Origin of the sequence: Bacillus coreaensis (assembly GCF_050586445.1) — a bacterium.
GTDB classification, from domain to species: domain Bacteria; phylum Bacillota; class Bacilli; order Bacillales; family Cytobacillaceae; genus Robertmurraya_A; species Robertmurraya_A coreaensis.
The window spans coordinates 1-115,343 of sequence record NZ_JBOCCY010000014.1 but is presented as its reverse complement, the minus strand read 5'-3'; the positions used below and the strand labels follow the sequence as shown (position 1 = coordinate 115,343).

Below are 115,343 nucleotides of genomic sequence, written 5' to 3'. Positions count from 1 at the left end.
TTCATATGTAAAAGAAAAAATTAAGATGATTCAAGCGGTAGGACCAAAGGGGACGTTAATACTAAACCATGATAATCCGTACTGTAGAAGGCTCAATTTGGAATCTTTTAAAGGAAAAGTCCTTTATTACGGAATGGAGAAAACAGCTGATTATTATGCCCATTCCGTGACGTATAATCTGAAAAAAAATGGAATGGATTTTGTACTAGTTTGTAAGGAAGGGGAGTATTCTGCCTTTGTCCCGGGGTTCGGGAAGCATAATGTGTACAATGCGTTGGCCGCAATTATCGCATGTTCATTAGTCGGTAAGAGCATTCCTGAGACCCTTACTAGATTACAAACCTTTTCACATGTAAAAAGTCATCTTCAGTTCCACAAAGGAATAAAGGGGAGCTTAATCATAGATGATACATGGAACACCAATCTTACATCGATCGAGGCAGCTCTAGAAGTGCTTAAGGAAACAGCCGAAGGAAGGAAAACCATTGCAATCATCGGAGAAATAGAAGAACTAGGGGAATATTCGGTACCCGAGCATCAAAAGGTGGGAGAACTGGTTGTAAAGAACAAGGTTGATATCTTAATAGCAATTGGAAAGGAAGCTATTCCAACCTGTCAAAAAGCAGCTGAATTAGGGATGAACAGAACGAATATTCACCATTTAACTAGTCATACAACTTTGATGGAGCTGCTGAATCGTATAGTCGACAAAAACACATCTATCTTGTTGAAAACCTCGATGCGAAGATCCTTCAAAAACACACTAAGTCAGTTAATTATAAATGGAAAAGAGTCTGATTAGAGAGTTCACTCTATCAGACTCTTTTTTTGGGTAATTAAAAACTTTGCATAATCTATAGGCGTGCTAAAAACAGATTCCCATTCTGGGTTAATTAACTTCCCCTCCTTGAACAAGCCACTAACATAGTCGGAAATAAAATTACACTCGATAAAATAAGGGGTACCATCTTTCGTAATACCTAGATCGAATCCGAGATCAGCTAAATGTGGGAAGTGCTGTGCAAGATAATTAGCTACATAAAGGGAAAAATCAGTGATTGTTTTAACAAGCGTTTGATAAGGAATGTTTGGATGTGTGACGTGGGCAATACTTTGTAAAGGATAAGTCGTTCCACCTTGAGCACCATTCGTCAGAAAATCGTTGTCTTGAGCTACCTTACACATAATTCCAGATACTTGAAAATTCCCTTTTAAATTTCGTTGGACCGCTACCCTCATATCAAATGGTCTACCGTGAAAGGTAGCGAGAGGAATCAGCTTCTGAATCAAATACGTATGCTCGTGGATACGTTTCTGTAAAATGGCAGGCAATGTTTTCTGAAACTCTATTTTTTTAAGGTCTTTTTCTCCCTTTGTTTTATAGGAAAGTACCCATCCGTCAGGTAGTCTTTCAAGCTTCATGGTGCCTTCACCAAATTCTCCATAACTCTTTTTTAAAATAAGACGGTCATATCTAGCCGCAAGCTTATTTAAGTTGTTAATTGTAAATAACTCTGTATCTGGCAAATGCTTTCGAATATACGAATCTTTGTTAAGAATCTTGTGAACAGTGTATTTTTCCACATCGTAATTAGGAATATTGAATACAGACATCCCGCTTTGGGTAAGAGATTGTATATGCGCTCGGTAAGCAGGAAGATGATCTAGAACTCTTGAGTAAATCACACTGGGGGAAGGAATTTCTTTTAGGCGATAGTTCGTGTCTTCTTTTACAAAAGCCATCACCGTCTTTTTATTTGGCTGAATGTCAAAAAAACGAATATAACAGAGAGTCAAACCATGCTTTCGGGCAGTCTTCTCCCAAATGGAAAACATACTTAAAACATTCCCCCTTAAATCAGGCATACTGTCATAGGTTGATTTGGGGATAATAATGCCAATATAGTTGTTCACATCGATCGTCCTCCTTTCATAATAAGGTATTCATGGGAGGGGGTGGAGTGACTAAGACAAGAGTGGTTTTATTTGGACAAGAGGAGTGAATCCAAGCGAAGGAGAGTCCGAATGGGGTGAGCATGCGGACAGGAGCAGTCGATAAGAGCGAAGGAGAGTCTGAATGGGATGTTCATTCGGACAGGTGACAGTCAATACGAGCGAAGGAGAGTCCGAATGGGGTAAGCATTCGGACAGGGGCAGTCAATACGAGCGAAGGAGAGTCCGAATGGGGTGAGCATTCGGACAGGGGCAGTCAATACGAGCGAAGGAGAGTCCGAATGGGGTGAGCATTCGGACAGGAACGGTGAAACTAGGCGAAGGAGAGTCCGAATGGGGTGCTCATTCGGACAGGAGCGGTGAAACTAGGTGAAGGAGAGTCCGAATGGGGTGAGCATTCGGACAGGAACGGTGAAACTAGGCGAAGGAGAGTCCGAATGGAGTGAGCATTCGGACAGGAGAAAGTCAATACGAGTGAAGGAGAGTCTGAATGGGGTGTTCATTCGGACAGGAGCGGTGAAACTAGGCGAAGGAGAGTCTGAATGGAGTGTTCATTCGGACAGGAGCGGTGAAACTAGGTGAAGGAGAGTCCGAATGGGGTGAGCATTCGGACAGGGGCAGTCAATACGAGCGAAGGAGAGTCCGAATGGGGTGAGCATTGGGACAGGAGCGGTGAAACTAGGCGAAGAGGAGTCCGAATAGGGAGGTCATTCGGACAGGAGCAGGAAAACTAAGCAGAGCTGAGTCCGAATGAGTCCAGAATTAGGAATCAATATTGTTTTTTATATATAGTAAGTATCTTTAGTATTTCCACAAGAGCTATAATTCTTTTTTAATATCCTGGAAATGGTTTTTTTACATAAATCAACTTTGCACCAATCATAAATGGCTTGGGTGGTTATTTTTTGATCTGGGAATAGAAGTGAATATTGTTGCACATTCCGTAAAATACCTAGGTTAATTTTCTCTAGCTCTCCACACTTCCTACATTCAAAATATTGGTTTTTGATGGATATGAAAAAAGAAAAACAAGTTTTACAATATACTCCCTTTTGTAATTGGGCATAGTCATATTTTGGTAAAGTGGTGAAAGGGTTTTTCGGTTGGTGAAGTGAGAGTAATTCTTGAGCTAGATCCTTGTGCCCTTCTTTTAGTTTTGACGGGGTTTGATTTAAATTTTTTAAAAAGCGATCTACTTGAGTGGGTAAAATAAGTGGCTGATCCATTGGAGCATGATATAAGGTGAACTCAGGGTTAATAAAGATCACAGAGGATTCAACAAGATAGTTTAGTTTGTGGATTTGAAGCAATTGGCGGAAGAGAGTAGAACTCCTTTTTAACTGATCTACAGGATTTTTATATTCTCGTTTAGTAGTTACTGAATAAAGCTTGTCCGACTCTAGGTAACAATCTCCTTGGAAATTTTTTATGTCCAAAAGGTAAATAACTGCCTGGGTAATAATAACTGAATCAATTTGAAAATAGGAGTTATTCACTTCAAGCAATAAGTCATTTAAAATATACCTTTCTTCTTGGAGATTTTCTATCAGTTGATCAAACTTCACCTCGCCCGCAAATCCCTTTTCAAGATTTAAATAATGAAACTTTTCCTTCTCTGTTAACTCCATACGTGTGTTTAATGATCGTAAAGTTAGCAATTCATCCGATTCGGTACGACATTTCAGAAACATAATCCACATCCTTTCTTTATTTCTAATCCCATTTTATAAAAAATTTCAAATTCTACAATTAATAGATTTGAACATTTACAGAACATTAACCAAACATTTACCTCCCCGCTGTTATTGTCGGTTCCCCTATTTGCGACAATAATGAGTGGAATTGTCCTACATAAGTGATTCAACCGAAACAAATCCTATATTTGGGAGGTAAGAATATGTTAAAGTCAAAAGCAATTCTTGGAATGGCAATGGCAGGTGGGGTATTAGCAGGAACGCTACAGTTAAGTGGTACACCTGTGCTGGCAAAAAACGAGGCACAAATTTTTCAAGCAGAAAGTGTCAACGGTAAATTAAGCTATATCGGAAACTACCAGACCGGAATGAGCAACAAAGATGGTGGAATTGCCGAAATTGTAAAATACAATAAAGACAACCAAAAAATGTATCTCGTAAACGGTGCTGCACAATCAGTAGACATCGTTAGCATGGCTAATGTCAAATCGAACAAAACAACAGAGTTCAAGATCGATACTCGCCTTGATATTTCTGCTATGGGACAGGCACATGGATTTGCGAGCGGTGATATTACAAGTATTGATATCAATACCAACGAAAAAATCATTGCCATTGCTGTCCAGGGCGCAACTTATAAGGATCATGGAAGTATTGTGATATTGAATTATAAAGGAAAGTACATAAAACATTTCGAAGCGGGCGTACAGCCAGATATGGTTACTTTTTCTCATGACTATAAATACTTACTGTCTGCCAATGAAGGCGAGCCTCGGGAAGGATATGCTGCAGCAGAGGCAACTGACCCAAAAGGATCCATTACTATTATTGATATAAAAAAGGGTGTAAACAAAGCTACGGCTCAAACGATTGGTTTTGACAAGTTCGACTCCAAAGAGGCAAGAGCAGCACTTGTGGAAAATGGGGTGTTATTAAAGCCGAATACCGCACCATCCATTGACTTAGAGCCTGAGTACATTTCTGTTTCTGACAACAGTCACTACGCGTATGTATCTTTACAGGAGGCCAATTCGGTAGCGACGATTGACTTAAAAACTCAAGAGATTGTAAGTGTCAAAGGGCTTGGATTTAAGGATCATAAAATAGAAGAAAACGCACTTGATGTATTAAAGGATGGTCAAGTAAATCTCACCACTCAAAACCTTTATGGTACCTACATGCCCGATGGAATAGCCTCGCAAAAAATAGGTGGAAAACAGTATATTTTTACTGCTAACGAAGGTGATGGCAGAGAATGGGGTGAGTATGAGGATACAGGGTCTTATACATTCCCAGGCACCTCTTATAAAATTGATACCCTATTGAATACCGAAAGAGACGGACTTGAGGCTGATAAAACGTACATTTATGGTAGCCGTTCCTTCTCAATTTGGGATGCAGGCACGATGGAGCAAGTCTATGATAGTGGAAGTGACTTTGAAAAAATAACAGGGGAGCTTTATCCTGAAGCCTTTAATTCGTCCAATAATAAAAATGAACTAGATTCTCGCAGCGGGAAAAAAGGGCCGGAGCCAGAAGATATAAAAGTGATGAAAGTAAATGGCAAGACGTTCGCTTTTATTGGGTTAGAAAGAACGGGCGGCATCATGATGTATGACGTCACAAATGTGGAAAATGTAAAGTTTCATGACTATGTGAACTTAAGAAATTTCTCAGGTACAGACGTATCTTCAAGTGGTGATCTTGCACCAGAAGGACTGTGTTTGGTAGAAGCAAAGGATAGCCCAACTGGGAAGCCATTAATGCTTGTGGCGAACGAAGTATCTGGTAATGTAAGGGTTTTTGAAATCAATGGAAGATAAGTTTACTAAAAACAGAGACCTTCTTGTAAGGTTTCTGTTTTATTTTGTAAGAAAAATGAAATTTATCAGAATAATCTCTGTTAGATTTCCTTACAGAATTGTTGGTCGTGTGAGGAAAGGGTGGTATTGTTGTTTTTATAGAAAACGATCATATAAAGAGAGGGTTACAACTGACATGGTAATGAGTCTCAACTTAGATCAGGTAACAAATCTAACGTATGAACATCATGAGATAATTAAAAACATGTCTACTAATCTTCAATTAATAGCTGATATTTCTCAAGCCGATGTATTCATCGACTGTTTATTACCTGGGAGGAACGAAGCCATTGTGGTGGCTGAAGCCAATCCGAACACCGCTTCTTCATTGTATAAGGAAAGCGTGCTAGGTCAGGTGGCAATAGAGGAAGCTGAACCTGGAGTCTTGTTTAGTTTGAGAAATGGGAAACCGGTGATTGGTTCAAGGGGGATATCTCAGGAAAACATCGTCATGCAGCAGGATATTGTCCCAATTACTGATAGTGATGGAATGACAATAGCTGTTTTAATAAAAGAGCGGGACATCTCAGAAATCATTCGAAATGAACAAAAAGTAAAGTCTTTAATGGAAACAACAAATAGTCAAGAAAAAGAAAGGTTGGTGCAATCTCTTGTCGTGCAAGAAATTCACCATCGTGTAAAAAATAACTTACAGGTTATCTCGAGTTTACTACGACTACAAATGAGAAGATCCTCCTCACAAGAGGTTAGGGAAGTTTTTGAAGATAGTCTTTCAAGAATTGCAAGCATGGCACTTGTTCACAATTATTTAGCAAAGGATGGATTAGAAGAAGTAGATGTCAAATTTGTAATGGGGCAAATTGCGACACTATTAGTCTCTTCATCATCTATTCCAGGACAGGATATACAAGTTTCTGTTCAGGGAGAATCATTATTTTTACCATCAGATAAAGCTACCTCCCTTGCACTTGTTGTAAATGAATTGATCCAGAATGGGTTAAAACATGCTTTTCATTCTCGAGTAAATGGGAGAATAGAGATTACCATTAATAGTAGAAAGCAGATGGTCTATCTCATTGTATCTGATGATGGATCGGGGATGCCAGATCAATCCAGTGATCAACCTTCATCCTCCTTGGGATTACAGTTGGTAAGAATGCTAGTTGAAGAGGAGTTAGAGGGAGTGGTATCTTTCTTTCCTTCAGCTCGTGGGACAAAGGTATCGATTATGTTTCCGATCATAGATAGGGTGATAGAATGATTCAATCAAAAATACTTGTAGTTGATGATGAGCCCATCACAAGAATTGATATTAAAGAGATTCTCCAAGGCAAAGGGTACATGGTGGTTGGAGAAGCGAAAAATGGGGAAGAGGCGGTAGAGAAAGCATATGCTTTGGAACCAGACCTCATAATCATGGATGTGAAAATGCCGAAGATGGATGGAATCAAGGCCTCGTCTATTATAAAGGGATTTTCAAGTTCCTCCATTCTTTTTCTCACCGCCTTTAGTCATGATGAGCTAATTGAACAGGCGAAAGAGGTTGGCATCAATGCCTATATCGTCAAACCAATCACAGAAAAAGACCTTATCCCAGCTGTTGAAATCGCTCTGTATCAGCGAGAACAAAGTCTTCGCTTACATACCAAGATTGGGGAATTAGAGCAACAAATGAAGGATCGAAAACTGGTTGAAAAAGCAAAAGGTATTTTAATGACACAACTGGAATGTACCGAGGAGCAGGCCTATCGCCATATGCAAAAAGAGAGCATGGAAAAACATATTCCATTAGCTAAATTAGCTGAGAGCATGCTAGAGAAAAGTAAATAAACATCCAAAGCAACGGCGCTTTGAATTAATTCAACTATCTTTTAAGAGGTGGGGAATTGATTTAAGGCGCTTTTTATTTTTAGGGAGGTGGAGAAGTTGGGAAATTGGATCACAAGTATCGGACTAGATATTGGAACCAGCACCACAAAATTTATTGTAAGTCATCTATCAATTGCGGAACACGGTAGTCCTTTTCATTTGCCAACCTCTCAAATTATTGACCGTACCGTTGTGTATGAAAGTTCCATCTACACAACACCCTTAACATCCAATCAAGATATTGATATGCCCAGCTTGGCGGCCATTCTTTCAAAGGAATATGAGCAATCTGGTATTCATTTTAAGGATGTTAAAGCGGGGGCCGTCATTATTACAGGTGAAACTGCAAGAAAAGAAAATGCGGAAAAAATTATAAATTATTTAGCTGACCGAGCGGGGGATTTTGTCGTTGCCACAGCAGGAGCAGACCTTGAAGGCATTTTAGCTGGAAAGGGTTCTGGTGCAAAGGATCGTTCAGAAGAAATCGAAGGAATTGTTGCCAATGTCGATATTGGGGGAGGAACGGCCAATGTTGTTCTGTTTGAAGCGGGTCGAACACTTCAAACCTTCACCTTTCATCTAGGCGGAAGACTAATCCGAGTCAATGACCAAGAGGAAGTCGAGTACATTTCAGAATACTTAAGGCCGTGGCTTGAAGCGAACCTCTTTTCCACTCAAACAGATAGAGGCATTACATTTAAAGAGCTGAAAGAAATCTGTACACGTATGAATCAAAGCATGATTTCTTTTCTATCTGGTGAGCCAAAATATCATGCAGATTTATTGCTGCTTGAACCAATGGATCAACCGCTTCCGTCAATAAATGAGGTGATTTTTTCCGGTGGGGTTGGACATATGATGGCTGAGAAAGAGCCCGTTCAGATGAGTGAGGTGACAACGTTTGGTGATATCGGTCCGTTACTTGCTTCCACACTATGTAAGGAGAGTAAGGTGTCGAGATTAAAGATAACTGAGGCGAAGGAAACGACAAGAGCAACCGTCATTGGAGCAGGCATGCAAAATACGGAATTAAGTGGAGCGACGATCTTTGTTCATGAGAATCTGTTACCGATAAAAAATCTTCCGATCGTACGGATTATGGTCGATACGGTGCACTTCGAAACGATCGTTTTTGCTAATCAGCTAGAGGAAGTCATGACACAAGCGAAAAAGCTATACGAAGTGCAGGATCCCCCATTTGCTCTAGGTTTGTTAGGAAGGGAGTATTGCTCTTACCAAACGATGAAATCTATGACAAATACAATCTATCAACTCTTCAAACGCCATTTTCCCAATGCTACTTGTCTTGTTGTCATTTGTGAAAGGGATATAGGAAAGGCACTCGGTCAAGCTTTAAAGAAGATGAGTCATGAGGGGATACAAATTATTTGTATTGATCAGGTAGATTTTCTATACGGAGATTATATTGACTTAGGCTTACGCACAGCGGGGGAAGCGATCTCTCTATCAGTGAAAACTCTAGCTTTTGGATAACGAGGAGGAATCTAGCATGTATAGAAAAACAACCTTATATGGGCTTACCTATGAGTTTCATAGCTTAAAAGAAATCATGGCAAAAGCTAATGAGAGTCGGTCAGGGGATGATCTAGCCGCGATTAGTGCTGAAAATATGAAGGAAAGAATGGCTGCCAAGCTCGTACTAGCTGATATTCTCCTTTCAGATATTCGGAATACCCCTTTATTAGATCCTGACATAGATGATGTCTCACAGCTCATTGAAAACAATGTGAATGAAGAGGTTTATCAGCTGGTTAAGAATTGGACCGTAGCTGATTTACGAGAATATATCTTGAGTGACGAGCAGACGGGCAAGGATTTGCTCACATTGGGCAGCGGGTTAACTAGTGAAATGATTGCTGCAGTAGCCAAAATCATGTCTAATCTTGATTTGATCCAAGCCGCATCAAAAATAAAGATTATTACACATTGTCAAACAAAAATTGGCCAACCAGGGGTTCTTGCTTCAAGAGCACAGCCGAATCATCCATCCGATCACTTAAAGGGGATGACAGCATCCTTATATGAGGCTTTAAGCTTTGGGATTGGTGATGCGGTGATTGGAATTAATCCGGTTATTGATACAACGGAAAATATCTCTGCATTATTACATGAAACGAAGAAAGTGATTGATCAATTTCAGATTCCGACTCAAAACTGTGTTCTATCCCATGTTACAAGTCAAATGCGTGCGATTGAAAAAGGTGCTCCGGCAGATTTAATTTTTCAAAGTCTGGCAGGTACTCAAGCAGGAAATGAGTCCTTTGGAATATCGCTCTCCATGCTAGAAGAGGCAACAGCCATGATTCATGAAAAAGGAACAGCAACGGGTCCAAACCGCTGGTATTTTGAAACTGGCCAAGGCTCGGAACTTTCGTCTGATGCTCACTTTGATATAGACCAGGTGACATTAGAAGCAAGGTGCTATGGTCTAGCAAGAAAGTTCAGACCTTTTATTGTGAATACAGTCGTTGGTTTCATTGGTCCCGAGTATTTATATGACAGCAAACAGGTGATACGGGCAGGATTAGAGGATCATTTTATGGGGAAAATGCACGGTCTTCCAATGGGGGTAGACGTTTGCTATACGAACCATATGAACGCAGACCAAAATGATATGGATACATTAAGCACCTTATTAGGAACGGCCGGTGTGAACTTTGTCATTGGTGTTCCGATGGCTGATGATTGCATGCTCAATTACCAGTCCCTAAGCTATCACGATATCGCGACATTGCGAAGCATTTTACGCTTAGAACCAGCTCCAGCATTTAAAGGATGGCTAGAGAGGCTTGGATTAATGGAAAATGGAAAGCTAACCAAGCTAGCAGGTGACCCGACCTTCTTCTTACAAAACGTTTAAAAAAGAGGTGAACAGAAATGGAAAAACATCAGCTGGAAGCTTTAAAGAAATTTACCCCTGCTCGTATCGGAGTAGGCCGGACCGGAACAAGAGCGTTAACCAAGGACTACTTATCGTTTCGGATTGATCATGCGGCTGCTGTTGATGCTGTGTATGGGGAGGCTTCCTCCCAGTTATTACAAGAATTTAATCTCTTTACAGTAGAAACACGCTATGAAACAAAGGAACAGTATTTAAAAAGGCCTGATAAAGGCAGAGTTTTATCAGTAGAAGGAGAACAGCTTATTCGCGAAAGATGTATTCAACATCCTCAAGTGCAGATCGTGATCTCTGATGGTTTGAGTGCTAGTGCGATCAATGAGAATGTACTTGATGTGTATCCAGCGTTATTGGATTCTCTTTCTTTCTATCAAATCGACGTGGGAACACCGTTTTTTGTAAAAGGGGGGAGGGTTGCTTGTATGGACGCCATAGGAGAAATTCTAAAACCGGAAGCTTTTATTTTATTAATAGGAGAAAGACCAGGCCTTGTATGCGCCCACTCACTTAGCGCGTATATGTGCTATCGCCCAAGAAAAGGAATGAAGGAGTCGGAGAGAATGGTAATATCCAATATCCATCGAAATGGAACCCCACCAATTGAAGCGGCCGCTCATATCGGAACCTTGGTCAATAAAATGCTCGAGCAAAAAGCGAGTGGAGTCAGTCTTGTTGTGTAACTAAAAACATCGATAAAGGGGGAAAAAAGAATGGTCATGGTTGGTGAAATTGTTATTTATATTATTATGGCATGTGCAGTATTAGGAGCTTTTGCCGCGATTAAAAATAGTGAGCAAGGATTAGGGCAACAATTTATGGAAGGCTTACATGCAGTTGGGCATATTTTTGTCCCAGCAGCTGGTATTATGGCTTCTATACCATACCTTTCTTGGTTTATTAACAAGGTATGTGGTCCATTCTTTGCAACAATAGGAGCAGACCCAGCGATAGCCGCCACGGCGATTCTTGCTACTGACATGGGAGGATATCAATTAGCACAAGAGTTGGCCACTTCTTACGAAGGTTGGATTATGGCCATGATCGTTGGTTTTATGGCAGGCGCCACAATCGTATTTTCGATTCCAATGGGCTTAGCAATGCTAGATAAACGTGATCATAAATATATGGCGTTAGGCGTGATGTCTGGGATATTAACCATTCCGATTGGTGCCTTTATATCAAGTGTGTTGGTCGTTGTAACCAATTCTAAAATTAGAGATGCGATATCAACAACCACCGATTCAACCTATGAATTTACGATCAGCTATTTAAAAATATTTGCCAATCTATCTCCTTTAATTATATTTGTCGTTGTTTTAGCAGCTGGATTATACTTTTTACCAGATGTAATGATTAAAGGATTTATGTGGTTTGGAAGAATCATGGATGCAGGAATTAAACTGGTGTTAGTGTTCTCGATTGTAGAAATCTTCACCGGTCTTTTCTCAAAGTTGTTTGGTTCATGGGGCTTCCATCCCATTATGGCTGATGCGGATGACCAGTTTCGTGCACTTGAGACGGCAGGATATATTGGTATTATGTTAGCTGGGGCATTCCCGATGGTCTATTTATTACAAAAATACGCAGGGAAGCAATTGGAAGCAATGGGAAGAAAGATTGGGCTAAGTAAAGAAGGAAGTGCAGGACTAGTGGCAACTATTGCAAATATCTTAGCGATGTTCAAGCTAGTTCGTACGATGTCACCAAAGGACAAAGTCATCAATATTTCGTTTGCGGTATGTGCAGCGTTTTTACTAGGAGATCATCTTTCATTCACTGCCAATTTCCAACCAACATTAATTCTTCCCATTATTATAGGGAAGCTAAGTGCCGGTGCAATCAGCATTGGATTAGCGTACTGGTTATCGGTACCGAAAGCTTTGGAATTAGAAAAGAAGGATCGGGAAGCAGGAATTATCGGAAAGCATGAGTATAGAGAACATGAAGTTGAAATAGAGAAACAAGCTGTTTCCTAAGATAGAGAGAAGGTTGGTGAGATTTTCACCAACCTTTTTATTGTAACTCCTTCATTTTTCGTGACACTAGGGGATAGAAGTGTGTTTTAGCAGCAGTGGTCGTATTTCCCCCAAAAAAATTCGTTCCTGGACAAGGTTTCACTTCATAGCTCTTGGCATTATCTAGCACCCTTTGTTTGGTTTTGTAATTCCACCAATGATGGTATGTGATGGTATCCACTGAAGGGGTGAGGTTAAATTTTAGGCATAGCAAGGCAGTAATGTACACAATCGTTTCCTTTTGTTCAGCAGTCATCACATCTTGCCCTTTATCAAAATTCCCTACATTTTCAATGGCGATGCCTACAGAATTGGCTTTTGCTCCAATCGACCCTTCTGGAGCCATATCGAATGGGCGGGATACAGCTATTTTTCCATCGGGGAACGTTGTGATATTTTGTGCGATGGTCTTCCAGTGCATTTGATTTTTATGATAATTCTCCATGCCTTGGAGCAAACGGAAATGATTAGAGCCATTGAATCGTTTATAAGATGGAGCCCATGTATGATGCTGCTGAATAAGACTAATTTTCCGGTGAACTTGATTATTTAATAACCAATCCTTGAATTGTTCCCTCGTCATCAAAATATGTTGCCCCTGCTTTTGCAGGGAAGTGCTCACTTCCTGGACACTATCCGTTGCTAGAGCGGTGTGAGTGGTGAAAAGCAAACAAATAAAAAAACCAAATAGAACTTTTCTCATCTGTTATTCCTTTCTTTTTTACGGTTGTCTTTTCGTTAATAGTTTGTTGAGGGTTCAGTTGAAATATTCTTATTGCTTTTCCCAAAAACAAGGTGAAAGGTATAATAAAAGGGAGATGTTGAACATTAAAAAAGTACATTCATGCTTTGGAATCGAATAAATAATATATAAAAGCTGAAAGAAGTGAAATATAAGATGACTAAATCAAATGAATCAGGTTGGAACTTCGACAACAGCTATACCAGACTGCCAGAGTTCTTTTATTCAAATACAAATCCAACACCTGTAAGGTCACCTAAAATGGCTACATTTAATGAATCATTGGCAAAGTCGTTAGGATTACCTGCAGAGGCTCTGCAATCGGAAAATGCAACCGCAATTTTTGCAGGAAATGACATTCCCGCAGGTGCCTCACCGATAGCTCAAGCATATGCGGGCCATCAATTTGGACATTTTACGATGCTAGGAGATGGAAGGGCTATTTTGCTCGGTGAACATATCACCCCAACTGGAGAGCGAGTTGATATTCAGCTAAAGGGTCCAGGTAGGACGCCTTATTCGCGCGGGGGAGATGGTCGTGCTGCACTGGGTCCAATGCTCAGGGAGTATATAATAAGTGAGGCGATGTATGCCCTTGGGATACCTACAACCCGTAGCCTAGCAGTGGTATCTACAGGACAACCGGTCATTCGGGAAACAAACTTACCTGGTGCCATTTTGACCCGTGTGGCTTCCAGTCATATCCGTGTCGGTACATTCCAATATGCCGCGAAATGGGGATCGATTGAAGATACTCGAGCGCTAGCTGATTACACAATTACCCGACATTATCCTGAAATTGCTGATCATCAGGATAAATATCTTTCCTTTTTAAAAGCGGTCATTAATCGGCAAGCAAAATTGATTTCTCAGTGGCAGCTTGTCGGATTTATTCATGGTGTGATGAATACTGACAACATGACAATTAGTGGGGAAACGATCGACTATGGTCCTTGTGCATTTATGGACACCTATGACCCGGAAACTGTTTTCAGCTCCATTGATGCGCAGGGGCGGTACGCTTATGGAAATCAACCAGGAATTGGAGGTTGGAACTTAGCTAGGTTTGCTGAAACATTATTGGATTTGCTTCATGACAACGATGAAGAAGCTGTAAAAATAGCTCAAGAGGCCATATCCGAATATCCGGAGTTGTCTCGTGGGTATTGGCTCGAAGGAATGAGAGCAAAACTAGGGATATTTAATGCAGAAGAGCAGGATGATACTTTGATAAATGATCTTCTAGACGTGATGAAGCAATATAAAGCGGATTTTACAAACACCTTTAGAGCGTTAACTCGTGAAGCACATGAGGAATCAGTCCTTCAAGGAACATCAGAATTCAACGACTGGTATAAGCGATGGCAGGAGAGACTCACTAGGCAGGAACAATCAAAAGAAGATGCCCTAGAATTAATGAGAAAAAGTAATCCTTCCATTATCCCGAGAAATCATCGGGTAGAAGAAGCTTTAGCGGCTGCCCAGCAAGAAGACTATAGTGTCATGGATAAGTTACTAGAAGCTCTAGCTAATCCTTACGATTATAAAAATGTGGAGGAAGAGTACTGTAAATTGCCTGACTCAACTGGACTTCCTTATCGAACGTACTGTGGAACATAACGGAGCAATGCTACCTCTATTGGTAGCATTGTTTTATTTTTGAGAAAATTATAAATACACGCTTTACACTAGAAAAGCAAAACTTAATTAGATAAAATGGAAAAGTTATTGTTTAAAAGTAGGCATAATAGTAGAAAGTAACTTTGTACATGCATCTAAGGAGAGAACAGTATGAGTATCATTATTGGCATTTTAGGCATTATCCTTACCCTCGGATTGGCCTACCTTTTATCAAATGATAAGAAGGGGGTTAACTTTAGAGCGATTGTAATTATGTTTGCTCTTCAACTTACCATCACTATTGTCATGTTTAAGACGGTTGTCGGCTTGAAAATCGTGGAAGTGGTATCCAACTTCGTCACACAAGTATTAACTTATGGATATGAAGGCATTAACTTTGTCACAGGCGGATTAGTTCCTAAAGATACATCTGTTTTTTTTATTAATGTTTTGATGTTGATTATCTTTACATCGACCCTATTATCGATTCTGACGCATATTAAGATTTTGCCTTTAGCGATCAAATACATAGGTGGGGCTATTTCAAAAATTACCGGCCTATCAAAGGTAGTGACGTTTAATTCAGTAAACTCGATTTTCTTTGGTCAAAGTGAATCATTATTGGCAATTAAAGCACATTTAGATAAAATGAACGATAATAAATTGTTCATCGTATCTACCAGTGCAATGGCAAGCGTAAGTGCGAGTATTATGGGTGCTTATATGAGCATGATACCAGCACAATATGTCTTAGTGGCGATGATTTTAAATGCTTTTTCGGCTCTAATTATTGCGACCATTGTAGCACCTATTCGCTCAGGAGAAGATGAAGAGATTAACTTAAAGGAAGTTTCTCAATCAAAATCCATATTTGAAGCAATCAGTGTGGGTGCGATCGATGGGGGAAGAGTAGCGTTAATTGTTGCTGCGATGTTAGTAGCTTATGTTGGTTTAATGGCTTTAATAAATGCAGCTTTCGCAGGATTAATTGGCATTTCTTTAACTGAAATCTTAGGTTATGTGTTTGCACCGGTTGCCTTTATGATGGGAATACCAGCAAGTGAAATCTTGACTTCAGGATCGATTATGGGAATAAAACTTGCCACAAATGAGTTCGTTGCCATGCTTGAATTCCAACCATTGATTCCGGACTTGGGTGACCGTACGGTGGGGATTGTTTCAACCTTCCTAGTCTCGTTTGCTAACTTTAGTTCGATTGGAATTATATCTGGTTCCATTCAAGCGATTAACGGTGAAAAAGCGGGGGTTGTAGCAAAGTTTGGACTAAAAATGTTACTCGCGGCTACATTAGCATCGATTTTAACAGCAACCACGGTTGGATTGTTTCTATAATTAGATTTGTGAGACCATTGTCTGTTTTTAGACAATGGTCTTTTATTAATTTATTGGAACAACCTTCTCATTATAAGTTGGATAGATGTCTGGATGAAGAAGGAAAGCGATCTTCGCCAATCCTAGTAGTAACCTCGGGGAAGGTCTGCAAAACAATGGCTCATCTAGTATGTATAGTTGCTGATTTTGGATGGCATTCATCTGATCCCATTCAGGTCGTTTAAGGATTACCTTAGGGTTCACTTTCTCTTTTTGTACTCCGACCCAAACTACTGAAATCACATCAGGATTTCTTCTACGAACTTCGTCCCAATCGGTTTGAACACTCGCTTCCTCACGATCCGAAAAAATATTGTGTCCACCAGCTAGCTGACTGATTTCGGTTAACCAATTGTTTGCCCCTGGAGTGAATACGGGTTTTGCCCACCACTCCCAGTAGATCGATTTAGGAATTTCAACCTTCTCGCTTAGAGCCTTGTAGTCTCTAATTTGAGAAGTGAACTTTTCATAGGCTATGGTTGCCTTTTCTATGGAGTTTGTTGCTTTTCCAACAAATAATAAGGAATCAGCTACCGCTTGTAGGGATGTTGGATTAGGAACAATTACATAAGGGATGTTGCGTTTCTCTAACTCTTCAATATTACGTTCCATTCCTGGAACAGTGAGGGATGCTAACACTAAATCTGGCTGTAATTCTTCGACCTTATCCATATTTATGTTAAGATCCGGCCCTAATCTCGGTAACTCTTTAATCTCCTCGGGCCAGTCAGAATAATCATCCACTCCAATTAATGAAGAAGTTAATCCTAAATAAGCCATAATTTCGGTGTTACTTGGACAAATAGAAATGAGTTTCAACGGATCACGCTCCTTATTCTAGGAATTTACTTTCATTACTCTTATTATTATAATAAAAGATTCCTATTATAGGGGGAGAAACATGTGAAGAATTTCCATTGCTGTGCCTCATGTGTGAATTATGAAGTGAAAAAAGAAAATGGGAAGATGATTTACCGATGCTCCCGACTAGGATTTGATACACAACCAACCTATCAATTTAACTGCTGGGATCCGAAAGAGGCAGTGAAAAAGTTGATGGGGAAGGATGATTAAAGAGAATTTGATTTTGTAGTAGGACAGCTTATGGGGGCGATTCAGAGTTCGGAATACGCATGTAATTTGAACAGGATCGTTATTGGGAGTCGCTTTAGAGTCCGAATGAGCTGATGATTCAGACAGGAATGGCTTTGGCAGAGGTAACAGAGTCTGAATGAGGTCATGATTCGGACAGGCTCAGCTTCGGAAGTTGCAACAAAGTCCGAATGGTCCAGTGATTCAGACAGGAATGACTTTGGCAGAGGAAAAAGAGTTCGAATGAGCCCATGATTCGGACAGGCTCAGCTTCGGAAGTTGCAACAAAGTCCGAATGGGCCAGTGATTCAGACAGGAATGGCTTTGGCAGAGGAAAAAGAGTTCGAATGAGGTCATGATTCGGACAGGCTCAGCTTCGGAAGTTGCAACAAAGTCCGAATGGGCCAGTGATTCAGACAGGAATGGCTTTGGCAGAGGAAAAAGAGTTCGAATGAGGTCATGATTCGGACAGGCTCAGCTTCGACAGTTGCAACAGAGTCTGAATGGGCCCATGATTCAGACAGGAATGGCTTTGGCAGAGGAAAAAGAGTTCGAATGAGCCCTTGATTCGGACAGTCCCAGCTTCGGCAGTTGTAACAGAGTCCGAATGAGCCCGTGATTCGAACAGTCCCAGCTGCAACCAAGTCCGAGTGCCCCCTACGATTCAGACAGCCCCGTCTCCGGAAGCCGCTTCAATGCGAAAATACGAATTAAAAATAGAAAGTATTTTATTATTGGTAACAAATGGATAAACTTCTATCTAGAAAATAAAATTGAGGTGGTACCATTGAAAAAGTTCCTGATCACATTAACGACAATCCTCTTTGTTTCAGGTTGTACAGGAGATAATGAATTATCGAGTGAGAATGAAGCAAGTGAAGCTGTTGCAAGGCAGGCTGAGGTGATGGCGACAGATTTAAATATACCTTGGAATATTACCAAACACAATCAAACCTTTTATTTAAGTCAACGGGCGGGAAGTATTATTAAAGTGGATGGAGAAAATGGGTCAAAAACGATGCAACAGGTGGATGTGACAAAAGATGTTCTTCATATCGGAGAAGGAGGGCTTTTAGGTTTCATACTATCTCCAGATTTTGAAAGCAATCAGGAAGCATATGCGTACCATACATATGAAGAAAATGGAGAAGTACTGAACCGTATAGTCGTTCTCCAGCTTAGTGAAAATACATGGCGGGAAACTTCCGTGATCCTTGAAGGAATTCCTGGTGGGAGAATTCATAATGGTGGAAGAATCAAAATCGGGCCTGACGGCAAATTGTATGCAACTGCTGGAGATGCAGGGAATCCCAATAACGCTCAAAACGTTAATAGCTTAGCGGGTAAAATTTTGCGTTTGGAATTAGATGGTTCCATACCAAATGATAATCCAATCAAAAATTCATACGTGTATTCTTATGGACATAGAAACCCTCAAGGACTAGCTTGGGATAATAATGGAAAGCTTTATAGCTCTGAGCATGGACAGTCGGCGCATGATGAGATTAATCAAATTGAAGCCGGGAAGAATTATGGCTGGCCGGTGATTGAGGGTGACGAAAAAGCTTCAAATATGGTTTCTCCATTATTCCATACCGGAGAGGAAACATGGGCTCCATCTGGAATTGAAATAAAAAACGGGAATATCTATGTAGCGACCTTACGTGGCGAAAGTATTCGAGTAGTCGACCTCACTGGTATGAAAATGGAAACCGCTTTTGAAGGTGCGGGAAGAATGCGGGATATTCTTATAGAAGGGAATGCACTATATTCAATAACCAATAATCGCGATGGAAGAGGGAATCCTCGTGAAGGTGACGATCGGTTATTTAAGCTAACTATACAATAGAGGGAAAAATGCCCAACCAGTTAATTTGGGCATTTTTTGGTGCCTGCTACTCGTTTGATGGTAAAATAGTTGAGACAAATGATCCTCTAGAAAGGAGAGACATACGTGAATATACGATTAAATCACAAAATCATAAAAGACATGTGTGGAACAGTCTCCTTTAAACGAGGAGATTCTTTTTATCGTGCGGATCGAGTGACATTCCAGAGTTATCATCATCAAGGTTGTGAAGCAACGGTTACGGGTGCGGAGGACTTTAACGTTAGAGTAGAAGTGGACTCTCATGGTGATTTTCAAACACTCTGTAGTTGCCCTTCGCTCCCTTCTTTTAAAAATGATTGTCAGCATATTGCAGCTGTGTTATTAGCCATATATGATTATCAGAAAAAAGGGACGGTCCCTTTTATACCAAGTGAACATCGTAACGCTAATCAGGAATTAACAGAGGGCTTATTAACCCTGTTTGCGCATCAGTCAAAGCGCTCGAGTGGACATCAGCTCCATTTTGAAAACCGGCAAGTCGTAGAGGCTGCGTTTACATGCAAAATCATTTCAATTATGGATAAAGAGATGCTTGGGGTAGAGCTCACCATCCAATCCATTCTTGTTCAAAATATAAGAGATTTTCTAGAACAAATGAAAAACGGGGTACCCATTGCCCTTTCAGATACTTTTACTTATGATCCGAGTGTTCATTGTTTCCAAAGGGAAACGGATGCAGTGATCCACCAACTTGTTCAAGTGACTCATGATGAAAAGGTGCATGGTGCTGTACCAAGCAGCCAAATGCTATTGATCACACCGACTTCTTGGGAAAGATTACTGCCTTTCCTTGTAAAGGCGCCAAACGTGAGCTTACAGATTGATGAATCCATGTATAGCGGAATCCGGCTTTCTAAAAGAACACTTCCTTTACAATTTGACATATCAGACATAAAGGGTGGCTATCAACTGAAAGTTCAAGGCTTGGATCAAATCATCGTGATGACTTCCTATGGACTGGTATTAGCTAAAGGCGAGATGTATCAAATCCCTTATGAAGATATGGACCGACTGGTTGAAATGAAGCAGATGTTAGCGAATACGAAGGCAGGGAGTATTCCTATTCCAAAAGAACAATTTGACTTTTTCTTGGAAAAAGTGGTTCCTGGTTTAAAAAAGTTAGGAAACGTGCAAATATCATCTACCGTTTCCAATCAGCTCTTCCACACGCCGCTCGTAGCAAAGTTATACCTTGATCGAGTAAGCAATCGACTTCTTGCTGGGTTAGAATTTCACTATGAAAATATAGTAATAAACCCACTAGAAAGTCATCAACAACAAACAAGATTTATTGCAGCAAGGGATGTAGGGAAAGAACAGGAGATCCTGAAGCTGATGGAGGAAAGTTCATTTGCAACGACGGACAGTGGATATGTTCTGCATAATGAGGAATTGGAGTATGAATTTTTATATCATATCGTTCCGAAGCTAGAGAAGCTCGTGCAAATATATGCAACGACAGCTGTCAGAAACCGGTTGTTCAAGGAAAGTGCCCACCCTAAAATCCGCATTAAAATGAAAAAAGAACGAACCAATTGGCTTGAATTCAAGTTTGAAATGGAGGGCATGGCAGAGAAAGAAATTCGTGCCGTGCTAGCAGCGTTAGAGGAAAAGCGAAAATATTATCGTTTGAAAAATGGATCGCTGCTCTCGTTGGAAACAAGAGAATTTGAAGAAATTGATCGTTTCCTAAATACACTTCCCATCCAACCAGAAGATTGGGAAAGTGAATTAAACATCCCTGTCGTTCGAGGGCTACAGCTCTTAGATGGTGATAGTAACGTATTTATGTTCGAGGATTCCTTTCGTCAATTTTTATATACCATTCAAAATCCAGGTGAAATGAAGTTTGAAGTACCAAAACCGGTAGAGCCGATTCTCCATGAGTATCAGAAGCAAGGTTACCAATGGATGAAAGCTCTCGCACATTTTGGATTTGGAGGAATTTTAGCAGATGATATGGGACTTGGGAAAACCTTGCAGAGCATTTCCTTCATATTGTCTGAGCTTTCTACGATACGTGAAAAAAAGCTACCTGTTCTTGTTGTCTGTCCATCATCTCTAACGTATAACTGGTTAAGTGAAATGATGAAGTTTGCTCCAGAGCTACAAGCCGTTGTGATGGATGGAACGAAAACGGAACGCGTGAAACTTCAGAATAACCTGGATGGCTTAGACGTTGTGATCACCTCGTATCCCTTGTTATTAAAAGATTTGACTTGGTACCAAAAACAGTCGTTTCGTGTGGTTTTCTTTGATGAAGCACAAGCCTTTAAAAATCCAATTTCACAAACAGCGAAGGCCGTGCGAAGGATACAAGCTAATTATCGCTTTGCCCTTACAGGGACTCCGGTGGAAAATTCCTTAGAAGAACTATGGTCCATTTTCCATGTTGTGTTTCCTGAACTTTTTCTCGGATTCAAGGAATACAGCAATTTAACAAGAAAACAAATTGCCCGCAGAATTCGACCGTTTTTACTTCGAAGAATGAAAGAAGAGGTGCTTTCTGACATTCCTGAAAAAATGGAGTGGATGGAGACCGTGGAGCTTCTCCCAGATCAGAAGAATTTGTATGCTGCTTATCTTGCCAAGCTGAAAGAAGATACGTTAAAGCATTTGGACAAGGATACGATAAGGAAAAATCGGATTAAAATCTTGGCTGGATTAACTCGATTAAGACAGATTTGTTGTCATCCTGCTTTATTTGTCGATGGATATAAAGGGAGTTCGTCAAAATTTGAACAGCTCATGAAGATTGTGGACGAAGCAAAGTTTTCTGGAAGACGGGTGCTGATTTTTTCTCAGTTTACGAAGATGCTCACTCTGATTGGGAGGGAACTAGCAAATCAAGGAATCCCTTTTTTCTACTTGGATGGTCAGACTCCTTCGGAAGAACGTCTAGAAAGATGCAATCGATTTAACGATGGCGAACGAGATATTTTTCTTATATCGTTAAAAGCAGGTGGAACGGGACTAAATTTAACAGGGGCGGACACAGTTATTTTATATGACCTTTGGTGGAATCCGGCAGTGGAGGAGCAAGCGGCAGACCGTGCACACCGCATTGGCCAGAAGAATGAGGTACAAGTGATCAAGCTGATTGCACGCGGGACCATCGAGGAGAAGATCAATGAACTGCAGGAGAAAAAAAGAGACCTTGTATCAGAGATTATTGATTCCAAGCAGGATTCTGCCCCTTCTCTTACAGAAGATGATATTCGTGAGATATTGATGACTTAGTCATGGTGAAATCTACATCTCAAGTCTTAGAGTAAGTTACTCCCTTGGTTTCTATTTAGATAAGAAAAGTCACTCTATACTTATAGTATCTTAAATAAGTTGGAGTGGTTATATGACGGACTTGCTACTAACGCTAATAGATAAATGGGGCATAGGCGGAATTTTGTTTTCGTTATTCATTGAGGGAAGTGCCTTTCCCTTTGTTGGGACATTTTTTATTGTCACTGTAGGGTTCATTTTAAATTTATCCTGGTTTGAAATAGTATGGATTTCACTAGTGGGAAGCTTTTTGTATGCTCTCGGTAGCTATATTCCTTATATAATTGGATATAAGTTAGGAAATTCTGTTGAAAATAGATTAAGTCTGGCTCAAAGAGAAAAGTTAGAAAAGGTCAAAAACAGTTTGAACAGGTATGGAGAGTGGAGTATTGCGGTGTTAACTCCCCTTCATATAGGTAACGTTATTCCTTTTTTAGCAGGAATGTCTAATATGAAAGTTCTTCCGTATACCGCACTTACCATGTTAGGCATAGGACCTTCTACTTTTCTTTTGTTAAGTATTGGACGTTTTTACGACGGCGATGCGAAAACAATGATAAATAGGATCGCTGAATATCAAACCATGTGCCTTGTTGGACTTGGAGTAATGACAATTGGTTATATGAGTTGGAAAGTACTAAATCAGCGTAACCAAAAGCGAAAGATTGAAGTACTTGATAGATAAAGGGAGAGCCTCCATTACTGGAATGCTCTCCCCTTTTTGTATTACTCGTCCGATTCTTCGCCTTGTCTGTTTTTCTGTTCCGGAAGAGTTTCCCAGAAGCTCGTATCGGCAGTTTCAATGGACCCATCTGCAATGGCTCGTACTGTAGCATCTAGGGTAGTAATCGTCTGCTTAATTAAATAGCCATTGCTCTTTTGTCCAAGAGCATAAGATTCAATGTAGTGATCGGACATGCCACGCATTTCAAAAAGGAGAGTAGAAATGCCATAACGAACAGCAGCGCCGTTACGTCCGATATTTTCTCCGCTTCCACCTACGTATTTACCGATATGGCCCCAACCAGTATCCTCAAGTGCTCCATAAACAACCGATCCTAATTTTTTAGAGCGTTCAACCACATCAGGCTTCACATTTGGATTTGTTGGATAAAGAATCGATCCAGATACGAGTTCCCCTTCTGTTTCACTAAGTGTGCCCTGGTGATGAAGGTCAATCATATAATCAATGTTATATTTTGCAAATACATTTTCATGCAAGACTCTAGCCTCTGGTTGCATTGCCGTTGTTGCCTTATCGTGTTCACGGTTAAGATCCACTTTGTTCGCATTATAACGTGTAAGATGACGGTCGCCATCGGCGTGATAGTCCTCAAGTGAGAAATCCACATCTCCCATGGCTCCATCAGCATTGAGCATAGGAATGATGAGTACATTAACGTTATCTAATACTCCCTTTGATTTAGCTGTACCTAAATGCTTAATAAAGCTAAGGGCACCCTCTGTTGTAAGCTGCTCGTTTCCGTGCTGCTGTGTTAAAAATAAAATCGTTGGATTATCAGGATTAGAGATATATTTTGCCATATAAATATCCCGGCCTTTGACTGTTTGTCCAATCACCTCTAATTCCATCGCTTCTTGCTTCGCATCTTGAGTATTTAAATAATCTACTAAACTCTCATATGTATGCAGAATCGACGTTTGGACGGCCCCATTACCAGCACCTGGCCCGTTTCCAACAGCGAAAACTGGTGTTGAGACGGCAGTAATTGCACCAAATGCCATTAAGCTTGATAAGGATACGGATAAAACTTTTTTCTTTAAGTTCATATCTTACCTCCAAATAAAATTTTATTAACAATTCAAATTTTATCCAAATATGGTTCAGATGTTAATAAAGAAAATTGCCTATTATTTAGACAAATTTCGATTAACGAAATACATACGAATGAAGGATTTAAAAACTATGAAAAGTAGGCTTAGGGAGTTGAGATAGGAAGAAAGATGTAGAATATAATTGGTTTTCAATTATAGGTCGGGAAGAAATATGGGATCTATTAAAAACTCAATTAAGTAAAATATTTTACTAAATGTTAGTGAAATAACTAAAATTTATTGTATTCAAATAGGTAGAATCAGTTTATTATGTAAAGAAGTTGGGGTGCTTCAACTTCAGAAATAAGATGATGACAATACAGTTAAATGTATGTTAATCACTAGTAAAATATTTTTCTTAAATTTTTTTACTAGTTTTAGTAAAAATATATTTACATGTTTTACTTTTGGTGATATATTTTAATTACTGAAGCGCTTTCAATGAAAAATGTAAACCAATGTGAGAGGATGTAAGCTATGAAGAAGTTTAAAAAGTATTTTAGCCTTATGAGCGGTATTGCTTTAAGTCTATCTTTGGTAGCATGTGGACCTCAAGAAAGTAGTACTGAGAGTACCGGCTCGAACGATTCTTCCAAGAACAAAGAGTATGATTTACTAGTTTGGGAGGATATTGAAAAAGGAGCAGGTATTAAAGATGCGGTTGCGAAGTTTGAAGAAGAAAATGGAGTAAAGGTGAAAGTAGTTGAAAAAGCCTATGCTCAACAAATAGAAGATTTACGTATGGATGGTCCGGGTGGTACAGGTCCAGATGTACTTACCATGCCGGGAGACCAAATTGGAACGGCGGTAACTGAAGGATTAATCAAAGAGTTAAATGTAGGTGAAGATGTTCAATCTATTTATACAGAAGTAGCTATGAAGTCGCAAATGGTAGAAAACAAGGTGTATGGTTTACCTAAAGCTGTAGAAACTACCATGCTTTATTACAACAAAGATTTAGTTTCTGAAGCTGAGCTTCCTACCACTCTTGATGGATGGTATGACTACTCAAAGAAGGTAACAGATGGGGAGAATTTTGGATTCCTAGCTTTGTTTGATCAAATCTACTATGCACAAAGCATTATGAGCGGGTATGGTGGATATATTTTCGGTGCGGATGACAAAGGGAATTATGATCCTACAGATATCGGATTAAACAACAAAGGTGCTCTTGAAGGGGCAGGGTATATTCAAAAGTTCTATAAAGAAGGTCTATTTCCAGCTGGAATCATCGGTGAACAAGGAATTAATGTGCTTGAGTCGTTATTTACAGAAGGAAAAGCAGCTGCTGTTATTTCAGGTCCTTGGAATATTGAGCCGTTTACAAAAGCAGGAATCAATTTTGGTGTAACCAAATTACCTGAGCTTTCAAATGGTGAAAATATGAGTTCATTCGTTGGAGTGAAGAGCTATAACGTAAGCGCTTATAGTAAAAATGCTGAACTTGCTGAGAAGTTAGTTGTATTTTTAGCCAATGAAGAGAATTCAAAAGCTAGATATGAAGTTACTAAGGAAGTGCCAGCCGTACAAGCACTTGCTAATGACCCTGTTGTTGCAGAAAGTGAAGCAGCCCAAGCGGTAGCAGAACAATCACAATTTGCTGAATTAACTCCAAACATTCCAGAAATGAACGAAGTTTGGACACCGACAGACTCTGCCCTACAAACCATCGCAACTGGCAAGGCTCAACCTAAAGAAGCACTGGAGCAAGCAGTTGAAACGATTAAAGGACAGATCGAAGCGAAGCATGGTGGAAAATAATTTGTAAATTAACAATGGTGTCAAACGTTACTTATGTTTGACACCATTTATTATAAGGGCGGAAAGTGTAACATTAACGTCTAATAAGAGGTGAAAAAAGTGCAACATCGCAAAACGGCTTTGCTTTTATCAATCATTCCAGGGCTTGGTCAATTTTATAATAAGCAGTGGGTAAAAGGAATTTTATTTCTACTTTTAGCTGTTTCGTTTTTTGCTGTATTTGGTGATTTGTTGAATATGGGCTTTTGGGGGCTTTTCACACTTGGAACGGAAGTACCCCGAGATAACTCGATCTTTCTACTAGCTGAAGGGATTATTGCTGTCATTGTAACGATCTTTGGGCTTGCCTTTTACTATATCAATCTACGAGATGCTTATAAGAACGGGGCTTTGAGAGATAAAAATCAGCGTCTGCATTCTCTTAAGGAAGATTATCGCAATTTAATCGAGCAAGGATATCCGTATGTGATCAGTGGACCATCACTATTTATTTTAATATTTGCGGTGATCTTCCCTATTTTATTTAGCTTTGCATTAGCGTTTACGAATTATGATTTATACCATTCTCCACCAGCTAATTTAGCTGATTGGGTGGGGTTAGAAACATTTTTTGAAATCTTCACCGTTGATATTTGGCGTTCTACCTTCTTTGATGTATTAGCTTGGACGGTCATTTGGACGCTTGTGGCCTCTACCTTGCAGGTAAGCCTTGGGGTGTTTCTAGCGGTGTTAGTGAACCAGAAAGATGTGAAATTTACCAAGTTCTACAGAACGGTTCTTGTCCTACCGTGGGCTGTACCAGGGTTTGTAACGATATTAATATTTGCGGGACTATTTAATGATAGCTTTGGGGCAATCAATAACGATATATTGGCTGCTTTTGGAATTGGATCCATCCCGTGGCTGACAGATGAAAACTGGACACGAGTGGCTTTAATTCTTATGCAGGGATGGTTAGGTTTCCCTTATATTTTCTTAGTGACAACAGGTGTCCTTCAGTCTATTCCAGATGATCTTTATGAAGCAGCAACCATTGATGGAGCATCTGTTTTTGCAAAGTTTCGCCATATTACAATGCCAATGATCTTGATTGCAATGGCTCCGATCATTATTACTCAGTACACGTTTAACTTTAATAACTTTAATATCATTTATCTATTTAATGGTGGTGGACCTGCTGTTCCGGGGTCGACGGCTGGCGGAACGGATATACTCGTTTCATGGATATACAAATTAACGATGCAATCGAGTCAGTATTCACTAGCGGCTGCATTAACCATCTTGCTCTCCGTGTTTGTTATCGCGATTGCACTATGGCAATTTAGACGTACGAATTCCTTTAAAGAGGGGGCTTAAAAGATGCTGAAAGATATGAAAAAACAAAAATTCTTTCGTCTCCTAATTACACATTCGATTTTACTTTTTATGACAGTAATCATTATTTATCCGTTAATTTGGACCATAGGAGCAAGCTTTAATCCTGGAAACAGTTTGATAAGTACGTCTATCATTCCTAAAAACCCTACATTGGATCACTATCGTGAGTTGTTTGCAGGGAAAGAAAGTTTGCAATATGGAAAATGGTACTTAAACTCCTTGAAAATTAGCGTTTTCACCATGATAGGAACGGTCATAAGTGTTTCTTTTACCGCCTACGCGTTTTCTCGCTTTCGCTTTAAGGGTAGACAAAATGCGTTAACCTTATTTCTGTTACTACAAATGATTCCGCAATTTTCTGCTCTCATTGCTCTATTTGTATTAGCGCAAATACTAGGCATGATGAATAGTCATTGGTTATTAATCCTTTTATATATTGGTGGTCAAATTCCTATGAACACTTATTTGATGAAAGGGTATATGGACTCCATTCCGATGGACTTGGATGAAAGTGCGAAAATCGATGGAGCTAGTAACACAAGAATCTTTTTACAAATTCTTATGCCTTTATCACGACCAATGATTGCGGTCGTAGCAATGAATGGTTTTACCGGACCGCTGGGAGATTTCGTTTTATCATCAACCATTTTACGAACACCTGAGGCGTACACGTTACCGATCGGATTGTATAACCTCGTTAATGATGTAATGGGGGCAAGCTACACGACCTTCGCGGCTGGAGCCATCCTAATCAGTATTCCGATTGCGATTATATTCATTTTGCTTCAGAAGAACTTTGTATCAGGACTAACAGCTGGTGGAACGAAGGGTTGATTTCAGTAAAAAAATGAATTGTAGAAGGAGAAGACAATGAAAAATCATCATAAAACCTATACAACAAATGCGAAATTCATGCTTCATGGAGGAGACTATAATCCTGATCAATGGCTGGATCATCCTGAAATTCTAGCGGATGATATCAAGTTAATGAAGCTTTCCCATACCAATACCTTCTCAGTTGGAATTTTTGCTTGGAGTGCATTGGAGCCAGAGGAAGGCAAATACCACTTTGAATGGTTAGATGATATTTTTGACAATATTGACAGGATTGGTGGAAGAGTCATTTTAGCCACGCCAAGCGGAGCACGCCCTGCTTGGATGTCGGAAAAGTATCCGGAGGTTCTTCGTGTAAATTCTTCTAGAGTGAAACAATTACATGGAGGAAGGCATAATCATTGTTTTACCTCTCCAGTTTATCGTGAAAAAACACAGGAAATGAACCGAATGTTAGCGGAAAGATACGGTAGTCATCCGGCTTTATTGATGTGGCATATCTCAAATGAGTACGGTGGAGAGTGTCACTGTGATCATTGTCAAACGGCTTTTAGGCATTGGATTAAAAACAAATATAATCATGACCTAAAATTATTAAACGATGCGTGGTGGGGACCGTTTTGGAGTCACACCTATAGTGATTGGTCTCAGGTTGAATCACCCTCTCCAATTGGGGAAAGCATGGTTCATGGCTTAAACCTAGATTGGCGACGTTTTGTTACAGATCAAACGATTTCTTTCTATGAAAATGAGATTGCTCCATTAAGAGAGCTGACGCCAGAGGTACCGATCACAACGAATTTTATGGCGGATACATTCGATTTAATTCCGTTTCAAGCACTTGATTATAGTAAGTTTGCGAAGCATGTGGATGTGGTTAGCTGGGATGCCTATCCAGCATGGCACAATGACTGGGAAAGTACGGCGAATTTGGCCATGAAGGTTGGTTTCATTAATGATCTTTATCGTAGTTTAAAACAACAACCTTTCTTGTTAATGGAATCCACTCCAAGCTTGGTAAATTGGCATAGTGTGAACAAAGCAAAGAGACCAGGTATGCATCTTCTTTCTTCTATGCAGATGGTTGCTCATGGATCTGATAGTGTAATGTACTTCCAGTGGAGAAAATCACGTGGGTCGTCAGAAAAATTCCATGGTGCTGTGGTGGATCACGATAACAGTACGAACAACCGTGTTTTTCAAGAGGTAGCTCAAGTTGGGGAAACATTGGAAAATCTATCTGAAATAGTAGGAACGAATCGTCCAGCAGATGTTGCTATTCTTTACGATTGGGAAAGCAACTGGGCTCTAAATGACGCACAAGGATTTGGATTGGACACCAAACGCTATCCTCAAACCTTGCAACAGCATTACAAGGCTTTCTGGGAAAAAGATATTCCAGTAGATGTGATAACAAAGGAGCAAGACTTTTCATCTTATAAACTATTGATTGTTCCTATGCTGTATTTAATGAGTGAAGAAACGATTTCGCGGTTAAAATCTTTTGTCGCAGCTGGCGGAACACTAGTCATGACCTATATTAGTGGCCTTGTAAATGAATATGACCTAACGTACTTAGGTGGATGGCAGAAAGACCTCCAGGAAGTATTTGGCCTAAAACCAGTTGAAACAGATACGTATTATCCAAAAGATCGAAATCATGTAGAGTATAACAATCGTACGTATGAACTAAAGGATTATGCTACAATCCTCGAACTAAATACTGCAACGGTAAAGGGTGTATACACAGATGATTTCTATGCAAATACTCCAGCAGTAACTAGCCACAAATATGAAAAAGGAAATGCTTACTATATTGGTGGTCGATTAGAAGATCAGTTCCAAAGGGACTTTTATGATGAAATAATGAAAGATTTGGCTTTAGAATCTGTGTCTTCAGTAAAACATGGCAAGGGGGTCTCAGTACAAGTAAGAAATGCTCCGGAAAGTGACTACATTTTTGTTATGAATTTCACCGAGGAAAATCAAATGGTTACCTTTGAGTTACCGGTAAAGGATAAGATCACCGGTGAAGAATTGCTTGGAGAAGTAACGTTAGAGAAGTATGAAGTAAGAGTTGTTGAGAAAAAAAGAACGACAAATTAACGTGAATGCATACATGGGTGGGACCGGGAACCCACCCATGTATTTATGATTTGAATGGAAACGTTTACTACTCGAATACACATCTTAGCATGATTTCCATTAATATAAGAAATTTTTGATAAAGGTGAGGAGAGTATGAGAGAGATGAATAGAGTGTTCGCTAGATTGCTAGCATTTACATTAATCATAAGTTCTTTTTTTTTGCATCCTAGCGAAGGGGATGCACAGGTAAATCCAGTGGAAAGTGATATTTTCGTAAAAAGAGTAACGGGAATCGATGAGGATTTTATTAAAGGGGTGGATGTGTCTAGTATCATCGCTTTAGAAGACAGTGGAGTCAAATTTTATAATGAAGCAGGGAAAAAACAGGACATCTTTAAAACGTTACATGATGCAGGAGTGAATTATGTTCGTGTGCGAGTATGGAATGACCCTTACGATTCAAAAGGCCGTGGGTATGGCGGCGGGAATAATGATATAGAAAAGGCAATAGAAATTGGAAAAAGAGCAACCGCCAATAACATGAAACTGTTAGTAGACTTCCATTACTCAGACTTCTGGGCTGATCCAGCGAAACAGCAGGCACCAAAGGCTTGGAAGAACCTGAACTTAGAGGAAAAGAAAGTAGCACTCTATGAATATACAAAAGAGAGCTTACAAGCCTTGATGGATGAAGGAATCGATATTGGCATGGTGCAAATCGGAAACGAAACAAATGGTGGTCTTGCGGGAGAGAAAACTTGGGAAGCAATGAGCCAATTATTTAATGCAGGAAGCAAAGCCGTTAGAGAACTTGATTCTAACATGTTAGTGGCCTTACACTTTACCAACCCAGAGTCTTCAGGTAGATACGCTTCTATCGCCAAAACACTTCAAGAAAATGAAGTGGACTATGATGTATTTGCAAGCTCCTATTACCCATTCTGGCACGGAACTTTATCGAATTTGACCTCCGTTCTAAAGAATGTGGCAAATACGTACGAAAAGAAAGTAATGGTTGCAGAAACCTCCTATACATATACAAAAGAGGATGGAGACGGCCATGGAAATACAGCACCAAAGGATTCAGGGCAAACATTAAATTATCCAATCACGGTACAAGGACAAGCGACAGCCGTTCGTGATGTCATCGAGGCGGTGGCTAATGTAGGGGAAGCAGGAATAGGCGTTTTCTATTGGGAGCCGGCTTGGATACCTGCAGCTCCAGACAAAAAGCTAAAGAAAAACCAACAGTTATGGGAGAAATATGGATCAGGCTGGGCAACTAGTTATGCGGCAGAATATGACCCAGAAGATGCGGGCCACTGGTATGGTGGAAGCGCGGTTGACAATCAAGCGCTGTTTGACTTTTACGGTCGTCCGTTATCCTCTCTAAATGTATTTAAATATGTTGATACAGGGTCGGTGGCACCTATTAAAATTGACGAAATAAAGGATGTTTCACTAAGTGTCATTGCAGGTGAAGAGATTACATTGCCAACAACTGTACAGGTTACCTACAATAATGGAAGCTCAGGGTCTGTTCGTGTCACTTGGGACGAAGAAGCAGTGCAACAAGCGATTAAGACTGGCGTTGGTAGCTATGAGTTGAACGGTGAAGTAGAAGGTGGAGGAACAGTCAAACTTCAACTTACAATTAATCCTGAAAATTTTGTGATGAATTCAAGCTTTGAAGAAAATGATAGAACTATGTGGAACATCCAATATAAGAATGGAACCGTACCTCATACTGATTTTCAATATAAGTCTACTGATGCAAAGTCTGGGAATTACTCCCTTCATTTTTATTCTGGAGAAGAAGTGAATTTTACAGTAGAACAGAAAATTACTGGATTAGAGCCGGGTTACTATAATCTTTCAATGTTTTTACAGGGTGGAGATGCCAATAACTCGGATATGTATTTGTACGCATTCGCAGGTGGTCAAGAATACAAAACGCAAACCTTTGTTAACGGTTGGGTGAACTGGAGTCATCCGTTAGTGTCTGATATTCTAGTGCTAGATGGGACGATTACGATCGGAGCTAGCATAAAAGCAGATGGAGGGGCATGGGGAAGCGTAGATGATTTTTATTTATACAAGGTAAAAGATATCAACTAAACATGATGCCAAACGAGGTCTGACCTCCTTGACAGGGGGCAGACTTTGTTTCATTTTCTAATTTAATCCTTTCTTTTTATATAGGGATATGGAATGATAAATATATGAGATTAGCGAGATAGAGGTGATGATATGGCCACGATCAAAGATATTGCAGAAAAGGCCGGTGTATCTATTGCTACTGTTTCCCGAGTATTGAACTATGATTCTTCGCTTTCGGTTACGGATGAGACAAGAAAAAAGATATTTGAAGTTGCAGAAAAACTCGAATATAAACGTCGAGTTGTACGAAAATCAAGCCCTTCAAAGTTTGCGATTGTTCATTGGTATACAGAGAAAGAGGAACTCGAAGATTTATATTATATGTCAATACGGTTTGGAATAGAAACAAGATGTCAGCAGCTGGATGCACAAATCGTAAAGTATTTTTACAATGATATCGAGGAGTTAAAGCAGGAAAATATTCAAGGAATTATCGCAATAGGAAAGTTCAGTGAAAACCAAGTAAGGGCTCTTGCGGAGATTAGTGAACACATCGTTTTAGTAGATCATAGTTTGATGGATGACTCGTATGACTCAGTTATTACTGACTTTGATAAGGCCACTAAAAAGATCGTTGATTATCTATTGGATAAAGGACACACTTCCATCGGGTATATTGGTGGTCAAGAATACTACCGAGATCAATCAGGTGAAATCACAGACCTTCGTGAGAAGACATTTTATAGCTATATGAATGAGAAGGAATTATGGAACGACCGCTTTATTTACACAGGATCCTTTTCAGTTGAAGACGGATATCGATTAATGAAAGAAGCGATCCTTGAGCACCAAGAAACGTTACCAACGGCTTTCTTTGCCGGAAATGACCTTCTTGCCATTGGAGCCCTCCGAGCATTACATGAAGAAAATATTGTGGTTCCAGACAGAGTGAATATCATTGGTTTGAATGATATTAGTGTTTCAAAATATATTTATCCATCACTATCAACATTAAAAGTCCATACTGAAATGATGGGAGAAGTTGCGGTTGATTTAGTTATGGAACGAGTGATGGGACGTAAAGTGTCCAAAAAGGTGCAACTGGGAACAGAGCTGATTATTCGTGACAGTAGCTTTTAGTAAAATCCATAACAGATAGAAACAAAGAAATGGCATACGAATGGAGTATGCCATTTTTTCTTTGATAAAATTTTAGTATAGAAGGTATTGACCCAACTAGCATCAATACCTTTTAACTAAGTAACCAACTCAAACTAGTGAAATCTGCTCAATTCAAGGGTCTTTCCGTTTGGCTTCCTGCAATGAAACTTACAGAGAAAGTTATTCTTAGACGCTGACCTATGAATTTGACCTTGACCTAAGAATAGGCAGCGTACAGCAGCGGAAAGAGCCTCCTGACTTAATAATTTCAGTGATATCAACTTCTATTACTTCAAAGCCACGGTCACGAAGCTGCTTATTTACATTTTTATTTACGGGCAAGCTCAAGATTCGCTTATTTCCTATTCCAAGCACATTAGTCCCAAGAGTGAACTGTTCTTCATCAGATACTTCTATCAGTTCGTATCTTGATCCAAAAATGTCGAAGTCTTCTTTTGTCAAAGCTTCGGGGAAGATAAGGGCTAGCTCTGGTGATACAACATTAAAAACACAGTCTAAATGTAAATATTCTGCCTTGAACTGGATGGCTTTAACATCAAACTGGGGCAGAAGATGTTTTAAGTGATCAACTGCCTGCTGGCTGGTCCGATCACTTAACCCAATGTACACGGTGTCTCTATCAATAATTACATCTCCGCCTTCAATCTGATCTCCTACAATATTATAGTAGGAGAATCCTTCATCCTCCAGCCACTGCTTTAATACATTATCTTCTCCCTGCCTCACATCACTTGCCATATCGGCTACAAATACAGTATGTCCGAGTGTAAACCCTATGTCCCTTGTAAAAACCTGTTCCGGGTATTTCTTATGGTAAGGAAGCAAAATAACTTCAATGCCGTGATTCCGCATCGTCTGTACCATTTGATTATGCTGTTCTAATGCAGTTTCAATATGTATTCCTTCATTTTGAAAGTGCTTTTGGGTCTCATTAATCACATCCCTGATCGTCATGTACTGCGGCTGACAGCAGATCACTCGTTTTAATGCATCGTATTCACTGAAACAGATCGTTTTATGTTCCATATTGGATTCTAATGTCATATTTAGGTCCTCCTATAAATTGTGACAGTATCAATAATATTCCCTTAATAGGAGGTAAAAATGATGAAGTATTGGTTATTTATCTTGTGCTAGTTCTTTTCTATTGAAGAATCCATCTGCAAAATCTTTAGCAGAAACAAATTTAGGGCTCTCGTTAGGATAGAAAAACGGATCTCTTTGGAATTTTCCTTTTTTAAGCAATAGCTCAATGGTTAAATCACAAAAAAGTGTATGTGAAAGAGGTCTTTTGTTCGCTAATAAAATTTTTACTAAAACATTGACTAAAATTTACTTAAAGAATAAAATAAACAGTGTAGACGTTTTCATTTATCTGATATTTAAAACCATTGTTAAAGATATTCATTAGATTTTTACTAGAAGAAGTGGAAGGATGATAACCATGGAGAAACAGGAATTATTTAAAAAGTTTGTAGAGATATTTAAAGTAGAAGATCATGTGCGACTCTTTTTTTCACCAGGGAGAATTAACCTTATCGGAGAACACACAGATTACAATGGAGGGAATGTGTTTCCGGCTGCCATTACTTTCGGAACGTACGGATTAGTAAAGGAAAGGGAAGACCGTTTGGTTCGTATGTATTCAGAGAACTTTCCAGAAAAGGGGATCATTGAATTTTCATTAGATTCCTTGGAATATGATGCCGCTCACAATTGGGCAAACTATCCAAAAGGTATGATTCGCTACGTTCAGGAAAGTTTCGGAATTCTGCCAAACGGATTTGACTTTTTAATCAATGGGAACATTCCAAATGGTGCGGGTCTATCATCTTCTGCCTCACTAGAAATGTTGATGGGTGTCATCCTTGACGAGGTATACGATCTGAAAATTGACAGAGTCGAGCTTGTAAAGCTAGGACAGAAGGTAGAAAACAAATTTATTGGTGTAAACAGTGGTATCATGGATCAGTTTGCGATTGGCATGGGGAAGGAAAACTGTGGCATTTTATTAGATTGTCAGACTCTTACTTACGAATATGCACCTCTTAATCTAGAAAACCACAAGATTATTATTATGAATACAAATAAGCGTCGAGAGTTAGCTGACTCGAAGTACAATGAGCGCCGAGCACAATGTGAAGAAGCCCTTGACTGTTTGCAAGCGAAATTGGATATCGAGGCATTAGGTAGTTTAACGGAAGAACAATTTGAAGCGAATCGTGAGTTGATTGGAGATGAACTTTTAGAAAAACGAGCAAAGCATGCCGTGTATGAAAATGGTCGTACGATTAAGGCTTTGAAAGCTCTAAAGGAAGGAAACCTTGCTTTCTTTGGAGAACTGATGAATGCTTCTCATACTTCTCTTAAAGATGATTACGAAGTAACAGGTATTGAACTGGATACACTTGTAAGTACTGCTTGGAGCCAAAAAGGGACAGTTGGTGCACGAATGACTGGGGCAGGGTTTGGAGGCTGTGCCATTGCTCTAGTAGAAAAGAATTGCGTTGATTTATTTATTAAAGAAGTCAGTGAAAGTTATTTAGAAAAAATTGGATATGAAGCAACCTTCTATGTAGCAAGTATTGGGGACGGAACGAAAGAGCTTAAGGGAGAGTTGATAGGATGAGCGTATTAGTGTTAGGTGGGGCAGGATATATTGGTTCGCACGCAGTACATCAGCTAATCGATCAAGGATACAAGGTGGTTGTTATTGATAATCTCCAAACAGGACATGAACAGGCCATCCATCCTCAAGCCACTTTTTATAAAGGGGATATAAGAGAAAAAGAGTTTTTAACCTCTGTTTTTCAAAAGGAAAAAATTGAAGGGGTTCTCCATTTTGCAGCCAATTCCCTTGTTGGTGAATCCATGGAAAAGCCACTACTGTATTTTGATAATAATGTATATGGGACGCAAGTGTTACTAGAAGTCATGAATGAGTTTGATGTGAAGAATATTGTCTTTTCATCAACTGCAGCCACATATGGTGATCAAAAAATCATGCCGATTACAGAGGATACACCAACACTTCCGACCAATGCATATGGAGAGACGAAATTAACGATGGAAAAAATGCTGAAATGGTGCAGCAGTGCTTACGACATGAAGTATGTGGCGCTTCGCTACTTTAATGTAGCAGGAGCAAGACCTACTGGAGAAGTGGGAGAGGACCATACACCAGAAACGCATTTGATTCCGTTAGTGTTACAAGTGGCTCTTGAGCAAAGAGAGTTCATCTCTGTGTTCGGGGATGACTACGATACGCCAGATGGAACTTGTATCCGTGATTATGTACATGTAGAGGATTTAATTGCTGCACATATTCTTGCTTTCAAGTATTTAGAAAATGGTGGAGAGAGTAATGTGTTCAATCTTGGAAGTAACCAAGGATTCTCCGTGTTGGAAATTATCGAGACAGCTAGGAAAATTACGGGGCATAGCATACCTGAAAAAATCGTGGCAAGAAGAGCAGGAGATCCAGCAACGTTAATTGCTTCTTCTGAAAAGGCAAAACAGATTCTAGGTTGGAGCCCTAAGCGTACCAATATTGATCAAATTATTGAGGACGCATGGAGCTGGCATCAGTCACATCCAAATGGGTACGAAAAGTAATGGAAGGAGAAAGACTCCATGGAAATACATGCATTGATTCAATCACTACTTGACCAATCGATGGAATGTGAAATGATTGAACCGGAAGATGAAATATATGCAAGAAACCAGCTAATGTCTCTTTTACAACTAGCTGATTACCCTGAGAAAATGGAAAGGTTAAAGGGAGCAAGTATTCCAGATGTGTTAGAGCAAATCGTTCAGTATGCCTTTGAAAAAGGGATGGTTGGTATCCTCGATGCAGATAAAGAAATCTTTTCAAGCAAGCTCATAAATGTTTTAGTACAAAGACCTTCGGATGTGAATCGTCGTTTTTACCGTCACTATGAAAAAGATCCAACATGTGCAACAGAGTACTTTTACCAATTGAGTCAAAATAGCAATTATATCCAAACAAAAAGTATTGCGAAGAATATTAGTTATAAAACGGATACGCCATACGGTGAACTAGATATTACCATCAATCTGTCAAAGCCAGAAAAGGATCCAAAACAAATTGCCCTAGACAAAGAGAAAAAGCAGGATGTGCAGTATCCAAAATGTCTCCTATGTGAAGAGAACGAGGGCTACGTGGGACGTGTTGGTCACCCAGCTCGCTCCAATCATCGAATGATTCGACTAGAGCTCGAGCATGAGCCATGGTATCTTCAGTATTCTCCATATGTGTATTATAACGAACATTGTATTGTGCTCTCCAAAGAGCATCGTGATATGAAAATATCTCGAAAAGGATTTGAAAGATTATTATCGTTCGTCGAAAAGTTTCCACATTATTTCGTTGGCTCAAACGCGGATCTTCCGATTGTAGGTGGATCAATATTAACTCATGATCACTACCAAGGCGGAAATTATGAGTTTGCGATGGCAAGAGCCGATGAAGAGTATTCTTTTCAGATGAAGGAATTCTCAAGTGTATCTGCAGCAACAGTCAAGTGGCCGATGTCGGTTATTCGTTTACGATCACGAAATAAAGAAGAACTGATACTAGCAGCGGACTATATTTTGACTAGTTGGAAGGGCTATTCGGATAAAAAAGTTGATATTCATGCCTATTCAGGAGATACACCGCATAACACGATTACTCCAATTGCTAGAATGCGAGAAGGGGAATTCGAGTTAGATTTAGTATTAAGAAATAACCGAACGAGTGAAAAGCATCCATTAGGAATCTTCCATCCGCACAGCGATGTTCACCACATTAAGAAGGAGAATATCGGACTAATAGAGGTCATGGGACTAGCGGTTCTCCCTGCTAGACTAAAGGAAGAATTAGAAGAAGTAAAAGCGTATATATTAGGAAAGTCTGAACTAGTTAAAGACTATCATCTCTCATGGGCGGAGGAATTAAAGAGCAAGTACGAAACAGAATGGTCGGATAATACAGCAGAAGAAATGTTAAGAAAAGAAGTAGGGTTGAAATTCCAACGAGTGCTTGAGGATGCGGGAGTATTTAAAAGAGATGCATATGGTCAAGTGGCCTTTCAACGTTTCTGCAACAACCTTTAGAAAAAAATATTTAATTTGTAAAAAACGAGAGCCTATCACGATGTAAAGGCTCTCATTTTTTATTATAAAATTTTACTAAAAAAATTTGTCAAAAAATATTACAAAATTATAAATGTTTGGAGTATAATGAAAACTATATTTTCACAGGGGGTATACAACTATGAAAGCATTAGAAAAAGCAGGAATATTTGCAGGAAATACCTTTGCTTATTGGGTACTACTATTTGCAGGGTTGGCATTATTATTTCCAACAGGTTTTACTTGGATTGGTCCTCATATCCCATTATTATTGGGAATTATCATGTTTGGAATGGGCATGACGTTATCGGTAAATGATTTTAAAGAGGTTTTCAGACAACCGAAAGCAGTATTTATCGGCGTATTGGCACAGTATTTAATCATGCCATTCTTAGCCTTTGGTCTTGCAACTGTTCTTGGGTTGCCAGCTGAAGTGGCTGTAGGTGTTATCCTTGTGGGAGCTTGCCCGGGGGGAACATCTTCAAACGTTATGACGTATTTAGCAAGAGGGAACACGGCCTTATCTGTATCGATTACATCTGTTTCAACATTATTAGCACCGTTTTTAACTCCGGCCATCACTCTTTTATTAGCAAGTAAATGGTTACCGGTGTCACTAAGCGCCATGTTTATATCTGTTGTCAAAATCGTTCTTGTACCAATTATCTTGGGGTTGATTGTGAAAACTCTGTTCCGCACACAAGTTGAAAAAAGTGTCAAAGCTCTTCCATTAGTATCTGTTATCGGAATCGTAGCCATTGTGGCAGCGGTTGTTAGTGGAAGCAAGGAGAAGATTCTTGAAAGTGGTTTATTGATTTTAGCAGTCGTTATTTTACACAATGCATTAGGATATCTATTAGGTTTCCTTGCAGCTAAAGTGTTGAAAATGGATTACAGTGACCAAAAGGCGGTTTCTATTGAAGTAGGAATGCAAAACTCTGGACTTGCTGCAGCATTGGCTGCTGCACATTTCTCTCCACTGGCAGCAGTACCAGGAGCAATCTTTAGCGTATGGCACAATGTATCAGGCTCACTTCTTGCAAATTATTGGGGAAAGAAAGCTGAAAAAGCAAATAATAGTCAAAGTGCAACTGGAGATTCAGAAGAAATTCAAAAATAAAATGAAACCCGTACTCTTTGATAAAGTGTACGGGTTTTTTATTTGAGGAAAATGGAAAATCTAGTTATTGAAATATTGCGTAGATAGGCTTATTCTGGTATTCTATTATAGAACATTTGTTCTATAAAATTTAAAAAAGAGGTGTCTTATGATTTTAGGAATTCATCCGTATTTAGTGTTGAATGGAAATGGGCAAGAAGCGGTTAAGTTTTATGAAGATGCAATTGATGCAAAGGTAGTTTCTCTTCAGACATTTGGAGATATGCCAGACAATCCGGAATACCCTACTCCTCCTGAAGCAAAAGACCGAGTGTTAAATGCACATTTAAAGATAGGAAATTCTGATCTCATGCTTTCCGATACATTCCCAGGACAGCCGTATCCGATTGGATCTCAAGTAACAATCGCAATAATAATTAATAGTGTTGAAAAAACAAAAGCAGTGTTTGAAAAATTACAAGATGGCGGAGAGGTATTAATGCCACTACAAGAAACCTTCTGGAGTCCAGCTTATGGACAGGTAACTGATAAATTTAATATGACTTGGCAGGTTTCAACAGAGATTAAAAATGATTAATTAGAAGTTTTAATTGATTGAATGTCATGAGAAACCGCCCTAAGATCAACCTTAGGGCGGTTCCTATCAACTTAAATATGAAAAGTTAATTCTTGGTTCAGATACGATGAACAGCTGTCCATTCTTTTCTTCGAGACCTAATCTAAACGTGTTTGGGTTTCCAGGTATGGTAATATCAACAAATTCGGGTGTATCATTGTTTTTATCCAATTTAAACTCTACATAAGTGTGCGTACCAACATGAAAACGCCGAAGTATTTTTTGATGCTTAACTTCACAAAAGATCGCCTCGTGTAAATTTACGCTAGTAAGCTCCTTCCCTAATAAAGAGCGTAACCGTTCTATAACATCTGCCTTACTAATCATTTTCTTCTTTCCTTTCACAACTAAATCCATATTGCTTGGTTTCATGGTTATCTTTGTTATACATTCATTGTATACATCAAACTCAAAGAAGCAAACATTGTTTCATGACAAAAGTCGAGAGAATCCCATTTATAAACAGCTTTCATAAAATTTAAGGTAATTTTATGGCTAATAAATATATAATGATAGAATAAAATGACACGATAAAAACGGAATAATTATATGGAAACTACGATATTAAATACATATAGAAGATCATTAGTAGAGGGAATGTGTTGAATGACTGATGAATTAATAATAAATGCAGAGCTTTGTTATCGGCAGGCCGAAGAAAAGGCCGAACGATATTTCCAAACACTTAATAATGAGATCGAAAAAAAAACCTATTCAAAAGCCTTAATGAATGATATTCATTCGTGGAAACACAATCATATTCGTCATCATTCCCTATTATCCATGTTCTCTAATCGAGAGAAACGTGCAAGTTCAAAAGGATATCAAAGTTACCTTCAATGGCTAGACCATACGGGTAAACTGGAGAACTACTTAGACCGGAGTATTTCTTATCTTTATATGCGAGACCTCGGAAAATCATTAAACTCTGCCGAGACGCAGGCTAGTATTAGCGGCACGGTAAATAGTTGGAAGAAAAGTATTCTTTTAAATGGAGAAAATCAAAATGATTTATTAGGAATGGCCGGCTTGTACCGGAAGGCTCAAGAGGAAGGTATTGAGTTAACCATGATCTGGTTAATAGGTAAGTTGAAGACTGTTTCTGAGAATATTCCAGAGGGAATGGATGCAGAACATGCTCAAAGGAAGCTGATCAAAATCATTGCTGGTGTCCTTATGCATGTTCTTGAAGAGATGGATGACAAGATATCTTCTGAAGAAAGGTCTAAAAAACTGGATGAAGCGATCCGGCTAGGATATTGCTATGGTTTAACGTATCCGTTTATCGACGACCTTCTCGATGCGAAGCTGTTGTCGGATGAAGAGACCCAGTGGTATACGAATTTGATTCGTACGACCCTAACAACAGGGACTGTGCCTGAATTAGGAAGCTGGTCAGGAAAGAACGAACCTTTAATTCGTTTTATACATCAAGAGTTAGGTGCAGCTTTTGAATATATTAAAGCACATCAAAGACCTGAATCTCTGACATTGTTTTTTGAGCAATCGTATGTCTTTTTCCAATCTCAAGAAGTAGATAGGCAGAGGGATTTATCTCATTCCGCTTATACAAATGAAGATTTGTATGTACCAATCATTTTAAAATCATCTTCGTCACGTTTAATTGCACGGTCCGTCCTGGATGCTCCTCAAGATGAGGGATTTTCGGATCGGACGTTCTATTATGGTATATATAATCAGTTAGCAGATGATTTTGCAGATATGTTTGATGATATGAAGGATGGTGCGGTCACTCCATATACCTATTACATGAAGTATAAAGGGGTACGAAATGATTTAATCAATCCTTTTGAAATGTATTGGACCGTTATTTACTACCTTATACATAAGGTCTTTCAGTCAGATAAGAAAACATGCGAGGTAATTTTGGATCGAGCCATCAATGGCTTAAAACGCTTTAAAGAAAAAATGGGAACTAAGAAGTACAATGAAGTAATGGTGATGTTTGCTACAGATAATCAAATGTTTAATCGTCTCATACAGAAGATGGTTAGAAAAGCGGATGATGTGGATTTCTTTGATAAATTACTTCGAGATCACATCATTACGACTCTAAGAAACGAGAGGAAAGAGCAAGAGGAATTTTTAAATACCATTGACGAGTTTCGGAATGAAATCAACAACCTTTTACCTATAGCTCATAACAAAGATGTAGCTGTGCCTAACCAATCGATTATTGAAGCATCTAATTACAGCCTTGAAGGAGATGGGAAACGGCTGCGGTCGATCATGGCTTGGGTAATGGGGGTACAGGGATTCAGTTTAAATAAGGAATCCATCCTTCCTTTATTAAAATCATTGGAGTATTTGCATACTGCTTCTCTCATTTTCGATGATCTTCCCTCTCAAGACAATTCAGATACTCGAAGAGGGAGGCCAACCCTTCACCATGTATATAACATAGCGGTAGCTGAAATATCGGGTATATTTTTAACCCAGAAAGCGATGGAAGAACAAGCAACTCTAGCTTCCTATGAACCACAAACGGTGTTAAAGCTTATACATTACTCAGCACAAATGACAGGGATTATGTGTCAAGGTCAGGCGATGGACCTTGGATCGAAAGGGAAGAAATTAAGCATAGACCAACTGAATCAACTGAGTATGTATAAAACGGGATTAGCGTTTGAAGCTTCCCTGGTTATGCCAGCCATTCTTGCGGAGGCAAGCCCAACAGAAATAGACGCCTTGAAAAAGTACGCACGCCATGCTGGCATTGCTTTTCAAATCAAAGATGATCTCCTTGATGTAGAAGGTGATGTGAACCTGCTAGGAAAGCCTACAGGTCAAGATACAGGAAATAATAATTCTACCTTTGTCTCTATTCTAGGGAAAGATGGTGCAAAAAAGGAAATGTGGGAGCACTTCTGTCTCGCAACGCAAGCATTGCAGGAGATTCCGCGAAATATCCCTTTTTTAAAGCATTTATTGAATTATATCGTGAACCGTGATCATTAATGATTCCTTATAAAGGGGTCATTTTTTTTTAACTATGAAAATAGTGATTGCCGTACGGATGGTAAAAATATATAATAAAAGTTGTATTAGGGAAACAAATGTTTACTCATGAAATTTTTAAAGTTTATGGCACATTTTTTATACACACACATATCCTTTATAAAGATTAGTGAAATAGCTATATTTTTTTATGAAAAAGTTTGATTAAGGAAACATATTATCCTTGGTCCAAGTAACTTTAACGATAATTAAGGAGGATATTACAATGACGGAGAATCTGTTGTTGGCTTTTGGGTTAACTTTAATGGCAGGGCTTGCCACGGGGATTGGTAGTGTATTAGCATTTTTTACCTCTACAACCAACACAAAATTTCTTTCTGTTACTCTCGGTTTTTCGGCAGGTGTGATGATCTATGTTTCTATGATTGAGATCTTCATAAAAGCAAAGGATGCACTTGTAGGTTCTATGGGAAATGTGTTAGGTAACTGGATGACAGTGGCGGGTTTTTTCGGAGGGATGTTGTTAATTACATTAATTGATAAATTTATCCCTAAACAAGGAAATCCACATGAGTTGAAAAAAGTTGAGGATATGAACGATAAACCAAACAATCAGGCCCTTTTAAAAATGGGAACTTTTACAGCGCTGGCAATTGCAATTCATAACTTTCCTGAGGGGATTGCGACGTTTACTTCAGCTTTGCAGGATCCTGGTTTAGGTATTGCTATAGCCGTAGCGATCGCTATTCATAATATTCCTGAGGGGATTGCTGTTTCGGTGCCTGTTTATTTTGCCACTGGTGATAAGAAAAAGGCATTCAAACTGTCATTTTTATCCGGACTATCAGAACCAGTTGGCGCGTTAGTTGCTTATTTATTTTTGATGCCTTTCTTAAACGATGTAATGTTTGGCATCATCTTTGCCGCTGTGGCAGGAATTATGGTATTTATTTCACTTGATGAATTATTACCTGCCGCGAAAAGATATGATGAAACGCATTTATCCATCTACGGGTTAATCGGCGGAATGGCTGTAATGGCACTCAGTTTGTTATTATTCATTTAAATGGATACGTAAAAAGGCTTTCGACAGTTGGTCGAAAGCCTTTTTTGTGCTTATTTTACAATTTCTAAAGTTACGTCGATATTTCCTCTAGTTGCTTTTGAGTACGGACAGAAATGATGAGCTTTTTGAACTAAGTCTTCTAAGACAGCTCTTTCAATTCCAGTACCTTTTACTTGAAGTGTTACACCTAGCTTAAAGCCTTGGTCTGTTTCATCTTTTATAAGGCTAACGTTTGCTGTTACTTGTGATTCAAATTTTACACGTTCCGATCTTGCCATAAATTGAAGAGCTCCGTCAAAACAGGCAGCGTATCCTGCAGCAAATAATTGTTCAGGATTTGTTGCACTTGGTAATGATTTAGCTCTTGGTGTGCCTGGCATTGCGATATCAAGATGAATGGCACCTTCAGGAGATTGAACTTTCCCTTCTCTACCTCCAACTGCAGTTACACTAGATGTGAATAATACATTTGACATAAGAAATCATCCCTTTTCGAATGTGATTTTTTTCTAATTTCAATTGTGCAAAATCAATTAACTTATGTGTTTATATTAATAAATGAAGTATTAATTGTCAACAATTATATTGCGCAAAATTAAAATGTGTATTTGACGATAAGCAATGGGTACGATATGATTTTATAAAATTAATTCTATAATCAGTTTTTTAAAAGTTGAGGGATGAATCATGAAGTATGAAGATGAACTTGTGAAACTAGAAGACCATTTATGTTTCTCTTTATATGCTTGTTCAAGAGCGATTTTTCGTTTATATCGTCCGTTTTTAGACGAATTAAATTTAACTTATCCACAGTATCTGGTATTGCTCGTGTTATGGGAAAGAAAGCAAAGTTCAGTGAAAGAATTAGGAGAACTTCTAGGACTGGATTCGGGAACTTTAACTCCTATGCTAAAAAGAATGGAAGCAGCGGGTCTCGTCGAACGCAAAAGATCGGTTGAAGATGAGAGGGTTGTGATGATTACAATTACAGAGGAAGGAAATCTCATTAAAGAGAAGGCTGTTTGTATCCCACGGTCCCTTTTAGAATCAACGGGAATGACAGCGGAAGAAGTAATTACAATTAATAATGTGATAAAAAAACTACTTCAAAAGGTGAATACAGCTAGTTTAAAATGAGATCTGTTACGACGAGGTTTTAAGAAAAATAATGAATAGCTAGGTAAGAAGGTCCTTCCGCTACGGTTGGACTTTTTGCATGTTACAGCCTCTCATCCTGAATATATCTATCATTTTTAGCCAACATATAGGTTGAAAGAATGATCAGGAGTGAGTGCTTTGAACAGATATATGTTGTTTTTAGTTGTAACGGTAATGTCATTTTTTCTATCTGGCTGCGGATTTAATAATCATGCTAATGAAACTGAGGATCAGAAAGCAAATATAAGCCAAGCAAAGGCTAGAATCTTAAAAGATGAAACAGAAAAGGTAGATCCTACGATCAGGGTATCACAACTAGCAGAACAATATGTTGAGAAATTAGAGGAAGTAGAACGAGCAAATGTTATTTACTCCAACAACAATGCGTATGTTGCTATTAAACCATACCAAAATGAAAGTCTGTCAGAAGTGTTAGATCAAAAGATAGCTGACCAGGTACGAAAAGCAGATAATAAAATCCATAAAGTGTATGTATCTATAAATCCAGACTTTTTTACAACGATGAAATCCTATTCACATGATATAAGGTCTGGCAGGAACAAAGTTAGTTTATATCGAGATTTTTCTAATACAGTTATGAACTTTTTTGGAGTTGAAAGTGAATAAAAAACACACTCGTCTTTGTGGTGCGAGTGTGTTTGTATATGTTTATGGAAGGATATTTCCTGCTGCACGATAAATGCTATACCATTCTTCACGAGTAAGGTGGACTTTGCTAGCATGGATGCAATCCTTTAATCGATCTAGATTCGTAGTACCAACAACAGGTTGCATCTTGGCAGGATGACGTAGGATCCATGCAATCGCAATCGTTGTATTGCTTACATTGTATTTTTCTGCTAGTTGATTAATTTGTTGATTCAATTCAGGGAATTTTTCATTTCCTAAGAAAGTTCCTTCAAAGAAACCATATTGGAATGGAGACCATGGTTGAATCGTGATGTCGTTTAGACGACAGAAATCAAGGATGCTGCCATCGCGATTAATCGCTGATTCATTTTCCATATTCACGTTAATTCCACTAGAAATCATCGTGGCATTTGTGATACTAAATTGTAGTTGGTTAGCTACAATAGGTTGTTTTACATATTTTTTAAGAAGTAGAATTTGCATTGGATTTTGGTTTGACACGCCGAAATGACGAACCTTTCCAGATGTTTCAAGGATATCAAAAGCTTCAGCTACCTCTTCAGGTTCAACCAAAGCATCTGGTCGGTGTAGAAGTAGTGTATCCAGATAATCGGTTTTAAGACGCTTTAAAATGCCGTCTACTGACTCTAAAATGTATTCTTTAGAGAAATCAAACATCCCTTTTCTTATGCCACATTTGGATTGAAGGATCATTTTTTCACGAATATCGTCATTCATGTTGATAGCATCTGCAAATATTTCTTCACAAGCACCACCTCCATATATATCCGCATGATCAAAGAAGTTAGCTCCTTCTTCTAATGCAGTTTTTATAAAGCGCTCAACTTCGGGTTTTTCAAGTGCACTAATTCTCATACAGCCCACTGCAACAACTGGTACCTCTAATGTGCTATTTCCTAGTCTAATCGTTCTCAAGTGTGTTTCCTCCCAAGTGTACGATAGGGTAATTGTTGAGTGAATAGTTCCCAATGCTCTATTATCAACGCATTAACCAATCATAAGCATAATGTGCACGCTTTCACGAGTGTGTACAAGCATATTTTGCCATAACCTTTGGTCTTATTCAACTATTAACTATGTTTAGGATGGATGTTGAGTCCGAATGAAGCCCTGATAAGGACAGGGATTGGATTATGAAGGTAGTTTGAGTCCGAATGAAGCCCAGATAAGGACAGGGATTGGATTATGAAGAGAGTTCGAGTCCGAATGAACCCCTCATTCGGACAGAAATATGAACTAGAAGGCATCCGTGTCCAAATCATACCATCAAATGTGCATAAGTTGGCCAATCAACCTCCCTTTAAAAAAAGATCCTCGTTTTCACAAAAGAGAATCCATTATTAAACCACTTTTTTTGGAAAAACAATTTTAAAGCAAACTAGATCTTTATCAATTTTTACTTGTACGTCACCGTTGTATTTTTGTGTAATTTCTTTAATAATCGAAAGCCCAAAGCCTCTGCTTCTACTTTGTTCTCTAGGCTTGGTCGATTGCTCAATCTGAAAAAACGTTTCGTCAAATTTCTTTAGTGTACTCGAATTTTTTACTTCTATGACAACCGTCCGGTGTAGTTCTTGTATTAGGACAGAGATTTTTCGTTGTTCCTCTGGTAATTCCATCGTCGCGTCATAGCCATTATCTAACAAGTTACTCATTAAGCGAATAAAGTCCGTTGAGGAAATCATTTTCATAATCTCCTCGCTTGATATGTTTAGTAAAAATGCAATATGATCTCTCTTGAACTTTTCCATTTTAGTAAAAAGAACAGAGGCAAGAATCGGATTATTGATTTTTAATACTTGGTTGTTTATGTGGATATCACCAATTAATTCTTTCACATAGTTTTCAACTTCGGTGTAGTTTCCGATTTTTAACAATCCAGAAATAACCGTCAAATGATTATTCAGGTCGTGACGATCCGACCGGACTGAAGCAACTAACGAATGAAACTCCTTTTCATGAGTAGTTTCAGCGAGTTGAACTTTCTGTTTGGTTTCGCTTTGATAGATTTTTCCTATTATAAATAAAGAAGCAATATTTAATAAGATAACAATGAACATGCTAGCTGGAACACCTAGGATAAACGTGGTTTCCTTCATAATATATAAAGAACCAATAGACATAAAGGTTAAAAATATTTGCAGCAGTACAACAAAAATTAATGGAACAATTCCTTTCATTGGAACCTACTAGCTAGATACGGGATTTTTATGTTCTTTTTATAGAAAACATATGCAGCCAGAGCCATCGGGAGATTGGTTGCGTTAGCGATCAATATGCGTTTCCAAGAACTAGCTAATATAGTTTCCATATCTAAAGAAAATAATTGTGTATATAAAAGAATAAATACTGTCTGAAACGTGAAAATCAAAATATAAAAAATTAAAGCAAACAAGAATCCTTGAATAATCTTTAATTTAAAGAATAAAGAGGCCAATAAAGCAACAACAACAAATAGTAAATAGACCTTAAACGAAAAGGTCATATACTGATCCGCAAAAAATGCTATCGCAGAATATAAAACTGATAATAATAAATAGGACTGTCCATTTGCTTTTATAGAAATTCCGAGTAGCACGAAAGTTAGTGCAACCGCGGCTAGTGTTTCTGGTAAGGATAGTAAAAAGTAACTGTACCAAGCCATGAATATTCTCTCCTAAAATGATAGTAATGTTTAAAAGTATAATAAATAATAGCATGGATTTGTTCGTATTAACAAACTAATTTCTGCAATTTATGAGTTTTATTTGAATGTACTTATAGTACAAAAATAATAAGATGTTTTTTCACCATCGATGTATGAATATAGAGCAATTACGACAAATTGGGAAAGTTGGCAAGCATATGCGACTTTCTATTTATGGAGGTCTCTTTATGACTACTAACACATATATAATCGATTATCAGTCACCAATAGGAGTATTAGAAATGATCGGATCAATGAATGAGATTTATTCCATCATGTTCGTAGACCGGGAGCAGATTCAACATACCATTCAAGAGGAATCCCCTAAAGTATTAATAGATTGTTTGAATCAAATCGATGAATATTTTAAGGGGACACGCCAAGTATTCACTTTTCCTTATAAATTAGAGGGAACAAATTTTCAGCAAACAGTGTGGAAGGCATTAGCCAGTATTCTGTTTGGTGAAACAGGAACTTATAAGGAACTTGCTATAAAGATTAACAATGAAAAAGCAATTAGAGCAGTTGGTCATGCAAATGGTAGAAATAAGCTAAGTATTGTCATCCCATGCCACAGAATCATTGGTACTAGTGGGAAGCTCACAGGATATGCGGGTGGATTGTGGCGGAAGGAATGGTTGCTACAGCATGAAAAAGAAGTGTTTATTGGGAAAAATTAATCGGAAGCTCTTAACACAAAGGTGATAGAGCTTTTTTGTTTTCTATTAATATAATTTAAAGAGGGGCAAACCGTTTCCTTGCAAAACAGTGAAAATGTCCAACTAGGTCAAAAGATTAATATTGAAATAACCGAATAATATGAGTGTTGATCCTATTAATTTCATAAATTAATAGGATTTTTTAATGCTTATATCCGTTGAGGTTCCTTTTCCTCTATTCTGGGTCCGAATGAGGGGTTAATTCGGACAGGAAAAGTATATTTAGGAATTATGTAGTCCGAATGCGAGGATGATTCGGACAACCCAAGCATTGTAAGGAATAAAGGAGTCCGAATGAGGGGGTGATTCGGACAGTCCAAGTATTGTAAGGAATTAAGGAGTCCGAATGCGAGGATGATTCGGACAACCCAAGCATTGTAAGGAATTACGGAGTCCGAATGAGGGGGTGATTCGGACAGCAACAGCATTGTCAGGAATTAAGGAGTCCGAATGAGGGGGGATTCGGACAGTCCAAGCATTGTAAGGAATTACGGAGTCCGAATGAGAGGGTGATTCGGACAGCCCAAGCATTGTAAGGAATTACGGAGTCCGAATGAGGAGCTGATTCGGACAGTCCAAGCATTGTAAGGGATTACGGAGTCCGAATGAGGAGCTGATTCGGACAGTCCCAGTATTGTAAGGAATGAAGGAGTCCGAATGAGGGGATGATTCGGACAGTCCAAGTATTGTAAGGAATGAAGGAGTCCGAATGAGGAGCTGATTCGGACAGCAACAGCATTGTAAGGAATTACGGAGTCCGAATGAGGAGCTTATTCGGACAGCAACAGCATTGTAAGGAATTACAGAGTCCGAATAAGGGGTCGATTCGGATAGCCCAAGCATCGCCAGGAATTACAGAGTGAGGCTTTAGTATTCAGCCCGTGGATCTTCTATTCTACTCTATCGATAACTATTATTAGAATCGCTCTCGTTATGCGCCTTATTTTTACTAACTTGGACAAGCGCCGACGCAAACTCTCTCGCAACTTCATATATCTGTAAAAGAATGATTATGATAGGAGGGAATTGGATTGTTTGGGTATTCAATGGTTCAAATGGTAAGAGCGCATGCGGATAAGTTGGAGCGGCCATTAAGGGAACAAATTTTAAATTTGTATAAACCCTTTAAATGGACGCCTTGCTTTTTGCATAATATGTTCGAAACGATGTTAAAACGAAGTAAAAAGTACTCGGTGATTATTGAATTTCAAGAGGGATGTTACGATACTGGTTGTAAAGAAGTAGATGGAGTAATGAATCATCATATGAGAAATAAAATTAAAAGTCATTTTCCTAGAGTGTCCTGCTGTAGTGCTGATATAACTCCTAGTGGGTTAGAAGAAATGCTCACTAGTTGTAATCATATTAAAAGAGTGTACCTCAATAGTGAGGTAAAGGCTTTTCTTAATGTAGCAGTACCCTCTGCAAAAGCTTCTAATATTGTAAGAAACGGGACAATATTAACGGGTAACGGTGTGAAAATCGCCATTATAGATACAGGAATCTATCCGCATCCAGATCTTTCAGGTAGAATTACAGATTTTGTCGACTTTATCAATAATCGAACAGAAGCTTATGATGATAATGGTCATGGTACGCACTGTGCAGGAGATGCTGCTTCTGCCTCTGTAAATTATGCGGGGCCAGCTCCAAGGGCAAACTTGGTAGGAGTAAAGGTACTTGATAAAATGGGGTCAGGTTCACTTGAAACCGTGATGCAAGGGGTGGACTGGTGTATTCAATATAATGAAAATAACCCAAATAATAAAATTGACATTATAAGTATGTCGTTAGGAAGTACCGCGCAAAACTACCGAACTGAAGATGATGATCCAATGGTTAAGATGGTAGAAGAAGCGTGGGCATCTGGAATCGTTGTTTGTGTTGCGGCTGGGAATGAAGGGCCAGAAAAAGGTACGATTGCTAGTCCTGGATTAAGTGATAAAGTCATAACGGTAGGTGCGCTTGATGATCGGAATACTTTAGAGAGAAACGACGATGATGTGGCGAGCTTCTCCAGTCGGGGACCAACCATCTATGGTGGAGTAAAACCTGATATATTAGCACCTGGAGTAAATATTGTTTCATTAAGATCGCCAAATTCCTATTTAGATAAATTGCAAAAAAGCAGTCGAGTAGAAAATGACTATACTACATTATCGGGTACTTCGATGGCGACACCCATTTGTGCAGGGGTTGTTGCGTTAATGAAAGAAGCAAATCCAAGTCTAACACCTGATAAAATCAAAGAATTATTAATGACTAACACAGATGTTTGGCGAGATCGAGATAAGAATATTTATGGTTCCGGTTATATTAATGCAGAAAGATCTGTCCCAAAGTAATGGTCGATAAAAAGCTGCTTATTCCCGCATCAAGAGGGTCCGCACTTTTTGGTTGGGGATCAGGTTAAGCATCATAGCTGATGATAAATAGAAGAAAAAATTCCGCTTAATTAATAATTTTTATTAAAAATAGTTTAAATAGACGGAGAAATTCCGCCTATCGACTCGAAAAATTCAAAAATGGGAAAGTTTGCTTTGCTTAATCGGAAAATCTCCCCTTATTTTCCCCCGAAACGAGCTCCAGTCTGCATCTAACCGGAAAACCTCCGTTTATTTTTACTTTTAGATTTCGTATTCCTTATAAAGAAACTCTCCATTAATCAGGAGAGCTTTTTTTGTATTAAAAGGTATTTACGCAAAAAAATACAATTGACATTGAGAATCATTATCGATTATATTTAAGTTGTTAATAATGATAATCATTTTCAATTAGAGGAGGAGAACAGTGAAAATATTTATTGGCTATGCAAGTATGTCCGGTAATACAGAGGATATGGCGAATATTTTGAAGGAAACTCTTCTTGAATGTGGATGTGAGGTAGATCTACTTGATTTAGAAACAGTAGATATACATTCTTTAAAAAGCTATGATTGTATCTTTCTTGGTACATACACCTGGGGAGATGGGGATCTGCCGTATGAGGTTGAAGAGTTTTTCGAGGAACTTAAAAACCTCCGTTTAAATGGAATAAAGGCTGCTTGCTTCGGCTCAGGTGATACTCTCTATCCTAAGTTTTGTATGGCCGTGGATATTATGGAATCAACACTGAAGGAACATGGCTGTGATGTATTTGAGGAAAAATTAAAGATAGAACTAAGTCCTGAAACGGACGAGGAAATAGAAGAATGCAGTCAATTTGCGAAGTCATTTTATCAATGGGCTAATAAGGGGGAGAAGCTTACATATGTTTGAAAAAGGGTCTACAGCCGTTTTGTCCACTGCTAGCTTACCGTTCATTGTGGCTGTGAAAAATACGGGTCTATACTCTTTTGAAAAAGGTGAGTGGCTCTTGCAGTATCCCCTTTCTCACAGCATTTATAAGCTAGTATATATATCTCCATATATTTTTGGAATAGGAGACAATGGGCTAATCGTTCGTTATAACCCATATAACAATAAATGGACACATACATTCTTCCCTACACCCCAACGACTTTGGGATGTCGCAGGGAATGAGTCAGGTCTTATTATTACCCATGTAGGAAGCAAGCTTTATATCTCATATAACTTTGGTTCCAACTGGTCTGTGATCCATCCTTTTAAAGAATTGTCTATTAAACCATTCATCCGCTCCTTATTTTTGTATAAAGAGCACTTATACATTGGGACTCAAATTAATAGAGAATCAGGCGGTCTTTGGGGTTTTTCTTTGGAAAGTGGTGAATTAACCCTTGTAAAAAAGGAATCAAACTCCATGATTTCTTCCATTTATATAGATTGTGAGAATTGTATGTTTATTGCAAAAGGAAATGCCAGATCTAAAGAGGGATCTATAGAAATGAGATCACTTCGTGCATCAAGATGGAGAACCTTTGAGCCATCCATCTCGGAGAAGGCATTTTTAGATGTATTTAATGTAGGAAAGAACTTATATACAACCACAAGTAAGGATGAATACGGTTTTTCTAGAATTTATGAAATCAACAAACTGAGCCAAATGTTATTACCTATTGAAACCATCGAGGGGCATGGCTTTAGGGGAGCTGGCTTTAAAGATGAATTGTTTATTAGTTCTCCTATCGAAAGCAAGTGGATTGATCGAAGTTATGAAATAACAAAACTCGTACACTAGGAGAGATGATCATGAAAATTGGTGTTGTTTACGCAAGTATGTCGGGGAATACAGAAGCAATTGCAGATTTGATAGATGAACAACTTAAAAAGCATAACCATGATGTAGATCTCAAGGATATGCTTAGCTTACCCGCTAGCGATTTTTTGCATTATGATCTTATCTTTATCGGAATGTATACTTGGGGAGATGGAGATTATCCCGATGAATGTCTAGATATTATTGAAGAAGTGGAACAGTTAGATTTAAATAAGAAGCTATTTGCCTTATTTGGATCTGGAGACACTTCTTATCCTGAATTCTGCGGTGCCTTAGATAAGCTTAAGGAATTAATTGAGAATCAGAACGGAGTATGCATAGGAGAACCATTAAGAATCGAATTTAATCCAAGTAAAGCAGATGAAGAAGAGATCAATCAGTTTGTCATCCAAGCCTTATCTGTTTTTGAAAAGAGTAGTTAAAGCTTTATGGAGTGGGTCTGGGTCAACCAGAGCCACTCTTTTTGTCCTATAGTATAAAAAAGTGCAGACGATACCAAAACAATGCTAGTGTTAACGCTTACATAACAATCTTCGACTTTTTATAATTAACTTGTAACCAAATGAGACAAATATTAAGGGGGAAACAAGATGAAAAAGTTTCTGAAAACGATTTCTTTATTGCTAGCTTTTATGTTAGTGGCAGGTATGCTTGCCGCGTGTAACAGCGAAAGTAGCGGTGGTGGAAGCAACAGTAGCAAAGTAAGTGTTGGAATCGTATTACCAACTAAGGATGAACCAAGATGGGTTCAAGACGAACAAAGATTCAAGGATGCTCTTTCAGGCTCTGAATATACAACAGAGATTCTTTTTAGCCAAGGCTCTTCTGCTAAGGAAAAAGAAAATGTAGAAACATTATTAAACAAAGGTATCGAAATACTAATTATTAGCCCTCAAGATGGTGATGCAGCAGCGGCTGCTGTTGAAGCTGCGAAGAAGGACGGAGTTACGGTTATTGCTTACGATCGTTTAATTACAAACACAGATGCAGTAGATTACTATGTAACATTTGATAGTCTCGCAGTAGGTGCAGCTCAAGGCCAATACTTAATTGATTCTGCAGAAGGTTCAAATGTTCCATTGTACTTATATGCGGGAGCTGCTTCTGATAATAATGCTTTCTTGTTCTTTGAAGGAGCTTGGAGCGTTCTTCAACCAAAGATTGCTGATGGAACATTTACCATTGCAAACTCAAGTGAAGCTGAGAAGTTAAAAGATAAAGCGGAATTAACTCGTGATGAAATGAGTAAAATTCTTGGTCAAGTAACAACAAACTGGGATCCAAATGAAGCGAAAAACAAAGCTCAAACACACTTAACAGCTGTTGGAGCAGATATGAAGGGTGATGTAGCTATTCTTGCACCAAACGATGGCACAGCTCGTTCTATTGCAGACGTATTCTCTTCTGACGGAGAAGTTACTAGCTTTACAGTAACAGGACAAGACGCTGAAAAAGCATCTATTCAATATGTAATCGATGGCAAACAATCAATGACTGTATTTAAGGATGTTCGTACTCTTGTTACGGATGCAATGGGAATGGCTGTTGATATCCTTGATGGAAAGACACCTGAAACGACAGGTAGCTACGATAACGGAGAAGTAGAAGTAAAAGCGAAACAAACAGATGTTATCGTTGTTGACGAGGAAAATGTGAAGAGTGAATTAATTGACTCAGGTTACTACGAAGCAAGCGAATTTACTGGACTTTAAAAAAGGCTGTTTTCGTAAAGTTTGTTGTTTTGGAAAAATCCCAAGTGCCGGATTTTTCCCCGCGTAACGCTGGATTTATTGGTCTATTTGGAGAGTAGCTCTTTTCTAAGGATGAAAATATTCTGATTGGCTGTTGAAACATATAGTTAATTTCCTAAAAAGGGTGTATGTATCAACAATGTTTTAGAAAAGAGCCTTAAAAAATAAACAGAGTTTGTTGCGAAATAGTGGTAGAGTGGTCTATCACTATTTCGTAATTGTAAACAGTTGTCTTGTAAAGGAGGCATTCAAATGAGTGAATATATTTTGGAGATGAAACAAATCTCCAAGAACTTTTCAGGAGTAAAAGCACTAAGCGATGTGAATTTCAAAGTAGAAAAAGGTGAGATTCATTGTTTAATAGGTGAAAACGGTGCAGGAAAGTCAACACTGATGAAGGTACTAAGCGGAGTTTATCCTTATGGAACTTACGAAGGAGATATTCTGTACGAAGGAAATGTACAACAGTTTAACAAGATTAGTGACAGCGTAAAAACAGGAATCGTTATTATTTATCAGGAGCTGGCTTTATTTCCTGACCTAACTGTATATGAAAATATTTTTGCAGGTAATGAAGTGAAAAATGGTGGCATTGTGGACTGGAATAAAACCATTGCTGAAGCAAAAAAAATGCTGAACAAGGTGAAGCTAGATGTTAATCCAGATACACTCATTAAAGATTTGGGAGTAGGGAAACGGCAACTAGTTGAAATTGCAAAAGCTCTAAGCAAGGACGTTAAGCTACTTATTCTAGATGAACCAACAGCCGCACTGAATGAGGATGATAGTGAAAACCTGCTTGAGTTATTACGTGAGCTTAAGAACCAAGGGATCACGTGTATCATGATTTCACACAAGCTAAAAGAAGTTATTTCTATTGCAGATAAAGCAACGGTTCTCCGGGATGGTCAGACTATTTGTACATTGGATGCAGCAAAGGGAGAAATCAATGAAAGTACGATCATAAAGAACATGGTTGGTCGTGCGATAGAAGATATATATCCGAAAAGAGAAAAGCAAGCATTCGGTGGAAAAATTCTTGAATTGTTTAATTGGTCTGCCTATGATCCTCAATTAGGTAGACAAGTCGTGAAAAATGTAAATCTACATGTGAAGAAAGGTGAAATTGTAGGGATTGCAGGACTGATGGGTTCAGGACGTACTGAACTTGCGCTGAGTATCTTTGGTAATGCAAAGTCCTATAAGGTAGAGGGAGATTTAGTTATAGCAGGAATCTCAAAAATGCTCAATCATCCAAGCGATGCGATAAAAGCGGGAATTGCTTATGTGACCGAGGACAGAAAGGGCGATGGATTATTTTTAATCCAAGACATTAAAAGCAATATATCGGCAGCCAATCTAAAGGGAATTTCCTCAAATGGCATGATCAATGACAATGAAGAAATTAAGATTGCAGACCATTATAAAAAATCATTAACGATAAAAGCCTCTTCCTTAGAGCAATTAGTTGGTAACTTGAGCGGAGGGAATCAGCAAAAGGTGTCTTTAGGAAAATGGCTGTTTGTTGGACCCAAGCTGTTAATTCTTGATGAGCCTACTCGAGGGATAGATGTGGGGGCTAAATTTGAAATTTATACAGTTATGAACGAGTTAATTAAACAAGGTATGAGTATTATTATGATTTCATCTGAGCTTGGTGAAGTATTAGGTATGAGCGACCGTGTGTATGTAATGGCCCAAGGTGAAATAAAAGGTGAGTTGTCAATAGATGAAGCAAACCAAGAAAATATAATGCAGCTTGCTACGCAATAGGAGGTATATACAATGAGTCTTTTTAAGGAAGCAAAAACATTAATCAGTGAGAATATTCGTGACTATGGTATGTATATTGCCCTGTTTGTCATCATTCTTACCTTCTCATTTATGACGGACGGTTTATTTATGTCCTCTCGTAATATAAGTAATTTACTAGATTCAGCTGGATATATTGCTGTTTTAGCTGTTGGTATGACACTAGTTATTGTCATTAGACATATCGATTTATCGGTTGGGTATGTAGCTGGATTCCTTGGGGCAATTGCCGCTATCCTTTTAACCCAAGCAGGAGTATCTATGTATATAACAATCCCAATCATACTTATTTTAGGAATCGTTGTAGGATTGTTTAATGGTTTCCTTGTTGCACAAATTGGAATACCATCCTTTGTTGCCACTTTAGCCGGAATGCTTATCTTTAGAGGAGCATTGTTACAGGTAACAGAAAAAACAGGAACGATTATTATTCAAGATGACAAGTTTAATGCAATCGGTAACGGATTTATTCCTTCTCTACTTCAAGTAGACGGTCTTCATTTACTTTCATTAATTGTTGGGTTAGTTGGAATCTTATTGTATATATACAGTGAAATTTCGACGCGTAGAAATAAGATTAAGTATGAATTTGAAGTAGTATCTAAAGGAATCTTTATTTTAAAACTCATTTTTATTTCGTCGATTATTGCTTATCTAACATGGATATTAGCTGGATATAATGGCTTTTCTTGGACGGTTATGATAATGCTACTCGTTGTCATTGTTTATCATTTCTTAACAACTAAAACAGTGCTTGGTAGACATATTTATGCAGTCGGTAGTAACCCAGAAGCAGCCCATCTTAGTGGGATGAATGTAAAGAAAATTACGTATATGGTATTCGGTTCAATGGGGATGTTAGCAGCACTTTCAGGTATTTTATTTACCTCGCGCTTGCAGTCAGCAACAACAACTGCAGGGACTTTGTTTGAACTTGATGCTATTGCAGCTGCATATGTTGGTGGAGTTTCTGCCGCTGGAGGAGTCGGAAAAGTTACGGGAGCCATTATCGGTGCAATTGTTATGGCTTCGTTATCAAATGGGATGAACTTACTTGGAGTGGGTATTTCTTATCAATATATCATCCGAGGTGGTGTATTAGCCTTAGCTGTAATTTTTGACGTTATGACTAGAAAAAAACGATAGATACGTAGAAGAGGGATTACAAAGGGTAGTCCCTCTATCTTTCTGTATTGGCAGTAAGTCCTCACTCCTTTCCCCTATAAAATCAACTATAAAAAGCTGAAAATTCCAACTAAATATTTGAAGAATTACTAGTAGATGATATGATGAGAGTAGTTTACTAGAAGTGGAAGGGGATCAGTCAATTGCGAAAAACCAGTATATTTTTACTATCCCTTACTTTCCTTTTCCTTTGCTATTTTACTTTTATATCTGCAAAAGAAGTTTTTCGCTCGGATTGGCAACTTTCTCAGAGTACGAATCAAAATGTGGAACAGCTTCGACTGGTATTAATTACTCAAGATATGGAAACATCCTTCTGGGATCAGGTAGAGAGTGGCGCTCGAAAGCAAGCCTTAAAGGAAGGGGCAAGTTTAGAGGTTTGGGGTAGCTACGGAAACAATCAGGAGGACTTTTTAGAAAAAATCGAAATCGCACTTTATTCAAAAGTAGATGGGATCATTGTACAAGGTTTAGATAACGCAGAGTTTAAAGATTTAACAAAAATAAAAGCATCGTTTTATGGTATTCCTATCATTACTGTAGCAAATGATGTTCCCATGTCAGAAAGCTTTAGAAGAACTTTTGTTGGTTCTGATCAGTATCAAGCGGGCCGAATGCTAGCAAATGAACTAACGAAAGAAATGGGTACATCAGGGACCGTGGTGTTAATGTACGATAGTGAGCATGAATATTATCAAACACAGAGACTAAGTGGAATACAAGATGTTTTAAATGTGTATCCAAATATTAAAACGGTTCTTGCTCAAACATCGGAAACAAGAGAGCAAGTTCTTACCACCACTCAAGATGTGATGAATCGTAATCCAGACGTGGATGCTTTTATAGCTGTCAATGCGAATTTTGCTGCGGGAATGGTTCAGGAAATTGGTAAGCGTTCTCAAGTAGAGCCTTTTTTCATCTATTCGTTTGACGATGGTCCTGAAACATTAACTCTACTAAAGGAAGAAAAGCTGGACGGGATGGTTAAGCAATCACCTGAGATGATGGGAGAAATTAGCGTTCAATTGATCATGGAGTGGTTAAATGGTGATACGGTTCCTCTCGATATAGACGGGTATTTTACAGATATTCATTTTTTGAAAGCGGTCGACGTACAATGAACAGTATTCAGAAAAAAATACTTACGTTAACAACAGTGGTTCTTGTGATTATGTCTGTAATTTGGGTAGCGCTTACATACTATAATCATAAAACGCAAAATCAATATAACGAAATTCTTCAACGATATTTAAGTCTGAACGAGGTAACGAATGCAAGCCAGCAGTTAATTACCGATCTTAATAACTATATGCTCAAGCCTACCTCTGAAAATCTAGAACTGCTCGAGCATAGCGAGGAAGGGTTAATAGAAGCAAAACGGGATGTAGATACACTAAGGAACCAAGAGAACAACTTCACTTTGTCTAATTATATTAACCTCATTGATAGTCTTCAAGAAACGACAGACAGGTTCCTATTATATTATGCCGAAAAAGATACGGAGGCCTCCACTAAGGAATTTACGGAGGCGATGAATATTTCCAATTATATATCTGAGATGACGTTGACCATGCTTGATACAGAGTTAAAGACCCATGACAAGTTTTATCGAAGCATTATCGAACGATCAGGAGAGGTTATTAAACTTGGTATATGGTTGTTGTTGCTAATTACGTTTGTACTTATTCTCATTACGTATTGGTTTTCATTAGGGATTACGAGACCTGTCCTTAAGTTAACACAAGCAGCCAACGAGCTATCAAATGGTAAATTTGATGTTGAAATCAAGGTGGAGACAAATGATGAGATTGCCTTTCTTGCTAGAACCTTTGACCGAATGCGTAACAATATTAATAACCTAATATTGGAAATTAAGAATAAGGCACAGCTTGAACGGGAACTTCAAGAAAATAAAATTTTATTACAAGAAAGTCAATTTCGAAGTCTACAGAGCCAGATCAATCCGCATTTTTTATTTAACACTCTCAATACACTTTCTAAGAAGGCATATTTAGAGGGTTCTGAAGAAACTAGTGATCTTCTCGTCAGCGTTGCAGGTTTGCTTCGGTATAATTTAAAACAAATTGATCGATCAGTAACTTTGTACGAGGAGGTTGCTGTATTAAAACAATATATGGATATACAAAAAGCAAGGTTTACTGAACGCCTGAAATTGTTCTTGGAGGTAGATGAAGATTGCCTATTTGTACGTATTCCAGCTCTCACTCTTCAACCGATTATTGAAAATGCAGTGATTCATGCCATTGAGCCGAGAGAAGAAGGCGGGATCATCTGGTTCCGGGTGAAGGATGGAGAAGACATGATTACAATTGAAATCGAAGACGATGGAAAAGGAATGGACCAAGAGAAAATTCAGCAAATTCTTGAAGAAAACACGATAGAAATGGAAGGTCACTCTACAGGAATTGGGTTCAGCAATGTCGTAAAGCGACTGCGTTTATTTTACGGTTATGATCATGTGATTGATATCTTAAGTGATAAAGGAAATGGGACGAAGGTTGTATTATATATTAAAAAGGAAGGAGTGAAAAAAGGATGATCAAGCTCCTAATCGTAGATGACGAACAAATAGAAAGGGAAGGCATGCAGGCGATCTTAGAAAAAACCTACCCTGAACATGTAATCAAACAAGCGAAAAATGGGAAAATGGCTGTTCAAATGGCTTCGGAGTTTCAACCTGATGTGATATTTATGGATATCAAGATGCCCGGAATAAACGGACTCGAGGCAGTCGAACAGATTAGTGCGAATCATCCGCATATCAAATTTATTATGGTGACAGCGTACGATACTTTTGATTATATGCGTCACGCCATTAAACTTGGAGTGAAGGATTATTTGCTAAAGCCGAGCAAAGCAAGTGATATTGTAGTAACGGTAGGCAAGGTTCTGAAACAGATTGATGAAGAACGAAAAACTCTTGCATTAAGTCAGTATCAGCAAAGTGCACTACAAAAAACACTAACTCTCGTTGAAACGGATGTGGTAACACAATTATTGTTTGATCATGTCCATGAAGTTCATGTAGATATGCTGGTGGAGATGCTCGATATTCCATCGACAAATGAAATGTTTGTGATGCTTGTGGTCCTTCCTACAGGGGTTGAGCATGTATATTCCAAAGTGAAAGAGAAAGTTAGACAAACAAAGAGTGGATGGGTAGGAGCGCTCTACGGGAGCCAGCTTCCAATTATTGTTTTCAGGCAGCCAGAGAAATCCTACCGTTCTCAAGCTACATCACTTGCAAGAGAGATACTTTCCCTTTCTCAAGCACAGCAAGGAACAGGATGGTTTATCGGTGTTGGTGAGGTGTGTTACTCACTAGATCACATAAGGCAATCGTATCAAGATGCGCTTGTTGCAACGATGGATACAACTTTACCAATTAAGTACCGTTTCTATAAGGATCTATCAGTTTTAGGAGATTCAAGTAATGGACAGCTTGCTCCACACCAGAAAAAAGAATTTTTCGATCAAATTCGCCTTGGTAACTGGGATTATATCCGACTGAACGTGTTGAATATATTACAAGTATACGAGAATGACGGGACAGAGTTGGTAAAAACGCAACAACGGATGTTGGAGGTACTATGGATCGTATCTCGCGTATTGAGTGAAATGGGACTAGAAACGGATAGCCCGCTATATTCTTCTCAAGCTACTGACTACCGTGAACTAAGATTAGAAACGATACAAATGCTAAATCGGATGCGGCAATCATATGTGAATCATTATGAAAAATTAGAATCAGATACGATTCAACAAATCAAACAATACATTATAGATCACTCGCACGAGGATATATCATTAGATACACTAGCAAAGAAAGTAGGGCTCAGCCCCATATATATCAGTAAGATGTTTAAAGAAAAGCTTGGAATTAACTATATCGACTTTTTAACGGAGTGTAGAATTGAGAAAGCAAAGAAATTAATGTGTGATCCTGAGAAGAGTATAAAGGAAATTACCTTTGAAGTTGGTTATCATGACCCCAATTACTTCAGTAAGGTGTTTAAAAAAATGGTTGCGGTTTCACCAAATAAATACCGAAAAACGCTTCTTGGTATTTAGTTTAGTCGGATAGGAGAGAGAGCAAATGGATCGGGGATTTTCAAATGCTAGATTGATTATGTTCACACTCACGCTACTCTTTTTTACATCTGCTTGCGAGAATGCACCTGAAACGAGAGCATCGACAGACTCTTCTGCAGTTGAAAAAAACAATTCTCCTGGTCAATCATCCGAGGAGGAAAAGATTAAAATTGGATTTTCTATGGATACATTAGAAGAAGAACGGTGGTTAAGAGATCGAGAACTTTTTAAAGAAGCAGTTGAAAATTTAGGTGCAGAAGTAGAAATCATGGCTGCGAATGAAGATGATGCCAAGCAAATTTTACAAGCAGAGACATTAATCAGCCAAGGAGTTGACCTTTTAGTTGTTGTGCCTAACAATGCAGAAGCAACCGCAGCTATCGTGAATAAAGCACATCTAGCAGGAATTAAGGTGATTTCCTATGACAGGCTTGTAAAAAATGCGGATATTGACATGTACATTTCCTTTGATAATGAACAAGTGGGGGAGCTTCAAGCAAAGGCAATTACAAAATTGGTGCCAAAAGGGAGATATGTATTAATAGGAGGTGCGAGTACAGATTATAATGCTCATTTGTTGAAAAAAGGGGTGTTTAACGTACTACAGCCGTACATAGACAGAGGAGACATTACAATTGTGTATGATCAATGGACCGAGAATTGGACTCCAACAAATGCTTATAAGAACATGGAAGCAGCTTTAAAAGCTAGTAATAATCAAATTGATGCAGTCATTGCTGCCAATGACGCAACAGCAGGTGGTGCGATTGAAGCTCTCGAAGCCCATGGACTAGCAGGGAAAATCCCTGTAAGTGGGCAAGATGCGGAGCTTGCAGCTGCTCAGCGAATTGTGAATGGAACGCAACACTTAACTGTGTACAAACCGTTGAACATGCTAGCAGAGAAGGCCGCTGAACTAGCGGTTAAGCTGGCAAAAGGAGAAAGCATAGTTGCTGATAGAAAGATTAACAATGGGAAGATTGAAGTTCCATCTGTTTTATTAGCTCCTATTGCTGTGAATAAGAATAACCTGGACGAAACAATAATAAAAGATGGTTTTCATTCTAGGGAAGACGTTTATACACAAGATGAGTAAATGATAAATGCCCTGCTTTGAAAAAAGCAGGGCATTGGTTTTTTAACACTCTAACTAATTATTTCAATGGAAGCTTGTCGGGGTTCATAATAATAAATATTTCTTCAATTAAGTCGTCGCATATATAGAAACTGATAATACTATGAATTTGATTTTTACTATAATTTATGATTGCGGGTTGACCGTTGACACTATTCAATTCAGATGAAAAGTCCTCTGGAACCATTCTAATAATGCCAAATAATAGCGTGAGCACGTTAGATTGTGAAGAGATGGGACGTACTGCAGCTTTGACCTTTCCTCCACCATCGGAATAAAGTGTGACATTCTTTGAAAGTAGCTTTAATAATGTATCCATGTTTTGCATCTGAAACGCTTCAATAAACCGATTGATGATGGACTGGTTTTTCTCGTAATCTAAGCTTTCTCCCTCAACACTTGCAATCTTTTGTTTTGCTCGACTGAAAACTTTTCGGCAGTTTTCTTCTTTCTTATCAATGATGTGGGCAATCTCGCTATACGAGAAATCAAAAACTTCTCTTAATAAAAGAATGGCTCGCTCGTTTGGTGATAAATGTTCCATCATCCGTAAGTAAGCTATGCTCAATCCTTCTTTTTGTAATAATACTTCAGCAGGATCTAGAGCCATTGATTGCAATAACAATGGCTCTGGATTCCATGGTCCGATATATGTTTCTCGTTTGTACTTTGATGACTTTAATACGTCAAGGCTGTGATTCGTCATGATTTTACAAAGATAGGCTTTTTTGTTATCGATCTTTTCACCGTCTATTTGATATGCTTTTAAAAAGGTTTCTTGGACGATATCTTCTGCATCAGCTACTGATCCTAACATACGATACCCTATAGAAAATAATAACGGTTTCAATTGTTTATACTCTTCATTACTGATCTGCACGAAATCACCTCTTCTCTTTTTTGATAATTTCCTCTGCTGCTTGTTTCCCGCTACACGCAGCCCCCTCAGACAAGATATAATGCGGAGAGGCCCAATCTCCTGCTATATATAATCCAGGGATGTCAGTTTCAGAACGTTGGAAATATTTTTCGTGTCCAACTTGGGGAAGACGTTGATTTACAGTGATATTTGGAAGAAAACGACTTGTAACACAATAGTCTTTCCATCCCGGCTGTATCGTTTCTAAAAATTGTTCAAGCTCGTTTCTGACCTTTATCGGATCAATGGAATCATCTGGGTGATAGTACTTAAACACATGAACGATCGAGTGTTTACGATTCACAGAGAGGGAGGCTACATTTGAATGTACGGAATAATAAAGGGAATGATTCATGTCTAAAGCAAATAACTTCTGAGGGTGTGGGAGTTGAGATAAAGAAATATCTAAACTTGCACCTTTAACAGGTATTAGTTGGGATAAAGGATTATTTACTTTTACATACTCGGTTTCACCTAATAGTTTGGTGAGTTGAAGTGGTCCAGTTGAACTAATTACATATTTACAGAAAACTTCCTCGTTATTTGAAAGGATAACTTTGAAATTACGATGCTCGGCTGGTATAACTTTTTTTACAGTAGAATGAGTTTCAATCTGCACACCTGCAATGACTGCTTTATTGTGGAGTTGGTCGATAATTGTTTGCCAACCGTCATGTAAATAGAGTACTCCGCCCAAGGAAGTCTTAATGTGAGTCACGACTACTTTTGCGCTAACTTTTTCTGGACAATGACAGTAAGTTGAAAGCCTACCAATTACATATAGAAGGGATTTGACGTTTATTGATTGAACAGCTTTCTCCACCCATTGTTGATAGGTTTGGTCAGCTAACGCTTGTGTATCGACTTGTTGAATTTTTGATAAAATCAACATCCATTCTATCCGTTCCTTCCAATTAAGTAGACTTGTTGTAAGAAGGCCCCATGGATTAAAAGGAGCTAGATATTCTTTAGAGTTTTGAGTTACTATTCCTCCTAGCTTAGGTGAACCTCCTTCCAGTTTTATATCTAACTCTTCGAGAATGACTGCTGCTTTTCCTTTTTTATAAAGGGCATGAGGTCCCAAATTAAAATAATCTTGTTTTATTTTCTCTGTTTGGGCTCTCCCCCCAACCTTGTTTCCCTTTTCAAGGATTAAGATAGATAAATCACTTTTTGCTAAATAATTTGCTGCTACATACCCCGCTAATCCTCCACCAATAATAACAACATCCCAAATTTGTGTCATATCAAAAACCTCCTTGTTATCATTTCATCAATCATGACGAGGAGGAGAGAATTTTGTGACATAAATAAATAAGCGTCGTTATTTATAGACGCTTACTCCAGTCAATTAAGATACAAAAGTTATTTTTTGTTCAGAAGGTTTCTTTTTCCACTTTGCAAGTAGCTTTTCTAAATAGTAGATTAGAATGATAAATACGGACATAATGCTGACATACTGCAAGATGACTTCTAATGCGCTCGTGCTGCCTATTTCTCCTCTTCCCTCAAATCCACTTCTTGCTAACCGGTCACCTTGTCCTGAAAATGCACCACCAGAAGCAGTCCCACGTTCAAACTGACTAGCCTCCCCTGATGATCCACCATCTGGAGGAGTAGGTCTACCGCTTTCACCAGAAAAGTCTCCGCTTGGAGGAGTCCCGCGTTCGAATTGACCTTTCTCCATACCTTGCATTTCGGAAGAAGAAGTAAATACACTAGCAACTCCTTTTAGATTCGTGAGAAAGTTTGTTGAGTAGATTTCATAGCTTCCAAACACCAGGAGTGCCACTGTTGCCACCTTTGCAACAAGTCCTAAGCCTTTTTTGTAAGATTTAAACTTTACGATTTTTTGAAATACATTCATTACCCATTTCCAGTGCAAACCAACGTGAGCGGCAACTAATACAAGTACTAAATAGGAAATAGAGATATGTGCCATTTGAAACCATCGCTCATTAGTAACATTAATATTAGGGAACACAATGTGAGATACCAAAATCCCACTGATGATAATAAAGGCCATAGTGATGAGTAAAAGTAAATTTAAGACATATCCAAATTTTGTTTTGAAAGGAAGCTTCCGATCAAATAACTTAACGGTGACATTTTTAACCCATCTCCAGTTAAGGGCTATATGTGTAAAAAACACTGCAGCAATGGCTAACCCTGCAATTTCATGAAAGGTTAATCCACCTAATACTTGTTTGTTGAAAAATAAGACAAATGTGACTGCCATTAAAATATCCAGTCCAAACTTGATGTACATTAACTTTTTTTCTTTCAATTCAAAGCACCCCCCTCAAAATTTATTCAATCCCATTTTGGGGGACGGACCTTAAAAGAACCTTAAAATTATTATGAGTGCAGCTTATCTTCAGAGGTTAAAAACGAATAAAGGCAAGCTTTTTATTTGTAAAAGAATATCTTCATATTCTCCTTGTTATCAATGGTTGCAAGTAGAACATCATTTACCCTGGTTTGATAGGCACTTTCTAACTTCGAGGTGATCCATTCTTTACTTTTCCCCAATTCCTTTAATTCTTCAGTTAGTATGGTACCTTCCTTAATAATGGTCCTAGGGTGTTCGTAAGGCTCTGTTTTTATTCCTAACGTTGAAGGGGTAACTGGTTGGTATTTAGGATCCAAGAAATAAGATATTTGACCATCTGCTTCCCAAGTAGCTAGGACTACTTTCTTCACATCATCAACTTGTCCTTCGCGCAATTCTTCAAGTAAAACATCAAGGGATATTCTCGCCTTTTTCAACCCTTCATACAAGATTTCCCCATCTTTTACAATCGTAACGGGAGAGTTATTCACTAGTTTTCTAAACCATGGCCATTTCAGAATCATAAATATACCAGAAATATATAAAACCATTAATACAGCCGTTGTAATCATTGATCCTTTTAGTCCAAGATGTTGATCGGATAACGGATGGGCAATAATATTTCCAACTACTAAAGCCATAACAAAATCAAGTAGCCGTAATTGGGATATGGATCGTTGAGTCAATAATCTAGCTACAATCAATAGAAAAATAAAACCTACAATCGCTCGAAGAATCCACTCCATGCTAGTAAGAGTTTCTTGACTTTGGTAAAAATCCATCATGTAGAACACATCCTTTATTCCGATAACTAAAGGTTAGTTTACCTATGAGGTGATTGAAATAATCTTCAATCGTATGAAATAGTTTCAAATTGTGATTCAAATCCTCATTTTTATTTTTTGAGAGTTGTATGATGAGTTCAGTTGATAAACACCTTCAAAAAATCCTAGGAGGAAATAATAGATGAACAAAATTATGATAGCGAAAGATACGTACTGGGTGGGAAAGATTGATGATCGTGAAGTACCATTTCACCGATTAATATTAGGAAAAGGAACAACGTATAATGCCTATTTGCTAAAAACAGAAAAGCCAACGGTAATTGATACGGTAGATATGCAGTTTGGTAGAGAGTTTGTTGAGTACTTAAGTGAGTTAATCAACCCTGAGGAAATTCAATATATCATTATTAATCATACTGAACCAGATCATTCAGGTGGAATAGCAGCACTAGCTGGAAGAGCACCGCATGCGACGATTGTATGTACAGCTCCTGCCGTAAATGAACTAAAGGAGATGTACAAACTTCACAGCAGAAATTTTTTAGTTGTAAAAGATGGAGATACATTGGATATCGGAGGAAAAACACTGAAATTCAAAGAAACACCGTACCTTCATACAGAGGAAACAATGATAACATATTGCATCGAAGATAAGATTTTATATCCTTGTGATATTTTCAGCACGCATGTGGCTAGTAATACTTTTTTTGCAGATGAAGCAGGCTTTGATATTACAGAGGATTTCATTGGGTACTACAATGCAATTATTCATCCCCATAGGAGATATGTAAGAACATTAATTCAAGCCTTAAAGGATTTAGATGTACAAATGATTGCACCATCACATGGCTATATTTTGCGTAAGGACATCCAAAAGTATATTGATTTGTATGCAAAGTTGAGTGCGGATACGATCGATGATAAAAAAGCAACCATTGTGTATACAAGTCTTAGAAACAATACAAAAAAGGTAGCGGAGAGTATCAAGAGAATTTTAGAAGAAAATCAAATTAAAGTCAGCATCTTTAACGCGGATAAGTCCGAAAAGAGTGACATTCTTGAAAGTATTAAAGAAGCAGATGCTGTATTTATTGGTAGTTCAACAAAGTATGCAGATATGATTGGAAATCTTGAAGAGGTGCTCAAGGACTTAAAGGAAATGAATCTTGAAGGGAAAATCGCCACTGCCTTTGGTTCTTACGGATGGAGTGGAGAAGCGATTGAAGTGATTCAAGACTACTTACATGAAACCAATATGAATGTACAAAGTACATCTCACGTCATAAAAACAACAGGGATGACACATGTGGAGTTTCCTGTAAGAGTAAGATTTTCACCAAATGAAGAACAATTGAAAAAAATCGAACATTCAACAACATTTGTTGCTGATTTGCTCTTAAGCGCGATTTAAGAAAAGGTAGGTGAAGAAATGATGAAACATTATTGCATTATTGGAACAGGTGTGGCAGCTGTGAATGCAGCTAAGGCAATAAGAGATATTGATAAAGAGGCCCAAATCTCCTTATTTGGAGCAGAAAAGTCACTTCCATATAACAGAATTAAATTATCAAAAGAATTATTCTCGGACTTAAGAAGTGAGAAAGTTCTCCTTAAAAAAGAGAAGTGGTATGGTATGCAAAATATACGAACATACCCGAATACAAAAATTGTTCGCATTATTACCGAGGATCATATGCTTCTTTCAGAAACAGGCGATATGATTTCATACGATAAACTGCTCATATGCACAGGGGCAAAAAACAGACGTCTACCCGTTAATGGGGTGGACAGAAGAGGAGTTTTTTCCATTAGAGAAATACATGAGGCAGAAGACTTCAAAGCATTCATTGAGGATAAAACTAGTGTAGTAAACATCGGCGGAGGTATTCAAGGACTAGAAACAGCATGGTCTATTTTACAGGCTGGGAAAAAGGTTTCGATTGTGGAGGTTGCTCCAAGATTGATGGCTAGGCAGCTAGATGAAAAGACTAGCAAACTTCTAAGAAGGAAAATCGAAGAAGCTGGTGTGGATATTTACTTGAACGCCTCTATTAAAGAGATTGTAGGTGACGATAAAGTAAATGGAATCGTCTTAAATGATCAGTTGATTTCCTGTGACAGTGTCATTTACTCCATCGGTGTCGTTCCTAATCTTGACTTAGTAGAAGATACAGTTATTCAATCCAATAGAGGAATCATCGTAAATGAAAAGATGGAAACAAACATAGAGGATGTGTATGCAGCCGGTGATGTGACCGAGCTGAATGGTGAGGTAGAAGGCCTTTGGGGCCGGGCAATGGATCAAGGAAAAGTGGCGGGGAAAAATATGGCAGCGGTTCATGAAGTGTATGAGAAAACAACGCCATTTACTGTATTTAATGCCTTCAATATGTCTTTGTTTTCCATAGGAATGGTGGATGAGGGTCTATGTGATACAACCATCATGGATGAAGATGAAGATGAAAAATATACGAGGATATTTATTAAAGATGAGAAAATAGTAGGTGTAATTTCTCTTGAGGGTATTGTAGCTTCCACACCTTACAAAATGGCGATTGAAAAGAAGATATCCCTGAATGGAATATCATTAGATACTGTTTCGGTGAAGGAACTGATGAGTTTTGTAAAAGAAAAGCTGTTACAACCAGCTTAACACCAAGGAGGAAATGAGAATGAAAAAATATATATGCTTACCATGTGGATATATTTACGATCCAACAATAGGAGATCCTGATGAATGTGTCGAACCAGGAACACCGTTTGAAGAGCTGCCAGAAGATTGGGTATGTCCCGTATGTGGGGAAGATACAGATCAATTTGCAGAGGTAGAGGAATAAGAATGGATCGCAGCTAAATTTTAGCTGTGATCTTTTTTCATACTAGTGATTTAAAACACAAATATATCAAATGACGTATGATATATTTTTAGAAATAAAAAAATTAGGTGATGCTTATGAAGGAAGCTAACTGTAGTCATAATAAAATGCTGGTACCTTGTACGAAAAAGGTACCAATCTTCGGGGCTTTATCAGAAGAAGAAATCTTAAAAGTCGCCAGAATGGCCAAGCATACACGGTTCAAAAAGGGACAGTTGCTTTTACATGAAGGAGAGAAATCTGATCGATTATTTATTGTGAACAAAGGGCAAGTCAAAGTGTCAAAGTTCACCATTGATGGAAAAGAACAGATTTTATATATATTAACAAGTGGCGAGTTTTTTGGAGAGTTACACCTTTTTAATAATGAAGAAGTGAATAATTTTAGCGTTTATGCCATTTCAGACACGGAGATTTGCGTCATTACAAAAGATGATATTGACATAATCATGGAAGCAAATCCGGAAATCTCTTTAAAATTATTAAAAGCTTTGACAAAGAGATTAGCACATACAGAAACGCTCGTGCAAAACTTAGCAACCAAGGATCCTGAAGTGAGGATTGCCCATATGATTCTAGAATTTTGTCAAAAGTTTGGAACAAAGAAAAGTGACGGAATTCTTATAGAACTCCCGATAACAAGAGAAGAAGTGGCAAGCTATGTAGGGGTAACACGAGAAACAATTAGTCGTAAATTTAGTAAGTTCGAGAGTCTGGGTTTAATTTCTCAACAAGGAAATAAAAAACTATTAGTAAAAGACTATCTAACCTTCAGAGAATATATACAATAATTACAAAGGGCGCACCAAGGCCATCCCCCATTTCTTTGAAAATATCATACAACTGTTAATCTTTTAAAAAAATGCACCTTAGAGGCATTTTTAATTTTTTTAAGGTTTTCTTAAGGTTTTTCTTTAATAATTACTGAAGTTTGAGTGAAGTAATTAGGAGAAGGTGTATTATGAAATCTAGGTGGTCGGTTTGGTTAGAAAGAACAGATATTTACCGTTGGTTATTTGGTGCAACGGTTATCCTTTATTTTTTTAGTGGTGACTATATAAATAATCGAGATATTTTCATGTTATTTACTTTAATTATACTCTGTCTTTCCGCATTTTCATTTCGAAAAGTGTGGATACAAGTTTTCACTAGTGGGATTATTTCATTTATAGGGGCTTACCATGTACCCGATTTCGATATTCAGTTAACTATTCTTCAATGGATTTGGTACTTTGTCATGGCCACGTTTATCATGATTCTTATTGAAAAATATATCTCTGAAAAGAGAAATATGATTGATCTTATCACTTCTTTAGCCAATACATTAGATTCGAGAGATAATTATACAGCTTTCCATTCGAATAATGTTGCGAATTATTCAAAAGCGATCGCGGAAGAGTTAAAACTTAAGCAAACCGTTTGCAAGAATATTTATATCGGTGGATTGCTTCATGATATAGGGAAAATTGGTATTTCAGAAAATGTACTTAATAAATCTTCAAAATTAACCACGGACGAATTTATACATATTAAAGAGCATCCGTCTATTGGTTATGAACTCGTGAAACATATTAAACCGTTTGAGAAGAGTGGGGTATTAAATATGATTTTATACCATCATGAACGCTATGACGGTAAGGGATATCCAAATGGGTTAAAGGGAGAGGAAATCCCATTAGAAGCCCGTATTATGGCAGTTGCTGATGCATTTGATGCAATGACCTCACATCGTGTGTATCGTGAAGCACGGAGGTTAGAATATACATTACATGAGCTGCAAAAAGAAAGAGGAAAACAATTTGATCCTGTCGTAGTAGATGCCTTTTTAAAAAGGATTGGGAGAATAACAAATATGAGTCTATATCCAAGCAAACAATCAGAAGGATCACCTTCTCAAAAAGTAGGTTCATAATGTAGTTTGATCATCATATCACAAAAATATTCTTGACCAACTAAAAGAATACTGATAAAATTACAAATTATTGTACGATAATAGCTTAGGAGTTTGTTGAAAAAACAAATCTAGGCTATAAATTAAATATATAAGCAAGCTATGAATGTTATGGGTCAAACTATAACAGGAGCGGCTTCTGGAGAGATCGCGTACTGCGACGCCGAAGGGTTCACAATCTCAGGCAAAAGGACAGAAGAGTATAGATACTATTTGGTATGAATGTAAGTTCTATTTGTCATTTAACCATGTGTATTTGTTATTCTGACGTTTTTAGAGATTGGGGGAACCCCAGTCTCTTTTTTTATGGCTATTATTCTTACAATAATGATTAGAGAGAAAACGGAGGAATTTCAAGTGGCACAGCATGAGTTAAAAAGGGAACTGAAAAATCGTCATGTACAGTTAATCGCAATTGGCGGAACGATTGGTACTGGCTTATTTTTAGGTTCAGGAAAAGCAATTTCATTAGCAGGTCCCTCTATCATCTTAGCTTATTTAATTGTGGGGATAGCAACCTTTTTTGTTATGAGAGCATTAGGGGAGCTGTTGTTATCAAATGCAGGTTATCAATCGTTTACTGATTTTGCGGTAGATTATATCGGACCGTGGGCAGGCTTTGTAACAGGGTGGACGTACTGGTTCTGCTGGATAATGACGGCTATGGCCGATGTTATTGCAGTTGGAATGTATGTGCAGTATTGGTTTGATATCCCACAATGGGTACCAGCACTCATCTGTTTAATTATTTTATTAGGGTTGAATCTATTAACAGTAAAGCTTTTTGGAGAATTAGAATTTTGGTTTGCCATTATTAAAGTTGTAACCATTCTGGCTTTAATAGTTATTGGGGTTGTTTTACTAGTTATTGGATTTAAAACAGAGGCAGGAACGGTTTCTGTACAAAATTTATGGCAACACGGAGGATTTTTCCCGAATGGAATTAGCGGCTTTTTGTTTTCTTTCCAAATGGTCGTATTTGCTTTTGTTGGAGTAGAGTTGGTTGGTGTATCAGCTGCAGAAACAGCTGATCCAAAGAAAAATATTCCTTCAGCCATTAACAAAATTCCTTTAAGAATTCTGTTCTTTTATGTGGGTGCATTAATTGTTCTGCTTAGTATAAATCCATGGAATCAGTTGAATGCAGATACAAGTCCCTTTGTTAAGACCTTTACTTTAGTAGGTATTCCCGTTGCGGCCGGAATTATTAACTTTGTTGTATTAACTTCTGCTGCATCTGCGAGTAATAGTGGATTATTCTCTACAAGTCGTATTATGTATAACTTAGGGCGTCAAAACGGTGGAACGGGTAAGCTTGCAAAATTAAACAAAAATGCAGTTCCAAGTAATGCATTACTTATTTCAACGGTCATTGTTTCTATAGGAACTCTACTTAGTAAACTGATCCCCGAGCAAGCCTTTGGAATTGTGACGACCATTAGTGCGATTTGTTTCATTTGGGTGTGGAGCATTATATTGATCTCTCATATTAGATATAAAAAAACTCGTCCAGATTTACACCAAAAATCAATATTCAAAGCTCCTCTAACACCATTTATTAACTATGTCGTACTAACTCTTTTTGCGTTTATTTTACTAGTGATGCTTATTTCAGAATCTACTCGTTCAGCATTAATGTTGACCCCATTATGGTTTGTTCTATTATTTGTTTTGTATTTCTTTAAAAGTAAGAGATCGGTGTAATAGTAAGACACTTTGTCGATAGACAAGGTGTTTTTTATTTTTATTCAACTGTTTACAACATAAAAAACAGAAGTTTAGGTGATTTTAATAATAAAACTTCCAAATAGGAGAAATACATGCAAAGCCTAGTGAAGATATTACTACCAAGACAATTATTTCTATTACTAATCCTATCAACTGGTTTGCTTAACCATGTCTTACTCATTCCGAATTTATTGACAGCTGCCGGGAGGGATAGTTGGTTAAGTGTGATTGTTGCGTACCCGATAGCCATAAGTTTCCTTTGGTTAATTTACTACATCGTAAAAAATAGCCCAAATGAGGGGTTTTTTCATATGGTCCGACACCGATTTGGACCCATTTTTTATTATTTATTACTAGCTCCTGTTTTTTTATTTTTACTTATTAGCTCGTATGTAACCTTTAGAGACTTGATGATCTGGTTAAGTGCCTATTTTCTAGCTGAAGCACCTATCATGATGATCAATATCGTACTAATTATTGTGTGCTGCATCGTTACACTATCTGGTATAAAAACCATGGCTATAGCAAGTGGATTATTGTTACCTATTGTGGTAATGCTAGGATTCTTTATTGCATTTACCAATACGAGCTTTAAGGACCCAACCCTTCTATTCCCTGTATTAACAGATGGATATATTCCTTTGTTTAGAGGAACAATCTATGTTCTTGCGGGACTATTAGAACTATATATTGTGGTTTTGTTACAACCTTTCTCACAAGAACCCATTACATTTAAACAACTACTGATATTAATGACCGTATTAACGGGATTGATTTTTGGTCCACTCTCAGCCTCTATTATGGAATTTGGTGTAGTTGAGTCAGTGAACTTTCGCTATCCAGCCTATGAACAGTGGAGAGTATTGAATATTGGTGAATACATAGCAAATCTGGACTTCTTTGCTCTGTACCAATGGTTAAGTGGTGCACTTATAAGAATTGGATTATTTATGTACCTCTTAGGGCATTCTTTATCACGAAAAAGGCGTGAGAATCGACTGAATCCAAAGCTTGTAGGTATGATGTATCTCTTCCTATTAGGAGTTACTTTGATAAAGGTTGAATCATTCACTTTCTATCAAATTATTTATGAATATGTCTTACCAATAACTCTAGCTTTTTTTCTACTACAGATTTTACTGTCAGCTTTTATTATTTTTGTCTTAAAGAAGAGGGATAAACAACATGAGAAGGAAAATGAACTCGGATCCAGTTCTTCATAAACCATCAAAGGATAAAACTAGCCTCATCATAGAGAAGTTGAAAAAAAGTGAAGATCTATTATGTAAGGAACATGGTCAAGACGCTGAGAAATTTAAGTTTATCTATTTTGAATCGTTAGTTGATAGTCAATATTTAGATCAATATATATTACCAAGAATAAGCGGTCACGAGAAAGGCGTAGTGAAAGCAAAATTAATTTCCTTGTTTCAGGCGGAAAATGTGACTGATAAATCAACTGATGATTTGTTACAACTTCTATTTGAAGGATATGTGCTATTTGATTTTCAAAGTGAGTTATTAAGTATTCAAGCGGGCGATTTTCCAAAAAGACAGCCTGAGGAATCGGCGCTTGAAACCTCCATTAGAGGACCAAAGGATGGTTTTGTTGAGGATTTAAAGACAAACATTTCACTAGTTCGTCGGAGACTTAATACGTCTTCTTTATGTGTCGAAAAATATACAATGGGTACAAGAAGCAATACCAAAGTAGTTCTAATGTATATAGAAGATATTATAGACAAAAGGGTACTTGAAGAAGTTCATACCCGACTAGATAAGATAGAGATTGATGTATTGACGAGTATTTACGATTTGGAGTCATTGATTCGTGATCGACCGTATTCGGTTCTCCCAAGCATGGACTATACAGGCCGGCCAGACTTTATCGTTCAGGCTTTGATCCAAGGTCGATTTGCTCTTATAGTAGAAGGAAATCCAACTGTCTCCATTGCTCCAACCAACCTATTATTACAAACGAAATCCCCTGAAGACCATTATATTAGCTATACGTTTGTAACGATGGAAAGAATCATGAGAATGTTAGGAGTAACGGTGTCAGGGTTTTTACCAGGAGTTTGGATTGCTTTTTCAGCTTTTAATATTGAGCAGATTCCGTATTTACTTGTTGCAACGATTTCTATTTCACGTTTTGGATTGCCTTTGTCAGCACCAATTGAAATGTTTGTTATTTTATTTTTGTTTGAGTTATTTAATGAAGCAGGAGTAAGGTTGCCGCGAGCAATCGGACAAACGGTAGCAGTCCTTGGGGGCTTAATTGTTGGAGATGCAGCCATCAGAGCAGGCTTAACTTCTCCCACGATGCTGGTTGTTGCTGCGATTACATATATTTCGTCTTTTACCTTAGTGAATCAATCGTTAAGTTCAGCCATTACGATCATTAGGTTTGGGGTACTTATTTTAAGTACTTTTTTTGGATTATTTGGTGTCATTTCTGGCTATATATTAACCGTTATTTATTTATCAACCATTTCTTCATTTGGTACTCCTTATCTAGGAGCGTTAGCACCTGTATCATTCAGTGAGGTGATTAAGTCCTTTTTAAAAGCACCTACTCAGTATTACAAAACAAGAACTTCCTCCACGAGTCCTAATGACAGAACAAGAGGTGGAGATCAATCATGAGGAGAGCTTGGTCTATCTGCATAATAAGCTGTCTAGTGCTAACAGGCTGTACAGGCTTAAAAAATATTCAAGACTTAACCTATATTGTAGCCATTGGACTTGATTATAACGAGGAAACAAAGGAGTATACGGCCTATTTACAAGGGTTGAATTTTGCAAGTGTGGCAAAGCAGGAAGGGGGAAAACCTATTGAACCGATCCCTATTTTTGTGGCATCGGCTAAAGGTGAAACCCTCAACTTGGCAGTGAGCAATCTTTATAAAATGTCTGAACCTCCCTTGTTTTTTGGGCATGTAAAGTCACTCATACTTTCTCAAGCAATTGTTGAAAACAAATTTAATGAGGTAATTGAAGAAATTGGTCGAAATCGATCCTTGAGGCCAACACTTCGCATTATTACTACATCAGAGGATATGCAAGATCTTCTAAATATAAAGGCCTTGTTTAATTATCCTGCTGTGTACACTGTACTTTATAAGAAAAATCAATACGAATTATCACAGGATGAGATTAGACCGACGATGTTAATGTTTTTCTTAAGAGAGTTTCATGAGCCTATGGGAATGGCAAAGATTCCTACTGTGAGTATTGATAAAGAAAGTTGGAAGGCAGATGGTCCTTACCCTATCATATACTTTAGTGGATACTCGGTATTTCAACAACAAAAGTACATTCAAACCATTCCCTTTAAAGATGCTGTTTATATAAATTGGTTAAGAGAAAAGCACGTGGCAATGAATCAAAAAGTAGAATTGGATGGAAGTTTAATTGCTGTAGTAAAGTTATCTACTCCTAAGGTTCAGGTTAATTATGAAGATAATCTTAGTGCGCCGGTGTTCTCTTTGAACATCTCAGTAGAAGCGGATCTATTAGAAAAATTAAAAGAGGTTCCTATTAAGAAGGTAAAAGAAATTATTCAGAAAGATATCGAAACGAAAGTAAGAGAGCTTTATGTTAATGGAGTTGAAAAGAGGATAGATGTTCTTAATCTAGGAGAAAAATGGTACAGAGCAAACCCAAAGAAATATAAAGAACTAGAAACAACAAACCGCTTTTATTTAGAAAAAAACTCGTTAAAAAATGTAAAAGTTTCTGTTAAGATTCTTCATTATAATGGTTATAAATATGAAAAACGAGTCCATGAGGATTTTGAGTAATGTGAGGCACTTTGTCAAAGAGACAAGGTGTTTTCTTTTTTTATTATATAAAAGTAGAACAAGCAATTGTTCATAAAACTCAACATAGGATAATAGCATTATGTTCTCTAAAAAGAAATGGTTGGTGGAACACGATGAAAAAGACATGGCTGTTAGGCTTTGGATTTTTTAGCATCAGCATCGGATGGTCACTGTATAACGGATTTGTACCATTTTTCCTTGACAATTATCTATCGAGCACCGCACTGATTGGTTTTTTAATGACCATTGATAACTATATTGCTCTATTTTTACAGCCTTATATTGGGCAACGTAGTGATCGAACGAATACAACCTATGGCAGACGAATGCCTTACTTGCTTGTGGGAATACCTCTAGCTGCTTTATTTTTTGCACTTATCCCTTTTCACAATACCCTTTTGACATTAATAATTTGCATGTTGTGCATGAACTTGTCTATGGCTCTATTTAGATCCCCGACCATTGCACTTATGCCAGATATCACACCAGAATCCCAGCGAACCAAAGCAAATGGGATTATTAATTTTATGGGTGGAGTCGGTGCCATATTGGCGTTTAGTCTGGGCTCCTATTTGTTTAGTGTAAATGAATCAACTCCTTTTTTAGCTGTTTCCGTGATTTTTTTGGTGGCTTTATGGGTTTTGTACAAAAATATTATTGAAAAACGGGATGCCCTATTCTATTCAGTTACATCCGCACCGAAGGTAAGTTATAAAAGTGAGTTAAATAGGCCAACGGTCAATTTATTAGCTGCAATCTTTTTCTGGTTTATTGCGATACAAGGAATGGAAGCCTTATTTACTTTATACGGAGTAAATGAACTAGGATTAACCAAAAGCGCTTCTGCCTTTTCATTAGCTTTCTTTTCATTAAGCTTTGTCTTGTCGGCCATTCCTTCGGGGGTGCTAGGTGCTAGGTATGGAAAGAAAAGGATCATTATATTAGGGATCATCGGTTTAATTTTTGTGTTTCTTTTGTTAACTACTGTTCAAACCGTTCTATTTCTTCGTATCCTTTTATTAGCTGGTGGAGTTTTTTGGGCATGTATTAATATTAATGCCTATCCATATATTGTCTCGACAGGTAGCGAACATAGTTATGGAACTAGAACTGGTTTGTACTATTTAATTTCTTCACTGTCGGCCATTATTTCACCACCAACATTGGGGGTCTTTATTGATCTCTTTGGTTTTGGAATATTGTTTTATGCTGCTGCGGGAAGTATGGTTGTTGCGTTTGTTTGTATGTTGAAGGTGAAGAAGCCGGATGAAGAGATAAATTTTGAAGAATAAGAGCTTTTGGAAAGGTCGAGTGTATTAAAATAATTTTTCTTGACCGATCATAAACAGACACTTATAATTAGGAAAAATCATGATAGCTCTTTTTAATGTCAATGAGACAAGGGGAAGGGAAATCATTTCAACTGTAATTATTAAATTTGTTTGGTTGCTTATGTAAACACAGTGTTTGTGAGTATAGAAGAGACCAGCGAGGATGGGTTCCCATCACCGCTGGTCTCTTTTTTTAATGGGCAATTTTCTAAACTTAAGGAGGTTTTCTGTTTGAATCGTTGGTTAGTGGTGTTGGGGGCTGTTCTTATTCAAATTAATTTAGGGGCGGTGTATGCTTGGAGTCTTTTTAATCAGCCGCTGATTGATAAATTTGGTTGGGCTAGGGAAGATGTAGTTGTTACTTTTTCAATAACGATAGCTGTTTTTGCATTTGCAACGATTTTTGCTGGTAGGCTACAAGACCAAATTGGACCTAGGTGGGTCGCGACGATTGGAGGTTTGCTGCTCGGAATTGGATTGATGCTATCGAGCCAAGCAACTTCACTTTTACAGCTCTATTTCTTCTATGGAGTTATTGGTGGAATTGGGATTGGAATGACCTACGTTTGTCCACTATCCGCATGTGTAAAGTGGTTTCCTGATAAAAGAGGATTTATAAGCGGTGTAGCTGTCGCAGGATTTGGACTAGGTGGACTTATATACAAACCGTTGATTGGGTATCTCATTGAATTATCAGGAGTTTCTTCAACCTTTTTGTATTTAGGAATCATTTATTTATTGTTAGTTATGGTTGGGGCACAGTTATTGAAAAATCCAACTGAAGAGCAAGTATTAAAGTATCAACCTAAACAACTAACATCTAATAGCGAGGTAAAAACAATTGTAGATACGAGCAATCAATTTACACCAAAACAAATGCTTCGTACTCAACAGTTTTATTTATTATGGTTCATGTTTTTATTTGGTAGTGTTTCCGGTTTAATGGTGATTAGTTTTGCGGTCGACATCGGCGTGGATATGGCAAATCTAGAACTTGAACAAGCAGGAAATGCAGTTATGGTGATTGCTCTGTTTAATGCTGCTGGGCGCATTGTATGGGGGAAACTATCCGATCGCTTTGGGCGGAAACCTACATTAATCACCATCTATGCCTTAACAGCCGTGATGATGTTTTATATGAGTACAGGAATGATGAACTATCCTCTGTTTTTAATGGCTGTTTCTTTAGTAGGGTTTTGCTTCGGTGGTTTTCTCGCTCTTTTCCCATCCGTTACCGCAGACTATTTTGGTGTACGAAACATGGGGAGTAACTATGGCTTTATGTATCAAGCCTATGGGTTATCTGCGTTTGTTGGACCGATTGTGGTGAAGTCCCTTCCATTTACCTCTGCCTTTTTACTAGCTGGTTGTATCTGTATTGTGGCAATCATTTTGGCTAGGGTGGTTGAAGTACCAAAGCTAAATACTGGGGAAAGGCTTCGTGAAAGAGAAGCATAATATAAAAAACCGAGTACATTCGTAAAAGTACTCGGTTATTTTTTTTACATCATAAGGTCTTGACCTGTTCTTCCACTTTTTGAAATACACGATGACAAAGAAAGCTGATACAAAAAGCACAAACACAATAGATGAATAAAAAGGTAATTTGCCAAAAATAAAGGATCATCCCTGTAGCTACAATACATAGCAAGGATAAAAACGTGGTAAAGAAGAATCGTAATGAAAAGAAAAATGAGTTTTTTACGATATCGATTGTTTTCATTCGGTAGTGAGACATCATTGGAAATATATAAATAGTTGTTAGTAAAAATATAAATCCAATCAATAAAAAGATAGAATAGAAGATAGGTTGTAAAGACCCGAGGCTATTCATCAAGGTAAAGTCTAAAAATAATAGACCGGAGAGCACTAACCAAATCAACCCAAGCACAAAACTCTGTTTGAAGTTTTCTTTGAAAAATTTCATATACGAACGAAAGACACTATAGTCCTTATGGATAATCCATTGTCGAGTAACACAGTACATCGCAACGGTCGCAGGGAAAATGGTGATAACAGGAAGACAAAATAAAAGCCATAAAATATTAAGTTGAAAAAAAGCGGTTACAATTTCTAGCAATCTAAAAAAAGCATTGTTTTCGTATTTCATTTTTTCACCAAGTTTCTTATTTTCTAGGATTATCATAAAAATAGCATATTCTTACCGATAAAAAAAGCTGGAATTTCTGTCATGTATGACGAGAGGAGAAGATTTTGATGATTAAAGCACTATTTTTTGATTTGGACGATACCTTACACGACGCGCAATATCCTTTTGAAAAAACGGTAGAAGAACTGCTTCCGGAAGTAGCCTCAGAATTGAATATGAATGCATTATATATAAAGTTTAGAGAGGCTAGTGATAGGTTGTGGAAGGACTATGTGACAGGGGAAATGTCTCTAGTCGAGCTGCGAACAAAGAGGATGATCTTGGCTTTAAAAAGTATGGATATAACGATAGATTCTGAAACAGCTCGGCTGTTTCAAAACCAATACGAGAATAATCAGAGTCAGCTTAAGATGTTCCCGGAGGTACCGAATCTGTTGGAAGAAATTAAAAAGAAAGGGATCATCGTAGGGATGATCACAAATGGTCCAGTTGAGCATCAGCACAGTAAAATTTCTTCTTTAGGGCTGAAAAGTCATATTCCAGTTGATCTCATTTTTGTATCTGATGGAGTAGGGGTAGCTAAGCCTAATCCAGATATCTTTCATCATGTGAGAAAGCATGTAAATCTATTGCCTCATGAATTATTATACGTAGGGGATTCATGGGAGAATGATATTGTTGGCTCATCGAAAGCGGGCTGGCAATCTCTTTGGTTTAACCATCGGAAAAGAGAGCCGGAAACCAACCATAAGCCTTTAGCAGTTATCCACAATCTAGCAAACATTTTGGATTATGTTTAAAGGGTTATTAACAAAAAATTTGTGGGTAAGGTGTTTATAGATGAGTAATGAAGTGTATGGATTTCGTTTTCTGGATACTTTCCAAAGTTCGTTTTATCAGTTATTTGCTGTTGGCCACCATAAGGTATATGAGAAAAGTTATGATTGGGATGGGTTAAGACGTAAGGATGGTCCGTTATATCTTTTCCAGTATACGGTATCTGGTTTCGGTGACATTGATATAAACGGGAAAATTCACAGGGTGGAGCCAGGTTCAGCTTTTATGGTGGAAATTCCTAGTACACACAGATATTACTTGCCGACGGATAGCGAGGAGTGGGAGTTCTATTTTATTCTTTTTCGCCCTATTAAAATTGAACAAGAGTGGCAGGAAGTCGTGAAAATGCTCGGGAGAATACCTAGAATTCAGGAAGACAGCTCCCCCATCCACTTTTTAAAAAGTACGTACTTAGCAGCAGTGAAGAATCAGATTACAGATGGTTTTCGGGCATCGTCCATTGTCTATCAATTTGTTATGGAGCTTTATCGTTACGGGAAAGGATATGAACAAGTAGCAGAGAGATGGCCGGAGAAAATCACTCTTGCAGCACGTATATTGACCGAAGAATATGACTCTTTACAAAGTCTAGAGGAAATTGCTGCGCGTGTTCAACTATCAAAATACCATTTTTCAAGATTATTTAAAAAGCACACAGGAATTTCACCGATGGAGTTTGTCACAAAGGTGCGAATGGAGAAAGCAATTACCCTCCTACGAACGACCGATTATACGATCGAGGAGATCGCCAAACAAATTGGATATGCAAGCAGTAGTTATTTTATTAAGGTGTTTCATTCTTGGGTTGGATTCTCACCAGGAGAGTTTCGTACTGGGAAGGATTTGCTGCTCATGAATGAGATTCGTTTTAATTGAGAGCAATATTGTACAACTGAAGGCAAAATAATGTGATAGATGTATTCATCTTCGTCCTTTATTATTCAAGACAAGAGCAAAATTATACATGAAGGGCGGGTATGAAGGATGAAACATCACATGTTAGCAAGTACGCCTCCATTAGGCTGGAATAGCTGGGACTGCTACGGGGCAACAGTTAGGGAAGAAGAGGTTCGAGGCAATGCAGAGTATATGGCCAAATATTTAAAGGAACATGGCTGGGAATATATTGTGGTGGATATTCAATGGTACGAAGCGGGGGCCAACTCGTCTATTTATCGTCCGTTTGTTCCACTTGAGATGGATGACTATTCAAGGCTCATCCCAGCTGCGAATCGTTTTCCTTCTGCAGAAAATGGAAAGGGATTTAAGCCATTAGCTGACGATGTACATGGTTTGGGATTAAAATTTGGTATCCACATCATGCGTGGAATTCCTCGCCAAGCAGTTCATGCAAACACACCAATTCTTGGTACTGAGGTTCGAGCACGTGACATCGCCCACCCCAACTCTATCTGTCCATGGAATACGGATATGTATGGGATTGACGCGTCAAAGGAAGGTGCTCAGGAATACTATAATTCTCTGTTTGAGCTATATGCCGAGTGGGGAGTGGACTTCGTTAAGGTAGATGATATAGGTGCATCAAGACTTTACTATTTTCATAAAGATGAAATTGAGCTCATTCGAAAGGCCATTGATCACTGTGGAAGAGAGATGGTTCTAAGCCTTTCGCCGGGACCTGCTCCACTTGAATTTGCTGACACTTTAATTGAAAATGCGAATATGTGGAGAATGACGGACGATTTCTGGGATCACTGGGATTTGCTCTACGGAATGTTTGAGCGTTGTGAAAAGTGGAGTGAATATGTTGGAGAAGGTCACTGGCCAGATTGCGACATGCTACCGCTTGGGCATATTGGTATCCGCTCTGTTGATGGAGGGGGAGGAGATCGATGGACTCGCTTCACAAAGGATGAACAGATTACACTGCTGACATTATGGTCCATTTTCCGCTCGCCTCTTATGTTTGGAGGAGACTTGCGTGACAACGACGAATGGACGTTATCGCTCCTGACAAATCCAGACGTTTTAAAGATGCACAAAGATAGTCATAGCAACCAGCTAGTATCTCGGGAAGAAGATCGAGTGGTTTGGAGTGCCAAGGATCTAGAGGGAAACACATATGTTGCATTGTTTAATTTAAGCAATGAAACGGCAACTGTGAAGACCACTCTTAACCAGGTAGGAGTTACTGGGGTGAAGCAGGCACGTGAACTGTGGACTGGTCAGGACTTGGGAGAGATAACGGATCGTATGGAACAGATGCTTCCGCCACATGGAGCGGTGTTGGTGAAGTTATATTAACAGGATGAATTCTTTTGGGGAAAAACAAAATGAACAAACGTCAGGTTGAAGTGAATTTTTTCGGATTAAGGGTTTTTCTTAGTTGTTTGGACTGGATATTTGGATTTTTCAATCGGAATATAGCGGTTGGGTAGGAGTTTGGTAGGCTTTATTTGCGATTGTAGAGATTTGTTTGCGATTCTAGAAATATATTTGCGATTCTAGAAATTTACTTGCGATTCTCGAGATTTATTTGCTATTAGAAAATTATATTTGCGATTCCACAACCATACAACTCAAAGAGCCCACCCACCCAATAACAAAAAAACGAACCCTGCCAATCACGCAGGGTTCGTACCTCATCTAAATCAGACTAGTCTTTTTCAACTCCATGGTCGAACTTCGCACGACAAGTTCAGGTTCATACACCTTCGATTGAGGTACTTCTTTCTTTTCCACTGCTGATACAATCCATTTTGCTGCTTCAATCCCCATGTCCATTTTCGGATGGGTGACGGTGGTTAATTTTACTTCGGTTGCTTCTGCTAGGAATGAGTCATCGTATCCTACAATAGATACATCTTCTGGTACTTTTAAATCGAGTTTACGCAGAACATCTAACACACTTACCGCCAGCTGGTCATTGTAGCACACAATGGCGGTTGGTTTTTCGTCCTTTGAGAAAAACTCTTCAATTTGTTTCAACGTTTTGCTATTCACATCTTCTGTCGAATAGGTAATGACCATTTCAGGGAAAAACGTAACACCGTGCTCTCGAAATGCTCGAATAAATCCTTGCATCCGATGAACCCCTTGTAGGTCATCTGTTTTGAACAAACCGATAATCTTTTCATGTCCCAATTTTATTAAGTGTTCTGTCGCGATAAAACCTCCATGCTCGTCATTCATGATGATATGAGGAGGCATCAGCTGAGAATAAAATTGGTTGATCATTAAATAAGGAATATTGTTTTGTTCGAGTTCAAGATAGTAGTTAATGTTTGGATTATAGTTACTACTCTTTGTTGGTTCAACAATAAGTCCATCAACATTTCTGCCTAACATGGTTTGTAAACATTGTCTTTCTTTTTCCACATCATTATCCGTACAAGATAAAGTTAACGTATATCCTTGTGTTGTCAGATAGGATTCAATTCCTCTAATAATGGATGGGAAGATATAATCAGAAATATAGGTAGTAATAACCCCAATATTTTTTCCTTTTATTACAGAAGAGGAAGATTGACTCTGTTGTTTCGATTGCTTAGGATTATGCGAACAAAAGGTACCAGCACCTTGTTCTCTGTAAAGTAATCCTTCATGAACCAGATCACCCACCGCTTGTCGCACCGTATGTCTACTAACCCCAAATATCTGCACAAGTTCATTTTCGGAGTAAATTTTTTCGCCAGGATTTACCTTCCCTGTTTCGATCCACTCCACGATCTTTTCCTTAACCATGTTGTATTTAGTTTTTTGTTGTGCCACTGAGGTATCACCGCTTTCTATTCGATGTACATAATTTAAAATAACTTATACGTACAACATATATCTAATAATACCATAGTATCAAATAAAATGGAAAAAAACTATTCCATACAAGTATATTTTATAAATAAATACGGACACGTACGGACATAATAAATATTTTTTGAAAAATCACATTGACATGTACGAACAGGTATATTACTATTTTAATTGTAGAGAATACGCTTTCAAAGAAAAAATCTCTTAAGGGTCAATTGTTTTTACTTGGAAACTAATAAATTATTAGGAGGAATTTATATGTGATTCCCTAACATGTACGTACATATAAAAAAGACTATTATTAAATCAGAGAATAAGCTATTATTTTTTTAAAAGTAAAGTGATTACGCTTTCAATTAGTTTTTCTAGATTTCATTCTTTTATGACTACAATAGGTTGAAGATGGAGGGATTAACTTGTTTAAATCATCTAAAAAATTTGGTGTAATAATGCTTCTAGCAATAATGGTGATTGGTGCAATCCTTAGTGGGTGCTCAGGTGGTGAAAAAGCTAGCAGTGACGGCAAGGTTGAGCTTACTTTTATGTTTAGGGGGAATCCTCAAGAACTAGAAGCTTATAAAGCTACTGTAAAGAGATATGAAGAAGCAAACAACGATGTAAAAGTTACAATGGTTCAAACAGCTCCTGATCAATATGATACAAAGCTAAAATCAGCAATCGCAGGACGTAAGATTCCAGATGTTTTCTTCTATAACCCAGCTCAAGTAAAAGCGTATGTAAACTCTGGAGTACTATTAGATATTACGGAACAAGTTGAAGGGTCAACTGACGTGAAAATTGATGACATTTGGGAAGCTGGGATTAATAAGTACCGTTTTGATGGTGAAACGTTAGGGCAAGGTGCAATCTATGGATTACCAAAAGATTTAGGACCTTTCGCTCTTGGTTACAACAAGACGATGTTTGAAGAAGCGGGAATTCCACTTCCTGATAAAGACAAGCCATATACTTGGGATGAATTCATTGATGTAGCTAAGCAGTTAACAAAAGATAATGATGGCGACGGCAAAATGGATCAGTATGGAACTGGATTTAACGTAAACTGGGCATTACAACCATTTGTTTGGAGTAACGGTGCAGATTGGATTAACGAAGATGGAACAAAGGTTACAATCGACGATCCTAAGTTTATCGAAGCATTACAATTCTTTGTAGACCAACAAAACAAACACCAAATTACTCCTTCTATTGGTGACGCACAAACATTAGATACGTACCAAAGATGGTTAAAGGGTCAATTAGCATTTTTCCCAGTTGGACCATGGGATATGGCTGCTTTTAAAGAGCAATTAAAGTTTGAGTATGATTTACTTCCTTGGCCTGCAGGTTCTACGGGTGAATCTTCTGCTTGGGTTGGATCTCTAGGAATTGGTGTTGGTGCAACAACGAAGCATGCAAAAGAAGCAGCTGAACTAGCGATGTACTTATCTGCTGACCAAGAAGGACAACAAGCATTAGTTGATGCACAAGTTCAATTACCAAACAGTGTGGAGGTTGCTGATGCATGGGCTGCTGACACATCAATTAAACCTGACAATAAGCAAGAGTTCTTAGATATCATTAATGACTACGGTCGTGGATTCCCAGCTGAAAAAACTTACACAGCTGAATGGTATGATGAGTTCTTCAAAAATATTCAACCAGTGTTAGATGGTAAGACAACTGTTGAAGACTACGTAAAAGAAGCACAACCGAAAATGCAAAAACTATTAGATGCAGCAATCGAACAAGAAAAACAAGCAAGTAAGTAATAACACTTCGTTGAAAGATTAACCATGTGTAAATGATGCTAGATTCTTAGAATCATAAGATAGCATCATTTGCATCTTTTAATAAAATGTTACTTGTACCAAAAGAAGGCGTGTGTATTCATGCTTTTGTTGAAAGGGTGAGGAAAGATGAAAGCGACATCCAAGCTGTATCGCACAGAACAAAGATATGCCTATTTGTTTATTGCAGCACCAGTCTTAGGATTCCTCATTTTTGCAATGGTTCCTCTTATTTATTCAATGTACGGAGCCTTTACGAATTGGAATGGTCTAGGACAAATGGAGTTTATCGGCTTTGAAAACTTCATTAATTTATTTAAAGACGAGTATTTTTACAAGTCGATGTATAACACCTTCTTTATGATGCTAGGTATTCCAATTGGAATCGTGTTAGCTCTTTTACTGGCTCTAGCTCTAAATAGAGGAATCTTTGGTACAAATACCTTCCGCGTACTTTACTATATTCCGGTTATTTCCTCTATTGCAGCCGTTTCTATTCTTTGGCAATGGGCGTATAACGGAGATTATGGTTTAGTTAACCAATTTTTAGATCTTATTGGGATTGAGGGTCCGAACTGGTTGCAAAATACAGCTACTGTGAAACCAGCGTTAATTATAATGGCTGTGTGGAAAGGATTAGGATATACGATGTTGCTTTACTTAGCAGCACTACAAAGTGTACCTAAAACCTTCTATGAAGCTGCGAAATTGGATGGAGCAAATGCTTTTCAAGCCTTTTGGCATATCACGCTTCCGATGGTAAAACCAGTAACATTCTTTATTATCGTTACAAATATTATTGGTGGAGCGCAAATCTTCACTGAGATTAACGTTATGACACCTACTGGTGGTCCTGAGTATAGTTCAGCATCAGTTGTTTTCTACATTTGGCAAAAAGCATTTGGTAACTTCCAATTAGGTTATGCATCTGCAATGGCCTTGGTATTAGGACTCTTCATCTTTATTATTACCCTAATCCAATTTAAGATGAACGAAAAATCTTCCTTCGATTTGGATTAACGCTAGGATAATAAAAAAGACTAATAGAAAGGGGCTTTTAACAATGGAAGTTGCAGTTGTAAAAAAAGAAGTGCAAGCTGAACCAATGTCTGAAAAGAAGAAAGATAAAATTACCAATATATTTGTTTTTGTCTTCCTGAGTTTTGGAGCGATTTTCATGGTGGCTCCACTCTTATGGATGTTTTCCACATCACTAAAGTCAAAAGAAGACGTGTTTGCTTTGCCGCCTGTATGGATTCCGAAAGATATCTCTTTTACTAAGTATCTTGAAATTTGGGATATGGGGCCACTTTTATCGGGGATTGGTAACAGTTTAATTGTGGCTTTGTCAGTAACAATTATTGGTACCTTTACTTCGAGTTTAGCCGCTTTTGCATTTGCAAAGCTAAAGTTTAATGGGAAAAATAAGATCTTTATTATGCTTTTTGCATCGGTTATGATTCCTTATCCGGTACTCATGATTCCACAGTTTATTATGTTTTCAAGTATCGGTTGGGTAGATAGTTTATTACCATTGATCGTACCTGGTCTTTTTGGAAATTTATTCATGATTTTCTTCTTACGACAATACTTGAATAGCGTTCCTAATTCCATTATTGAAGCAGCGAAAATTGATGGATGCTCGTATTTCCAAATCTTTTATAAGATTATCTTTCCATTAATTAAACCAGCGGTTGCTGCTCAATTAATTCTATGGTTTATGGGGATCTGGAATGACTATTTAGGTCCGATTCTTTACTTGAATTCACCAGAGAAACAAACCTTGCAGTTAGTAATTGCAAACTTTAACGCTTCATATGCGATCCAAAGTGATTATCCATTAATCATGGCAGCATCAGTGGTTGCTTTGTTACCGATGTTAATCGTATTTATTATCTTCCAGAAGCAGATTATCGAATCGATTGCTATTTCTGGTGTAAAAGGTTGATACATTGATTCAAAAAATGCAAATCAAAATACCGGGAATATTTTGATTGAAAAATTGAATATAAAAAAATGGAAAGGCACTTATCGAGGGATACAACGGATAAGTGCATTTTTTTTCATATTTTATTTGTTGGGAGCCACAACAGTGAACAAACAAAAGAGAATTTATCTAGCAATAGGTATAGCCATGTTACTAATGTTTGCCCTATTGATTACGCCTAGAATCATGAAACCAAATACAAATGATCTATCGGGGCTAAGTCTTCCCTCTCCACCTTCAGAAAAGGTTATTCCTAAAGTAATGAATGACATCATTTACAAAGAAGAGGAGTGGACGACAAATTTCACCCACGACGGGGCCATTATCAAAAATGGGGATTGGTATTATGTGTACTCGACTGATTACATGGTCGGTGGACCACCGACACCAGGTATTCAAATACGTAAGTCGAAGGATCTAATTCACTGGGAGTTTGTCGGCCGAGTGTTTGATCAAGTTTCAAGTGATGCGTGGGAATGGACTGGCGGGACGACGTATTGGGCGCCAAATGTGGTTGAAATGAATGATAAGTTCTACTTGTACTATTCCGTCTCCTCGGTTGGGAAGCGAACCTCGTATATCGGTTTAGCGACAAGTGACTCTTTAGAGGGGCCTTGGAAGGATGAAGGAGCTGTGTTTAAAACGCAGGAAGGTGATGAGTACACGGTAAATGCCATTGATCCGGATATCACGTTTGATACAGAAGGGCAGCCTTGGATGGTTTATGGGTCATATTTTGGGGGCATTTTTATCACAAAAATTGATCCGCAAACAGGGAGATTAGTAGATCCAACGGAAGAAGGAACATTAATTGCCCAACGAAAAAATATGAGCTATGGAATTGAAGCTCCGGAAATCATCTATAACCCAGACACAGAATATTACTATTTAACCGTCTCGTATGAATGGTTGGAGGATACGTATAACGTAAGAACCGCCCGGTCAAAGAATATTACAGGACCTTATCTAGATTTCAATGAAAACGATATGGTTGATCCGTCAGATGATTCCTTTGATACCGGTAATAAAATCGTTAGCTCGTATGCTTTTGAAAAAGATAGCGGCTGGCTTGGGACCGGTCATAATGGCTTGCTTGAGGATAATGGAGATTACTACTTAATCCACCAAGCGAGAGCAGGTGAGGAAATATACTGGTCTCATTTACATGTGAGAAAAATCGTATGGACTGAGGATGGTTGGCCGGTTGTATCTCCAGAGAGATATGCGGGTGAAAAGGAACAGAAAATAGAAGAAAAACACATTATTGGGGATTGGGAGGAAATTCTTCTCCCGCGGTATGACGACACGATGCAAACTTCCCAGAAATTAACCTTCCTTGCAAATGGAAAGATAGACGATGAAAGCGGAAAAAGTAGTTGGAAGCTATCTAGTGACAACACACTTAAACTAGTTATCTATGATCCTGGGGTTGCACCTGCTGACTATTGGGAGTATAGCTTAAAAGTACTTCCCGGTTGGGACTGGGAAAATTGGAATGAAACTCTTGTGTTTACTGGGATGAATGAAGAAGGAACGGCCATTTGGGGGAAAAAACAAATTAAAGGAGAGTAAAATGTGATGAAATTTCCTAAAGAACCAATCAATTATAAGTTATATGATGAATCGATTATCCACCAGGAAAGTAAGTGGAATATCAACAATGCTCATGATCCAGCCAGCTTTAAGGATGGAGATACCTATTATGTATTTTCTACGGATGCGAAGTATGGTGGACCTCCAACTGGTGGGATCCAAATACGGAAATCAAAGGACTTAATTGAGTGGGAATTTGTTGGTCATGCATTTGATGAGATTCCGAGTGACGCATCCGATTGGACAGGGGCGAAAGGGCTCTGGGCACCGGAAGTAGCCAAGTTCGGTGACACCTACTATCTGTACTATGCCGCTTCGCAATTCGGAAAAACACAGTCGTTTATTGGTGTTGCAACAAGTCATAGTATTGAAGGGCCATGGCAGGACCAAGGGGAGGTAGTGAAATCGCAGCAGGATGTACCCGGACCAAATGCGATTGATCCGAATATTACTTTTGACCGTGACGGAAATCCATGGTTAGTCTACGGAAGCTTCTTTGGAGGATTATATGTTTTCCCTATTGACCCGGCAACAGGAAAAAAACGCGCAGGAAGTGAAGAAACCCTAGTTGCTAAAAGGCATACCAGTGTAGAGGCTGCAATTGAAGGACCTTATATTGTGTATCATCCTGAATTTGATCAATATTACTTATTCGTTTCCTATGATTCCTTATTTAAGAATTATCATATTCGCGTGGGAAGGTCTCATTCCATAGAGGGTCCTTATCTTGACTATGATGGATATGAAATGACCAATTTAGAACTTCCACCAAACGAAGTGGGAATGAAGATATTAGGTGGATATAAATTTGGCGATAAGGAAGGCTGGATAGCACCGGGACATAATTCGGTTTTGCAAGATGGCAATGATTATTATATCGTTCATCACGCAAGAGGAGAGAAGGATCCTCATTGGCATTACTTACATGTAAGAAAGATCGTATGGACTGAGGATGGTTGGCCACTCGTTTCTCCTGAAAGATATGCGGGTGAAGAGGAACAGCCAGTTGATCCAAGTCTGATGAATGGGAAATGGGAATATATTTGGATGGATAAAAATGAACATGAACTGATTCCTTCACGTTCTATTACTCTTCCTGCTAAGGGTGAAGGGGGATGGGAGTATAAAAAAGACAATACTTTTGAAGTTCATTTGGATGAAAAGCATTGTGAGATCATCGTATTACCAGCTTGGGATTGGGAGAATTGGAATCCAACACTGGTCTTTACAGGTAAAGACCAACACGGAAATGTTGTCATTGGAAAAAAAGTAGAGTAGTAGATGGGAGTGGAGGTAATGGAAGTAAATGCATTTAAGTTAAAACGTGTCAAAGTGACTGGTGGACCTCTTAAAGCCGCAATGGATTTAAATAAGGAGTACTTACTGCAACTTGAACCTGACCGGTTATTATCCCGTTTTAGAGAGTATGCTGGCTTAGAGCCAAAGGCTGAGAATTACGAGGGCTGGGAAGCGCAAGGGATATCAGGGCATACTCTTGGACACTATTTGTCTGGTTGTGCCATGATGTTTGCTTCTACAGAAGATAAGAGATTTTTAGAGCGTGTGAATTATATAGTAGAAGAGTTAGAGGAATGTCAAATGTCGAATGGCAATGGCTATGTGGGAGGTGTGCCGCGTGGAAGAGAGCTATTTGAGGAAATAAAATCAGGTGATATTCGCTCACAAGGTTTTGATTTAAACGGTGGCTGGGTTCCTTTATATTCGATTCATAAAGTATTTGCAGGATTAAAAGATGCCTATCACTTAGCGAATAATCAAAAGGCAGTACAAGTGGAAGAGAAGCTAGGCTTGTGGTTAGTAGACGTTTTTTCTGATTTAACACATGAGCAAATACAAGCCGTTTTACATTGTGAATTTGGTGGGATGTCAGAGGTGTTAGCGGACTTAGCTGTTGATACAGGAGATGATCGTTTTTGGAGCTTGTCTAAGCAATTTCATCATGAAGAAGTACTTAATCCTCTCGCGAATGGCTTGGATCAGTTAGCTGGTAGCCATGCTAATACACAAATTCCTAAAATAGTAGGGGCTGCTAGGCAGTACGAGGTCTCACAAAATGAATCGTATCGCAAAATTGCAGAGTTTTTCTGGGAGCAAGTGACCAAGCACCATTCCTATGTGATCGGTGGAAATAGTATGAACGAACATTTTGGAGAGCCAGGCAAGTTAAATGATCGACTTGGTGCTTTTACGTGTGAAACTTGTAATTCCTATAACATGCTTAAACTTACGAAACATCTTTTTCAATGGAATCCTTTGGCGATTCAGGGGGATTTTTATGAGCGGGTTTTATACAATCATATACTAGCTTCACAGCATCCGACAGAAGGAACGGTTACGTATTTTGTCTCTCTCGATATGGGTGGTCACAAAGTGTATAATTCGAAATTTAATGATTTCACCTGTTGTGTTGGGTCAGGGATGGAAAATCACTCAAGTTACGGGAACAATATTTATTTTTATGGAGAAAATTCATTATTCATTAATCAGTACGTTCCATCGAAACTTGATTGGAAGGAGATGGGGGTCACTCTTGAGCAGTCGACTGATTATCCTGAAAATGGGAAGGTGACTATAACAATCGATAGTGAGGATTCGAAGGATTTCGCTCTTTCCGTTCGTTATCCGTATTGGGCAGAACAAGGACTGTGTGTCTATGTTAACGGGGAAATATACCTTCATAACAATGAGCCATCAAGTTTTGTTACCATTACACGAACTTGGCAACAAGGAGACACCATTGAATTAGTTATGCCCATGACCTTGCGAGTAGAAAAAATGAACGATAACCCGAATCGAATTGCCTTTATGAGTGGTCCTCTTGTGTTGGCAGGGGATCTAGGTCCGATTAATGAGGAAGGACAATCGAAAGATTTGCTGTTTACACCTGTGCTTGTGACCGATCATCCTACAATCACGAATTATTTACATCCAGACACTGAAAAAAATCATCAGTATGGTATGAAAGAAATTGGTCATCCACGAAATGTAGAACTGTATCCTTTTTATTTAATGCATGACCGTAGTACAACCGTATATTGGGATGTTTTTTCGTTGAAGGAGTGGGAGAAGACGGAACACGCTTATAAAACCTCTCTTGAAAAAGAACGTGAGCTTCAGCAAAAAACCGTTGATTTTTTTCAGCCAGGTGAGATGCAGCCAGAACGAGACCATGATTTCGAGGGCGAACATGTTGGATTAGGAGTAGAGTCGAATCGTAAGTACAGAGATACATGGCCAAGTGGTTATTTTTCCTTCTCATTAATGGTAGATTCCGAATCAACACAAGCATTAGTTGTTATGTATACAAAAGAAATAGAAACCAAGAAATCTTTTGATTTAAGTATAGATGGGTATCTTTTGAAAGATGGATTAATAGAATTAGAGGAATTGAACAAGTTTGTACTTGTACGGTATGAAATTCCTCATTCGGTAACAGAGAACAATACAAGTGTAAGAATCCAATTTAAGGCACATGAAGGCTGTAAAGTACCGAAAGTATTTGCTGTGCGTATGATAAAGAACTGATTTTTAAACAATTTTGTCAAATAAACTTTAATATTTTTTTATAAATACCATTGAAAAAATAAGGATAGGTGGTACAATCAAGTTAAAGGTTATGCGTACAAGTTGGGGAAAAAAGAATAAAAATAGTCAACTTGTAAGGTTGATTGTAAAGGATTACATATTTGGTCTCTATTTTCTTGTACGCACAACGTTATATTATAAAAGAAAAAATTACATTTTAATCCGATGATGGATATGTAAAAACAAATCTCGGATCATCTTTTTATCTTAATGTAAACGCATTCTTTCTAAGGGCAGGGTGATGTAAATGGGTAAGTATTCAATCGGTGTTGATTATGGAACACAGTCGGGAAGAGCGGTACTTGTCGAGATTGGAACAGGTAAGGAAGTAGCAACAGCTGTCAAACCTTATACGCATGGTGTGATGGATGAATTTTTACCAGATGGAACCACGAAGTTAGAGCACGATTGGGCACTTCAACATCCAACAGATTATTTAGAAGTTTTACAGATTACGATTCCAGAAGTATTAGAGAAAGCTCAAGTTTCACCTGAAGATGTAGTTGGTTTGGGAATAGACTTTACCGCTTGTACGGTATTACCAATTGATGAATTTGGAACACCGTTATGCTTAAACCCAGAATATCGTGCAAACCCACATAGTTATGTGAAGCTATGGAAACATCATGCGGCACAGGATGAAGCAAATCGTTTGAATGAAATGGCGGAACAACGTGGTGAGGCGTTCCTAAAGCGTTATGGTGGAAAGATTTCCTCTGAATGGATGATTCCAAAGGTATGGCAAATTTTAAATGAAGCACCAGATATATATGAAGCGGCCGATCAAATTCTAGAAGCAACAGACTGGGTCATTTACCAGTTAACAGGTGAAATTAACCGTAATAGTTGTACGGCTGGATATAAAGCGATCTGGAATAAGCAAGAAGGGTATCCGTCGAAGGATTTCTTTAAAGCACTAGATCCTCGGTTAGAAAATGTAGTGGAAGAAAAGCTATCTACTAAAATAGTTCCAATTGGAGCTAAGGCGGGAGAAATTACGGAAGCTGCAGCAAAGCTTACAGGATTAAAGCCTGGCACGGCTGTAGCAGTTGCAAACGTAGATGCACACGTGGCCGTGCCAGCTGTAGGAATCACGGAAGCTGGCAAACTATTAATGATCATGGGAACGTCAACTTGTCATATTTTACTAGGAGAAGAAGAAAAAATTGTCCCAGGTATGTGTGGGGTAGTTGAGGATGGTGTTTTGCCTGGGTTTATGGGATATGAAGCTGGTCAATCTTGTGTGGGTGACCATTTTGAGTGGTTTACAGAAAACTGTGTACCTGAAAGCTATCAGGATGAGGCAAAAGCAAAAGGAGTGAATATCCACCAGTTGCTAACAGAAAAGGCTAGCCGGCTGAAAGTGGGTCAAAGTGGACTACTTGCTCTAGATTGGTGGAATGGAAATCGTTCAACTCTTGTTGATGCTGACTTAACAGGTGTTCTATTAGGAGCAACCCTTCTAACAAAGCCTGAAGAAATCTACCGTGCGTTAATTGAAGCAACGGCGTATGGAACTAGAATGATCGTGGAGACATTTAGAGAAAATGGTGTACCAGTGAATGAAGTATATGCTGCTGGTGGAATTGCTGAGAAAAACTCATTGATGATGCAAATTTATTCTGATGTGTTAAATATGGATATTAAAATCTCTGCATCCTCTCAGACACCTGCACTTGGTTCAGCGATGTTTGGAGCCGTTGCAGCTGGAAAAGAGCGTGGCGGTTACGACACCATTACTGATGCTGCGAAGGAAATGGGAAGTGTGAAGGATGAGTTTTACCAACCAAAGCTTGAGAATGCAGCTGTTTATAATATGTTATACAGCGAGTATGCTCGCCTTTATGACTACTTTGGCCGTGGAGAGAATAATGTCATGAAGACATTAAAAAAACTTAAGAATGCTAGTTCCTCAGAAATGAAGGAGGAAACCGTATGCTAGAACAACTGAAGCAAGAGGTGTTACAGGCCAATCTAGATCTTCCTAAGCACGGCTTAGTGACATTTACATGGGGAAATGTGAGTGGAATTGATCGAGATGAAAATCTAGTGGTCATTAAACCAAGTGGTATACCGTACGAGGAGTTAAAAGTAGAAGATCTTGTAGTCGTTGATCTAGAAGGAACTATCGTGGAAGGAAATTTACGACCTTCTTCAGATACTCCAACTCATCTTGCACTGTATCGCGCGTTTCCTTCCATTGGGGGAATTGTTCATACTCACTCCCCTTGGGCAACAAGTTGGGCTCAAGCAGGCCGTTGTATCCCGGCATTAGGAACAACACATGCAGATTACTTTTACGGAGAAATTCCATGTACAAGAGAGATGACAAAAGAAGAAATTGATCGTGCTTACGAGTTGGAAACTGGAAATGTGATCATCGAGACCTTCGCAGTCGGAGGAATCGATCCAGTTGCCATTCCAGGGGTACTAGTGGCAAACCATGCACCGTTTAGCTGGGGGAAGGATGCACACCAAGCGGTACATAATGCAGTGGTTCTTGAGGAAGTGGCAAAAATGGCACTGCAAGCGTATCAGTTAAACCCAGGTGTTCGCCCGATTGCACAAGCAATCCTAGATAAACACTATTTACGTAAGCATGGTGCAAAGGCATATTACGGACAAAAATAACATTACTTGTACGTATAACTTGTTTATTTCTATGATTCTACCAATACATTTTCTATTTAGGGGGATTTACCTTGTTAACGACAAAAGCTTATGAATTTTGGTTTATAACAGGAAGCCAATTATTGTACGGAGAAGAAGTATTAAAAGCAGTGGAGAGTAACTCACGTGCAATTGTAGAAGGATTGGATGCAGATGCTCCTTACAAACTAGTATTTAAATCCGTAGTTAAAGATGCAGATGCTATCCGTAAAGTAATGCTAGAAGCAAATGCGGACGATAATTGTGCAGGGATTATCACTTGGATGCACACATTCTCTCCTTCAAAAATGTGGATTGCAGGGTTGTCAGCACTACAAAAGCCATTCCTACATCTTGCAACACAGTTTAACCGCGACATCCCTTGGGATTCAATTGATATGGATTTCATGAACTTAAACCAATCAGCACATGGTGACCGTGAGCATGGATTTATTACAAGTAGATTAAATGTTAAGCGTAAGGTTGTTGTAGGCCACTGGGAAAACCAAGAGGTAAAAGAACGCGTAGGAAGCTGGATGAGAACGGCTGTAGCTCATTCAGAAAGCAAAATCCTGAAGGTTGCACGCTTCGGTGACAATATGCGTCAAGTGGCAGTTACTGAAGGTGACAAGGTTGAGGCACAAATTAAATTTGGTTGGACAGTGAATGGATATGGTGTAGGTGACCTTGTTCAACGAATGAATGATGTTTCTGAACAAGAACTTGACCAGCTAATGGCTGAATATGAAGAAAAATATACAATCGTTCCAGAGGGATTAACGGATGGGCCCGTTAGAGAATCTATTCGTTACCAAGCTAGAATTGAACTTGGAATGAAGGCATTCTTAGAAGAAGGTGGTTATTCAGCATTCACGACTACTTTTGAAGATCTTCATGGTATGCGTCAGCTACCAGGCTTAGCTGTTCAACGATTAATGGAACAAGGTTACGGCTTTGCTGGAGAAGGAGATTGGAAAACAGCTGCATTGGTACGTTTAATGAAGATTATTGCTGGTAATGAGCAAACGTCATTCATGGAAGATTACACATACCACTTTGAGCCAGGAAATGAAATGGTCCTTGGTGCGCATATGCTAGAAGTTTGCCCAACGATTTCTGCTACACGTCCAAAGATCGAAGTTCATCCACTAGGTATTGGTGGGAAGGAAGATCCTGCAAGAATCGTGTTTGATGGAATGGGTGGTTTTGCACTAAATGCTTCCATTATCGACCTAGGACATCGTTTCCGTCTACTAGTTAATGAAGTGGATGCGGTTCAACCAGAAAAAGAAATGCCTAATCTTCCAGTTGCTCGTGTTCTATGGAAGACTCAACCTTCTTTAAGCCAAGCGGTTGAAAACTGGATTCAAGCGGGTGGAGCTCACCATACTTGTTACTCTTACAAAGTAACAACAGAACAATTAAGAGACTTTGCTGAGCTAACAGGAATTGAAATGGTTGTTATTAATAACGATACAAAAACAAATGATTTTAACAATGAATTGCGCTGGAACGAAGTTATATACCGATAAAATCTAATAAATCTAGGTGGGGCTATTAGAAATAATAGCCCCCAATTGTAAGAAAGAGGAGGAACACCCCTTGAATAAAACAGTTGATAAACAAACAGTGGAGCATGTAGCCGTCAATGCGATTCGTACACTAGCCATTGACGCAATCGAAAAAGCGAAATCCGGACACCCGGGAATGCCAATGGGAATGGCTCCTACAGGTCATGTGCTATGGTCAAAGGTTATGAATCACAACCCAGCCAACCCTACATGGTTTAATCGTGACCGTTTTGTCCTATCGGCAGGACACGGATCAATGCTGTTATATAGTCTTTTACACTTAAGTGGCTATGATGTTTCCTTGGACGATCTTAAGCAATTTAGACAGTGGGGTAGCAAAACACCTGGTCACCCTGAGTTTGGCCACACACCAGGAATAGATGCAACAACAGGTCCATTAGGCCAAGGAATTGCGATGGGTGTAGGAATGGCAATGGCGGAAGCTCACTTATCTTCTGTTTATAACCGGGAAGGCTTCTCGCTAGTTAACCACTATACATATGCCATTTGTGGCGACGGTGATTTAATGGAAGGTGTTTCAGCCGAAGCAGCTTCTCTTGCTGGACATTTAAAGCTTGGTAAATTAGTTGTTATCTACGATTCAAACAATATTACATTAGATGGAGAGGCGCATCTATCATTCTCCGAAGATGTTCAAAAAAGATTTGAAGCGTATGGCTGGCGGGTCCTTCGAGTAGAAGAAGAGAATAATCTAGAGGCGATTGAACTAGCCTTATTAGAAGCAAAAAAAGATACGACTCAACCTACCTTAATTGAAATAAAGACAACATTAGGTTACGGAAGTCCGAATAAAGGTGGGAAGTCTGGGCATCAAGGTACGCATGGATCTCCACTTGGAGTAGAGGAAGTCAAATTAACGAAGGAAAATTTAGGCTGGCCACAGGAAGATTTCTTTGTTCCTGAAGAAGTAAGGGAATATTGGCTTGAGGTGAAAAATCGTGGAATCGCAGCTAATCAAGAATGGGATGCTTTATTGAATCAATATAAGGAAGCTTATCCTGAACTAGCGGAGCACCTGGATCGAGACTTAAGAGGAGAGCTTCCAGAAGGTTGGGATCTAAACGTCCCGGTGTATGAAAAAGGTACTTCCGTTTCAACACGAATTGCTTCTGGTCAGGTGTTAAATGGATTAGCCGAAAGAATACCAAATGTATTTGGTGGATCGGCTGACTTAGAGTCGTCGACCATGACACATTTAAAGGACATGGGGAAATTTTCAAGCGAAAGTTATGAAGGTCGCAATGTGTATTTTGGTGTTAGAGAGTTCGCGATGGGAGCGGCTGTGAATGGAATGGCACTGCACGGAGGAGTAAGACCTTTTGGTTCTACCTTCTTTGTTTTCTCAGACTACTTAAAACCAGCCATTCGCCTATCCGCTCTTATGAACATTCCTGCTATTTTTGTATTTACACATGATAGTATTTTTGTAGGGGAAGATGGCCCAACCCATGAGCCAATTGAGCAGTTATCTGCACTTAGAGGAATCCCTAATGTAACAGTCCTTCGACCGGCGGATGCAAATGAAACAGCTGCCGCATGGAAATACGCTGTACGAAATCAAGAGGGACCAGTCGTACTAGTGTTAACTAGACAAAACTTAACGGTTCATATTGATGCACAAACGGCTAATGAAGAAGTAGCAAAGGGAGCTTATATTGTAGCAGACTCTGATTCAGCACCGGTTGTACAACTGATCACAACTGGGTCGGAGTTAGATTTAGCGCTTCAAGTTAAGGCTGAGTTAGATAAAGAAGGAACAGCTGCTCGAGTGATTAGCATGCCTTCATGGGAATTATTCAATAAACAAACAAAGCAATATCAACAAGCTGTATTATCACCTGAAAGTAAGTTAGATGTAGCCATTGAACTTGGTTCTCCATTAGGTTGGGCACAGTATGTTGGCAGAGACGGGCTGATCGTTGGAATTCCAACGTTCGGAGCTTCAGCACCAGGTGGGAAAATTGCGATGGAATATGGTTTTACAGTAGAAAGTATTATGAAAAAAATTAAGGAACGCCTTTAGGAGGTCGAACTCATGAGTAATCGTGTAATTGTTAATGCAGACGTAACAAAAGGGAAAATTAATAAAAATATCTATGGCCATTTTGCTGAGCATCTTGGCAGATGTATATATGAAGGAATTTGGGTAGGAGAAGATTCTTCGATTCCCAATACAAAAGGAATTCGGAACGATGTATTAGCAGCGCTTAAGCAATTAAAGGTTCCGGTTCTTCGCTGGCCAGGTGGTTGCTTTGCTGATGAATACCACTGGAAAGACGGGATTGGTCCTAAGGAAAACCGGAAGCGTATGGTGAACACGCATTGGGGTGGAGTGGTCGAAAACAATCACTTCGGAACGCACGAATTTATGCTTCTTTGTGAATTACTAGATTGTGAGCCTTACATTTGTGGAAACGTGGGTAGCGGAACCGTTCAAGAAATGTCCGAGTGGGTTGAGTATATGACATTTGAAGGCGAATCACCAATGGCAAACTGGCGTCGTGAAAATGGAAGAGATGAGCCTTGGAACATGAAGTATTTTGGTGTCGGCAATGAAAACTGGGGCTGTGGCGGTAACATGCGACCAGAATACTATGCGGATCTGTATCGTCGTTATCAAACGTACGTCCGAAACTATGGCCAAAACAAAATTTATAAAATTGCTGGTGGTGCCAACGTAGATGACTACAATTGGACCGAAGTATTAATGAAAAATGCTCATTGGTTAATGGACGGCTTAAGTCTTCACTATTACACCATTCCTGGTGACTTTTGGCTAGGAAAGGGATCAGCTACTGATTTCCCTGAAGATGAGTGGTTCATTACGATGAAAAAAGCTCTTCATATGAACACATTAATTTCAAAGCATAGCACCATTATGGATAAGTACGATCCTGATAAGCGGATTGGCATGATCATTGATGAGTGGGGAACTTGGTTTGATGTTGAACCAGGAACAAATCCAGGCTTCTTATATCAGCAAAATACGATTCGTGATGCATTAGTGGCTGGCTTGCATTTTAATATCTTCCATGAACATAACGATCGTGTTCAAATGACGAATATTGCTCAAACCGTAAACGTATTACAAGCCATGATTTTAACGGAAGGGGAAAAGATGATTCTTACTCCAACATATCATGTATTTGATATGTACAAAGTTCACCAAGATGCTGAGCGTATCGCTGTAGATTCAATATTCGGTGAGTATGAGTACAACGGAGAAAAGCTTCCACAAGTAACCGCTTCTGCTTCTAAAAATGCAGAGGGAACCATTCATGTGAGCTTATGTAATATTGATCATCAAAACGAATCTGTTCTAGAACTTGACCTTCGTGGAGTGAATGCTGGAACTTCAAAGGTAAAAGGCACCATTTTAACGGCAACAAGCATGAACGCTCACAATACCTTTGAGCAACCTGAAGTGGTGAGACCAGTAGAATTTACAAGCTTTACAGTGGAAAACAACAAGTTATCTATCAAGTTACCTCCAATGAGTGTGGTTACTTTATCCGTAGAATAGGCGGGTGGAAGGTATGAACGGGAAAAGCTTATGTAAAGGCTGCGTAGAAAGCGTGATTGTCACTGAAGAAGTGATAGAGGAACTGATAAAAGAAATGGAAGAACAGCCTAGCCTAATCGTTTCTGAAGAAGTCTATCAAGAGCGATTAACAGTTTGTGAAGGCTGTTCATCATTGCAATATGGAACTACTTGTGCTCATAGCGGATGTATTGTCCGCTATCGAGCTAAGTTTAAAAACAAAAGCTGTCCTTCTGCTGGGAAGCCAAAATGGGAAAAAGTTAGCTAAATAGATTAGGAGAGCATACAAAACCCGATACTCTGTATGGAATCAGAAAGGAATAGATCACATGAAAAATCAGGCGAAAATGATTTTAGAAAAAGACTTTAAAATCTCTGAAATTGACAATCGAATTTATGGATCTTTTATTGAGCATCTAGGACGTGCGGTGTACGGGGGCATCTATGAACCAGGTCATCCTACTGCTGATGAACATGGATTTCGGCACGATGTAATCGACATGGTGAAGGAGCTGCAAGTCCCTCTTGTCCGTTATCCAGGTGGAAACTTTGTTTCCGGATATAACTGGGAGGATGGCGTTGGTCCAGTAGAACAACGTCCAAGAAGATTAGATCTAGCTTGGCGTACAACGGAGACAAATGAAATGGGAACAAACGAATTTATGCAGTGGGCAAAACTAGTGAACGCAGAAGTAAATATGGCGGTAAACCTTGGGACACGTGGAATTGATGCTGCAAGAAATTTAGTAGAATATTGTAATCACCCAGGTGGTTCTTATTATAGTGATCTCAGAATCTCTCACGGTTATAAAGAGGCTCATAAAATTAAGACGTGGTGCCTAGGAAACGAAATGGATGGCCCGTGGCAAATTGGACATAAGACAGCAGCTGAGTACGGACGTCTTGCCCAAGAAACGGCGAAAGCAATGAAGTGGGTAGACCCAACGATTGAGCTAGTGGCATGTGGAAGCTCTCATCGTAAAATGCCAACTTTTGCTGATTGGGAAGCGACTGTTCTTGATTTCACCTATGACCATGTAGAGTTTATCTCTCTTCACCAATACTATGGTAACCGTGATAATGATATTTCTAATTACTTAGCATTGTCATTAGAAATGGACGACTTTATTCGTTCAGTCATTTCGATTGCAGACTATATTAAAGCGAAGAAACATAGCAAGAAGAAAATTCACTTGGCGTTTGATGAGTGGAATGTATGGTATCACAGCAACGAGGCAGATAAACAAATAGAACCATGGAGTATTGCACCTCCGCAACTTGAAGATATTTATAATTTTGAAGATGCCCTTCTAGTAGGCTGTATGTTAATTACTATGCTAAAGCATGCAGACCGATTAAAAATTGCTTGTTTGGCTCAGTTAGTCAATGTTATTGCTCCAATTATGACAGAAGGCAACGGAGTAGCGTGGAAACAAACCATCTTCTATCCATATATGCACACATCTGTATATGGTCGAGGTGTAGCCTTAAACCCTATCATTTCAAGTTCAAAATATGATAGTAAAGATTTCACAGATGTACCATTCCTTGAGTCAACAGCAGTGTATAATGAAGAAAATGAAACATTAACGATTTTTGCTGTCAACCGTCACCTTGAAGAAGGACTATATTTAGAAGTAGATATCCGTAACTTTGAGGGCTACGAAGTGATTGAGCATATCGTATTAGAGAATGATGACATCAAACAGACGAACTCAGCACAGGGGACACCTGTTGCTCCGCACTCTAATGGAAATGCAAAACATGAGAACGGTGGAGTGAAAGCGCTATTACCGAAGTTATCTTGGAATGTCATCCGTCTAGCAAAGCAAAAATAAGCGTGAGTTCCCATATCATCCTTGTGGTGATATGGAATCATTTATATTCATCGTTTTTAGGAAAGGTTGGACGAAAATGAAGGTCAATCAGGAATACTTTGGACAAATCAATGGAACAACCGTTGATACATACACACTTGTAAATGATGGAGGAATGAGCGTCAGCTGTATTACTTTAGGATGTATTATCACAAAGATCATCACTCCCGATCGAAATGGAGTGATGGAAAACGTAGTGATTGGTTATGACTCCATCGATGAATATCTATCAGACTCGTATTATTTAGGAGCAGTTATTGGTAGATTTGCTGGACGCATAGCAGGAGCTTCCTTTGAATTAGACGGCAAAACCTTTTCCTTAGCCAAAAATAATAATGGGAATCATCTTCATGGTGGAACTAAGGGTTTTGACAAGGTCATATGGGATGCTGAGATCCTTGAAAGGGAAGAAGAAATAGGGGTACAGTTCTCCTACCTAAGTCCGGATGGAGAAGAAGGGTACCCAGGCAATCTGAAGCTAACCGTTACCTACTTGTTAAACAATAATAATGAATTGACGATTAGCTATGAAGCGGTATCTGACAAGAAGACCATTTTAAACCTGACTAACCATTCCTATTTTAATTTAAGTGGGAATTTAAAACGTGATACATTGGATCACTCTCTATATATAAAAAGTAGTAAATACCTTGAATTAAACGATGAACTTCTGCCGATACAGACAGCAGATGTGAAGAATACCCCGTTTGATTTTACAGCTGGACGTGTCATACGAGAAGGAGCAGAATCCTACCATCCGCAAAATAAACTAGCTGGTGAAGGGTATGACCATCCATTTTTATTAGACTCACGTCATGATGAAGAAATTGTACTAAAGGATGAAGAAAGTGGTCGAAAGTTAACGATTGAAACGGATGAAGTGGCTGTGGTTTTGTATTCTGGTACCCAAATCAAAGCAGAAGGGGAGATCCGAGGTGTTTCCGCTCGAAAGTATCTTGGCCTTTGCTTAGAAACTCAAGGGTTACCTGATGCTATTCATCATCCAGAGTTTCCTAGCTGTGTGATTGAGAAGGACCAGCCGTTTACATCTACTACTACCTATATGTTCGGTACGATTTAAAAAGCAATAGGAAAAGGAGGAGTACCAAAGTGGAGAATTATATAGCAGACGTTATGACTTTAAGCCAACAATGTGACTGTGGAAATCATCATAATGTGATTCCAATTGAAGCGATAAAGATTGGAAATGAAGCTCTGAAAGAGGCCGCTCAATTTATCCAAAGAAAAGCTTATCAAAAAGTGGTCATTGTGGCAGATGCACAAACGTATAAGGCTGGAGTCGAAAAGTTCGCTGAACACTTAAAAGAAAAGAATATTGCTTTTTCAGTAACGATTTTAAAACCCGACGAAAATAATGATGTCGTTGCCGATGAAAAATGCCTTGTTCAGGCGTTACTTGACATTCCGACAGAAGCTGATGTTCTCATCGCTTTCGGGGCGGGAACGATTCATGACATCACACGTTTTTGTGCGACAAAGCTAAAAATTCCGTTTATCTCCGTACCATCTGCTCCTTCAGTTGATGGGTTCACGTCATTAGGTGCTCCTCTCATCGTTCGCGGAGTAAAAACGACCTTTCAGATGAGTTCGCCTATTGCAGTTTTTGCTGATTTAACAATTCTGCAGTCTGCTCCAAGAGAAATGATTGCAGCAGGGTTTGGCGATATGATGGCTAAATATACTTCTCTAGCTGACTGGAAACTTGGTCACATAGCGGTTGGGGAACCATATTGCCCTCTATCGGCACAAATCACTAGAGATGCCCTAGAGAATTGTGTGGAACATGCCGAGGAAATTGAAGCGGGAGGTCAGTTGGGTGTTCGGATTTTAATTGAGGCGCTTATCAAGTCTGGATTAGCGATGCTTTTATTTGGGCAATCTCACCCAGCTTCTGGTGGAGAGCATCATCTATCTCACTACTGGGAAATGGAGTTTTTAAAACTAGGCCGTCCTGCCGTTCTTCATGGAGCAAAGGTATCTGTTGCTACTTTATTATTAGCTGATATTTATAAACGCAAATTTCTAGAGCTTATTACAGAAGAAAAGAATATGGAGAATTTAGATGATCCATTCATAGTTAAAAATATCCAAGAGCATCTTCCAGTGATCCAATCTATTTATGAAGAAATCCCTCAGCCAGAGAGGCTTCGGGAGATATTAGAAAAGTTAAATGGTGCAGTTTCTCCCGTAGAGCTTGGAATCAGTGAAGAGTTAGTGAATAGAAGCTTACAAGAAGCACACCACCTCCGTAACCGCTTTACAGCATTGAAATTTTTGAATGAAGTGGCAAAAGTGAGTCCTCAATCTGTTTAATAAGGAAAGGTGAAGACCATGCAAAAGGTAGAAACATTAAACAATCCAATATTGTTACAACGAGCAGACCCATGGGTGTATAAGCATACAGACGGCTATTATTATTTCACTGCTTCTGTTCCTGAATTTGATTTAATTGAGTTAAGAAGGGCAGAAACCATCCAAGAACTAGGAGAAGCAGAACCGGTTGTTGCTTGGCGAAAATACGAATCAGGACCAATGAGTGCAAATATTTGGGCACCGGAGCTTCATTACATTGATGGAAAATGGTATATCTACTTTGCAGCGGCACGAGCAGATGATATTTTTGACCACCGCATGTATGTCCTTGAAAATGATTCAGCGAATCCTTTAGAGGGTGAGTGGGTAGAAAAAGGCCAAGTGAAAACCGATTGGGAATCCTTTTCTCTTGATGCAACCACCTTCGAACATAAAGGGGAGAGATACTATGTATGGGCACAACGCGATCCAAACATTTTAGGAAACTCTAACCTATATATAGCCAAAATGGTGAGCCCTTGGGAAATTGAAGGTCCTCAAGTGATGATTACACAACCAGAATATGACTGGGAAACCATCGGATTTTTAGTGAATGAGGGAGCAGCTGTATTAAAGAGAAACGGTAAGATTTTTATATCTTACTCAGCGAGCAAAACCGATTTTAATTATTGCATGGGTCTTTTAACGGCAGATGAGGATAGTGATTTGCTCGACACTAAGTCTTGGAAAAAAACGGATAAGCCCGTTTTCCAAACAAGTGAAGAAAATGGCCAGTATGGGCCAGGTCATAATAGTTTTACCGTATCCGAAGATGGTACAGAGGATATTCTGATTTACCATGCTCGTAACTACAAAGAAATTGAAGGAGATCCACTGTGGGATCATAATCGCCATACACGTGCGCAGGTATTTACATGGAATGAAGATGGAACACCAAATTTTGGCGTACCTGTAAGGGATGCGAAATAGAAGAAATCGGAGGAGTCCATGATGGTGAAAACAGAAGATAAAAATCTAATTTTAGAACAAAGAGCCGATCCTTGGATCTACAAGCATACTGATGGATATTATTATTTTACCGCATCTGTCCCTGAATACGATCACATTGAGGTTCGTCGTTCAAAGACATTACATGGAATTGCAGAGGCAGAACCAGTTGTAGCATGGAGAAAGCATGAGACTGGGCCAATGAGTTCATTAATATGGGCACCGGAGCTTCATTTTATTAACGGAAACTGGTATATCTACTTTGCAGCTGCTAAGTCAAAAGAAATTATCAACGGTTTGTTTGATCACCGTATGTTTGTTATTGAAAATAAGTCTACTAACCCATTAGAAGGTACATGGGAGGAAAAAGGACAAATTAAAACCGATTGGGAATCCTTTGCATTAGATGCGACATCCTTTGAGCATCATGGGCAGCAATACTTAGTTTGGGCACAGAAAGATCCTAATATAAGAGGAAACTCTAATCTGTATATCGCTCCTTTAGAAAATCCTTGGACCATCAAAAGTCCTCAGGTGATGATCACCAAACCAGAGTTTGACTGGGAAACGATTGGCTTTTGGGTAAACGAAGGTGCTGCTGTGATTAAAAGAAATGGTCGTGTGTTCATTTCTTATTCAGGAAGTGCAACAGATGAAAACTACTGCATGGGATTGATTTCAGCAGATGAAACTAGTGATCTATTAGATCCTAACTCCTGGACGAAATCGGATAAGCCCGTATTTCAAACGAACCGTGAAGCGGGACAATATGGTCCAGGGCATAATAGCTTTACGGTTTCAGAAGATGGATCTCAAGATATTCTTGTTTATCATGCACGAACATATACAGAGATTGTGGGAGATCCATTGTACGATCCGAATCGACATACACGAGCTCAAGTGTTTACGTGGAAAGAAGATGGTACTCCATATTTTGGAAAACCGGAGTGATCTTTATAAGGATATAAGGAAGAAATTCATATCAACCTTTGATATGGATTTTTTCTTTGACCTAAAATTATAACAGAAGAAGGGTTAACTATGGGAAAAACAAGATCATCTAATGAACCACATAAACTCACCTTACGAGCCATCACTTGGCCGATTTTTATTGAATTATTTTTACAGACGATCATGGGAAGTACAGACACCATCATGCTTGCCCATATTTCAGATGATGCGGTAGCAGCAGTGGGTGTCGCGAATCAATTAGTTTTCTTTGCGATTTTAATTTTTGCCTTTACTTCAACAGGGACAGCGGTTCTGATATCCCAGTACTTAGGGGCAGGAATGAGGTTAGAGGCAAAGGAGACCGCGGGTATTTCTATTACGATTAATTTATTTATCGGTCTTGTGGTAAGTGCGCTGATGTTTATTTTCCAAGGGCCACTGCTCGACCTCTTCAAGCTCGAAGAACACTTAGCATCTATTGGTCATTCTTACCTTTCCATTGTAGGTGCCACTTTGTTCTTACAAGCCTTGCTTGTCACCGTGTCGTCTATTTTACGAGCTTATGGGTTTACGAGAGATGCGATGTTTGTATCTCTAATCATGAATATCATCCATTTAATCGGAAATGCATTAGTAATTTACGGTTTGTTCGGCCTGCCTGTATTTGGGGTTGAGGGAGTAGCAATCTCAACTGCGATAAGTAGAGCGATTGCGCTAGTTATTGCTCTTTATCTGATGTATAAAAGACTTCCAATCAAAGTCGAGCTTCACGATTATATCCATTTTGACATATCAAAGGTCAAAAAGATTCTGCGAATAGGGGTACCTGCCGCCAGCGAGCAGTTATGCTATAACACCAGTCAAATGGCGATTACCGCTATTACTGCCTTAATGGGAGCTGCGGCTTTAACGACTCGAGTCTACACCTGGAACATTATGACGTTCATCTTGTTGTTCGGACTCGCAATGGGACAAGGAACTCAAATCTTAATCGGTTATCGTGTGGGTGCCGGTGACTTTGACGGAGCGTATCGCCAACTTCTTAAAAGCTTAAAATCTAGCTTTATAATCACCATCTTGATTGCGGTCTTTGTTGCGGTGTTCCGAGTTCCGTTAATGAGCATCTTTACGGATAACAAGGAGATTATTCATATTGGTAGTCAACTGTTGTTGCTTTGTTTAATCCTTGAACCGGGAAGAACGTTTAATCTATTAGTGGTCAATGCACTTCGGGCCACCGGCGATGCGACTTTCTCCGTAAAAATGGGAGTTCTGTCCATGTGGGTAATCGGTGTACCCGTCGCATATGTCCTTGGCATCCACTTCGGATTAGGACTCTATGGGGTCTGGATCGCCTTTATTGTTGACGAGTGGCTGAGAGGAATTGTGATGTATTTTAGATGGAGAAGCAGAGTGTGGGAGAAAAAGGTGCTTGTTGTGAAGGAAGAAGTGGCTAGTTTATAAGTATCGTAGAACTCAGGAATCCCTGGGTTCTTTTTTATAAAATCTTCTCTACCTAGATAAGATGAATCTTTGCGTCTATTCATGAATAGCATATAGGCAGATAAAGCATTCGTTTAATGGAGGAGTGTTTATGCAACTTTTTTACACGGTCCGCCCTGGGGATACACTTTTTCAAATTGCTAGTCGATGGAAGCTTTCCTACGAATCTCTTGCTGCCGCTAATAATATACAGCCACCCTATACGATTTATGTTGGTCAGCAACTATCTGTGCCACCGGGAGTGAATAGAGTTCGGGTAAAATCAGGTGATACCATTTTTAACATAGCTCAAACATTTGGTGTGCCACAATCTGTTATTATTCAAGCAAATCAGATTCAGCCGCCCTATACGATTCAAGTGGGGCAATTGCTAACGGTACCTCCCGGGAATCCATTCTATGTCGTTCAGCTTGGAGATACATTGTTTCAAATTGCAAACAAATACAACGTCACCACAAGGGGACAAAGTAACTATGAGCTGATACGACAGGTCAACCAACTTCCAAACTACAATCTTGCACCAGGAATGCGATTAAAAATTCCTTATGCTCCACCTGGGGATCTTGGTATGATTGCGTATACTTCTAATCGTGGTGGTAGCTACGACCTTTGGGTGTATAATCTTCGAAACGGGCAAAATATTCAGCTTACTAATGGATTAGGAGAATCCTATACTACTCCATTTTGGTCACCGGATAGTACCAAGATTGCTTTTGTAGGAAAAAATGGTGTCTTGTTCATCCTCGATGCAGGGGATGGGAGCACCTCTAGGATTGACCAATTCACTGAAGGAGAAGGGATCATCTTAGATTGGTCACCAGACAGTCAAAGGCTTGCTTATGTTAAAAATAATCAAATCATCTTATATCGAGTGTCTACCTTTCAGGTTCAACGAATAGAAGCAGTAAATGCGACCGATGTTCAGTGGTTTCCAAATGGGCGCGAGCTCCTTTATCAAGCTCCTGATGAATTGGGTGTTAGTCAGCTTTATCTTATTGCTACGGATGGTACCGACAAACAGCAAATGACTGAAAACACGGGTGGAAGATTAAACAATGTTCGCTTATCTCCGAATGGTTTATATGCCTTATACACGAGTCCGGGTGTGAGTATTTCTATTATCTATACGATCGAACTTTCAAGTGGACAGATTTTCGAGGTGAAGGGAGGCCCGCTTGCGAAAAATTATTATCCCGTATGGTCATCAGATTCCTCGACAATTGCTTATAGTGCGACAGCCTTTGAAGATGTAGGCTATTTCTCATTGATTCGTACCACAGGTAGGAAAGGAGAAAATGACCGGACGGTAGCCATATCGTCTTGCTACGCAACCCCTGTTACTTGGTCGCCAGAATCACCAAAATTAGCTTATCTATCCGGGTGTAATGGAGAAGGAATAGGGAGAGAAATGTGGGTGCTAGATTTACGCCATCCCGTTCCGATAAAGATTGTGGACGGAGGACAAATTACCTCCTTACAATGGTCACCTGTTCCCATTTCATCTTTGAAAAAGACATTTACAAGTGATCGCTTTAACATCCAATTTCAATACCCGGCACACTGGAAGCAGGAGAGTGATGAAAGATATGAAGGTCCTGATGGATTTTTTCAAATAGCTGCCATATCTTCCGATGAACCCATTCACACCGTCTGTCAAAATGAAGCCTTCCACCAACTACTTCCATACGGTACCAAACCACTTATCCTACAGACAAACATACAAACTCAGGAGGCTTGCTATATCTTTCCTTCAGAAGATCAATCCCCTGAAATGAGAGGGCAAGCAGCACTGATTGTCCGATATCCAGAACCGATACAAATCGGAGAAACCTTCTATAATTATTTCATTCTATGGGCAGATCAAAATCATTTATATGAAATTAGCTCGACACTTACTTTTTTACGATAGTGATAGACTGTCTAATCAAAAAATCCTCATCTTTATACCAGATGAGGATTTATTGATTTCTAGTTTAAAATTGTGACTTTTATTTGTTTTACTCCAAAATTGATTGCATCCTGTTGAGAAGGAATAAAGACATCAATTTTATTTCCTTTTATGGCCCCGCCGGTATCTCCGGCGATAGCTTCACCGTATCCTTCCACATAAACCTTACTACCAAGTGGAATAATAGTAGGATCCACTGAAATGATTTTTGCATTTGGATTTTCTTTTAGGTTAATTCCTGTAGCGGTAATACCTGAACATCCCTCACATGAAGCTGTATAGGCAGTAGCTTCCATAATTAATTCCTTTGAAGCTGCTGTGTTTGTTGATGGAGCGCTTGCTGTGGAGGTACTTTCCTTTGACTCTTGTGCTTCAGGCTCCACTGAATTTTCAGTTATAGCCGTCTTAGAAGTATTAATATCTTCATAGATCAATAGGTTTAATCCAGGATGAATAAGGTCACTATGTAATTGGTTCCATTCTTTCATTTGTGAAACTGTTACTTGATGTTCTAAGGCTATGTCCCATAAAGTGTCCCCTTGCTTAACAGTATACTTTTTATGTTGAGCAATGGTTAGAACATCACCAGGGTGAATAAGGTCAGTAGTAAGATCATTCAACGTTTTAATATTTTCTACAGTTGTATTATTCACACGTGATAGATTCCAAAGGGTATCCCCTTTCTTTACCGTAATCGTAGAAGCTTGTACATTTGCACTTATCGATACTGTGAGTACAGTAACTGTTACACCTGAAATGATTTTTTTAAGCATCTATTACCCTCCATGTTCTTTGGTTACTAATTTTAAATTATCGTAACATATATTTTTCTGAGAAAAAGAACAGGGAGGTGTTAATTCGATTACGGCTATGGCATTTCTATTACAATAATATTTCTAATATTAATCAACAAATCTATTAAATAGAATAGGTGATAGCATCCATGATCTTTTGTTAACGACTAAAAATCTATATTTCGTTCTTGAACAATAGGGGAAGGTTTATTGAATAAGCTAACTCACAATTTTGGGTGTTAGCCTTTGTGGTGTATTTGCGTGGGTGTTGCTTAAGAAGGTATTAAATTGCAAGTGAAATTTATAGAACATAGTTGAAGGAGGGTGCATAAGGCAGGTGGAATGGTTAAAAGGTGCTGTACCATAGTACAACACCTAATTTTGCCGTTTCACTTTTTTGAAACCGCATACCATAGCTTTTTCAATTGGAATCAGGTTGTTTTTCTAACCATCCATGTTTAACCATAATGTTGTAAGAAAAAGCACCAGCCTCCATTGCATGAGTAAATACTTTAGAATAGTTTACGATTATATCCGTTCTGAAGCTGGAACCTAACGATGCACCATAATAAGTAAGAGCCGCATTAACTAAAAACCCTGCGTGAAACATAATCAATTTATCAGAAAATGGGCTTACAGTAGAATCAGTAATCTCAGTATCCCACTTCTCAGGGATTGGCAAATGATCCTGTTGTAAGATTGCGTCAAAGCTTTCAGCATCTTTCCCTGCTAATTTAACGTTTTTTAACATAAAATTTCGAACGTCTTCACGGACCACCACCTGACTAAAAGCCAAACTTAAAGAGCTGATAAATCCAGTTTTTGTTGAATTAAAGAAAAGGGTGCTGATTTCCGAGCTATTAAGTGGTCTTTTGTCTCCGATTAAATTAGAAATGAATCCTGGTGATTCCATAAACTGTACCTCATGAGGTGAAGGGATGGAAGGGACACTTGTATATTTTGGCTGATTTATTGCTAATTTCATTATTTTTTGGAACAATATCTTAGATGAAACTGTACAATCAAAAAAATAATTTTGAATGTCTTGCCGTTCCACGTTTGTAATAGCAAGGCTATATGCGGTTAACCCATGTATGGTCATAATATAGGAGTAAAAAAGTAAAAACTGGTCAGAAAACAAACGTGGGGCATTAACATTCACATCATTTTCTGTAAATCCAAGTGGGATTTGGAAATTAGCACTCTTTAAGAATTCAGTGATTTTCGTAATATGTCCTTCAGCTAACTGTAATGCGTTTTCTAATATGGGTTTTATCTCTTTGTCTTCAACAATATTAAGAAAATATTTGTAAACACAGATAGCCATACTATCACCCAAATATTGTAGCCAAAGAGCAGATACCTCTGCAGCAGTTAATGTGTTTGCTTTTGATTTGCCGAAGACACCCAAAGAAAATACCTCCAATGTTCCATTTGTTTTTCTGAGATTAATTTATGGCGGGTAATAAGTATACATTTATATTTGATGATTGCAGCTTTAATTTTTTTCACATTTGACTCCTAAGGCGTATTAAAAAAAGGTAGGGCTAATTCCCAAGTTTTTGGTTTATCTTATTAATTTTACGAATAATCGTAAGAGCAAATAAAAAAAGGGATCCAGTGAAAACACTTGTAAGAATTCCAGCTCCAATACCCATCTTTATAATTATATCGAGCTTCTTTTTGGTAGATGAAAACAATGATAATACCTCTTTCCTTTTTATGTTGGTATTAAGATTTTTACCAATCAGGGATTTATTATGTAAGTGGAGAGATTATTTCCTACATATTAATATCAAATTGTGAATTAATTCACTTAAGTAAAAGGGCAGGTTTATGGAATAAGAAATAAACTCTAGACAGAAATTGTACAGCAGAAAAAAGCCGAGAGCTGTAACCTCCCGACTCGCTTAACTTTTTTTAAGTGCCTT

94 protein-coding genes, 1 pseudogene and 1 riboswitch (1 of these 96 running past the window's edge) are annotated in these 115,343 nt (G+C 38.6%); of the genes and pseudogenes, 76 read left to right on the top strand and 19 right to left on the bottom strand.

The genetic code is table 11. The annotated features are described in order from the left end of the window. Positions 1-802: the 3' portion of a UDP-N-acetylmuramoyl-tripeptide--D-alanyl-D-alanine ligase gene (locus ACQ5H4_RS18365; protein WP_430776439.1), read on the top strand. The gene continues 596 nt to the left of window position 1, outside the view; only the last 802 of its 1,398 coding nucleotides appear in the window; its start codon lies off the left edge, out of view; its stop codon occupies positions 800-802. Between the two features lie 5 nt (positions 803-807). Here ACQ5H4_RS18365 and ACQ5H4_RS18360 read toward each other — a convergent pair whose 3' ends face one another. Then, positions 808-1,914: a YheC/YheD family endospore coat-associated protein gene (locus ACQ5H4_RS18360; RefSeq protein ID WP_430776438.1), complete on the bottom strand. Its 1,107-nt coding sequence runs from the start codon at positions 1,912-1,914 to the stop codon at positions 808-810. A 429-nt stretch (positions 1,915-2,343) separates the two neighbouring features. Between ACQ5H4_RS18360 and ACQ5H4_RS18355 the strand changes: the two genes are divergently transcribed. Continuing rightward, complete coding sequence (locus ACQ5H4_RS18355; RefSeq protein WP_430776437.1) at positions 2,344-2,535, top strand: hypothetical protein; 192 nt, start codon at positions 2,344-2,346, stop codon at positions 2,533-2,535. Positions 2,536-2,735: 200 nt separating this feature from the next. Here the strand turns inward: ACQ5H4_RS18355 and ACQ5H4_RS18350 are convergent, their stop codons facing one another. After that, complete coding sequence (locus ACQ5H4_RS18350; protein ID WP_430776436.1) at positions 2,736-3,581, bottom strand: nuclease-related domain-containing protein; 846 nt, start codon at positions 3,579-3,581, stop codon at positions 2,736-2,738. A 269-nt stretch (positions 3,582-3,850) separates the two neighbouring features. Here ACQ5H4_RS18350 and ACQ5H4_RS18345 point away from each other — a divergent pair, with 269 nt between their 5' ends. The 7 genes from ACQ5H4_RS18345 to eutH all read left to right on the top strand — a co-directional run bounded on the left by ACQ5H4_RS18345 (position 3,851) and on the right by eutH (position 12,235). Next, positions 3,851-5,470 (top strand): choice-of-anchor I family protein, encoded by a 1,620-nt coding sequence (locus ACQ5H4_RS18345; RefSeq protein WP_430776435.1) that lies wholly within the window; start codon positions 3,851-3,853, stop codon positions 5,468-5,470. A gap of 175 nt (positions 5,471-5,645) precedes the next feature. Further along, a complete protein-coding gene (locus tag ACQ5H4_RS18340) occupies positions 5,646-6,731 on the top strand; it encodes a sensor histidine kinase (protein ID WP_430776434.1) in 1,086 nt (361 codons plus the stop codon). Next, positions 6,728-7,300 (top strand): ANTAR domain-containing response regulator, encoded by a 573-nt coding sequence (locus ACQ5H4_RS18335; protein ID WP_430776433.1) that lies wholly within the window; start codon positions 6,728-6,730, stop codon positions 7,298-7,300. The genes ACQ5H4_RS18340 and ACQ5H4_RS18335 overlap by 4 nt, the downstream gene beginning before the upstream one ends. A 96-nt stretch (positions 7,301-7,396) precedes the next feature. Further along, positions 7,397-8,833, top strand: coding sequence for an ethanolamine ammonia-lyase reactivating factor EutA (locus ACQ5H4_RS18330; protein ID WP_430776432.1), 1,437 nt, complete (start codon positions 7,397-7,399; stop codon positions 8,831-8,833). 16 nt (positions 8,834-8,849) lie between these two features. Next, positions 8,850-10,220 (top strand): ethanolamine ammonia-lyase subunit EutB, encoded by a 1,371-nt coding sequence (locus ACQ5H4_RS18325; RefSeq protein WP_430776431.1) that lies wholly within the window; start codon positions 8,850-8,852, stop codon positions 10,218-10,220. 17 nt (positions 10,221-10,237) lie between these two features. After that, positions 10,238-10,939 (top strand): ethanolamine ammonia-lyase subunit EutC, encoded by a 702-nt coding sequence (eutC, locus tag ACQ5H4_RS18320; RefSeq protein WP_430776430.1) that lies wholly within the window; start codon positions 10,238-10,240, stop codon positions 10,937-10,939. Between the two features lie 30 nt (positions 10,940-10,969). Continuing rightward, on the top strand, positions 10,970-12,235 hold the full coding sequence (gene eutH, locus ACQ5H4_RS18315) for an ethanolamine utilization protein EutH (protein WP_430776429.1): 1,266 nt from the start codon (positions 10,970-10,972) through the stop codon (positions 12,233-12,235). A gap of 37 nt (positions 12,236-12,272) precedes the next feature. On the opposite strand, the gene ACQ5H4_RS18310 is transcribed toward eutH, so the two are convergent. Further along, positions 12,273-12,977: a peptidoglycan recognition protein family protein gene (locus ACQ5H4_RS18310; protein WP_430776428.1), complete on the bottom strand. Its 705-nt coding sequence runs from the start codon at positions 12,975-12,977 to the stop codon at positions 12,273-12,275. Positions 12,978-13,172: 195 nt separating this feature from the next. Here ACQ5H4_RS18310 and ACQ5H4_RS18305 point away from each other — a divergent pair, with 195 nt between their 5' ends. After that, entirely contained in the window at positions 13,173-14,636 is a 1,464-nt protein-coding gene (locus ACQ5H4_RS18305; RefSeq protein ID WP_430776427.1) for a protein adenylyltransferase SelO, read from the top strand. A 171-nt stretch (positions 14,637-14,807) separates the two neighbouring features. Further along, complete coding sequence (locus tag ACQ5H4_RS18300) at positions 14,808-15,989, top strand: NupC/NupG family nucleoside CNT transporter (protein ID WP_430776426.1); 1,182 nt, start codon at positions 14,808-14,810, stop codon at positions 15,987-15,989. Positions 15,990-16,034: 45 nt separating this feature from the next. Here the strand turns inward: ACQ5H4_RS18300 and ACQ5H4_RS18295 are convergent, their stop codons facing one another. Beyond that, entirely contained in the window at positions 16,035-16,847 is an 813-nt protein-coding gene (locus ACQ5H4_RS18295; protein ID WP_430776425.1) for a cobalamin-binding protein, read from the bottom strand. Between the two features lie 84 nt (positions 16,848-16,931). Between ACQ5H4_RS18295 and ACQ5H4_RS18290 the strand changes: the two genes are divergently transcribed. The 4 genes from ACQ5H4_RS18290 (at position 16,932) to ACQ5H4_RS18275 (ending at position 22,975) form a co-directional block, all read left to right on the top strand. Then, the gene (locus ACQ5H4_RS18290; RefSeq protein WP_430776424.1) at positions 16,932-17,102 is read left to right on the top strand and encodes a hypothetical protein; all 171 of its coding nucleotides are present in this window, start codon (positions 16,932-16,934) and stop codon (positions 17,100-17,102) included. 796 nt (positions 17,103-17,898) lie between these two features. Then, positions 17,899-18,969, top strand: a complete 1,071-nt coding sequence (locus ACQ5H4_RS18285; protein WP_430776423.1) for a PQQ-dependent sugar dehydrogenase — start codon at positions 17,899-17,901, stop codon at positions 18,967-18,969. A 105-nt stretch (positions 18,970-19,074) separates the two neighbouring features. Continuing rightward, positions 19,075-22,251: a DEAD/DEAH box helicase gene (locus ACQ5H4_RS18280; RefSeq protein WP_430776422.1), complete on the top strand. Its 3,177-nt coding sequence runs from the start codon at positions 19,075-19,077 to the stop codon at positions 22,249-22,251. A gap of 112 nt (positions 22,252-22,363) precedes the next feature. Continuing rightward, positions 22,364-22,975 carry a DedA family protein gene (locus ACQ5H4_RS18275; protein ID WP_430776421.1) on the top strand — a complete coding sequence of 204 codons (612 nt, stop codon included), beginning with the start codon at positions 22,364-22,366 and terminating at the stop codon, positions 22,973-22,975. Positions 22,976-23,016: 41 nt separating this feature from the next. Here ACQ5H4_RS18275 and ACQ5H4_RS18270 read toward each other — a convergent pair whose 3' ends face one another. Further along, positions 23,017-24,081, bottom strand: coding sequence for a M14 family zinc carboxypeptidase (locus tag ACQ5H4_RS18270; RefSeq protein ID WP_430776420.1), 1,065 nt, complete (start codon positions 24,079-24,081; stop codon positions 23,017-23,019). Between the two features lie 522 nt (positions 24,082-24,603). On the opposite strand from ACQ5H4_RS18270, the gene ganS reads away from it, so the two are divergent. From ganS to ACQ5H4_RS18235, 7 genes and pseudogenes are all read left to right on the top strand, one after another. Next, positions 24,604-25,887 carry an arabinogalactan oligomer ABC transporter substrate-binding protein GanS gene (ganS, locus tag ACQ5H4_RS18265; protein ID WP_430776419.1) on the top strand — a complete coding sequence of 428 codons (1,284 nt, stop codon included), beginning with the start codon at positions 24,604-24,606 and terminating at the stop codon, positions 25,885-25,887. 99 nt (positions 25,888-25,986) lie between these two features. After that, positions 25,987-27,243 carry a galactooligosaccharide ABC transporter permease GanP gene (ganP, locus tag ACQ5H4_RS18260; protein WP_430776418.1) on the top strand — a complete coding sequence of 419 codons (1,257 nt, stop codon included), beginning with the start codon at positions 25,987-25,989 and terminating at the stop codon, positions 27,241-27,243. Between the two features lie 3 nt (positions 27,244-27,246). Beyond that, positions 27,247-28,098: a galactooligosaccharide ABC transporter permease GanQ gene (gene ganQ, locus ACQ5H4_RS18255; RefSeq protein ID WP_430776417.1), complete on the top strand. Its 852-nt coding sequence runs from the start codon at positions 27,247-27,249 to the stop codon at positions 28,096-28,098. A gap of 36 nt (positions 28,099-28,134) precedes the next feature. Continuing rightward, complete coding sequence (gene ganA, locus ACQ5H4_RS18250; RefSeq protein ID WP_430776416.1) at positions 28,135-30,204, top strand: beta-galactosidase GanA; 2,070 nt, start codon at positions 28,135-28,137, stop codon at positions 30,202-30,204. Between the two features lie 246 nt (positions 30,205-30,450). Then, positions 30,451-31,611: pseudogene (ganB, locus tag ACQ5H4_RS18245) on the top strand (arabinogalactan endo-beta-1,4-galactanase); the annotation flags it as partial. Continuing rightward, on the top strand, positions 31,609-32,304 hold the full coding sequence (locus tag ACQ5H4_RS18240) for an Ig-like domain-containing protein (protein WP_430776446.1): 696 nt from the start codon (positions 31,609-31,611) through the stop codon (positions 32,302-32,304). The pseudogene ganB and the gene ACQ5H4_RS18240, both read left to right, overlap by 3 nt. Before the next feature lie 132 nt (positions 32,305-32,436). Continuing rightward, positions 32,437-33,426 (top strand): LacI family DNA-binding transcriptional regulator, encoded by a 990-nt coding sequence (locus ACQ5H4_RS18235; RefSeq protein WP_430776415.1) that lies wholly within the window; start codon positions 32,437-32,439, stop codon positions 33,424-33,426. 219 nt (positions 33,427-33,645) lie between these two features. On the opposite strand, the gene ACQ5H4_RS18230 is transcribed toward ACQ5H4_RS18235, so the two are convergent. Continuing rightward, on the bottom strand, positions 33,646-34,512 hold the full coding sequence (locus ACQ5H4_RS18230; protein WP_430776414.1) for a dimethylarginine dimethylaminohydrolase family protein: 867 nt from the start codon (positions 34,510-34,512) through the stop codon (positions 33,646-33,648). A gap of 400 nt (positions 34,513-34,912) precedes the next feature. On the opposite strand from ACQ5H4_RS18230, the gene ACQ5H4_RS18225 reads away from it, so the two are divergent. The 5 genes from ACQ5H4_RS18225 to ACQ5H4_RS18205 all read left to right on the top strand — a co-directional run bounded on the left by ACQ5H4_RS18225 (position 34,913) and on the right by ACQ5H4_RS18205 (position 40,304). Further along, a complete protein-coding gene (locus ACQ5H4_RS18225) occupies positions 34,913-36,097 on the top strand; it encodes a galactokinase (protein WP_430776413.1) in 1,185 nt (394 codons plus the stop codon). Continuing rightward, positions 36,094-37,083: a UDP-glucose 4-epimerase GalE gene (gene galE / locus ACQ5H4_RS18220; RefSeq protein WP_430776412.1), complete on the top strand. Its 990-nt coding sequence runs from the start codon at positions 36,094-36,096 to the stop codon at positions 37,081-37,083. Before ACQ5H4_RS18225 ends, galE begins: the two co-directional genes overlap by 4 nt. An 18-nt stretch (positions 37,084-37,101) precedes the next feature. Then, the gene (gene galT, locus ACQ5H4_RS18215; protein WP_430776411.1) at positions 37,102-38,589 is read left to right on the top strand and encodes a UDP-glucose--hexose-1-phosphate uridylyltransferase; all 1,488 of its coding nucleotides are present in this window, start codon (positions 37,102-37,104) and stop codon (positions 38,587-38,589) included. Positions 38,590-38,749: 160 nt separating this feature from the next. Further along, the gene (locus ACQ5H4_RS18210; protein ID WP_430776410.1) at positions 38,750-39,727 is read left to right on the top strand and encodes a bile acid:sodium symporter family protein; all 978 of its coding nucleotides are present in this window, start codon (positions 38,750-38,752) and stop codon (positions 39,725-39,727) included. A gap of 148 nt (positions 39,728-39,875) precedes the next feature. Beyond that, positions 39,876-40,304, top strand: coding sequence for a VOC family protein (locus tag ACQ5H4_RS18205; protein ID WP_430776409.1), 429 nt, complete (start codon positions 39,876-39,878; stop codon positions 40,302-40,304). 66 nt (positions 40,305-40,370) lie between these two features. Here ACQ5H4_RS18205 and ACQ5H4_RS18200 read toward each other — a convergent pair whose 3' ends face one another. Next, positions 40,371-40,670, bottom strand: a complete 300-nt coding sequence (locus ACQ5H4_RS18200; protein WP_430776408.1) for a hypothetical protein — start codon at positions 40,668-40,670, stop codon at positions 40,371-40,373. Positions 40,671-40,949: 279 nt separating this feature from the next. Between ACQ5H4_RS18200 and ACQ5H4_RS18195 the strand changes: the two genes are divergently transcribed. Together ACQ5H4_RS18195 and zupT are read left to right on the top strand one after the other, a co-directional pair. Further along, complete coding sequence (locus ACQ5H4_RS18195; RefSeq protein WP_430776407.1) at positions 40,950-43,322, top strand: polyprenyl synthetase family protein; 2,373 nt, start codon at positions 40,950-40,952, stop codon at positions 43,320-43,322. 265 nt (positions 43,323-43,587) lie between these two features. After that, complete coding sequence (gene zupT / locus ACQ5H4_RS18190; protein ID WP_430776406.1) at positions 43,588-44,388, top strand: zinc transporter ZupT; 801 nt, start codon at positions 43,588-43,590, stop codon at positions 44,386-44,388. Positions 44,389-44,438: 50 nt separating this feature from the next. On the opposite strand, the gene ACQ5H4_RS18185 is transcribed toward zupT, so the two are convergent. Next, positions 44,439-44,864 carry an organic hydroperoxide resistance protein gene (locus tag ACQ5H4_RS18185; protein WP_430776405.1) on the bottom strand — a complete coding sequence of 142 codons (426 nt, stop codon included), beginning with the start codon at positions 44,862-44,864 and terminating at the stop codon, positions 44,439-44,441. Positions 44,865-45,075: 211 nt separating this feature from the next. On the opposite strand from ACQ5H4_RS18185, the gene ACQ5H4_RS18180 reads away from it, so the two are divergent. Both ACQ5H4_RS18180 and ACQ5H4_RS18175 read left to right on the top strand, forming a co-directional pair. Beyond that, complete coding sequence (locus tag ACQ5H4_RS18180; RefSeq protein ID WP_430776404.1) at positions 45,076-45,525, top strand: MarR family winged helix-turn-helix transcriptional regulator; 450 nt, start codon at positions 45,076-45,078, stop codon at positions 45,523-45,525. Positions 45,526-45,684: 159 nt separating this feature from the next. Then, positions 45,685-46,173, top strand: coding sequence for a YhcN/YlaJ family sporulation lipoprotein (locus tag ACQ5H4_RS18175; RefSeq protein WP_430776403.1), 489 nt, complete (start codon positions 45,685-45,687; stop codon positions 46,171-46,173). A gap of 42 nt (positions 46,174-46,215) precedes the next feature. Here the strand turns inward: ACQ5H4_RS18175 and ACQ5H4_RS18170 are convergent, their stop codons facing one another. From ACQ5H4_RS18170 to ACQ5H4_RS18160, 3 genes are all read right to left on the bottom strand, one after another. Beyond that, positions 46,216-47,133: an aldo/keto reductase gene (locus ACQ5H4_RS18170; protein WP_430776402.1), complete on the bottom strand. Its 918-nt coding sequence runs from the start codon at positions 47,131-47,133 to the stop codon at positions 46,216-46,218. A 425-nt stretch (positions 47,134-47,558) separates the two neighbouring features. Continuing rightward, positions 47,559-48,398 carry a sensor histidine kinase gene (locus ACQ5H4_RS18165; protein WP_430776401.1) on the bottom strand — a complete coding sequence of 280 codons (840 nt, stop codon included), beginning with the start codon at positions 48,396-48,398 and terminating at the stop codon, positions 47,559-47,561. Next, positions 48,395-48,862 (bottom strand): hypothetical protein, encoded by a 468-nt coding sequence (locus ACQ5H4_RS18160; protein ID WP_430776400.1) that lies wholly within the window; start codon positions 48,860-48,862, stop codon positions 48,395-48,397. The genes ACQ5H4_RS18165 and ACQ5H4_RS18160 overlap by 4 nt, the downstream gene beginning before the upstream one ends. 230 nt (positions 48,863-49,092) lie before the next feature. Between ACQ5H4_RS18160 and ACQ5H4_RS18155 the strand changes: the two genes are divergently transcribed. From ACQ5H4_RS18155 to xylF, 12 genes are all read left to right on the top strand, one after another. Continuing rightward, entirely contained in the window at positions 49,093-49,584 is a 492-nt protein-coding gene (locus ACQ5H4_RS18155) for a methylated-DNA--[protein]-cysteine S-methyltransferase (RefSeq protein WP_430776399.1), read from the top strand. 1,070 nt (positions 49,585-50,654) lie between these two features. Further along, complete coding sequence (locus tag ACQ5H4_RS18150) at positions 50,655-51,968, top strand: S8 family peptidase (protein WP_430776398.1); 1,314 nt, start codon at positions 50,655-50,657, stop codon at positions 51,966-51,968. A gap of 445 nt (positions 51,969-52,413) precedes the next feature. After that, positions 52,414-52,881: a flavodoxin gene (locus ACQ5H4_RS18145; RefSeq protein ID WP_430776397.1), complete on the top strand. Its 468-nt coding sequence runs from the start codon at positions 52,414-52,416 to the stop codon at positions 52,879-52,881. Beyond that, the gene (locus ACQ5H4_RS18140) at positions 52,874-53,761 is read left to right on the top strand and encodes a hypothetical protein (protein ID WP_430776396.1); all 888 of its coding nucleotides are present in this window, start codon (positions 52,874-52,876) and stop codon (positions 53,759-53,761) included. The genes ACQ5H4_RS18145 and ACQ5H4_RS18140 overlap by 8 nt, the downstream gene beginning before the upstream one ends. A gap of 11 nt (positions 53,762-53,772) precedes the next feature. Then, the gene (locus ACQ5H4_RS18135) at positions 53,773-54,222 is read left to right on the top strand and encodes a flavodoxin (RefSeq protein WP_430776395.1); all 450 of its coding nucleotides are present in this window, start codon (positions 53,773-53,775) and stop codon (positions 54,220-54,222) included. 168 nt (positions 54,223-54,390) lie between these two features. Beyond that, entirely contained in the window at positions 54,391-55,512 is a 1,122-nt protein-coding gene (locus ACQ5H4_RS18130) for a sugar ABC transporter substrate-binding protein (RefSeq protein ID WP_430776394.1), read from the top strand. Between the two features lie 291 nt (positions 55,513-55,803). Then, positions 55,804-57,324: an ATP-binding cassette domain-containing protein gene (locus tag ACQ5H4_RS18125; protein ID WP_430776393.1), complete on the top strand. Its 1,521-nt coding sequence runs from the start codon at positions 55,804-55,806 to the stop codon at positions 57,322-57,324. Positions 57,325-57,336: 12 nt separating this feature from the next. Beyond that, the gene (locus ACQ5H4_RS18120) at positions 57,337-58,509 is read left to right on the top strand and encodes a sugar ABC transporter permease (RefSeq protein WP_430776392.1); all 1,173 of its coding nucleotides are present in this window, start codon (positions 57,337-57,339) and stop codon (positions 58,507-58,509) included. 182 nt (positions 58,510-58,691) lie between these two features. Continuing rightward, positions 58,692-59,669, top strand: a complete 978-nt coding sequence (locus ACQ5H4_RS18115) for a sugar ABC transporter substrate-binding protein (RefSeq protein WP_430776391.1) — start codon at positions 58,692-58,694, stop codon at positions 59,667-59,669. Continuing rightward, complete coding sequence (locus tag ACQ5H4_RS18110) at positions 59,666-61,108, top strand: sensor histidine kinase (protein WP_430776390.1); 1,443 nt, start codon at positions 59,666-59,668, stop codon at positions 61,106-61,108. The genes ACQ5H4_RS18115 and ACQ5H4_RS18110 overlap by 4 nt, the downstream gene beginning before the upstream one ends. Next, positions 61,105-62,640: a response regulator gene (locus ACQ5H4_RS18105; RefSeq protein WP_430776389.1), complete on the top strand. Its 1,536-nt coding sequence runs from the start codon at positions 61,105-61,107 to the stop codon at positions 62,638-62,640. The genes ACQ5H4_RS18110 and ACQ5H4_RS18105 overlap by 4 nt, the downstream gene beginning before the upstream one ends. Before the next feature lie 25 nt (positions 62,641-62,665). After that, entirely contained in the window at positions 62,666-63,757 is a 1,092-nt protein-coding gene (gene xylF, locus ACQ5H4_RS18100) for a D-xylose ABC transporter substrate-binding protein (protein WP_430776388.1), read from the top strand. 58 nt (positions 63,758-63,815) lie between these two features. Here the strand turns inward: xylF and ACQ5H4_RS18095 are convergent, their stop codons facing one another. From ACQ5H4_RS18095 to ACQ5H4_RS18080, 4 genes are all read right to left on the bottom strand, one after another. Continuing rightward, on the bottom strand, positions 63,816-64,676 hold the full coding sequence (locus ACQ5H4_RS18095; RefSeq protein WP_430776387.1) for an RNA polymerase sigma-70 factor: 861 nt from the start codon (positions 64,674-64,676) through the stop codon (positions 63,816-63,818). A gap of 4 nt (positions 64,677-64,680) precedes the next feature. Continuing rightward, positions 64,681-65,961, bottom strand: coding sequence for a phytoene desaturase family protein (locus ACQ5H4_RS18090; protein ID WP_430776386.1), 1,281 nt, complete (start codon positions 65,959-65,961; stop codon positions 64,681-64,683). 105 nt (positions 65,962-66,066) lie between these two features. After that, positions 66,067-67,002, bottom strand: coding sequence for a DUF4405 domain-containing protein (locus ACQ5H4_RS18085; protein WP_430776385.1), 936 nt, complete (start codon positions 67,000-67,002; stop codon positions 66,067-66,069). Between the two features lie 122 nt (positions 67,003-67,124). Next, positions 67,125-67,829, bottom strand: a complete 705-nt coding sequence (locus tag ACQ5H4_RS18080; RefSeq protein WP_430776445.1) for a DUF421 domain-containing protein — start codon at positions 67,827-67,829, stop codon at positions 67,125-67,127. Between the two features lie 184 nt (positions 67,830-68,013). Between ACQ5H4_RS18080 and ACQ5H4_RS18075 the strand changes: the two genes are divergently transcribed. From ACQ5H4_RS18075 to ACQ5H4_RS18025, 11 genes are all read left to right on the top strand, one after another. Beyond that, the gene (locus ACQ5H4_RS18075) at positions 68,014-69,243 is read left to right on the top strand and encodes an FprA family A-type flavoprotein (RefSeq protein WP_430776384.1); all 1,230 of its coding nucleotides are present in this window, start codon (positions 68,014-68,016) and stop codon (positions 69,241-69,243) included. Positions 69,244-69,261: 18 nt separating this feature from the next. Continuing rightward, entirely contained in the window at positions 69,262-70,485 is a 1,224-nt protein-coding gene (locus ACQ5H4_RS18070) for an NAD(P)/FAD-dependent oxidoreductase (protein WP_430776383.1), read from the top strand. A gap of 19 nt (positions 70,486-70,504) precedes the next feature. Further along, entirely contained in the window at positions 70,505-70,669 is a 165-nt protein-coding gene (gene rd, locus ACQ5H4_RS18065) for a rubredoxin (RefSeq protein WP_430776382.1), read from the top strand. A 116-nt stretch (positions 70,670-70,785) separates the two neighbouring features. Continuing rightward, positions 70,786-71,499 carry a Crp/Fnr family transcriptional regulator gene (locus tag ACQ5H4_RS18060; RefSeq protein ID WP_430776381.1) on the top strand — a complete coding sequence of 238 codons (714 nt, stop codon included), beginning with the start codon at positions 70,786-70,788 and terminating at the stop codon, positions 71,497-71,499. Positions 71,500-71,669: 170 nt separating this feature from the next. Continuing rightward, entirely contained in the window at positions 71,670-72,620 is a 951-nt protein-coding gene (locus ACQ5H4_RS18055; protein WP_430776380.1) for an HD-GYP domain-containing protein, read from the top strand. Positions 72,621-72,788: 168 nt separating this feature from the next. Next, a riboswitch (glycine riboswitch) is annotated at positions 72,789-72,865 on the top strand. Positions 72,866-73,016: 151 nt separating this feature from the next. After that, complete coding sequence (locus tag ACQ5H4_RS18050; protein WP_430776379.1) at positions 73,017-74,363, top strand: amino acid permease; 1,347 nt, start codon at positions 73,017-73,019, stop codon at positions 74,361-74,363. A gap of 116 nt (positions 74,364-74,479) precedes the next feature. Further along, positions 74,480-75,610 carry a GerAB/ArcD/ProY family transporter gene (locus tag ACQ5H4_RS18045; RefSeq protein WP_430776378.1) on the top strand — a complete coding sequence of 377 codons (1,131 nt, stop codon included), beginning with the start codon at positions 74,480-74,482 and terminating at the stop codon, positions 75,608-75,610. Beyond that, the gene (locus ACQ5H4_RS18040) at positions 75,573-77,033 is read left to right on the top strand and encodes a spore germination protein (RefSeq protein WP_430776377.1); all 1,461 of its coding nucleotides are present in this window, start codon (positions 75,573-75,575) and stop codon (positions 77,031-77,033) included. Before ACQ5H4_RS18045 ends, ACQ5H4_RS18040 begins: the two co-directional genes overlap by 38 nt. Further along, positions 77,030-78,190 (top strand): Ger(x)C family spore germination protein, encoded by a 1,161-nt coding sequence (locus ACQ5H4_RS18035; RefSeq protein ID WP_430776376.1) that lies wholly within the window; start codon positions 77,030-77,032, stop codon positions 78,188-78,190. The genes ACQ5H4_RS18040 and ACQ5H4_RS18035 overlap by 4 nt, the downstream gene beginning before the upstream one ends. 134 nt (positions 78,191-78,324) lie before the next feature. Next, positions 78,325-79,503, top strand: coding sequence for an SLC45 family MFS transporter (locus ACQ5H4_RS18030; protein WP_430776375.1), 1,179 nt, complete (start codon positions 78,325-78,327; stop codon positions 79,501-79,503). A 270-nt stretch (positions 79,504-79,773) separates the two neighbouring features. Further along, a complete protein-coding gene (locus ACQ5H4_RS18025; protein WP_430776374.1) occupies positions 79,774-81,000 on the top strand; it encodes an L-lactate MFS transporter in 1,227 nt (408 codons plus the stop codon). Positions 81,001-81,049: 49 nt separating this feature from the next. On the opposite strand, the gene ACQ5H4_RS18020 is transcribed toward ACQ5H4_RS18025, so the two are convergent. Further along, a complete protein-coding gene (locus ACQ5H4_RS18020; protein ID WP_430776444.1) occupies positions 81,050-81,652 on the bottom strand; it encodes a YesL family protein in 603 nt (200 codons plus the stop codon). Positions 81,653-81,759: 107 nt separating this feature from the next. Between ACQ5H4_RS18020 and ACQ5H4_RS18015 the strand changes: the two genes are divergently transcribed. The 3 genes from ACQ5H4_RS18015 (at position 81,760) to ACQ5H4_RS18005 (ending at position 84,754) form a co-directional block, all read left to right on the top strand. Continuing rightward, positions 81,760-82,452 (top strand): HAD family hydrolase, encoded by a 693-nt coding sequence (locus tag ACQ5H4_RS18015; protein ID WP_430776373.1) that lies wholly within the window; start codon positions 81,760-81,762, stop codon positions 82,450-82,452. Positions 82,453-82,492: 40 nt separating this feature from the next. Then, entirely contained in the window at positions 82,493-83,365 is an 873-nt protein-coding gene (locus ACQ5H4_RS18010; protein WP_430776372.1) for a helix-turn-helix transcriptional regulator, read from the top strand. A 108-nt stretch (positions 83,366-83,473) separates the two neighbouring features. Beyond that, positions 83,474-84,754 (top strand): glycoside hydrolase family 27 protein, encoded by a 1,281-nt coding sequence (locus tag ACQ5H4_RS18005; protein WP_430776371.1) that lies wholly within the window; start codon positions 83,474-83,476, stop codon positions 84,752-84,754. Positions 84,755-85,096: 342 nt separating this feature from the next. Here the strand turns inward: ACQ5H4_RS18005 and ACQ5H4_RS18000 are convergent, their stop codons facing one another. Then, on the bottom strand, positions 85,097-86,194 hold the full coding sequence (locus ACQ5H4_RS18000) for a GntR family transcriptional regulator (protein WP_430776443.1): 1,098 nt from the start codon (positions 86,192-86,194) through the stop codon (positions 85,097-85,099). Between the two features lie 515 nt (positions 86,195-86,709). Between ACQ5H4_RS18000 and ACQ5H4_RS17995 the strand changes: the two genes are divergently transcribed. The 19 genes from ACQ5H4_RS17995 to ACQ5H4_RS17905 all read left to right on the top strand — a co-directional run bounded on the left by ACQ5H4_RS17995 (position 86,710) and on the right by ACQ5H4_RS17905 (position 112,579). Then, entirely contained in the window at positions 86,710-88,032 is a 1,323-nt protein-coding gene (locus tag ACQ5H4_RS17995; protein WP_430776442.1) for an ABC transporter substrate-binding protein, read from the top strand. A gap of 147 nt (positions 88,033-88,179) precedes the next feature. Next, positions 88,180-89,070, top strand: a complete 891-nt coding sequence (locus tag ACQ5H4_RS17990) for a carbohydrate ABC transporter permease (RefSeq protein WP_066054332.1) — start codon at positions 88,180-88,182, stop codon at positions 89,068-89,070. 85 nt (positions 89,071-89,155) lie between these two features. Next, the gene (locus tag ACQ5H4_RS17985; protein WP_430776441.1) at positions 89,156-89,998 is read left to right on the top strand and encodes a carbohydrate ABC transporter permease; all 843 of its coding nucleotides are present in this window, start codon (positions 89,156-89,158) and stop codon (positions 89,996-89,998) included. A gap of 144 nt (positions 89,999-90,142) precedes the next feature. Then, a complete protein-coding gene (locus ACQ5H4_RS17980) occupies positions 90,143-91,609 on the top strand; it encodes an arabinan endo-1,5-alpha-L-arabinosidase (RefSeq protein ID WP_430776370.1) in 1,467 nt (488 codons plus the stop codon). Between the two features lie 6 nt (positions 91,610-91,615). Further along, the gene (locus ACQ5H4_RS17975; RefSeq protein WP_430776369.1) at positions 91,616-92,908 is read left to right on the top strand and encodes an arabinan endo-1,5-alpha-L-arabinosidase; all 1,293 of its coding nucleotides are present in this window, start codon (positions 91,616-91,618) and stop codon (positions 92,906-92,908) included. 18 nt (positions 92,909-92,926) lie between these two features. Then, positions 92,927-95,176, top strand: a complete 2,250-nt coding sequence (locus tag ACQ5H4_RS17970; protein ID WP_430776368.1) for a beta-L-arabinofuranosidase domain-containing protein — start codon at positions 92,927-92,929, stop codon at positions 95,174-95,176. 307 nt (positions 95,177-95,483) lie between these two features. Next, complete coding sequence (gene araB, locus ACQ5H4_RS17965; RefSeq protein ID WP_430776367.1) at positions 95,484-97,178, top strand: ribulokinase; 1,695 nt, start codon at positions 95,484-95,486, stop codon at positions 97,176-97,178. Then, positions 97,172-97,867: an L-ribulose-5-phosphate 4-epimerase gene (araD, locus tag ACQ5H4_RS17960; protein ID WP_430776366.1), complete on the top strand. Its 696-nt coding sequence runs from the start codon at positions 97,172-97,174 to the stop codon at positions 97,865-97,867. The genes araB and araD overlap by 7 nt, the downstream gene beginning before the upstream one ends. A 71-nt stretch (positions 97,868-97,938) precedes the next feature. Then, positions 97,939-99,417, top strand: a complete 1,479-nt coding sequence (gene araA, locus ACQ5H4_RS17955; protein ID WP_430776365.1) for an L-arabinose isomerase — start codon at positions 97,939-97,941, stop codon at positions 99,415-99,417. 70 nt (positions 99,418-99,487) lie between these two features. Next, positions 99,488-101,500 (top strand): transketolase, encoded by a 2,013-nt coding sequence (gene tkt, locus ACQ5H4_RS17950; protein ID WP_430776364.1) that lies wholly within the window; start codon positions 99,488-99,490, stop codon positions 101,498-101,500. 12 nt (positions 101,501-101,512) lie between these two features. Next, entirely contained in the window at positions 101,513-103,000 is a 1,488-nt protein-coding gene (locus ACQ5H4_RS17945) for an alpha-N-arabinofuranosidase (protein WP_430776363.1), read from the top strand. A gap of 13 nt (positions 103,001-103,013) precedes the next feature. Then, a complete protein-coding gene (locus tag ACQ5H4_RS17940; protein ID WP_430776362.1) occupies positions 103,014-103,286 on the top strand; it encodes a DUF6171 family protein in 273 nt (90 codons plus the stop codon). A 61-nt stretch (positions 103,287-103,347) separates the two neighbouring features. Next, positions 103,348-104,856: an arabinosylfuranosidase ArfA gene (gene arfA, locus ACQ5H4_RS17935; RefSeq protein ID WP_430776361.1), complete on the top strand. Its 1,509-nt coding sequence runs from the start codon at positions 103,348-103,350 to the stop codon at positions 104,854-104,856. A gap of 76 nt (positions 104,857-104,932) precedes the next feature. Continuing rightward, positions 104,933-105,976 (top strand): aldose epimerase family protein, encoded by a 1,044-nt coding sequence (locus ACQ5H4_RS17930; RefSeq protein WP_430776360.1) that lies wholly within the window; start codon positions 104,933-104,935, stop codon positions 105,974-105,976. A gap of 29 nt (positions 105,977-106,005) precedes the next feature. Then, positions 106,006-107,229, top strand: coding sequence for a sn-glycerol-1-phosphate dehydrogenase (locus ACQ5H4_RS17925; protein WP_430776359.1), 1,224 nt, complete (start codon positions 106,006-106,008; stop codon positions 107,227-107,229). Positions 107,230-107,247: 18 nt separating this feature from the next. After that, positions 107,248-108,198 carry a glycoside hydrolase family 43 protein gene (locus ACQ5H4_RS17920; RefSeq protein WP_430776358.1) on the top strand — a complete coding sequence of 317 codons (951 nt, stop codon included), beginning with the start codon at positions 107,248-107,250 and terminating at the stop codon, positions 108,196-108,198. A gap of 21 nt (positions 108,199-108,219) precedes the next feature. Then, on the top strand, positions 108,220-109,167 hold the full coding sequence (locus ACQ5H4_RS17915; RefSeq protein ID WP_430776357.1) for a glycoside hydrolase family 43 protein: 948 nt from the start codon (positions 108,220-108,222) through the stop codon (positions 109,165-109,167). A 90-nt stretch (positions 109,168-109,257) separates the two neighbouring features. Beyond that, positions 109,258-110,631, top strand: coding sequence for an MATE family efflux transporter (locus ACQ5H4_RS17910; protein WP_430776356.1), 1,374 nt, complete (start codon positions 109,258-109,260; stop codon positions 110,629-110,631). Positions 110,632-110,761: 130 nt separating this feature from the next. After that, positions 110,762-112,579, top strand: coding sequence for a LysM peptidoglycan-binding domain-containing protein (locus ACQ5H4_RS17905; RefSeq protein ID WP_430776355.1), 1,818 nt, complete (start codon positions 110,762-110,764; stop codon positions 112,577-112,579). 59 nt (positions 112,580-112,638) lie between these two features. On the opposite strand, the gene ACQ5H4_RS17900 is transcribed toward ACQ5H4_RS17905, so the two are convergent. Next, positions 112,639-113,391 (bottom strand): 3D domain-containing protein, encoded by a 753-nt coding sequence (locus ACQ5H4_RS17900; protein WP_430776354.1) that lies wholly within the window; start codon positions 113,389-113,391, stop codon positions 112,639-112,641. Between the two features lie 442 nt (positions 113,392-113,833). Next, positions 113,834-114,823, bottom strand: a complete 990-nt coding sequence (locus ACQ5H4_RS17895; protein WP_430776353.1) for a DUF3231 family protein — start codon at positions 114,821-114,823, stop codon at positions 113,834-113,836. Between the last annotated feature and the right edge of the window lie 520 nt (positions 114,824-115,343).

Excerpts from the sequence above, each read along its gene's own strand:
- ACQ5H4_RS18350 (WP_430776436.1), bottom strand. The coding sequence starts at position 3,581 with ATGGAGTTAACAGAGAAGGAAAAGTTTCATTATTTAAATCTTGAAAAG.
- ACQ5H4_RS18345 (WP_430776435.1), top strand. The coding sequence starts at position 3,851 with ATGTTAAAGTCAAAAGCAATTCTTGGAATGGCAATGGCAGGTGGGGTA.
- ACQ5H4_RS18340 (WP_430776434.1), top strand. The coding sequence starts at position 5,646 with ATGGTAATGAGTCTCAACTTAGATCAGGTAACAAATCTAACGTATGAA.
- ACQ5H4_RS18335 (WP_430776433.1), top strand. The coding sequence starts at position 6,728 with ATGATTCAATCAAAAATACTTGTAGTTGATGATGAGCCCATCACAAGA.
- ACQ5H4_RS18325 (WP_430776431.1), top strand. The coding sequence starts at position 8,850 with ATGTATAGAAAAACAACCTTATATGGGCTTACCTATGAGTTTCATAGC.
- eutC (WP_430776430.1), top strand. The coding sequence starts at position 10,238 with ATGGAAAAACATCAGCTGGAAGCTTTAAAGAAATTTACCCCTGCTCGT.
- eutH (WP_430776429.1), top strand. The coding sequence starts at position 10,970 with ATGGTCATGGTTGGTGAAATTGTTATTTATATTATTATGGCATGTGCA.
- ACQ5H4_RS18310 (WP_430776428.1), bottom strand. The coding sequence starts at position 12,977 with ATGAGAAAAGTTCTATTTGGTTTTTTTATTTGTTTGCTTTTCACCACT.
- ACQ5H4_RS18305 (WP_430776427.1), top strand. The coding sequence starts at position 13,173 with ATGACTAAATCAAATGAATCAGGTTGGAACTTCGACAACAGCTATACC.
- ACQ5H4_RS18300 (WP_430776426.1), top strand. The coding sequence starts at position 14,808 with ATGAGTATCATTATTGGCATTTTAGGCATTATCCTTACCCTCGGATTG.
- ACQ5H4_RS18275 (WP_430776421.1), top strand. The coding sequence starts at position 22,364 with ATGACGGACTTGCTACTAACGCTAATAGATAAATGGGGCATAGGCGGA.
- ACQ5H4_RS18270 (WP_430776420.1), bottom strand. The coding sequence starts at position 24,081 with ATGAACTTAAAGAAAAAAGTTTTATCCGTATCCTTATCAAGCTTAATG.
- ganS (WP_430776419.1), top strand. The coding sequence starts at position 24,604 with ATGAAGAAGTTTAAAAAGTATTTTAGCCTTATGAGCGGTATTGCTTTA.
- ganQ (WP_430776417.1), top strand. The coding sequence starts at position 27,247 with ATGCTGAAAGATATGAAAAAACAAAAATTCTTTCGTCTCCTAATTACA.
- ganA (WP_430776416.1), top strand. The coding sequence starts at position 28,135 with ATGAAAAATCATCATAAAACCTATACAACAAATGCGAAATTCATGCTT.
- ACQ5H4_RS18235 (WP_430776415.1), top strand. The coding sequence starts at position 32,437 with ATGGCCACGATCAAAGATATTGCAGAAAAGGCCGGTGTATCTATTGCT.
- ACQ5H4_RS18230 (WP_430776414.1), bottom strand. The coding sequence starts at position 34,512 with ATGACATTAGAATCCAATATGGAACATAAAACGATCTGTTTCAGTGAA.
- ACQ5H4_RS18225 (WP_430776413.1), top strand. The coding sequence starts at position 34,913 with ATGGAGAAACAGGAATTATTTAAAAAGTTTGTAGAGATATTTAAAGTA.
- galE (WP_430776412.1), top strand. The coding sequence starts at position 36,094 with ATGAGCGTATTAGTGTTAGGTGGGGCAGGATATATTGGTTCGCACGCA.
- galT (WP_430776411.1), top strand. The coding sequence starts at position 37,102 with ATGGAAATACATGCATTGATTCAATCACTACTTGACCAATCGATGGAA.
- ACQ5H4_RS18210 (WP_430776410.1), top strand. The coding sequence starts at position 38,750 with ATGAAAGCATTAGAAAAAGCAGGAATATTTGCAGGAAATACCTTTGCT.
- ACQ5H4_RS18205 (WP_430776409.1), top strand. The coding sequence starts at position 39,876 with ATGATTTTAGGAATTCATCCGTATTTAGTGTTGAATGGAAATGGGCAA.
- ACQ5H4_RS18200 (WP_430776408.1), bottom strand. The coding sequence starts at position 40,670 with ATGATTAGTAAGGCAGATGTTATAGAACGGTTACGCTCTTTATTAGGG.
- ACQ5H4_RS18195 (WP_430776407.1), top strand. The coding sequence starts at position 40,950 with ATGACTGATGAATTAATAATAAATGCAGAGCTTTGTTATCGGCAGGCC.
- zupT (WP_430776406.1), top strand. The coding sequence starts at position 43,588 with ATGACGGAGAATCTGTTGTTGGCTTTTGGGTTAACTTTAATGGCAGGG.
- ACQ5H4_RS18185 (WP_430776405.1), bottom strand. The coding sequence starts at position 44,864 with ATGTCAAATGTATTATTCACATCTAGTGTAACTGCAGTTGGAGGTAGA.
- ACQ5H4_RS18180 (WP_430776404.1), top strand. The coding sequence starts at position 45,076 with ATGAAGTATGAAGATGAACTTGTGAAACTAGAAGACCATTTATGTTTC.
- ACQ5H4_RS18165 (WP_430776401.1), bottom strand. The coding sequence starts at position 48,398 with ATGAAAGGAATTGTTCCATTAATTTTTGTTGTACTGCTGCAAATATTT.
- ACQ5H4_RS18160 (WP_430776400.1), bottom strand. The coding sequence starts at position 48,862 with ATGGCTTGGTACAGTTACTTTTTACTATCCTTACCAGAAACACTAGCC.
- ACQ5H4_RS18155 (WP_430776399.1), top strand. The coding sequence starts at position 49,093 with ATGACTACTAACACATATATAATCGATTATCAGTCACCAATAGGAGTA.
- ACQ5H4_RS18140 (WP_430776396.1), top strand. The coding sequence starts at position 52,874 with ATGTTTGAAAAAGGGTCTACAGCCGTTTTGTCCACTGCTAGCTTACCG.
- ACQ5H4_RS18135 (WP_430776395.1), top strand. The coding sequence starts at position 53,773 with ATGAAAATTGGTGTTGTTTACGCAAGTATGTCGGGGAATACAGAAGCA.
- ACQ5H4_RS18130 (WP_430776394.1), top strand. The coding sequence starts at position 54,391 with ATGAAAAAGTTTCTGAAAACGATTTCTTTATTGCTAGCTTTTATGTTA.
- ACQ5H4_RS18125 (WP_430776393.1), top strand. The coding sequence starts at position 55,804 with ATGAGTGAATATATTTTGGAGATGAAACAAATCTCCAAGAACTTTTCA.
- ACQ5H4_RS18120 (WP_430776392.1), top strand. The coding sequence starts at position 57,337 with ATGAGTCTTTTTAAGGAAGCAAAAACATTAATCAGTGAGAATATTCGT.
- ACQ5H4_RS18110 (WP_430776390.1), top strand. The coding sequence starts at position 59,666 with ATGAACAGTATTCAGAAAAAAATACTTACGTTAACAACAGTGGTTCTT.
- ACQ5H4_RS18105 (WP_430776389.1), top strand. The coding sequence starts at position 61,105 with ATGATCAAGCTCCTAATCGTAGATGACGAACAAATAGAAAGGGAAGGC.
- xylF (WP_430776388.1), top strand. The coding sequence starts at position 62,666 with ATGGATCGGGGATTTTCAAATGCTAGATTGATTATGTTCACACTCACG.
- ACQ5H4_RS18090 (WP_430776386.1), bottom strand. The coding sequence starts at position 65,961 with ATGACACAAATTTGGGATGTTGTTATTATTGGTGGAGGATTAGCGGGG.
- ACQ5H4_RS18080 (WP_430776445.1), bottom strand. The coding sequence starts at position 67,829 with ATGGATTTTTACCAAAGTCAAGAAACTCTTACTAGCATGGAGTGGATT.
- ACQ5H4_RS18075 (WP_430776384.1), top strand. The coding sequence starts at position 68,014 with ATGAACAAAATTATGATAGCGAAAGATACGTACTGGGTGGGAAAGATT.
- ACQ5H4_RS18070 (WP_430776383.1), top strand. The coding sequence starts at position 69,262 with ATGATGAAACATTATTGCATTATTGGAACAGGTGTGGCAGCTGTGAAT.
- rd (WP_430776382.1), top strand. The coding sequence starts at position 70,505 with ATGAAAAAATATATATGCTTACCATGTGGATATATTTACGATCCAACA.
- ACQ5H4_RS18060 (WP_430776381.1), top strand. The coding sequence starts at position 70,786 with ATGAAGGAAGCTAACTGTAGTCATAATAAAATGCTGGTACCTTGTACG.
- ACQ5H4_RS18055 (WP_430776380.1), top strand. The coding sequence starts at position 71,670 with ATGAAATCTAGGTGGTCGGTTTGGTTAGAAAGAACAGATATTTACCGT.
- ACQ5H4_RS18045 (WP_430776378.1), top strand. The coding sequence starts at position 74,480 with ATGCAAAGCCTAGTGAAGATATTACTACCAAGACAATTATTTCTATTA.
- ACQ5H4_RS18040 (WP_430776377.1), top strand. The coding sequence starts at position 75,573 with ATGAGAAGGAAAATGAACTCGGATCCAGTTCTTCATAAACCATCAAAG.
- ACQ5H4_RS18035 (WP_430776376.1), top strand. The coding sequence starts at position 77,030 with ATGAGGAGAGCTTGGTCTATCTGCATAATAAGCTGTCTAGTGCTAACA.
- ACQ5H4_RS18030 (WP_430776375.1), top strand. The coding sequence starts at position 78,325 with ATGAAAAAGACATGGCTGTTAGGCTTTGGATTTTTTAGCATCAGCATC.
- ACQ5H4_RS18020 (WP_430776444.1), bottom strand. The coding sequence starts at position 81,652 with ATGAAATACGAAAACAATGCTTTTTTTAGATTGCTAGAAATTGTAACC.
- ACQ5H4_RS18015 (WP_430776373.1), top strand. The coding sequence starts at position 81,760 with ATGATTAAAGCACTATTTTTTGATTTGGACGATACCTTACACGACGCG.
- ACQ5H4_RS18010 (WP_430776372.1), top strand. The coding sequence starts at position 82,493 with ATGAGTAATGAAGTGTATGGATTTCGTTTTCTGGATACTTTCCAAAGT.
- ACQ5H4_RS18005 (WP_430776371.1), top strand. The coding sequence starts at position 83,474 with ATGAAACATCACATGTTAGCAAGTACGCCTCCATTAGGCTGGAATAGC.
- ACQ5H4_RS18000 (WP_430776443.1), bottom strand. The coding sequence starts at position 86,194 with ATGGTTAAGGAAAAGATCGTGGAGTGGATCGAAACAGGGAAGGTAAAT.
- ACQ5H4_RS17995 (WP_430776442.1), top strand. The coding sequence starts at position 86,710 with ATGCTTCTAGCAATAATGGTGATTGGTGCAATCCTTAGTGGGTGCTCA.
- ACQ5H4_RS17990 (WP_066054332.1), top strand. The coding sequence starts at position 88,180 with ATGAAAGCGACATCCAAGCTGTATCGCACAGAACAAAGATATGCCTAT.
- ACQ5H4_RS17985 (WP_430776441.1), top strand. The coding sequence starts at position 89,156 with ATGTCTGAAAAGAAGAAAGATAAAATTACCAATATATTTGTTTTTGTC.
- ACQ5H4_RS17975 (WP_430776369.1), top strand. The coding sequence starts at position 91,616 with ATGAAATTTCCTAAAGAACCAATCAATTATAAGTTATATGATGAATCG.
- ACQ5H4_RS17970 (WP_430776368.1), top strand. The coding sequence starts at position 92,927 with ATGGAAGTAAATGCATTTAAGTTAAAACGTGTCAAAGTGACTGGTGGA.
- araB (WP_430776367.1), top strand. The coding sequence starts at position 95,484 with ATGGGTAAGTATTCAATCGGTGTTGATTATGGAACACAGTCGGGAAGA.
- araD (WP_430776366.1), top strand. The coding sequence starts at position 97,172 with ATGCTAGAACAACTGAAGCAAGAGGTGTTACAGGCCAATCTAGATCTT.
- ACQ5H4_RS17945 (WP_430776363.1), top strand. The coding sequence starts at position 101,513 with ATGAGTAATCGTGTAATTGTTAATGCAGACGTAACAAAAGGGAAAATT.
- ACQ5H4_RS17940 (WP_430776362.1), top strand. The coding sequence starts at position 103,014 with ATGAACGGGAAAAGCTTATGTAAAGGCTGCGTAGAAAGCGTGATTGTC.
- arfA (WP_430776361.1), top strand. The coding sequence starts at position 103,348 with ATGAAAAATCAGGCGAAAATGATTTTAGAAAAAGACTTTAAAATCTCT.
- ACQ5H4_RS17930 (WP_430776360.1), top strand. The coding sequence starts at position 104,933 with ATGAAGGTCAATCAGGAATACTTTGGACAAATCAATGGAACAACCGTT.
- ACQ5H4_RS17920 (WP_430776358.1), top strand. The coding sequence starts at position 107,248 with ATGCAAAAGGTAGAAACATTAAACAATCCAATATTGTTACAACGAGCA.
- ACQ5H4_RS17915 (WP_430776357.1), top strand. The coding sequence starts at position 108,220 with ATGGTGAAAACAGAAGATAAAAATCTAATTTTAGAACAAAGAGCCGAT.
- ACQ5H4_RS17910 (WP_430776356.1), top strand. The coding sequence starts at position 109,258 with ATGGGAAAAACAAGATCATCTAATGAACCACATAAACTCACCTTACGA.
- ACQ5H4_RS17905 (WP_430776355.1), top strand. The coding sequence starts at position 110,762 with ATGCAACTTTTTTACACGGTCCGCCCTGGGGATACACTTTTTCAAATT.
- ACQ5H4_RS17900 (WP_430776354.1), bottom strand. The coding sequence starts at position 113,391 with ATGCTTAAAAAAATCATTTCAGGTGTAACAGTTACTGTACTCACAGTA.